The organism is Kaistia nematophila, assembly GCF_026343855.1.
In the GTDB taxonomy this organism is placed as follows: Bacteria; Pseudomonadota; Alphaproteobacteria; order Rhizobiales; family Kaistiaceae; genus Kaistia; species Kaistia nematophila.
On the sequence record NZ_JAPKNK010000003.1, the window covers coordinates 109,937 to 222,553 of the forward strand.

General features: G+C 67.0%; 106 protein-coding genes, 2 tRNA genes and 1 other RNA gene (2 of these 109 only partly in view). 48 read left to right on the forward strand and 61 right to left on the reverse strand.

The window, feature by feature from the left end; translation table 11 throughout:
- The 6 genes from purL to OSH07_RS09075 all read left to right on the forward strand — a co-directional run.
- A protein-coding gene (gene purL / locus OSH07_RS09050) for a phosphoribosylformylglycinamidine synthase subunit PurL (RefSeq protein WP_266338312.1) crosses the window boundary here: on the forward strand, positions 1-529 show its 3' portion. Its footprint begins 1,685 nt before the window's first position; the window shows 529 of its 2,214 coding nt (coding positions 1,686-2,214); its start codon lies off the left edge, out of view; its stop codon occupies positions 527-529.
- Between the two features lie 139 nt (positions 530-668).
- Positions 669-902, forward strand: coding sequence for a BolA family protein (locus tag OSH07_RS09055; protein ID WP_266338313.1), 234 nt, complete (start codon positions 669-671; stop codon positions 900-902).
- 36 nt (positions 903-938) lie between these two features.
- Positions 939-1,274: a Grx4 family monothiol glutaredoxin gene (gene grxD, locus OSH07_RS09060; RefSeq protein WP_266338314.1), complete on the forward strand. Its 336-nt coding sequence runs from the start codon at positions 939-941 to the stop codon at positions 1,272-1,274.
- 337 nt (positions 1,275-1,611) lie between these two features.
- Complete coding sequence (locus OSH07_RS09065; RefSeq protein WP_266338315.1) at positions 1,612-2,058, forward strand: BA14K family protein; 447 nt, start codon at positions 1,612-1,614, stop codon at positions 2,056-2,058.
- 197 nt (positions 2,059-2,255) lie between these two features.
- Positions 2,256-2,747: a hypothetical protein gene (locus OSH07_RS09070; protein WP_266338316.1), complete on the forward strand. Its 492-nt coding sequence runs from the start codon at positions 2,256-2,258 to the stop codon at positions 2,745-2,747.
- A gap of 263 nt (positions 2,748-3,010) precedes the next feature.
- On the forward strand, positions 3,011-3,385 hold the full coding sequence (locus OSH07_RS09075; protein ID WP_266338317.1) for a hypothetical protein: 375 nt from the start codon (positions 3,011-3,013) through the stop codon (positions 3,383-3,385).
- Between the two features lie 81 nt (positions 3,386-3,466).
- Here OSH07_RS09075 and ttcA read toward each other — a convergent pair whose 3' ends face one another.
- From ttcA to OSH07_RS09100, 5 genes are all read right to left on the reverse strand, one after another.
- A complete protein-coding gene (ttcA, locus tag OSH07_RS09080) occupies positions 3,467-4,264 on the reverse strand; it encodes a tRNA 2-thiocytidine(32) synthetase TtcA (RefSeq protein ID WP_266338657.1) in 798 nt (265 codons plus the stop codon).
- 152 nt (positions 4,265-4,416) lie between these two features.
- On the reverse strand, positions 4,417-5,310 hold the full coding sequence (locus tag OSH07_RS09085) for a DMT family transporter (protein WP_266338318.1): 894 nt from the start codon (positions 5,308-5,310) through the stop codon (positions 4,417-4,419).
- Positions 5,311-5,448: 138 nt separating this feature from the next.
- Positions 5,449-6,066, reverse strand: a complete 618-nt coding sequence (gene rpsD / locus OSH07_RS09090) for a 30S ribosomal protein S4 (protein WP_266338319.1) — start codon at positions 6,064-6,066, stop codon at positions 5,449-5,451.
- A 189-nt stretch (positions 6,067-6,255) separates the two neighbouring features.
- Positions 6,256-7,032 carry an SDR family NAD(P)-dependent oxidoreductase gene (locus OSH07_RS09095; RefSeq protein ID WP_266338320.1) on the reverse strand — a complete coding sequence of 259 codons (777 nt, stop codon included), beginning with the start codon at positions 7,030-7,032 and terminating at the stop codon, positions 6,256-6,258.
- Positions 7,033-7,082: 50 nt separating this feature from the next.
- Complete coding sequence (locus OSH07_RS09100) at positions 7,083-8,105, reverse strand: Gfo/Idh/MocA family protein (RefSeq protein ID WP_266338321.1); 1,023 nt, start codon at positions 8,103-8,105, stop codon at positions 7,083-7,085.
- A 162-nt stretch (positions 8,106-8,267) separates the two neighbouring features.
- On the opposite strand from OSH07_RS09100, the gene OSH07_RS09105 reads away from it, so the two are divergent.
- The gene (locus OSH07_RS09105) at positions 8,268-9,269 is read left to right on the forward strand and encodes an LLM class flavin-dependent oxidoreductase (protein ID WP_266338322.1); all 1,002 of its coding nucleotides are present in this window, start codon (positions 8,268-8,270) and stop codon (positions 9,267-9,269) included.
- 33 nt (positions 9,270-9,302) lie between these two features.
- On the opposite strand, the gene murI is transcribed toward OSH07_RS09105, so the two are convergent.
- Together murI and OSH07_RS09115 are read right to left on the reverse strand one after the other, a co-directional pair.
- Positions 9,303-10,100 carry a glutamate racemase gene (gene murI, locus OSH07_RS09110; protein ID WP_266338323.1) on the reverse strand — a complete coding sequence of 266 codons (798 nt, stop codon included), beginning with the start codon at positions 10,098-10,100 and terminating at the stop codon, positions 9,303-9,305.
- Positions 10,097-10,906: an RNA methyltransferase gene (locus OSH07_RS09115; RefSeq protein WP_266338324.1), complete on the reverse strand. Its 810-nt coding sequence runs from the start codon at positions 10,904-10,906 to the stop codon at positions 10,097-10,099. The genes murI and OSH07_RS09115 overlap by 4 nt, the downstream gene beginning before the upstream one ends.
- Before the next feature lie 130 nt (positions 10,907-11,036).
- On the opposite strand from OSH07_RS09115, the gene OSH07_RS09120 reads away from it, so the two are divergent.
- The 5 genes from OSH07_RS09120 (at position 11,037) to OSH07_RS09140 (ending at position 16,779) form a co-directional block, all read left to right on the forward strand.
- Entirely contained in the window at positions 11,037-11,600 is a 564-nt protein-coding gene (locus tag OSH07_RS09120) for an HdeD family acid-resistance protein (RefSeq protein ID WP_266338325.1), read from the forward strand.
- Positions 11,597-12,487 carry a glycosyltransferase family 2 protein gene (locus OSH07_RS09125; protein WP_266338326.1) on the forward strand — a complete coding sequence of 297 codons (891 nt, stop codon included), beginning with the start codon at positions 11,597-11,599 and terminating at the stop codon, positions 12,485-12,487. The genes OSH07_RS09120 and OSH07_RS09125 overlap by 4 nt, the downstream gene beginning before the upstream one ends.
- Positions 12,488-12,544: 57 nt before the next feature.
- Positions 12,545-13,762 (forward strand): glycosyltransferase family A protein, encoded by a 1,218-nt coding sequence (locus OSH07_RS09130; RefSeq protein WP_266338327.1) that lies wholly within the window; start codon positions 12,545-12,547, stop codon positions 13,760-13,762.
- 294 nt (positions 13,763-14,056) lie between these two features.
- A complete protein-coding gene (locus tag OSH07_RS09135) occupies positions 14,057-15,397 on the forward strand; it encodes a glycosyltransferase family 2 protein (protein ID WP_266338328.1) in 1,341 nt (446 codons plus the stop codon).
- Positions 15,398-15,567: 170 nt separating this feature from the next.
- A complete protein-coding gene (locus OSH07_RS09140; protein ID WP_266338329.1) occupies positions 15,568-16,779 on the forward strand; it encodes an NADP-dependent isocitrate dehydrogenase in 1,212 nt (403 codons plus the stop codon).
- Positions 16,780-16,855: 76 nt separating this feature from the next.
- On the opposite strand, the gene OSH07_RS09145 is transcribed toward OSH07_RS09140, so the two are convergent.
- A complete protein-coding gene (locus tag OSH07_RS09145; protein ID WP_266338330.1) occupies positions 16,856-17,617 on the reverse strand; it encodes a YbaY family lipoprotein in 762 nt (253 codons plus the stop codon).
- A gap of 83 nt (positions 17,618-17,700) precedes the next feature.
- Positions 17,701-18,615: an AraC family transcriptional regulator gene (locus OSH07_RS09150; protein ID WP_266338331.1), complete on the reverse strand. Its 915-nt coding sequence runs from the start codon at positions 18,613-18,615 to the stop codon at positions 17,701-17,703.
- A gap of 155 nt (positions 18,616-18,770) precedes the next feature.
- On the opposite strand from OSH07_RS09150, the gene OSH07_RS09155 reads away from it, so the two are divergent.
- From OSH07_RS09155 to OSH07_RS09170, 4 genes are all read left to right on the forward strand, one after another.
- Positions 18,771-19,607 (forward strand): oxidoreductase, encoded by an 837-nt coding sequence (locus OSH07_RS09155; protein WP_266338332.1) that lies wholly within the window; start codon positions 18,771-18,773, stop codon positions 19,605-19,607.
- Positions 19,608-19,722: 115 nt separating this feature from the next.
- Positions 19,723-20,745: an aldo/keto reductase gene (locus OSH07_RS09160; RefSeq protein ID WP_266338333.1), complete on the forward strand. Its 1,023-nt coding sequence runs from the start codon at positions 19,723-19,725 to the stop codon at positions 20,743-20,745.
- Positions 20,746-20,783: 38 nt separating this feature from the next.
- On the forward strand, positions 20,784-21,491 hold the full coding sequence (locus OSH07_RS09165) for a hypothetical protein (protein WP_266338334.1): 708 nt from the start codon (positions 20,784-20,786) through the stop codon (positions 21,489-21,491).
- A gap of 76 nt (positions 21,492-21,567) precedes the next feature.
- A complete protein-coding gene (locus OSH07_RS09170; RefSeq protein WP_266338335.1) occupies positions 21,568-22,296 on the forward strand; it encodes an SDR family oxidoreductase in 729 nt (242 codons plus the stop codon).
- A gap of 192 nt (positions 22,297-22,488) precedes the next feature.
- Here OSH07_RS09170 and OSH07_RS09175 read toward each other — a convergent pair whose 3' ends face one another.
- The 5 genes from OSH07_RS09175 to OSH07_RS09195 all read right to left on the reverse strand — a co-directional run bounded on the left by OSH07_RS09175 (position 22,489) and on the right by OSH07_RS09195 (position 29,668).
- On the reverse strand, positions 22,489-24,285 hold the full coding sequence (locus OSH07_RS09175) for a cation:proton antiporter domain-containing protein (protein WP_266338336.1): 1,797 nt from the start codon (positions 24,283-24,285) through the stop codon (positions 22,489-22,491).
- Positions 24,286-24,374: 89 nt separating this feature from the next.
- On the reverse strand, positions 24,375-27,026 hold the full coding sequence (gene alaS, locus OSH07_RS09180; RefSeq protein WP_266338337.1) for an alanine--tRNA ligase: 2,652 nt from the start codon (positions 27,024-27,026) through the stop codon (positions 24,375-24,377).
- A 140-nt stretch (positions 27,027-27,166) separates the two neighbouring features.
- A complete protein-coding gene (locus OSH07_RS09185; protein WP_266338338.1) occupies positions 27,167-27,538 on the reverse strand; it encodes a GFA family protein in 372 nt (123 codons plus the stop codon).
- Positions 27,539-27,649: 111 nt separating this feature from the next.
- Positions 27,650-28,738, reverse strand: coding sequence for a recombinase RecA (recA, locus tag OSH07_RS09190; RefSeq protein WP_266338339.1), 1,089 nt, complete (start codon positions 28,736-28,738; stop codon positions 27,650-27,652).
- Between the two features lie 240 nt (positions 28,739-28,978).
- A complete protein-coding gene (locus OSH07_RS09195; protein WP_266338340.1) occupies positions 28,979-29,668 on the reverse strand; it encodes an SDR family NAD(P)-dependent oxidoreductase in 690 nt (229 codons plus the stop codon).
- Between the two features lie 239 nt (positions 29,669-29,907).
- Here OSH07_RS09195 and OSH07_RS09200 point away from each other — a divergent pair, with 239 nt between their 5' ends.
- Positions 29,908-30,819 (forward strand): pseudouridine-5'-phosphate glycosidase, encoded by a 912-nt coding sequence (locus tag OSH07_RS09200; protein ID WP_266338341.1) that lies wholly within the window; start codon positions 29,908-29,910, stop codon positions 30,817-30,819.
- Between the two features lie 353 nt (positions 30,820-31,172).
- On the opposite strand, the gene OSH07_RS09205 is transcribed toward OSH07_RS09200, so the two are convergent.
- Complete coding sequence (locus tag OSH07_RS09205) at positions 31,173-31,580, reverse strand: winged helix-turn-helix domain-containing protein (RefSeq protein ID WP_266338342.1); 408 nt, start codon at positions 31,578-31,580, stop codon at positions 31,173-31,175.
- A 120-nt stretch (positions 31,581-31,700) separates the two neighbouring features.
- Between OSH07_RS09205 and OSH07_RS09210 the strand changes: the two genes are divergently transcribed.
- Complete coding sequence (locus OSH07_RS09210) at positions 31,701-32,528, forward strand: DUF1194 domain-containing protein (RefSeq protein WP_266338343.1); 828 nt, start codon at positions 31,701-31,703, stop codon at positions 32,526-32,528.
- 15 nt (positions 32,529-32,543) lie between these two features.
- On the opposite strand, the gene OSH07_RS09215 is transcribed toward OSH07_RS09210, so the two are convergent.
- From OSH07_RS09215 to cckA, 4 genes are all read right to left on the reverse strand, one after another.
- Positions 32,544-33,410 carry a class I SAM-dependent methyltransferase gene (locus tag OSH07_RS09215; protein WP_266338344.1) on the reverse strand — a complete coding sequence of 289 codons (867 nt, stop codon included), beginning with the start codon at positions 33,408-33,410 and terminating at the stop codon, positions 32,544-32,546.
- Between the two features lie 9 nt (positions 33,411-33,419).
- Positions 33,420-33,803 carry a hypothetical protein gene (locus OSH07_RS09220; protein ID WP_266338345.1) on the reverse strand — a complete coding sequence of 128 codons (384 nt, stop codon included), beginning with the start codon at positions 33,801-33,803 and terminating at the stop codon, positions 33,420-33,422.
- Positions 33,803-35,086, reverse strand: coding sequence for a cytochrome P450 (locus OSH07_RS09225; RefSeq protein WP_266338346.1), 1,284 nt, complete (start codon positions 35,084-35,086; stop codon positions 33,803-33,805). Before OSH07_RS09225 ends, OSH07_RS09220 begins: the two co-directional genes overlap by 1 nt.
- Before the next feature lie 180 nt (positions 35,087-35,266).
- Positions 35,267-37,810: a cell cycle histidine kinase CckA gene (gene cckA, locus OSH07_RS09230; protein WP_266338347.1), complete on the reverse strand. Its 2,544-nt coding sequence runs from the start codon at positions 37,808-37,810 to the stop codon at positions 35,267-35,269.
- A gap of 546 nt (positions 37,811-38,356) precedes the next feature.
- Between cckA and OSH07_RS09235 the strand changes: the two genes are divergently transcribed.
- Positions 38,357-39,655, forward strand: a complete 1,299-nt coding sequence (locus OSH07_RS09235) for a flagellar biosynthetic protein FliO (protein ID WP_266338348.1) — start codon at positions 38,357-38,359, stop codon at positions 39,653-39,655.
- A gap of 131 nt (positions 39,656-39,786) precedes the next feature.
- Here OSH07_RS09235 and dksA read toward each other — a convergent pair whose 3' ends face one another.
- Positions 39,787-40,203, reverse strand: a complete 417-nt coding sequence (dksA, locus tag OSH07_RS09240; protein WP_266338349.1) for an RNA polymerase-binding protein DksA — start codon at positions 40,201-40,203, stop codon at positions 39,787-39,789.
- 381 nt (positions 40,204-40,584) lie between these two features.
- Here dksA and OSH07_RS09245 point away from each other — a divergent pair, with 381 nt between their 5' ends.
- The 4 genes from OSH07_RS09245 (at position 40,585) to OSH07_RS09260 (ending at position 44,356) form a co-directional block, all read left to right on the forward strand.
- Positions 40,585-41,076 (forward strand): hypothetical protein, encoded by a 492-nt coding sequence (locus OSH07_RS09245; protein WP_266338350.1) that lies wholly within the window; start codon positions 40,585-40,587, stop codon positions 41,074-41,076.
- A 151-nt stretch (positions 41,077-41,227) separates the two neighbouring features.
- Complete coding sequence (locus tag OSH07_RS09250; RefSeq protein WP_266338351.1) at positions 41,228-41,773, forward strand: SixA phosphatase family protein; 546 nt, start codon at positions 41,228-41,230, stop codon at positions 41,771-41,773.
- Between the two features lie 97 nt (positions 41,774-41,870).
- The gene (locus OSH07_RS09255; RefSeq protein WP_266338352.1) at positions 41,871-43,334 is read left to right on the forward strand and encodes a YcjX family GTP-binding protein; all 1,464 of its coding nucleotides are present in this window, start codon (positions 41,871-41,873) and stop codon (positions 43,332-43,334) included.
- Positions 43,331-44,356: a YcjF family protein gene (locus tag OSH07_RS09260; protein ID WP_266338353.1), complete on the forward strand. Its 1,026-nt coding sequence runs from the start codon at positions 43,331-43,333 to the stop codon at positions 44,354-44,356. Before OSH07_RS09255 ends, OSH07_RS09260 begins: the two co-directional genes overlap by 4 nt.
- A 168-nt stretch (positions 44,357-44,524) precedes the next feature.
- Here OSH07_RS09260 and OSH07_RS09265 read toward each other — a convergent pair whose 3' ends face one another.
- From OSH07_RS09265 to OSH07_RS09275, 3 genes are all read right to left on the reverse strand, one after another.
- Positions 44,525-45,040, reverse strand: a complete 516-nt coding sequence (locus OSH07_RS09265) for a cupin domain-containing protein (protein WP_266338354.1) — start codon at positions 45,038-45,040, stop codon at positions 44,525-44,527.
- 238 nt (positions 45,041-45,278) lie between these two features.
- Positions 45,279-46,307 (reverse strand): NAD(P)/FAD-dependent oxidoreductase, encoded by a 1,029-nt coding sequence (locus OSH07_RS09270; RefSeq protein WP_266338355.1) that lies wholly within the window; start codon positions 46,305-46,307, stop codon positions 45,279-45,281.
- Between the two features lie 122 nt (positions 46,308-46,429).
- The gene (locus OSH07_RS09275) at positions 46,430-46,750 is read right to left on the reverse strand and encodes a 2Fe-2S iron-sulfur cluster-binding protein (RefSeq protein ID WP_266338356.1); all 321 of its coding nucleotides are present in this window, start codon (positions 46,748-46,750) and stop codon (positions 46,430-46,432) included.
- A 718-nt stretch (positions 46,751-47,468) separates the two neighbouring features.
- On the opposite strand from OSH07_RS09275, the gene OSH07_RS09280 reads away from it, so the two are divergent.
- The 3 genes from OSH07_RS09280 to OSH07_RS09290 all read left to right on the forward strand — a co-directional run bounded on the left by OSH07_RS09280 (position 47,469) and on the right by OSH07_RS09290 (position 55,553).
- Positions 47,469-53,795, forward strand: coding sequence for an apolipoprotein A-IV repeat region-like domain-containing protein (locus tag OSH07_RS09280; RefSeq protein ID WP_266338357.1), 6,327 nt, complete (start codon positions 47,469-47,471; stop codon positions 53,793-53,795).
- Between the two features lie 256 nt (positions 53,796-54,051).
- Positions 54,052-55,293, forward strand: a complete 1,242-nt coding sequence (locus OSH07_RS09285) for an MFS transporter (protein ID WP_266338358.1) — start codon at positions 54,052-54,054, stop codon at positions 55,291-55,293.
- Positions 55,294-55,400: 107 nt separating this feature from the next.
- Positions 55,401-55,553 carry a DUF3309 family protein gene (locus tag OSH07_RS09290; protein WP_266338359.1) on the forward strand — a complete coding sequence of 51 codons (153 nt, stop codon included), beginning with the start codon at positions 55,401-55,403 and terminating at the stop codon, positions 55,551-55,553.
- Positions 55,554-55,630: 77 nt separating this feature from the next.
- Here the strand turns inward: OSH07_RS09290 and OSH07_RS09295 are convergent, their stop codons facing one another.
- The 9 genes from OSH07_RS09295 to OSH07_RS09335 form a co-directional block, all read right to left on the reverse strand.
- Complete coding sequence (locus OSH07_RS09295) at positions 55,631-56,452, reverse strand: creatininase family protein (protein ID WP_266338360.1); 822 nt, start codon at positions 56,450-56,452, stop codon at positions 55,631-55,633.
- Positions 56,453-56,454: 2 nt separating this feature from the next.
- Positions 56,455-57,531, reverse strand: coding sequence for an ADP-ribosylglycohydrolase family protein (locus tag OSH07_RS09300; protein WP_266338361.1), 1,077 nt, complete (start codon positions 57,529-57,531; stop codon positions 56,455-56,457).
- 4 nt (positions 57,532-57,535) lie between these two features.
- Positions 57,536-58,474, reverse strand: a complete 939-nt coding sequence (locus tag OSH07_RS09305) for a carbohydrate kinase family protein (RefSeq protein WP_266338362.1) — start codon at positions 58,472-58,474, stop codon at positions 57,536-57,538.
- Entirely contained in the window at positions 58,471-59,568 is a 1,098-nt protein-coding gene (locus OSH07_RS09310) for an ABC transporter ATP-binding protein (protein WP_266338363.1), read from the reverse strand. The genes OSH07_RS09305 and OSH07_RS09310 overlap by 4 nt, the downstream gene beginning before the upstream one ends.
- Positions 59,565-60,386, reverse strand: a complete 822-nt coding sequence (locus tag OSH07_RS09315) for a nucleoside phosphorylase (RefSeq protein WP_266338364.1) — start codon at positions 60,384-60,386, stop codon at positions 59,565-59,567. Before OSH07_RS09315 ends, OSH07_RS09310 begins: the two co-directional genes overlap by 4 nt.
- A gap of 8 nt (positions 60,387-60,394) precedes the next feature.
- Positions 60,395-61,192: an ABC transporter permease gene (locus OSH07_RS09320; RefSeq protein ID WP_266338365.1), complete on the reverse strand. Its 798-nt coding sequence runs from the start codon at positions 61,190-61,192 to the stop codon at positions 60,395-60,397.
- Positions 61,189-62,043, reverse strand: coding sequence for an ABC transporter permease (locus tag OSH07_RS09325; RefSeq protein ID WP_266338366.1), 855 nt, complete (start codon positions 62,041-62,043; stop codon positions 61,189-61,191). The genes OSH07_RS09320 and OSH07_RS09325 overlap by 4 nt, the downstream gene beginning before the upstream one ends.
- A 141-nt stretch (positions 62,044-62,184) precedes the next feature.
- Positions 62,185-63,177 (reverse strand): extracellular solute-binding protein, encoded by a 993-nt coding sequence (locus OSH07_RS09330; RefSeq protein ID WP_266338367.1) that lies wholly within the window; start codon positions 63,175-63,177, stop codon positions 62,185-62,187.
- A gap of 137 nt (positions 63,178-63,314) precedes the next feature.
- On the reverse strand, positions 63,315-64,301 hold the full coding sequence (locus OSH07_RS09335) for a LysR family transcriptional regulator (protein ID WP_266338368.1): 987 nt from the start codon (positions 64,299-64,301) through the stop codon (positions 63,315-63,317).
- 107 nt (positions 64,302-64,408) lie between these two features.
- Here OSH07_RS09335 and OSH07_RS09340 point away from each other — a divergent pair, with 107 nt between their 5' ends.
- The 4 genes from OSH07_RS09340 (at position 64,409) to OSH07_RS09355 (ending at position 68,651) form a co-directional block, all read left to right on the forward strand.
- Positions 64,409-65,962, forward strand: coding sequence for an amidohydrolase family protein (locus OSH07_RS09340; RefSeq protein ID WP_266338369.1), 1,554 nt, complete (start codon positions 64,409-64,411; stop codon positions 65,960-65,962).
- Positions 65,963-65,984: 22 nt separating this feature from the next.
- On the forward strand, positions 65,985-66,410 hold the full coding sequence (locus tag OSH07_RS09345) for a cupin domain-containing protein (RefSeq protein ID WP_266338370.1): 426 nt from the start codon (positions 65,985-65,987) through the stop codon (positions 66,408-66,410).
- A gap of 2 nt (positions 66,411-66,412) precedes the next feature.
- Entirely contained in the window at positions 66,413-67,204 is a 792-nt protein-coding gene (locus OSH07_RS09350) for a cysteine hydrolase family protein (RefSeq protein ID WP_266338371.1), read from the forward strand.
- A 202-nt stretch (positions 67,205-67,406) separates the two neighbouring features.
- On the forward strand, positions 67,407-68,651 hold the full coding sequence (locus OSH07_RS09355) for an MFS transporter (RefSeq protein ID WP_266338372.1): 1,245 nt from the start codon (positions 67,407-67,409) through the stop codon (positions 68,649-68,651).
- A gap of 12 nt (positions 68,652-68,663) precedes the next feature.
- Here OSH07_RS09355 and OSH07_RS09360 read toward each other — a convergent pair whose 3' ends face one another.
- Complete coding sequence (locus OSH07_RS09360; RefSeq protein ID WP_266338373.1) at positions 68,664-69,569, reverse strand: trypsin-like serine peptidase; 906 nt, start codon at positions 69,567-69,569, stop codon at positions 68,664-68,666.
- A gap of 159 nt (positions 69,570-69,728) precedes the next feature.
- On the opposite strand from OSH07_RS09360, the gene OSH07_RS09365 reads away from it, so the two are divergent.
- A complete protein-coding gene (locus OSH07_RS09365; RefSeq protein WP_266338374.1) occupies positions 69,729-70,304 on the forward strand; it encodes a sterol desaturase family protein in 576 nt (191 codons plus the stop codon).
- Positions 70,305-70,337: 33 nt separating this feature from the next.
- On the opposite strand, the gene OSH07_RS09370 is transcribed toward OSH07_RS09365, so the two are convergent.
- Positions 70,338-70,622 (reverse strand): DNA-binding protein, encoded by a 285-nt coding sequence (locus OSH07_RS09370; RefSeq protein ID WP_266338375.1) that lies wholly within the window; start codon positions 70,620-70,622, stop codon positions 70,338-70,340.
- A 145-nt stretch (positions 70,623-70,767) separates the two neighbouring features.
- Between OSH07_RS09370 and OSH07_RS09375 the strand changes: the two genes are divergently transcribed.
- Complete coding sequence (locus OSH07_RS09375) at positions 70,768-71,091, forward strand: XRE family transcriptional regulator (protein ID WP_266338376.1); 324 nt, start codon at positions 70,768-70,770, stop codon at positions 71,089-71,091.
- 65 nt (positions 71,092-71,156) lie between these two features.
- On the opposite strand, the gene OSH07_RS09380 is transcribed toward OSH07_RS09375, so the two are convergent.
- Together OSH07_RS09380 and OSH07_RS09385 are read right to left on the reverse strand one after the other, a co-directional pair.
- Positions 71,157-71,232: transfer RNA gene (locus tag OSH07_RS09380), tRNA-Lys, on the reverse strand.
- A gap of 59 nt (positions 71,233-71,291) precedes the next feature.
- Positions 71,292-71,367: transfer RNA gene (locus tag OSH07_RS09385), tRNA-Lys, on the reverse strand.
- A gap of 225 nt (positions 71,368-71,592) precedes the next feature.
- Between OSH07_RS09385 and OSH07_RS09390 the strand changes: the two genes are divergently transcribed.
- Positions 71,593-73,800, forward strand: a complete 2,208-nt coding sequence (locus OSH07_RS09390; RefSeq protein ID WP_266338377.1) for an esterase-like activity of phytase family protein — start codon at positions 71,593-71,595, stop codon at positions 73,798-73,800.
- Positions 73,801-74,331: 531 nt separating this feature from the next.
- On the opposite strand, the gene OSH07_RS09395 is transcribed toward OSH07_RS09390, so the two are convergent.
- Entirely contained in the window at positions 74,332-75,900 is a 1,569-nt protein-coding gene (locus tag OSH07_RS09395; RefSeq protein ID WP_266338378.1) for a 2-isopropylmalate synthase, read from the reverse strand.
- 394 nt (positions 75,901-76,294) lie between these two features.
- Here OSH07_RS09395 and OSH07_RS09400 point away from each other — a divergent pair, with 394 nt between their 5' ends.
- Positions 76,295-77,383 carry a glycosyltransferase gene (locus tag OSH07_RS09400; protein WP_266338379.1) on the forward strand — a complete coding sequence of 363 codons (1,089 nt, stop codon included), beginning with the start codon at positions 76,295-76,297 and terminating at the stop codon, positions 77,381-77,383.
- A gap of 141 nt (positions 77,384-77,524) precedes the next feature.
- Here OSH07_RS09400 and OSH07_RS09405 read toward each other — a convergent pair whose 3' ends face one another.
- Entirely contained in the window at positions 77,525-78,430 is a 906-nt protein-coding gene (locus tag OSH07_RS09405) for a PhzF family phenazine biosynthesis protein (RefSeq protein WP_266338380.1), read from the reverse strand.
- Positions 78,431-78,617: 187 nt separating this feature from the next.
- Here OSH07_RS09405 and OSH07_RS09410 point away from each other — a divergent pair, with 187 nt between their 5' ends.
- The gene (locus OSH07_RS09410) at positions 78,618-78,983 is read left to right on the forward strand and encodes a BA14K family protein (RefSeq protein ID WP_266338381.1); all 366 of its coding nucleotides are present in this window, start codon (positions 78,618-78,620) and stop codon (positions 78,981-78,983) included.
- A 106-nt stretch (positions 78,984-79,089) separates the two neighbouring features.
- Here the strand turns inward: OSH07_RS09410 and OSH07_RS09415 are convergent, their stop codons facing one another.
- Complete coding sequence (locus tag OSH07_RS09415; protein WP_266338382.1) at positions 79,090-80,115, reverse strand: hydroxyacid dehydrogenase; 1,026 nt, start codon at positions 80,113-80,115, stop codon at positions 79,090-79,092.
- Between the two features lie 341 nt (positions 80,116-80,456).
- On the opposite strand from OSH07_RS09415, the gene OSH07_RS09420 reads away from it, so the two are divergent.
- Positions 80,457-80,822 carry a BA14K family protein gene (locus OSH07_RS09420; RefSeq protein WP_336800520.1) on the forward strand — a complete coding sequence of 122 codons (366 nt, stop codon included), beginning with the start codon at positions 80,457-80,459 and terminating at the stop codon, positions 80,820-80,822.
- A 218-nt stretch (positions 80,823-81,040) separates the two neighbouring features.
- Here OSH07_RS09420 and ilvC read toward each other — a convergent pair whose 3' ends face one another.
- On the reverse strand, positions 81,041-82,060 hold the full coding sequence (ilvC, locus tag OSH07_RS09430; RefSeq protein ID WP_266338383.1) for a ketol-acid reductoisomerase: 1,020 nt from the start codon (positions 82,058-82,060) through the stop codon (positions 81,041-81,043).
- 13 nt (positions 82,061-82,073) lie between these two features.
- The gene (locus OSH07_RS09435) at positions 82,074-82,760 is read right to left on the reverse strand and encodes a TetR/AcrR family transcriptional regulator C-terminal domain-containing protein (RefSeq protein WP_266338384.1); all 687 of its coding nucleotides are present in this window, start codon (positions 82,758-82,760) and stop codon (positions 82,074-82,076) included.
- A gap of 375 nt (positions 82,761-83,135) precedes the next feature.
- Here OSH07_RS09435 and OSH07_RS09440 point away from each other — a divergent pair, with 375 nt between their 5' ends.
- Positions 83,136-84,182, forward strand: coding sequence for an LLM class flavin-dependent oxidoreductase (locus tag OSH07_RS09440; protein ID WP_266338385.1), 1,047 nt, complete (start codon positions 83,136-83,138; stop codon positions 84,180-84,182).
- A 29-nt stretch (positions 84,183-84,211) separates the two neighbouring features.
- Here the strand turns inward: OSH07_RS09440 and OSH07_RS09445 are convergent, their stop codons facing one another.
- Complete coding sequence (locus OSH07_RS09445) at positions 84,212-84,691, reverse strand: cupin domain-containing protein (protein ID WP_266338386.1); 480 nt, start codon at positions 84,689-84,691, stop codon at positions 84,212-84,214.
- Positions 84,692-84,754: 63 nt separating this feature from the next.
- On the opposite strand from OSH07_RS09445, the gene OSH07_RS09450 reads away from it, so the two are divergent.
- The gene (locus OSH07_RS09450; RefSeq protein WP_266338387.1) at positions 84,755-85,219 is read left to right on the forward strand and encodes a MarR family winged helix-turn-helix transcriptional regulator; all 465 of its coding nucleotides are present in this window, start codon (positions 84,755-84,757) and stop codon (positions 85,217-85,219) included.
- A 46-nt stretch (positions 85,220-85,265) separates the two neighbouring features.
- On the opposite strand, the gene ilvN is transcribed toward OSH07_RS09450, so the two are convergent.
- Both ilvN and OSH07_RS09460 read right to left on the reverse strand, forming a co-directional pair.
- Positions 85,266-85,805, reverse strand: a complete 540-nt coding sequence (gene ilvN, locus OSH07_RS09455) for an acetolactate synthase small subunit (RefSeq protein WP_029076140.1) — start codon at positions 85,803-85,805, stop codon at positions 85,266-85,268.
- 181 nt (positions 85,806-85,986) lie between these two features.
- Complete coding sequence (locus OSH07_RS09460; RefSeq protein WP_266338388.1) at positions 85,987-87,753, reverse strand: acetolactate synthase 3 large subunit; 1,767 nt, start codon at positions 87,751-87,753, stop codon at positions 85,987-85,989.
- Between the two features lie 940 nt (positions 87,754-88,693).
- On the opposite strand from OSH07_RS09460, the gene OSH07_RS09465 reads away from it, so the two are divergent.
- On the forward strand, positions 88,694-89,452 hold the full coding sequence (locus OSH07_RS09465; RefSeq protein WP_266338389.1) for a hypothetical protein: 759 nt from the start codon (positions 88,694-88,696) through the stop codon (positions 89,450-89,452).
- A 184-nt stretch (positions 89,453-89,636) separates the two neighbouring features.
- Here OSH07_RS09465 and OSH07_RS09470 read toward each other — a convergent pair whose 3' ends face one another.
- From OSH07_RS09470 to OSH07_RS09485, 4 genes are all read right to left on the reverse strand, one after another.
- On the reverse strand, positions 89,637-90,185 hold the full coding sequence (locus OSH07_RS09470) for a hypothetical protein (RefSeq protein ID WP_266338390.1): 549 nt from the start codon (positions 90,183-90,185) through the stop codon (positions 89,637-89,639).
- Positions 90,179-90,559 (reverse strand): hypothetical protein, encoded by a 381-nt coding sequence (locus tag OSH07_RS09475; protein WP_266338391.1) that lies wholly within the window; start codon positions 90,557-90,559, stop codon positions 90,179-90,181. Before OSH07_RS09475 ends, OSH07_RS09470 begins: the two co-directional genes overlap by 7 nt.
- A 357-nt stretch (positions 90,560-90,916) precedes the next feature.
- On the reverse strand, positions 90,917-91,900 hold the full coding sequence (locus OSH07_RS09480) for a DMT family transporter (protein WP_266338392.1): 984 nt from the start codon (positions 91,898-91,900) through the stop codon (positions 90,917-90,919).
- Positions 91,901-92,139: 239 nt separating this feature from the next.
- Positions 92,140-92,742: a hypothetical protein gene (locus OSH07_RS09485; protein WP_266338393.1), complete on the reverse strand. Its 603-nt coding sequence runs from the start codon at positions 92,740-92,742 to the stop codon at positions 92,140-92,142.
- Positions 92,743-92,880: 138 nt separating this feature from the next.
- Between OSH07_RS09485 and OSH07_RS09490 the strand changes: the two genes are divergently transcribed.
- Positions 92,881-93,093 (forward strand): ParD-like family protein, encoded by a 213-nt coding sequence (locus tag OSH07_RS09490; protein ID WP_266338394.1) that lies wholly within the window; start codon positions 92,881-92,883, stop codon positions 93,091-93,093.
- The gene (gene map / locus OSH07_RS09495) at positions 93,090-93,860 is read left to right on the forward strand and encodes a type I methionyl aminopeptidase (RefSeq protein ID WP_266338395.1); all 771 of its coding nucleotides are present in this window, start codon (positions 93,090-93,092) and stop codon (positions 93,858-93,860) included. Before OSH07_RS09490 ends, map begins: the two co-directional genes overlap by 4 nt.
- Before the next feature lie 76 nt (positions 93,861-93,936).
- Here map and OSH07_RS09500 read toward each other — a convergent pair whose 3' ends face one another.
- Positions 93,937-95,517 carry an OpgD/OpgG family glucan biosynthesis protein gene (locus OSH07_RS09500; protein WP_266338396.1) on the reverse strand — a complete coding sequence of 527 codons (1,581 nt, stop codon included), beginning with the start codon at positions 95,515-95,517 and terminating at the stop codon, positions 93,937-93,939.
- Between the two features lie 186 nt (positions 95,518-95,703).
- The gene (locus OSH07_RS09505) at positions 95,704-96,549 is read right to left on the reverse strand and encodes an alpha/beta hydrolase family protein (protein WP_266338397.1); all 846 of its coding nucleotides are present in this window, start codon (positions 96,547-96,549) and stop codon (positions 95,704-95,706) included.
- 184 nt (positions 96,550-96,733) lie between these two features.
- On the opposite strand from OSH07_RS09505, the gene adhP reads away from it, so the two are divergent.
- Positions 96,734-97,762: an alcohol dehydrogenase AdhP gene (gene adhP / locus OSH07_RS09510; protein WP_266338398.1), complete on the forward strand. Its 1,029-nt coding sequence runs from the start codon at positions 96,734-96,736 to the stop codon at positions 97,760-97,762.
- On the opposite strand, the gene miaA is transcribed toward adhP, so the two are convergent.
- Positions 97,743-98,654, reverse strand: coding sequence for a tRNA (adenosine(37)-N6)-dimethylallyltransferase MiaA (gene miaA, locus OSH07_RS09515; RefSeq protein WP_266338399.1), 912 nt, complete (start codon positions 98,652-98,654; stop codon positions 97,743-97,745). The two genes, adhP and miaA, sit on opposite strands and share 20 nt — an antisense overlap.
- A 22-nt stretch (positions 98,655-98,676) precedes the next feature.
- Between miaA and serB the strand changes: the two genes are divergently transcribed.
- Together serB and OSH07_RS09525 are read left to right on the forward strand one after the other, a co-directional pair.
- A complete protein-coding gene (serB, locus tag OSH07_RS09520; RefSeq protein ID WP_266338400.1) occupies positions 98,677-99,588 on the forward strand; it encodes a phosphoserine phosphatase SerB in 912 nt (303 codons plus the stop codon).
- On the forward strand, positions 99,585-100,136 hold the full coding sequence (locus OSH07_RS09525; protein ID WP_266338401.1) for a GNAT family N-acetyltransferase: 552 nt from the start codon (positions 99,585-99,587) through the stop codon (positions 100,134-100,136). The genes serB and OSH07_RS09525 overlap by 4 nt, the downstream gene beginning before the upstream one ends.
- A gap of 123 nt (positions 100,137-100,259) precedes the next feature.
- Here the strand turns inward: OSH07_RS09525 and OSH07_RS09530 are convergent, their stop codons facing one another.
- From OSH07_RS09530 to OSH07_RS09570, 9 genes are all read right to left on the reverse strand, one after another.
- Positions 100,260-101,750: a DegQ family serine endoprotease gene (locus OSH07_RS09530; protein WP_266338402.1), complete on the reverse strand. Its 1,491-nt coding sequence runs from the start codon at positions 101,748-101,750 to the stop codon at positions 100,260-100,262.
- A gap of 85 nt (positions 101,751-101,835) precedes the next feature.
- On the reverse strand, positions 101,836-102,021 hold the full coding sequence (locus tag OSH07_RS09535; protein ID WP_266338403.1) for a DUF2065 domain-containing protein: 186 nt from the start codon (positions 102,019-102,021) through the stop codon (positions 101,836-101,838).
- Entirely contained in the window at positions 102,018-103,001 is a 984-nt protein-coding gene (gene hflC, locus OSH07_RS09540) for a protease modulator HflC (protein ID WP_266338658.1), read from the reverse strand. Before hflC ends, OSH07_RS09535 begins: the two co-directional genes overlap by 4 nt.
- Entirely contained in the window at positions 103,001-104,128 is a 1,128-nt protein-coding gene (hflK, locus tag OSH07_RS09545) for an FtsH protease activity modulator HflK (protein ID WP_266338404.1), read from the reverse strand. The genes hflC and hflK overlap by 1 nt, the downstream gene beginning before the upstream one ends.
- A gap of 148 nt (positions 104,129-104,276) precedes the next feature.
- Entirely contained in the window at positions 104,277-104,780 is a 504-nt protein-coding gene (locus tag OSH07_RS09550; RefSeq protein WP_420909615.1) for a dihydrofolate reductase, read from the reverse strand.
- A gap of 2 nt (positions 104,781-104,782) precedes the next feature.
- Positions 104,783-105,352, reverse strand: a complete 570-nt coding sequence (locus OSH07_RS09555; RefSeq protein WP_266338406.1) for a TIGR00645 family protein — start codon at positions 105,350-105,352, stop codon at positions 104,783-104,785.
- 39 nt (positions 105,353-105,391) lie between these two features.
- Positions 105,392-105,907 carry a GNAT family N-acetyltransferase gene (locus tag OSH07_RS09560; protein ID WP_266338407.1) on the reverse strand — a complete coding sequence of 172 codons (516 nt, stop codon included), beginning with the start codon at positions 105,905-105,907 and terminating at the stop codon, positions 105,392-105,394.
- A gap of 17 nt (positions 105,908-105,924) precedes the next feature.
- Positions 105,925-106,935, reverse strand: a complete 1,011-nt coding sequence (locus OSH07_RS09565) for a DUF4424 domain-containing protein (protein WP_266338408.1) — start codon at positions 106,933-106,935, stop codon at positions 105,925-105,927.
- Positions 106,936-107,027: 92 nt separating this feature from the next.
- On the reverse strand, positions 107,028-107,822 hold the full coding sequence (locus OSH07_RS09570; RefSeq protein WP_266338409.1) for a thymidylate synthase: 795 nt from the start codon (positions 107,820-107,822) through the stop codon (positions 107,028-107,030).
- 214 nt (positions 107,823-108,036) lie between these two features.
- Between OSH07_RS09570 and OSH07_RS09575 the strand changes: the two genes are divergently transcribed.
- Positions 108,037-108,627, forward strand: coding sequence for a hypothetical protein (locus OSH07_RS09575; protein ID WP_266338410.1), 591 nt, complete (start codon positions 108,037-108,039; stop codon positions 108,625-108,627).
- A gap of 27 nt (positions 108,628-108,654) precedes the next feature.
- On the opposite strand, the gene OSH07_RS09580 is transcribed toward OSH07_RS09575, so the two are convergent.
- Entirely contained in the window at positions 108,655-109,860 is a 1,206-nt protein-coding gene (locus tag OSH07_RS09580) for a multidrug effflux MFS transporter (RefSeq protein ID WP_266338411.1), read from the reverse strand.
- Between the two features lie 296 nt (positions 109,861-110,156).
- On the opposite strand from OSH07_RS09580, the gene ssrA reads away from it, so the two are divergent.
- The 3 genes from ssrA to fumC form a co-directional block, all read left to right on the forward strand.
- Positions 110,157-110,515: a transfer-messenger RNA gene (gene ssrA / locus OSH07_RS09585) on the forward strand.
- Between the two features lie 298 nt (positions 110,516-110,813).
- Positions 110,814-111,332 carry an SspB family protein gene (locus tag OSH07_RS09590; protein ID WP_266338412.1) on the forward strand — a complete coding sequence of 173 codons (519 nt, stop codon included), beginning with the start codon at positions 110,814-110,816 and terminating at the stop codon, positions 111,330-111,332.
- Between the two features lie 60 nt (positions 111,333-111,392).
- Positions 111,393-112,617: the 5' portion of a class II fumarate hydratase gene (fumC, locus tag OSH07_RS09595; protein WP_266338413.1), read on the forward strand. It continues 167 nt past the right edge of the window; 1,225 of the gene's 1,392 nt are visible here — the first part of the coding sequence; it begins with the start codon at positions 111,393-111,395; its stop codon lies off the right edge, out of view.

Genomic DNA, 112,617 nt, shown 5'->3' on the forward strand with positions numbered 1-112,617 from the left:
GGCGACCGTCGCCTTCAAGTCGGCCGGCGACGTCATCGTCCAGATCGGTCGCGACGGCGGCCATCTCGGCCAGTCGATCTATCTGCGCGAGATCCTCGGCCGCGAGGAAGGCGCTCCCCCGCCGGTCGACCTCGCCGAGGAACGCCGCGTCGGCGACTTTGTTCGCGGCGTCATCCGCAATCGACTCGTCACCGCCTGCCACGACATTTCCGATGGCGGCCTGCTCGCCGCCCTCGCCGAGATGGCGATGGCGCGCGGCATCGGCGCTTCGGTCACGCTTCCCGAAAGCGCGGCGACGCCGCACGGCTTCCTGTTCGGCGAGGACCAGGCCCGCTACGTCTTGACCGTGGCGCCTTCGGTGCTCGATGCCGTCACGGCGGCGGCGGCGGAGGCCGGCGTCGAGGCCCGCGTGCTCGGCACGGTCGGCGGCGAGGTGTTGGATGTCGAGGGCCTCGCCACCATATCTGTTGCAAAGCTGAAGCAGGGCCACGAGAATTGGTTCCCTGAGTTCATGGCCGTCGCCGACTGACCGGCGGCGGACCCGGCCCATCTTCGCGCATGCAGCATCGTTTTGCGCGAAGCATGCGCTGCGGAGCAAATCGAAGGAGCCTTTCGCCGTTTCGAGGAACGTGACAGGCTCCAAGGAAGACGGCTGAGGGGATAGACTGATGGCAATGGACGCGCGCGACATTGAGGCTCTGATCAAGGAGGCTCTTCCGGACGCGACGGTCACGATCCGCGATCTCGCGGGCGACGGTGACCATTATGCTGCCGAAGTTGTGTCCGAGGCTTTTCGCGGAAAGAACCGCGTGCAGCAGCACCAGATGATTTATGCTGCGCTCAAGGGAAACATGGGCGGCGTCCTGCATGCGCTGGCCCTGCAGACCAGCGCACCGGAATAGGATCGGCCGGCGGCCGGCAAAAAGGAAATAGTTGAGATGAGCGATATCCACGCCCTTATCCAGAACGAAGTCAGCTCCAACGACGTCGTGCTCTTCATGAAGGGCACCCCCGCCTTTCCGCAGTGCGGCTTCTCCGGCCAGGTCGTTCAGATCCTCGATTTCCTCGGCGTCGACTACAAGGGCATCAACGTGCTCGCCGACGCGGAAATCCGCCAGGGCATCAAGGACTTCTCCAACTGGCCGACAATCCCGCAGCTCTACGTGAAGGGCGAATTCGTCGGCGGCTGCGACATCGTCCGCGAGATGTTCCAGGCCGGCGAACTGCAGACCTTCCTGACCGAGAAGGGCATCACGGTCGCCAAGTCGGCCTGATTTGGGCTTCTGCTTTCCTGTCGAAGGCGAGCGCGCTCCGCGCTCGCCTTTTTTCATGCCCTAAGGCCGCCCAAAAGCGGGGAGAGGGGCGCGCCAGTCCGCAAAAGCTTCCTGCTCCGAAGTCGAACGCAGAAGACAACTTCGATATTTTGAATTCATCGCGGCGCGGTGACGGCGCTCGAAGCGAACGCCGATAGGCCCGATCAGATCTCCTCTCCCCGGGGAACCTAATCCTCGCGACATCGTTGGTATCCATCAGAGCAAATCGTCGATTGACCTCTCCCCCGGCGCGTCCAGGGGAACCGATCGACTCGCTCTTGGCAGAAGGATTGGAACGATGTTGAAGCGTACGAAAGCTATGCTGAGATCCGGCCTCGCCATTGCTGTCTTCGCGGCCTCGATCGTCGCGCTCGGAACGCCCGCCCAGGCCGCGGGCCCCGCCGGCGACGGTTCTTTTCAGGTCGCCGACAACTGGAACGGCAATCGCTGGCACGGCGGCGGCAATGACTGGCGCTGGCGCCACGGCAACCGCTGGCACGGCGGCGGCTGGCACGGCGGTTACTATTATGGCGACAACTGGGGCGGCGCTGCCGCCGCAGCCGGCATCATGGGCCTCGCCACCGGCGCCATCATCGCCAACTCCGCGAACCAGCCGCGCTACTACGAAGGCGGCTACGGCGGCGACTACGTTGCCTACTGCGCCAGCCGCTATCGTACCTTCGATCCCCGGACCGGCACCTATGTCGGCTTCGACGGCTATCGACACCGCTGCATGATGCCGTAGCCACGACGTCTTCAGAAAGGGCGGCGCGCAGGCGCCGCCTTTTCTGTCGCGCGCTGGCTGGCGCTTGGGGCCAGCGGATGGTTAACGGAAATTAACCAATTGGAAAGTTGGTTTCGGCCCGGAAGTGATTAGGTCATCCCCGACGGAGGGCGGCGCGTGCGACCGAAGGATCGCCTCGCCAATCCAGGAGTTCCGTCATGATCACCGAGATGAAGTCCATCCTGCATATCGGCGCAATCGCTGCCATCCTGGGCATCGGCACGATCGGCGTCTCGGCGCCCGCGCTCGCGCGCGGCCATCACAACATCGAAGACAGCGGCAGCCACGGTGGCGGCGGCTGGTCCAGCGGCTGGTCCGGGGGCCACGGTGGCAGCACAGGTCCGACCATGGCCAGCGCCTGGTCGACGGGCGGCATGTCGGGCGGCTGGTCCGGCGGCCATCCCGGCAACGGCTGGTGGGGCGGCGGCTCCGGCGGCAGCTGGTCCGACGGTCACGACCACGACCACAACCACCACCATCATCACCCCGGCAATCCCGGCGTGCCTATCCTGCCGCTCGGCCTGCTCGCCGGCTACAACCAGCAGGGCTCCAGCTATTCCAATGAGGAGTACAGCTACGACTACGCGCCCTGCGCCTATCCGCATCACTACAGCTATCTCGGCTATCGGAACGTCTGCGCCATCCCGTAGACATCCGCTGTCCGAACCGTCGCAAGCAGCGCGCTCCGGCGCGCTGCTTTTTCGCACTCGGAGATGCGGCATCGCCAGCAACGTATACTAACAGAAATATTGATGGCGGATGACAAATCGTCGTTCATGAACCAGTTTTAACCGAGACGTCATGACCTCTTTTTCAGGTATTGGAAATCCGTTTTTCAGGGTCCCAACCTAGATTCATCGGTGACGGAGGGCGATGATCTGGAGCAGTTCCAGATCATCAACCGAGGAGAACCATGATGATCAGGACCATGAAGACCATGCTGCATGTCGGCGCCATCGGACTCATGCTGAGCGTCGGCGCCATGGGCGGCGCAAACCTCGCCTTCGCGAACAATGATCACGGCAGCCATGGCGGCGGCTCGAGCCTTTCAGGCGGCAGCGGCTGGCATGGCGGCAGCGGCGGCATGAGTGGCGGTTTGCACAGCGGCGGTAGCGGCGATCACCACCATCCGATCGGCGTGGTCCGGGGCGGACTGCTCTTCGGTCCGGCCGTCTCCGGATCGGGCGGCACGGAGTTCGATGATTCCGGCCTGCCGGTGACATGCGGCCACACCTATACAGCCCACGGCGCCATCGGCCCGCGCACCTGCGTGGCGACCGGCTACTGATGGCGAACAAAACCTCTCAGGGCGCGGCTCCGGCCGCGCCCTGCGCATGAGCGGCCATCGGCGCGCGGATCGCCCGTTGGCCTAGCGCTGCCCCGCGAGGCTCCCGAAATCGAATAGGTTCCGGTCCAGGAGATGCGACGGGTTGGCCTTGCCGAGCGCCCGCAGCATGATCTCCTTGCGGCCGGGCGTCTGCTTCTCCCAATCGGCCAGCATCTGCTTGACGACGTTGCGCTGCAGGCCTTCCTGCGAGCCGCAGAGGTCGCAGGGGATGATCGGGAACTGCATCGCCGTCGCGAAGCGGGCGATGTCGTCCTCCGCCGCATAGGCGAGCGGCCGCAGCACCAGCCGGTCGCCCTCCTCGTTCAGCAGCTTCGGCGGCATCGAGGCGAGCTTGCCGCCATGGAACAGGTTCAGGAAGAACGTCTCGAGAATGTCCTCGCGGTGATGGCCGAGCACCACGGCCTGGCATCCCTCCTCCCGCGCGATCCGGTAGAGATGGCCGCGCCGCAGCCGCGAGCAGAGCGCGCAATAGGTCTTGCTGGGTTCGATCTTCGAGGTGACGATCGAATAGGTGTCCTGGCGCTCGATCCGGTGCGGCACGCCGAGTTCGGTCAGGTAGTTGGGCAGGATCTCGGCCGGGAAGCCCGGCTGCGCCTGGTCGAGATTGCAGGCGAGCAGGTCGACCGGCAGCATGCCGCGCCATTTGAGGTCGAGCAGCAGCGCCAGCAGCGTGTAGCTGTCCTTGCCGCCCGACAGGCAGACCAGCCAGCGGTCACCGGGCCGCACCATGGCGAAATCGTCGAGCGCCTGCCGCACCTGCCGGATCAGCCGCTTGCGCAGCTTGCCGAACTCGACCGTGTCCGGTCCCTTGCGGAACATCGGATGGCAGGCGTCGCCGCCCTCCGCCTCCAGCGGGTCCGAGGCCGCGATGCGGCGGGCGATGTCGAGCAGTTCGGTCATGGTCTTGGTTCCGGCGTTCGCGCCTTGATGCCGCGTCCCGCGCCGCCCGGCAAGCCCAAACGCCCGCGACCCTATCGCCGGCGGGTCAGATTGACGATCAGCACGCCGCCGATCGCCATGGCGCCGCCGAGCAGGCCGAGCGGCGACGGCACCTCGCCGAGCCAGAGATAGCCGATCAGCGTCGCCGTCGGCGCGATGCAATAGAGGAAGTTGGAGGCCCGCGACGCCGGGAAGCGCTTCAGCGCGATCGCCCAGGTCAGGTAGCCGATCACCGTCGGCAGCACGACGAGATAGGCGATGGACCAGATGACGGCGGGCGGCGACTGTTTCAGCGCGGCGAGCGTATCGGGGATCGCCAGGGTTAACGGAAGGCTACCAAGAAGCAGCACCCAGGCGGTGACGGCGAGCGCCGGCATGCGCCCGAGCAGCGGCTTCTGCAGGATGGTAGAGATCGAGGTGCAGAACGCGGCGCCGAGGATCAGCAGCGCGCCGATATTGAGCCCGAAGCCGTCGCCGCTGCCATAGGCGATCAGCCCGACGCCGAGAAACGACACCAGCGTGCCGAGCCAGCCGCCGAGCCCGAACCGCTCGCCGAGCAGCGGCACCGCAATCAGCGCGACGATGATCGGGTTGATCTGGATGATGAACGAAGCGGGGCCCGCGGGAATCGTCTGCTCGCCGGTGTTGAGCAGCACGGCATAGGCAGAGATGAAGAGCACACCGATCACCAGCAGCCGCACGAAGTCCTTGCGCGAGGGCAGCGGCGGCCGGGCGACCAGCAGATAGAGGCCGGCAGGGACGGCGGCGGAAAGATAGCGGGCAGCGGCGAGTTCGACCGGCGTCAGCGCCGTCAGGCCAACCCGGATGGCAGCGAAGGCCGAGGCCCAGCCGATGATCGTCGTGGCGATGGCGGCGAGGCCGACGAGATCGGTGGTGCGCCGCTTGTCGATGGCGATTTCGGTCATGCCGCCTCCCCTTCGCCGGAAACGTCCTTGATACGCCGCCGCATCGGCAATCCGAAGCTCCGAAATGCCCGCAAGCGAAGCAAAAAAGAAAAGGCCGCCCGGAGGCGGCCTTTTCCAGAACTCGATCGTGCCGACGGATCAGCGCGAATAGAATTCGACGACGAGGTTCGGTTCCATCTGGACCGGGTACGGCACATCGGCGAGAGCCGGGATGCGCGCGAACTTGGCGGTCATCTTGTGATGGTCGACTTCGATGTAGTCGGGAACGTCACGCTCGGCGAGCTGGGTCGCCTCGAGGACGATCGTCAGCTGACGCGAAGCTTCCTTGACCTCGATCACATCGCCAACCTTCGCCTGGTAGGACGGAATGTTGACGCGGCGGCCGTTGACCTTGATGTGGCCGTGCGAGATGAACTGGCGCGCGGCGAACACGGTCGGGACGAACTTGGCACGATACACGATCGCGTCCAGACGGGTCTCGAGGAGACCGATCAGGTTCTCCGACGAATCGCCCTTGCGGCGGGTCGCATCGGCGTAGATCTTCCGGAACTGCTTCTCGGAGATGTTGCCGTAGTAGCCCTTGAGCTTCTGCTTGGCGCGGAGCTGGGTGCCGTAATCGGAAACCTTGCCCTTGCGGCGCTGGCCATGCTGGCCGGGGCCGTATTCGCGCTTGTTGACCGGAGACTTGGGGCGACCCCAGAGGTTTTCGCCAAGACGGCGGTCAATCTTGTGTTTGGACGAAGCACGCTTCGACATCGCATATCCCTTGGATACGAGTTACAGGGACACGTGCCCTCCTCTGCCGGTTCTAAGGCCGGCCGACAGGAAACCCAGAGGCTTCCGCGGGTGCGTGAAATACCGCGCCGGCCCGGAAGGACCAGCACGATGCGCGGGGTGTAGAGGAGAAGCCGGGGCGAGTCAAATGCCGAAGCCCCGTTAGCCGCCTCAGGTGGCTGACATCAGCAGCCCGCCCTCGACCCTGAGCGCCGCGCCATTGGTGGCGGCGCCGAGCGGGCTCGCGACATAGGCGACCAGCGCCGCGATCTCCTTCGGATCGATCATCCGCTGCAACAGCGACGACGAGCGATAGAGCCGGAAGAATTCCTTCTCCAGATCCGCCTCGCTGCCCGGATTGCCGGGGAACACCGAGCGCAGGAAATCGCCGATGCCGGCCGACCGCGTCGGTCCCGGCAGGACCGAGTTGACGGTCACGGCGGTTCCCTTGGTCAGTTCGGCCAGCCCGCGCGCGACCGACAGTTGCGCCGTCTTGGTCATGCCGTAGTGGATCATGTCCGAGGGAATCTGCAGCGCCGACTCGCTGGAGACAAAGATGATCCGCCCCCAGTTGCGCTCCAGCATGGCCGGGAAATAGTGCCGCGCGAGGCGAATGCCGCTCACCACGTTGACATCGAAGAAGTGCAGCCAGTCCGCATCCGTGATCTCGGCGAAGGGCTTCACTTCATAGATGCCGAGATTGTTGACCAGAATATCGACCGAGGGCACGGCGCTGGTCAGCGCAGCCGCGCCTTCGGCGGTCGCCACATCCGCGACGATACCGCGCGCGGCGCCGATCTCCTGCACGGTCTTCTCGACCGTCTCGGCCGAACGACCCGTGACGATGACGGCAGCCCCCTCTTCGGCGAGCGTCCGGGCGATCGCCAGGCCGATGCCGCCGGTCGATCCCGTCACCAGCGCCGTCTTGTTCGACAGTCCGAGGTCCATTCCGATCTCCTGATCTTGCGGCCATGCCGCTCCAAGCCGTTGAGGAACATCTATGGATTCTCGACGGAACGGGCAGACGCCGCCAAGGTGCGGCGGATATCCGCCTCCCAATCCGTCAGCACTTCCATGATCTCGATGGAATCGTCAGGCCTCGGCGAAGGTCGCTCGGCCGTCTTCAGGCCGGCTGCGAGGCTACGCTCGACCATGCGGACCTGATGCAGGAAGGCATCCCCGTCGCTCTCGACGACGATCTCCTCGATCGTCCCGTCGAAGCCGGTGAAGAGCAGCCGGCCGGCACCCGCCTGCGGCAGCCAGGGACTGTCGAGGAAGCGCAGGCTGCCCCGGTCGCCGACGACGATGAATTCCGGATACATGCCGTATGTCTCGGCCGTCTGGACGGTGGCGAGGATGCCGTTTTCGAAACGCACGGCCAGCGCCGCCTCGCTGACATTGCCGTCATGCGCCGAGATCGTGCCGGTGCCGGTCTGACGGCGAGCACGGAAAGCGCCCTCACCAGCGACGGTCTGCACCGCCAGGTGCAGCAGCGATACCGGATAGCAGCCGAGATTATAGAGCGTGCCGCGCCCCTGCGGATTGACGACCTGCCAGATGTCGGCGGCGTAGCTCGCATGGATCGACCGGACCGCGCCGAGCCGCCCGTCGCGCAGGATCTCGACGAAGCGGGCGATCAGCGGATGGGCGAGATACATCAGCCCCTCGACGAAGAACACGTCATTCGCCGCGACCGCATCGACCAGAGCCCGGCTCTTCGCCATGTCGACGGAAAGCGACTTCTCGCTGAGGACGGCCTTGCCAGCGGCGGCCGCCTCGCCGACGAAGATGTGATGGAGATGGTTCGGCAGGCCGACATAGACGACGTCGACGGCCGGATCGGCCAGCAGTTCGGCGTGGTCGGCATAGGCGCGATCGCCGCCGAAACGGGCGCTAAACTTGCGGGTGCGGGCGATGTCGCGCCCGGCGACAGCGGCGAGGCGCGACCCGGGGCTGCCGACGATCGCCGCCGCGACGGTATCGGAGATGAACCCCGTCCCGAGAATGCCCCACCCGATCATCGCCTGGCTCTCCCTGTCCTGCCTCGCCACCAACCTCGCACAGCGGCCGCGAACTGGGGAGCGAAATAATGTATCAATCCATACAAAAAAGAAGGAGGATGGTCTTCCCCTCCAGACCTGGCTTCCCACATAGCCGATATCCTTGCCCCACCGGACCTCTTCATGCCCCAGCCATCCGCCATTCCGCTCTCCGTTCTCGACCTTGCTCCCGTCCGCCAGGACGGCAATGTCGCCGCGGCGCTTCACAATTCGCTCGACCTCGCCCGCCATGTCGAGGCGCTCGGATACAATCGCTTCTGGGTGGCGGAACATCACAACATGCCGGGCATCGCCAGCTCGGCCACCTCGGTGCTGATCGGCTATTTGGCGGGCGGCACGTCGACGATCCGCGTCGGCTCGGGCGGCGTGATGCTTCCCAACCATGCGCCGCTCGTCATCGCCGAGCAGTTCGGCACGCTGGAAGCGCTCTATCCGGGCCGGATCGACCTCGGTCTCGGCCGTGCTCCGGGCAGCGACCCGATGACCATGCGCGCGCTCCGCCGCGACATGACCGACGACGACAACGCCTTCCCGCAGAACGTGCAGGAACTGCTCGCCCTGCTTGCGCCAGCGGCCGAGGGACAAAAGCTGCGCGCCGTTCCCGGCGCCGGCTCCAACGTGCCCGTGTGGCTGCTCGGTTCATCCACCTTCAGCGCCCAGTTGGCCGGCCTGCTCGGCCTGCCCTTCTCCTTCGCCAGCCATTTCGCGCCGCAGCGCCTGATGGACGCGCTGGAGACCTACCGGCACTTCTTCCGGCCGTCCGAATATCTGGAGAAGCCCTATGTGATGGTCGGACTGCCGGTGATCGCCGCCGACACCGACGAGACGGCGCATTATCAGGCGACGACGCAGTACCAGCGCCTGGTCAATCTGGTGCGCGGGCAGCCGACCGTGCTGATGCCGCCGGTCGACAGCATGGATGGCCTCTGGGAGCCGCGCGAGGAAGCCTATGTGCGTTCGCATCTCGGCGTCGCCATCATCGGCGGGCCGAAGACGGTGAAGGAAAAGCTCGCCATGTTCATCGAGCAGACCGGTGCCGACGAACTGATCGTCACGACCGATTTCTACGACCCGGCCGACCGCAAGCGTTCGTTCGAGATCCTGATGGACGCGCATCGCGGCTGAAATGCCGGAGCGGGGCGCGGCGGCGCCCCGCCATCAGGCCCGGACGGAGCCGGAAAGTCCGAACTGCGCCAGCAGGCGCAGCTGCGCCGGCGCCCACGGCTTGCCGGAAGTCAGGAAGGCCTGCCCCTCGACCATCGGGCTGCCGGCCGGCTCTGCCGTCAGCGACAACACCGACAGCACCCGCCGGGCGATCGCTTCGGCAGGATCGATCCAGCCGACCGGCCAGGGCGCGACGGCCTCGAGGCGGTCGATCAGGAAGGGATAATGCGTGCAGGCGAGCACGATCGTGTCGGTTCGCCGCCCCTCGACCTCGATGAAAGCCGGTTCGATCTCGGCGCGGATGGCGCCGTCATCGACGGCATCGCCACGCATAACCGCCTCGGCGAGCGGCGCCAGTTCGGACGATCCGACGAGCCGGACGTGGCAATCCGTGGCGAAGCTGCGGATCAATTCGCGGGTATAATCGCGCTTCATCGTGCCCGGCGTCGCCAGCACGCCGACGACATGGCTTTTCGAGCGCTCGGCCGCCGGCTTGATCGCCGGCACGGTGCCGATGAACGGGATCGGATGCAGAGCGCGCAGCGGCGGCAGCACCAGCGTCGACGCCGTGTTGCAGGCGATCACAACTGCATCCGGCCTGAAGCGCTCGATCAGCCGCCCCATCAGGGCGACGATGTGCTCCGAAAGTGGCGCGGCATCCCAGTCGCCATAGGGAAAGGCGGCATCGTCAGCGACATAGGCGATCTCCGCCGAAGGCAGTTTTCGCCGGATCTCGCGCAGAACGGAGAGGCCGCCGATACCCGAATCGAAGACCAGCAGCCTGGCGGTCAATCCTCGGCCTCGCGGCTGGTGGTTTCTGTGCCGTCGGCGCGCTTGCGCGGCCGGGTCGGCCGGTTTTCCAGCGCCGCGACGACGCCGCGCAGCGTGCGGATATCGGCCTCGGTGAACTGCGCCTTCTGCAGCATGGCGCGCAGCGTCTGCACCACGACCGGACGCTTCTCGGCCGGCCGGAAGAAGGTGACCGCGTCGAGCGCGCCTTCGAGATGCTCGAACAGTCCGATCAGCTCCTGCTTGGTCGCCGGCCGGCTGTCGTTCGGCGTCGTGAAGCGAAGCCCGGATTCCTCCGACTCCAGACCGCTACGCCGCCATTCATAGGCGAGGATCAGCACCGCCTGGGCGATGTTGAGCGAAGCGAACTGCGGATCGATCGGCAGCGTCACGATCTCGTCGGCAAGCGATATCTCCTCGTTGGTCAGGCCGATACGCTCGCGCCCGAACAGGATGCCGGCGCGGACGCCGCCCACCATATGGCCGCGCATGATGCCGGCCGCCGAGGCGGGGCCGCGCACGGTCTTGGCGAGCTCGCGCGAACGGGCCGTGGTCGCGACCAGGTAGCCGAGATCGGCGACCGCTTCCTCGACCGTCTGGAACAGGCGGATGCGATCGAAGACATGGTCGGCGCGGCTGGCGGCGCGGCGCGCGTGCTCGTTCGGCCAGCCATCGCGCGGATTGACGATGCGGAGATCGCGCAGGCCGAAATTCGCCATGGCGCGGGCAGCCGTGCCGATGTTCTCGCCAAGCTGGGGTTCGACGAGAATGACGGCGGGCCCGTCGACTAGAAGTTCAGAATCGACCATTTCGTCCGTGCATAATGTTGGTTTCGCCATCTCCTAGCCCATAGAAAGCGGTCACGCTATATTTGCGCGGCGCGAAGCAGGTTGTACGACTCGGGTGAGTCGCAACCTTGCTCCTAGGGGAGAACCTGAGATGCCCGCAGATCTGGCAGCCAATAGAAGCTTTTCTTCGACCGTGCGAGAGAAATGGGGCTGGTTCCTGTTTCTCGGTATCGTGTTCGCGATCGGCGGCATCTTCGCCATCGCCATGCCGCTGATCTCCAGCGTAACCGTGACCATCTTCCTCGCCATTGTCCTGGTCATCGCCGGCCTCGTCCAGATCTTCCAGGCCTTCAGCGTCCAGGGCTGGGGCGGCTTCCTCTGGCAGCTCGTGGTCGGCCTCGTCGTCCTGATCGGCGGCGTTGCGATCTACATGTCGCCGGTCGTCGGCAGCGTCGCGCTCACCCTGATCATCGCCTCGATCTTCATGGCCAAGGGCATCTTCCAGATCGCCCTCTCCATGCGCGTCCGTCCGATGGATGGCTGGGGCTGGATCCTGGCGGCCGGCATCATTGCCTTCCTCGCCGGCCTGTTCATCCTGCTGCAATATCCATTCTCCGGCCTCTGGGTGCCCGGCACGCTGGCCGGCATCTCGCTGATCTTCACGGGCTGGAGCTACATCGCCCTGGCGCTGGCGGCGCGCCGCATCACTGCATGAAGGATGCCGAATGGCGCCATGCCTATGGCGTGAGCGGCAGCGCGAAGCTGCCGCTCGTCACGATCATCGCGATCAACTGGAACTATGGCGCCTACCTCTCCGTCGCGCTGCAATCAGCCGTGGCGCAGGACTATCCGTCGCTGGAGATCATCGTCCTCGACAATGGTTCGGAGGATGACAGCGCGGCGCGGATCCGCGGCTTCGCCGAGCAGAACCCGCAGGTCCGCGTCATTCAGCTCGACCGGAACATCGGCCAGCTCGGCGCCGCGCACCACATCGTCACGCAGCATCGCATTTCCGGCGATTTCGTCGCCTTTCTCGATACCGACGATCTCCTCTTTCCGCATTTCGTCAGCCACCATGTCCGCGCCCATCTGCTGGTGGACAATGGCGCAGGACTGTCGAGCGGCGACACGCTGCAGGTCGACAAGCATGGCACCGTCATCGCCGGCAACATGCCGCAATGGTGGAAGATGGACGCAGCGGAGCGGCCGGGCTGGGTGGATATCGAGGTTCCGACCCAGCACGAGACGCCCCTGCCGCTTGCGATGACGCTGGTGCCGGCGGGCCCGTCGCGCTGGTTCTGGCATCCGGGCACATCGATCGTCTATCGAAGAAGGAGCATCGAGCGGCTGATGTCGGCGATCCGGGTTCCGATCGAGGTAAAGTTCGCGCTCGACGCCTCGGCCGCCCCGTTCTGCCACGCCGAAGCCGGCACGATCCTGCTCAGCGAACCTCTGTCCGGCTATCGCGTGCATGGCCGGAATTCGAGCGTGACGGCGCCGCAACTGCAGCATTTCGATTCTGGAAGGGCGTCGTTCGGAAAGGACAACAAGAAGCAGGAACGCTGGTTCCGCAAGAACATCCGAAGGAAGCAGATCGCCTGATCGGCAGCGACTACGTGGAACGGACCGTACGGACGGGATCGTTCCAGACGAGGACCCATGGATAAATCTGACTTCTCGATCCAGAACGTCGGGGCCGGCCAACTGGCCATGCCCGGCGCCATCCGCCTGCCCTTGCTGTCCTTCGTCGTCACAGGCCGCCCCGGCTCGGATTTCGGCCCGGCCATCGAAGCCTTGCGGATCCAGGATTATCCCCGCTTCGAGGTCATCGTGGTGGAGGCGGGTCCTGCGGGCGATGGCCCTGCGGCGCTTGCCCCGCAGGTCGCCGCCGATCCTCGCTTCAAGCGGGTGGGCGCTTCTTCCGATCTCGGCTCCTTTCGGCTGGCGACGATCGGCCTTGCGGCCGCGGAGGGCGAGTTCGTCGTCTTTCTCGACGCGAGCGAACTTCCCTCGCCGGGCTTCGCCTCCGCGCATATCCAGACGCACCTGGCGAGCCGCCACAACGTGGCCCTGACAGCCTCCCCCCGGCGCGACGACGAGGCGATCCAGGCCGGCGGACGCATGCCGGCGGAGATGCCTGCGCCCCGGCCCTGGCTGCAACCGGCGGTGCCCGTCCTCCGCCTCGCATCCCTCGACGACGACGCCTTCGCCCGTCTGGCGTCCAGCACGGCCTTGGTCGAACCCGCGATACGGGACTGGACGGCTTCGCCCGCGACCATCCAGGTATACCGCCGCTTCGTCATCGACATGCTGCTCCCGCCGGACGGGGCGGACGCTTCCCCGTCGTCGGCGGACGCGCATTTCGCGCCGCTCTGCCAATGGCTCGGCGGCTCGGCGGCGATCCGTCTGCCCCTGCTAGCGTCCCGGCACGCTCATGCCGGCCCTGGCGCCAGCGCCGGCGGCCTCGACTGGCCGGTCGCGGGGGACCGCGGCAAGCTCGGCGTCTGGGCGGCGAACGGGGCGGAGTTTGCCCGCCGCATCGGGGCGAAGCGCTACTGGGACGCGTTTGCCGCCATGCTGGGCCTCGAGCCCGGCGCCGCGATGCCCGATCCTGCCGAGATCGCCAGCCTGATGGACGGGCCGTTCGCGCAGCTCGCGGGCGCGCTGGGCGAGCGGGAGGCCATCCATCAGTTGCAGGCGCTGTTGTCGCGATCCGCCGTACTGGCCATCCTGCATCGGCGCTACGGCCAACGCCTGCCGCTACGCATACACTGGGCCATCCGATCGAGGGCCCTGCGCCAGATGCATGGGAATCTCCGTCTTTATCTCCGCTCCCGCCGCGGCCGACGCCGGCAGGGCCAGCCCGGACACGCCTGAAGAACCCGGGCGGCACTCGCCGCGGCCTCCCCGGCGACTCACGCGGCAGGAGCGCCGTCAGGCAGCGCTCCGGTAGCCAAACACCCTGTGGCCGCGACCTACCCGCCGTTGCAGCGGTTTTCCACCCACTATTCTGGATAAATTCCAATCAAGTCATTGCGTGCCCAAACAGGCGCGCATACCAATGAAAGTCGGTCGGAAAGCCGGCTACGGGACAACCGCTCAGCATATCCACCCAGCAGCTTGTCGAGACGCTGACTGCGATCGACAGCTTCAAGGCGCCTGACTCGATCGATGCTCACCCGTTTGGAGACCTCAAGATCCGGCATCCTCGCCTCGCCTGGCATCGCCCGGCGGGAAACGGCCCTCACGATCGGCGGCCTAGCGACCTCGAGGCTGGCGACGGCGGGCGAGGTAAAGCTACCGAAGGTCTCCTTCATCGTCCGTAACTGGAACTATGGCCGCTATGTCGGCCGCACGATCGACTCGATCCAGGCCCAGGACTATCCGAACTTCGAGGTCGTGATCGTCGACAACGCCTCGACGGATGACAGCCGCGAGGTGATCGAACGGCATGTTGGCGACGACCCGCGCTTTCGGGTCATCCATTCCGACATCAATCTCGGGCCGCTCGGCGGCGCGCTTCTCGGGCTGGAACACGCAACGGGCGATTTCGTCGCCTTCGTCGATTCCGACGACACGCTGCTGTCGAATTTCGCCTCGACACATATCCAGGTTCACCTCGCAAGCCGTCTCAATGTGGCGTTCACCTCCAGCACGGCGATCGAGACTGGGCCGGATGGCGCCATGCTCAACGGCCACCGGGCGCGGACCCAAATGCGGCGCGAGGAAATCGCGACGGGTCTGCGGGCCGCAGAGATCGTGCCGCGCCTGCCATCCATCGACGACAACGCCTTTGCGGTGCTCTCGCGCCACACGCGCCTGATCCAGCCTCTCTCGGCCGAATGGCCCTGGTCGCCCGGCACCGCGAACATGTATCGGCGGTTCATCCTCGACATGCTCGCCCCCGCGTGCCGCGCGGCCGACCTTCCCAAGCTCTCCGCCGATGGACACTACAACCGGCTCGGCCATCTCCTCGGCGGATCGGCCGTGATCGACCTGCCGCTTTCGACCTATCGCATCCACGGCAGCAACTTCGCCGCTTCGGTGCCGAGCCTCGCCTTTCTCGGCAGCGACGCCGGGCCGGCGACCAGGTTCCGCGTCCTGCGCATGCGCGAAATCATGCGGGTCTTCGTCGCCAACGCCGCCGATTTTTCGGCTCGCATCGGCGAGAAGCGCTATTGGGCCGCGTTGGGCGTCCTGTTCGAACAGGGCGGGCTCAGGTCGGGGCAGGATCTGGCGGAGTGGAAGCGCGACCAGTTCCTCGACGAACAGGTCCGCCATCTCGCCGCGACCTTCGGCGCGAGCAGGACCGCCCGCAAGCTGGCCGAATTCCTGCCGAAGCCGCTGCTGCGTTCGAGCCTCGACGCGCTTCATGGCTCCAACTGGCCGGCTCACGCCCGGCTGGAACTGCATATCGGCGCCGCGCGCCAGTGGCACGCCCAGCTCAAGCGCTTCGTGCGCAAGCGGCGCGCGAGGCTTTCCGCCCTGCTGTCTCCGACCGGCCAGCCCTGACGCGTCCGCAACCGGGCGGCGATGTCGCACCCCCTTCTCGCCGCCGCCCGCCTTTGCGCGTTTTGAGCACGATGCTATAGGGGAGCCCGCACCATCCTCGGCGCCGCTCCGCCCGCGACCTCCTTCCGCCGGCAGGCTTCGCCGTCAACCCAGAAGCGAGGTTCCCCTCCATGGCGAAGATCAAGGTAGCCAATCCCGTCGTTGAGCTCGACGGCGACGAGATGACCCGGATCATCTGGCAGAACATCAAGGACAAGCTGATCCACCCCTACCTCGATCTCGACCTCCAGTATTACGACCTGGGCATCGAGCATCGCGACGCCACCAACGACCAGGTGACGATCGAAGCGGCCGAGGCGATCAAGAAGGTCGGCGTCGGCGTCAAGTGCGCCACCATCACGCCGGACGAAGCCCGCGTGAAGGAATTCAACCTCAAGGAAATGTGGAAGTCGCCGAATGGCACCATCCGCAACATCCTCGGCGGCGTGATCTTCCGCGAGCCGATCATCTGCCAGAACGTGCCCCGCCTGGTTCCCGGCTGGACCCAGCCGATCATCGTCGGCCGTCATGCCTTCGGCGACCAGTACAAGGCGACCGATTTCAAGGTTCCCGGCAAGGGCCGGATGACGATCAAGTTCGAGGGCGAGGACGGCACCGTCATCGAGAAGGAAGTCTTCAAGTTCCCCGGCGCCGGCGTCGCGCTCGCGATGTACAACCTCGACGAATCGATTCGAGAGTTCGCCCGCGCCTCGCTGAACTACGGCCTGATGCGCAAGTACCCGGTCTATCTGTCGACCAAGAACACCATCCTCAAGGCCTATGACGGCCGCTTCAAGGACCTGTTCCAGGAAGTGTTCGACGCCGAGTTCGCCGCCGCCTTCAAGGCCGCCGGCATCACCTATGAGCACCGCCTGATCGACGACATGGTCGCCTCGGCCCTGAAGTGGTCCGGCGGCTACGTCTGGGCCTGCAAGAACTATGACGGCGACGTCCAGTCCGACACCGTCGCGCAGGGCTTCGGCTCGCTCGGCCTGATGACCTCTGTGCTGCTGACGCCCGACGGCAAGACCGTCGAGGCCGAAGCCGCCCACGGCACCGTGACGCGCCACTATCGCCAGCACCAGCAGGGCAAGGAGACGTCGACCAACTCGATCGCTTCGATCTTCGCCTGGACGCGTGGCCTCGCCCATCGCGCCAAGCTGGACGACAACGCCGAACTCGCCAAGTTCGCGACGACGCTCGAGAAGGTCTGCGTCGACACGGTCGAAGCCGGCGACATGACCAAGGACCTCGCGCTGCTCGTCGGCCCGGATCAGAAGTGGCTCTCCACCACCGGCTTCCTCGACAAGGTCAGCGAGAACCTGACCAAGGCGATGGCTTGAGCCCTAGCCTATCGCGAAATGAACGAGGCCCCCTCCCGCCCAGGTGGGGGCCTTTTCTTTGTCGCCTGCGCGCGGCCTACATCTTCGACAGCACGAGGATCGGCCGGCCGCCGTCATCGCTCAGAATCAGCTTCTGACGGGGGGCGTCGACGCGCCAGCGGCGAACCTGCCTGAGCGCGTCGAGGAATTTCCGCTCCTGGTTCATCGCCGCAGGCGTGCAGGCCTTCATGGTGGTGACGATCCGGCCGAAGCGGATGCCGTCGCCGCGGATCGTAGCGCTGCCGCCCATGGAGTTGCAGCCGCCCGAACCGCTGACCCTGCCGTTCGGGGCGATGACGAGGACAGTCTGTAGATAGTCCATGACGCCGCCGCCGCGAATATCCTCGGCGAGCCAGCGTCCGGCGGGCCCGGCAGCGAGGCGCGGCTGGGCCTGCCCAGCCACGCGCTGCAACGGGATGTCGATCCGGTCCGGACCGCCGATCTCGACCGCATGGCGGCTGGTCGAGGTAAACCAGAGCCGGTCGCCGACCGAGATCGTCGCCCGCAGCGCATAGCTATGGCGCGGCTGCAGCTTCGCGGCGTCGAAGTGGAGGCTGTAGGGAATCGGCGCCTGGCCGCGCGCCCGGAAGCGAGTCTCGGCGATCGTCCTCGACGGCGCGTCGGCCAGCGAGACGTCCTGAAGCTGGACCGTGACGCGGGCGTCCGGCGGCAGCGCCATCCGCTCGCGATAGACGACCTCCCCGTGCAGCGTCCGCGTGGCGGCGAGCGCCGCCATGGCATTGAGGCCGACAAGGGCCGCGAGCGCTGCCGCCCATATTTTCCGACCGAAGAGCCGCATGGCGTTTCCTCCCAGGCGAGATCCAGGGCGTTTCACCCGCCTCCGATCTCACTGGAAGTGAGCAGCAAGGGCAAGCCGGACCGCTAGACCGGCTGCGAGAGGCGCTGGGGATCGAGAACCGAGAGTTCGCGCAGCCGCGCTGCGTCGCGGCCGGGCGGTTCGCCGAACAGGCGGCTATATTCGCGGCTGAACTGCGACTGGCTTTCATAGCCGACGGCGAAGCCGATGCTGCCGGCATCCGCGCGCTGGCCCAGCAGCAGCCGGCGCGCCTCCTGCAGGCGGATCTGCTTCTGGAACTGCAGCGGGCTCATCGACGTCACTGCCTTGAAATGCCGGTGGAACGACGAGACGCTCATGCCGGCGATCGCGGCGAGGCCCTCGATGCGGATCGCCTCGCTGAAATTGTGCTTGATCCAGTCGATCGCGCGATTGACGCAGGAAAGCCGGCTGTCGGAAAGCGCGATCTGGCGCAGCATGCGGCCCTGCGCGCCGGTCAGCAGCCTATAGAGGATTTCGCGCTCGATCAGCGGGGATAGAATCCCGGAATCGCGGGGACGGTCGAGCAGGCGCACCATGCGGATGACAGGATCGAGCAATTCCGCATCGATCGGGCTGACGGCCATGCCGGCCGAAGGCGCGTCGTCATCGTCGAGATGCTCCGCCAGTTCGAGGATCATCGAGGCGAGCGCGGTGCGGTCGATCCGCATGCTGAAGGCGAGATAGGGCTCGGTGTCGCTGGCGTCGAGGATCGCGCCGCTGGCCGGCAGGTCGACCGAGACGACCAGATATTTCGCCGTGTCATAGATCAGGACCTTGTCGCCAACCATCACCTGCTTGCGCCCTTGCGCCACGACGCAGAAAAGCGGCTCATAGAGCACGCGGGTCGGCGCCGTCTGGCTCGCGGAACGCATCAGCGTCACACGCGGGATCGCCGTTTCGAACCGGGTTTCGGTGCAATGGCGCTCGATCAGCGCGCGGAGTTCATGCATGGCTTCCATGGTGGCTCCGATAGAATATCCGCCGGCTGCGCGGCGCAAGCGGGCTAACAGCCTAGATCGGCACTCTGAGAGGATCGTGCAAGAAGCTGGCAGCATCCTGGTAACGCTTTGTCAGCCCGCGCCCCATCTTTCCGGATGAAGCGAAGGAGCTCGACATGAACAAGACCTGGTTCGTCACCGGTTCGACGCGCGGCATCGGCGCGGAGATCGTCAAGGCAGCCCTGAGGCAGGGCGACCGCGTCGTCGCCACCGGGCGCGACCCCGCCGCCATCCGCGACGCCTTCGCCGACGCGGGCGATCGCGTGCTGGCGCTAGCCCTCGACGTCACCGACGCGGCGCAGATCACCGCCGCCGTCGAAGCCGCCATCCAGAAGTTCGGCCGCATCGACGTGCTGGTCAACAATGCCGGCTACGGTCATCTCGGCCTGTTCGAGGAGACGGCGGCAGGCGACGCCGAACGCCAGTTCGCCACCAATGTGTTCGGCCTGTTCAACGTCACCCGCGCCGTGCTGCCGGTGATGCGCGGCCAGCGCGCCGGCCACATCTTCAACCTGTCCTCGGTCGCTGGCCTGCGCGGCGGCCTCGGCGGCTCGCTCTATTGCGCCAGCAAGTTCGCCGTCGAGGGCTTCTCGGAGTCGCTCGTCCAGGAAGTGGCGCCGTTCGGCATTCATGTCACCGTCGTCGAGCCCGGATTCTTCCGCACCGACTTCCTCGACGAGACGTCGGTCCGCTTCGGCAGCAACGTCATCGCCGACTATGCCGAGGTCTCGGCCCAGATCCGCAACGGCTATCGCGAGCGCAACCACCAGCAGGCCGGCGATCCGGCCAAGCTCGCCGACGTCATCGTCGACCTCGCAGGGCGCGAGAAGCCGCCGTTCCGCTATGCGGCCGGCACCGACGCCGCCGCCATCCTTGCAGCGAAGATCGAGCGGCTGCAGGGCGAGTACGAAGCGACCCGCCCGCTCTCCCCCACGACCGACGGCAGCTTCTAGCCGTCGCGTAAACGATACGCTCCGGACGAACCATGGCTCGTCCGCACAGATACCCTATCTCCCTCCCCGATCGGCGTCCGGCGCGGCGCCATCCTCCATCAGAACGGATCTCCCCATGCGAACCAAGACACTCGGCGGCACCGGCCTTCTCGTTTCCGAAATCTGCCTCGGCACCATGACCTTCGGCGGTCGCGGCTTCTGGACCGCGATCGGCCAGCTCGACCAGTCGGTCGCCGACAACATCGTCGCCCGCGCGCTCGACGCCGGCGTCAATTTCATCGACACGGCCGATGTCTATTCGGAAGGCGTCTCGGAAGAAGTGACCGGCCGCGCCATGGTCAATTCCGGCCGCAAGCGCACCGACATCGTGCTGGCCACCAAGGCGCTCGGCCAGACCGGCCCCGGCCCCAACGATCGCGGCGCCTCGCGCGGCCACATCATGGACGCCGTCAAGGCGAGCCTGAAGCGCCTCGGCACCGACTATATCGACCTCTACCAGATCCACGGCTTCGATCCGCTGACCCCGGTCGAGGAGACCGTGCGCGCCCTCGACGACCTCGTCCGCCAGGGCCATGTCCGCTATGTCGGCGTCTCCAACTGGGCGTCGTGGCAAATCATGAAGGCGCTCGGCATCGCCGACAGCAAGGACTGGGCGCGCTTTGCCTCGCTGCAGGCCTACTACACCATCGCCGGCCGCGACCTCGAGCGCGACATCGTTCCGATGCTGCGCGACCAGAAGGTCGGCCTGATGGTGTGGAGCCCGCTCGCCGGCGGCTTCCTCTCCGGCAAGTATGATCGCGACGGCAAGGGACCGGACGGTGCCCGCCGCGCCAGCTTCGACTTCCCGCCGATCAACAAGGACCGCGCCTTCGACGTGATCGACGTGATGCGCGAGATCGGCGACGCCAAGGGCGTTTCGGTCGCCCGCATCGCGCTCGCCTGGCTGCTGCACCAGCCAGTCGTCACCTCGGTGATCGTCGGCGCGAAGAGCGTCGAGCAGCTCGACGACAACCTGGCCGCCACCACCGTCCAGCTCTCTGCCGAGGAGCTGAAGCGCCTCGACGAGGTCAGCGCGCTGCCGGCCGAATATCCGGGCTGGATGATCGAGCGACAGAGCACCTATCGCCGCCAGGACTGACGCTTGACGGCGGCACGCCGCCACGAGATGCAGGGCGGATGAGCGATCTCGTCCGCCTTGCAGCCCTGAACAACGCCGGATGGTGCGACGCCGTCTTTCGCGCACACGGCCTCGCGGGCCACTTTGATGGAAGCGTCTGGCTGAACCGGAACCCGGCGCCGCGCTTCTACCCCAACGCCGTCACACTGCGCCCCGACGATGACCAAACACAGCTCGACGCCCTAGTGACGCTCGCCGCCGACCTCCCTGGCGGGTTCGCGGTGAAGGACAGCTTCGCCGCGCTCGATCTCGCGCCGCTCGGCTTCGCGCCCCTCTTTTCCGCCACCTGGATCGGCCGCCCGGCCGGGATACCGGCTCCCCAAGGCGATGCCGGCCTCGACTGGGGGACCGTTTCGACGCCCGCCGACTTCGACGCCTGGCGGGCGGGCTGGTCCGGAACGGATCCCGCCCCCTCTCCCTTCGCCGCGCCTCTATTGGCCGACCCCGCCATCACGCTGATCGCCGGCTGGCGCGGCGATGCCGTGGTCGCCGGAGCGGCGCTGAACCGCTCGCCCGGGGCGCTCGGCTGGTCGAACGTCTTCGGCCCGGACGACGCCTACGAAGCATGCAGGGCAGCGGCGCTGCGCTTCGCGCTCGGCCTTGCCGGCGATCTCCCCCTCATCGGCTATGAGCGCGGCGACGATCTCGCCCGATCGCTCGATCTCGGCTTCGCACCATTGGGGCCGTTGACGATCTGGGAATGCTGAAACGAACCGCTCAAGGCCATGGCATTTGCCGCCGGGTTCGCGCTAGGCTCCCGTCAAATACATCGGGAGGAAATAGATGACTGAATTCAAGGGCAAGCGCATCCTGGTTACAGGCGCGGGCAAGGGCATCGGCCGCGCCACCGTGCTGCTGCTGGCCGAATATGGCGCCACCGTCGTGGCGCTCTCGCGCGATCCGAAGGATCTGGAGACGCTCGCCGCCGAAACCGGCTGCGAGACCTACGCCGTCGACCTCGCCGATCCTGTCGCGACGCGCGAGGCGGCCCGCGCCGCCCAGCCGATCGATCTCCTGGTCAATTGCGCCGGCACCACGACGCTGGAGCCGTTCCTCGATGCCAAGGTCGAGAGCTTCCAGCACCTCTACAACGTCAACGTCATCGCGGCGGCGATCGTCGCCCAGGAGACGGCGCGCAACATGATCGAGCGCGGCATCAAGGGCTCGATCGTCAACGTTTCGTCGCTCTCCTCCTGGATCGGCTTCGAGGACCACGCCGCCTATTGCGCCTCCAAGGGCGCGCTCGACGGGCTCACCACGGTGATGGCCAACGAACTCGGCCGCAAGGGCATCCGCGTCAACGCGGTCAATCCCTGCGTGACGCTGACGCCGATGGCGGTCAAGGCCTGGAGCGACCCGGCCAAGGCCGATCCGATGCTGGCGCGCATCCCGCTCGGCCGCTTCATCGAGCCGCGCGAGGTCGCCGAGACGATCGCCTACCTGCTTTCCGACAAGGCTTCGATGATCAACGGCGTGGCGCTGCCGGTCGATGGCGGCTTCCTGGTCAACTAGAGCGCTTTCGAGCGAGGTGGCGGCCGGTTCGCGCCAAGAAAACGCGACCAAACAGGGCCTTGGAACATTCCGCCGTTTCAATGAAACGGTGAAATGCTCTGGGGCCTATTCGAGCGGGAGCCCCGCCGCCGCGGCGCGGCTCCCTTTCCCGGTCGGCGCGAAGGCGACCGCTCGTCGGTCGCCCCTGCGCCTTCAGTCGTCGCCGAGCTGCGTCTGCGGCCCGGCAGGCGCTTTCGGATCGGAGGCATAGGGCCCCTCCTCGCTCAGCCGCGCCTCGACGATCGCCCGCACCCCCGAGAGGCGGCTCTCGACCACTTCCGAAGGCAAGCCGATCGCGGCCAGCAATTCGCCGCTAAGCTGCAGGCTGCCCTCGAAGGCCTCCGGTACGACATGGGTGGCGCCGAGATCCAGCAATTCGCGCGCATGCGCGACGCTGCGGGCGCGCGCATGGATCGTTGCGTTGGGCCAGCGCACTCGGATCGCCTCGACCATGCGCTTCGCCATGTCGCCGCCATCCGCCGTCACCACGAAGGCCACCGCCTTGTCCGCGCCGAGCCGCGTCAGGATTTCCACGCGCGTCGCGTCACCATAGAAGACCGGGAGGCCGTCCTTCTTGGCGCGCTCGACATGCACGATGTCGAGATCGAGCGCCACGAAGGGAATGCCCTCGGCCTTGAGCAGGCCCCCAACCATGCCGCCGACGCGGCCATAGCCGCCGATGATGACATGGTCGGAGAACGCCTCGTCGGCATGGACGCCATGATTCGCCGTATCTCGCCGGCTTTCGAGATATCGAGCAATACGCCCGCCGACGATCCCCAGCGCCGGGGTGAACAGCATGGAAAGCGCCGCGACCGTGGTCGCGAAATGGGCGACGTCGGCATCGATGACCTTCTCGCGGAAGGCAAGCGCGAACATCACGAAGGCGAATTCGCCGGCGCCGGCGAGCAGGAAGGCCGTCTCGATCGCCACGGGCCGCTCGACGCGGACCAGGCGCGCCGCGGCATAGGCCGTCACCAGCTTGACCGCCAGCATCATCAGCAGAGCGAGCAGCACCATCGACCATTGCAGGACGACGATGTCGAGATCGATCGTCATGCCGACCGTCATGAAGAACAGGCCGAGCAGCAAGTCCTTGAACGGCTCGACATCGACATCGAGCTGATGGCGATACTCGCTCTCGCTGAGCAGGAGGCCGGCCAGGAAGGCGCCGAGCGCCGAGGACAGCCCGGCCGCCGATGTCAGCGCCCCCGCGCCGATGATGATCAGCAGCGTGATGGCGATCAGCAGCGTGCGGTTCCCCGTCGCGCCCGCGAGCTGCATCAGCGGCTTGATCAGGAATCGACCGAGCGCGAGCACGGCGACGACCACGGCGACGGCAATGCCGATGCCCTGGACGAGTGCCAGCCCGACGCTAGCGCCCGCCGTCGCTCCGGCCGTGCCCAGGATGCCCACCACGATGACGATCGGCACGACCGTCAGGTCCTGCAGGATCAGCACGCCGAGGGTGATGCGGCCCGAGGGCGCCACCAACCGCTTCCGTTCGATCAGCGACTGCGTGACGATGGCGGTCGAGGACAGGGCGAAGGCCATGCCGAGCACCAGCGAATCGTCGAACTGGAAGCCGGCCCATGCGGCGAGGGCGTAGATGACGGCCGTGGCGAGAACCACCTGCAGGCCGCCAACCTGCACCATCATCTTGCCGATGGACGCGAGCCGGCCCAGCGACAGCTCGAGACCGATGGTGAAGAGCAGGAACAGGACGCCGAGATCGCCGAGTGTCTGCAGCCGCGTCACGTCGGTGATCGCGGCGTAGCCGAAGATCGGCCAGGTCTGGGCCAGATGGCCGAAGCCGCCCGGCCCCACGGCGATTCCGGCGATAAGGAAGCCGAGCACGACGCCGAGGCGCATGAACTGGAACAGAGGCACGACGATGCCCGCGGCGACCAGGAAGATCAGGAGTTCCCTGCCCGCCGCGAGATTTTCCACAGCGCCATCCTCACCTGGGTGCCGAACACCGTGCTCTTCGGTTCGCGCGGTGCCCGCGCGAACCCGTATACCCTTCGCTCTCCGGCCGCTTAGCCGGCGAGAACCGCCTCGATCGCGGCGAGCGCGGCATCCGCCTTGCCGCCATCCGGGCCGCCAGCCTGGGCCATGTCCGGACGGCCGCCGCCGCCCTTGCCTCCGAGCGCGTCCGAACCGGCGCGAACCAGATCGATGGCGCTGTACTGGCCGACGAGATCCTCGCTGACGCCGACGACCAGGCCGGCCTTGCCATCATCCGAGACGCCGACGATCGCGACGATGCCCGAGCCCACGGACTTCTTGGCGTCGTCGACGAGCCCCTTCAAGTCCTTCGGCGAAATCCCCGACACGACCCGGCCGAGATAGCGCACCGAACCGACCTCGCGCACGCCGTCGCCGGCCGCCTGGCCGCCGCCACCGCCGAGCGCCAGCTTCTTCTTCGCTTCCGCCAGTTCGCGCTCGAGGCGGCGCTTGTCGTCGACCAGCGACTGCACCCGCTCCGCCGCCTCGTCCGGACGGACCTTGAGCGCGGCCGCCACGGCCTTCAGGCGCTTGTCCTGCAGTTCGAGATGATCGCGCGCCGCCTTGCCGGTCAGCGCCTCGACACGGCGAACGCCGGCCGCGACCGCGCTTTCGCCGACGAAGGTCACAAGGCCGATCTCGCCGGTGCGGCCGACATGGGTGCCGCCGCAAAGTTCGACCGAATAGGCCTTGCCGTTCTCTTCGCCCATCGAGACGACGCGAACCTCGTCGCCATACTTCTCGCCGAACAGCGCCATCGCGCCCGAATGCATCGCCTCTTCGCGATCCATCAGGCGGGTCACCACCGGAGCGTCCTGCAGCACGATCGCGTTGGCGATCTCCTCGACGGCGGCGAGTTCCGCCTCGTCGATCGGCTTCGGATGGCTGAAGTCGAAGCGGAGACGCTCCGGCGCCACCATCGAGCCCTTCTGCGCGACATGGTCGCCGAGTACGCGGCGCAGCGCCGCATGCAGCAGGTGGGTGGCCGAATGGTTGGAGCGGATCGTGCCGCGGCGCGCGTGATCGACCGTCAGGCGCACGGCGTCGCCGGTCGCGATCGCGCCGCTCTCCACCTTGCCGATATGGACGAACAGGCCGTCGGCGCGCTTCTGCGTATCCTCGATCCCGACGACCGCGCCGGCCTCGGTGACGATGCGGCCGGCATCGCCGACCTGGCCGCCCGATTCGGCATAGAACGGCGTCTGGTTGACGACGATCGACACCGGCTCGCCGGCCTTCGCCTCGGCGATCTCGGCGCCGTCACGCACCAGCGCCAGCACCTTGCCCTCGGCCGCCTCGGCCGAATAGCCAAGGAATTCCGTCGCACCGAGCTTGTCGCGCAGCGAGAACCAGACCGTCTCGGTCGCGGTGTCGCCCGAACCGGCCCAGTTGGCGCGGGCCTCGGCCTTCTGCCGCTCCATCGCGGTCTGGAAGGCGTCGGTATCGACCGCGATGCCGCGGGCGCGCAGCGCGTCCTGCGTCAGGTCGAGCGGGAAGCCATAGGTGTCGTAGAGCTTGAAGGCGGTCTCGCCGTCGAGCGTCGCGCCACGGGTCAGCGAGCCGGTCGCGTCGTCGAGCAGCGTCAGGCCGCGCGCCAGCGTGCGGCGGAAGCGGATTTCCTCGAGCTTCAGCGTCTCGGTGATCAGCGCCTCGGCGCGGACCAGCTCCGGATAGGCCTGGCCCATCTCGCGGACCAGCGTCGGCACCAGGCGCCAGATCAGCGGCTCGGCGGCGCCGAGCAGATGCGCATGGCGCATGGCGCGGCGCATGATGCGGCGAAGCACGTAGCCTCGGCCCTCGTTCGACGGCAGTACGCCGTCGGCGATCAAGAAGCTCGAGGCGCGCAGGTGGTCGGCGATGATGCGGTGGCTGGCGCGGTTGGCGCCCTCGGCCGGCACGCCGGTCGCCTCGACCGAGGCGCGGATTAGCGCCTTGAACAGGTCGATGTCGTAATTGTCATGCACGCCCTGCAGAACGGCGGCGATGCGCTCGAGGCCCATGCCGGTGTCGATCGAGGGACGCGGCAGCGGCACGCGGTTGCCCGGCGCGATCTGCTCGAACTGCATGAAGACGAGATTCCAGATCTCGATGAAGCGGTCGCCATCCTCGTCCGGGCTGCCGGGCGGGCCACCGGGGATATGGTCGCCGTGGTCGTAGAAGATCTCCGAGCAGGGACCGCAGGGGCCGGTGTCGCCCATCTGCCAGAAGTTGTCGGAGGTGGCGATGCGGATGATCTTGTCGTCGGAGAGGCCGGCGATCTTCTTCCAGAGGCCGAAGGCTTCCTCGTCGTCGTGGTAGACGGTGACGCAGAGCTTGTCCTTGGCGAGGCCGAACTCCTTGGTGACCAGCGTCCAGGCGAGCTCGATCGCCCGCTCCTTGAAATAGTCGCCGAAGGAGAAGTTGCCGAGCATCTCGAAGAAGGTGTGATGCCGGGCGGTGTAGCCGACATTGTCGAGATCGTTGTGCTTGCCGCCGGCGCGGACGCATTTCTGCGACGTCGTGGCGCGCGGATAGGGCGCGGCGGAACGGCCGGTGAAGTAGTCCTTGAACTGGACCATGCCGGCATTGGTGAACATCAGGGTCGGATCGTTGCGCGGCACGAGCGGGCTCGACGCGACGATCTCGTGACCGTTCTTCTGATAGAAGCCGAGATACGCCGACCGGATGTCGTTGACGCTGCTCATGAACTGACCCGCCTGCTACAGTGGGGGCGCGCATAGAAGGCGCCCCGCCGAAGGAATTGTGCGGGCGTTTGTAGCGACCGTCCGTCGGACTGTCCAGAAAACGCGTACGCCGTCCTTAACGTCGCGCGCGACGGCGCCATTCAGGCGCTGCGGCCGTCATAGGGCGTAACAGTCACGGCGGCGAGATCGACGTCGTCGAGGCAGCGCACATTGACCGCCACCATCGCCGAACCGTCCGGCGCGGTGCCGCGCCCGAAGGAGCCGACGCCGCAGGTCGAGCAGAAGAGATGGTGGATGCGGCGATGGTTGAACTGGTAGTCGGAAAGGGAATCAGCCCCCTGCTCCAGCTCGAAATCGCGGGCCGGCACGAAGGCGAGCCAATGGCCGCGCTTGCCGCAGATCGAGCAATTGCAGGAAATCGCCGCGCCGAAGGCGCCGCGCGCCGTGAAGCGGACGCGCCCGCAATGACACCCGCCGCTGCGCGTCTCCGGATCCATCGCCGGCTCGGACATTCCCACCCCTCCCCGTCTTGTTCTTTTCACCGGCACAGCCGGAATTGTCACCAGCATAGCCGAGCGCGGATGACGGCGACAGCCGCCATCCGAAGCGACGGATCGGAACGATCACGCCTCCATGGCGTCGTCGCTGTCATCTCCCTCGCCCTCGGGCGAACCCTTGGTGAGCTGGTCGGCAATCAGGCCGGCGTTCTGGCGGATCGCCAGTTCGATCGCGGCAGCCGCCTTGGGATTGTCGCGCAGGAACTGCTTGGCGTTCTCGCGGCCCTGGCCCAGGCGCTGGCTGTCATAGGAGAACCAGGCGCCCGACTTCTCGACGATGCCGGCCTTGACGCCGAGGTCAATCAACTCGCCCATCTTGGAGATGCCTTCGCCATACATGATGTCGAATTCGACCTGCTTGAAGGGCGGAGCCAGCTTGTTCTTGACGACCTTGACGCGGGTCTGGTTGCCGACCACGTCGTCGCGCTCCTTGATCGCGCCGATGCGACGGATGTCGAGGCGGACGGAGGCATAGAACTTCAGCGCGTTGCCGCCCGTCGTCGTCTCCGGATTGCCGAACATGACGCCGATCTTCATGCGGATCTGGTTGATGAAGATCACCATGGTGTTCGACTTCGAGATCGAAGCGGTGAGCTTGCGCAGCGCCTGGCTCATCAGGCGCGCCTGCATGCCGGGCAGGCTGTCGCCCATCTCGCCCTCGATTTCGGCGCGCGGCGTCAGCGCGGCGACCGAATCGACGACGAGCACGTCGACCGCGCCGGAGCGCACCAGCGTGTCGGTGATCTCGAGCGCCTGCTCGCCCGTGTCGGGCTGCGAGATCAGGAGATCATCGAGATTGACGCCGAGCTTGCGGGCATAGACCGGGTCGAGCGCGTGCTCCGCGTCGACGAAGGCGCAGATGCCGCCGTTCTTCTGCGCTTCGGCGATGGTCTGCAGCGCCATCGTCGTCTTGCCCGACGATTCCGGCCCGTAGACCTCGACGATGCGGCCGCGCGGCAGGCCGCCGATTCCGAGCGCGATGTCGAGGCCGATCGAGCCGGTGGATACGGTGCCGATCTCGACGGCCTTGTTCTGCCCGAGGCGCATGATCGAGCCCTTGCCAAAGGCTCGCTCGATCTGGGAGAGCGCTGCGTCCAGCGCCTTCGACTTGTCCATGGTGGCCCCTTCGACGAGACGGAGAGAAGATTGAGACATTCCGGGCTCCTTATTCCACACCGCTCGGAAGTGAGCAAACAGGGACAATGTACATGTTTTGTTCTCATGTTCAAGAGGGGAACAAAGCAGCATCGACGCTATTGCCGTGGACCCGATCGTTGCGGCGACGATACCGGGCGCCGCCTCCGGATGCGGCGGACGAAGGGGGCGCCAGGCGCGCGCCAGTCACCTCCCGAGGGCGCCGCCTCGACGGCGCCCGCCCCATCCGGCTGGCCGCCCCTACGTCGTCAGGCCGCCATCGACGGTGATGGTCTGGCCGGTGACATAGCGCGCCAGCGGCGAGACGAGATAGGCGACCGTGCTGGCGAGCTCCGCCACCTCGCCATAGCGACCGGCCGGAATGCGGGCGATGCGCTCCGGCGTGCTCGGCAGCGAATCGATGAAGCCGGGCGCGACCGCGTTGATGGTGACGCCCGCCTTGGCGAGCGTACGCGCGGCGACCGCCACATAGGCGGAAAGCCCGGCCCGCAGCACGGAGGAAGAGGCGAAGTCGCCGTCCGGACGGGTGGCGGCAAAGCTCGACATGGCGACGAAGGAGCCCTTCGCAGCTTCGAGATCGGCGCGCGCCGCCCGCAGCAACCGCACGGTCGGCAGCAGGAACATGTCCTGCGCGGCGCGCCAGTCCTCGTCGTCGAGATCGAGCAGCTTCTTCTTGGCGCTATGGCCGCTATTGGCGACGATGACGTCGATGCGGCCGGTTTCGGCGCGGGCACGCTCGACCAGCGCCTCGAGATCCGCCGCGACGGTGACGTCGCCGCGAACCGCAAAGCCGCCCAGTTCCGCCGCCAGCGCCTCGACGCCCTCGGAGCGGCCGAGCAGTCCGACCCGGAAGCCGTCGGCTGCCAGGCGTCGGGCGATGCCGGCGCCGATTCCCTTGCTGGCGGCCGTGATGAGAGCGGTCTTCGTCATGCCTGGAACCTCTTGCTGCCGGTGGCGGCGACGCCGCCCCGGTTCGATCGATCGGGCGATGATATGACCCGCAAACCGCGCCGCCCGCAATCGAGGCGCCGCGACACGTGCGCCGATCATGGCGAACGCGCGATCCAGGACTTGCCGAGAACCGGGGCAATCGGCCATGGTCCGCCTTTTCGCGGATGCGCTTCGCCAAATCCGGCGCCGCCCGCCCCCTCAGAACGGTGATTCTCAGAATGTCCAAGTCCGATCTCATCATCCTGTCCGACGAAGTCGCGGCGGCCAAGGCCGACGGCAAGCCGCTGGTCGCGCTGGAAACGACGATCGTCACGCATGGCATGCCCTACCCCGACAACGTCGCCACGGCGCGCGCCGTCGAGGACATCGTCCGGGCCAATGGCGCCGTGCCGGCGACCATCGCCATCATGGACGGCAAGATCCGGGTCGGCCTGACGGCGGACGAGCTGGAGCGTCTCGCCGGCCTCAAGGACGTGATGAAGGTCTCGCGCGCCGATCTCGCCTTCGCGCTCTCGACCGGCCGCCCCGGCGCCACCACGGTCGCCGCCACCATGATCACCGCCCATCTCGCCGGCGTGCGCGTGTTCGCGACCGGCGGCATTGGCGGCGTGCATCGTGGCGCCGAGACCACCTATGACGTCTCGGCCGATCTCTACGAATTCCCGAAGACCCCGGTGACGGTCGTCTGCGCCGGCGCCAAGGCGCTGCTCGACATTCCGAAGACGCTGGAAGTGCTGGAGACGCTGGGCGTGCCGGTCGTCACCGTCGGCCAGGACGAGGTGCCTGCCTTCTGGTCGCGCGAGAGCGGGCTGCCGACGCCGCTGCGCCTCGACGCGCCGCGCGAAATCGCCGCCTTCATCGCCAAGCGCGCCGAGATCGGCCTCGAGGGCGGCCTGCTGGTCGCCAATCCGGTGCCGCTCGCCGACGAGATCCCGGCTGCGGAAATGCGCGGCTACATCGACCAGGCGATCGCCGATGCCGAGCGCGACGGCATCCGCGCCAAGCAGGTGACGCCCTATGTGCTCGGCCGCATGCTGGAACTGACCGCCGGCCGCAGCCTCGTCACCAACATCGCGCTGGTGAAGAACAACGCCCGCCTGGCGGCCGAGATCGCCGCCGCGCTGGTCTGAGACGAAGAGAGCCCCGGCGCCGCCAGCGCCGGGGCTCTATACCCCCGTCGATCCGGGGATCGACCCGAGAAGCGCATCTGGCGCGCGAACCGGCAATACGGCCCGCACGCCCCGCCTCGCGCGGCGTTGCCAATCCCCGATCCAGCGACATCCGTGCGCGGCAGCGATCTTCGGGCTCGCGCCCTTGCACAGGACGCGCGCCACCAGCGGTGCATCGCCTCGGCCGTGGAAGCGCATCTGGCGCGCGAACGCGCACGGGGCGTCGCCGGTCCCGATGACGACCTCCCGCCCCCCTTTCCAGCACGACCGCCCGCCCCGCCTCGCTCTGCCGATCGGGTTCCGTCTCAGGACGTTCAGGAACCGCCGCGCCGGCCCCGGCGAGGCCAGCCTCTCGGGCCCGGAGACGGGACCGATGACGAGGAGCCCCCGGGCGCGGGCTCGGGATGGACCGGATTGGCGATCCAGACATAGCCCTCGCCATACTGGGTCGCGATCAGGACAGGCGCGCGGGCCGAATCGCCGAGCTTGGCGCGCAGCCGGTTGATCAGGAAGTCGATGCTGCGATCGGTGGCGTCGGAGCCGCGGCCGGCGATGGCGTCGAGAAGCTGGTTGCGGGTCATGACCTTGCGCGGGTGGCGGGTGAAGGCCTGCAGCAGCGCTCGCTCGGAGCGGGTGAAGCGAAGCTCCGCCCCGGCGCCGTGACGGGCGAACAGAAAGGACGGATCGAAGCTCAGATCGCCGTACCGGATCTCGCCTTCCATCGCCTCCTCCATGACCAATCAAACAATCATGCAACAATTCTTGGCTATGGTCGAGGATGAACAACGATCCATGTCCAGGCAGATGATCCAAGCAATAGCTATTCTTACTGGATTCGAATTATGTGTCGAGAATCGCTATCGATTGCGTATTCAATCAGACGGATAATCAAACTATCGATTATATCGACAGCCTTTCTATGTCTGGCGCTTCTTCGATCGGAAGAAGGGCTTGCGCGGGCGGTAAACCCGGTCGATCTCCAACTCGTGATCGCGCTCGACGTATCGACATCGATGGACCTCGATGAGCGCAGGCTGCAGCGGGACGGATTTGCCGCCGCCTTCCGCGAGCCGGAGATCATCCAGGCGATCCAGCGCGGCCCCAACCGCCGCATCGCCGTCATCGTGATGGAATGGGCCGGCGAAACCCGGCAGAACGTGATCCTGGAATGGACGGAGATCGCCGACGCGGCCGGCGCCACCGCCTTCGCCGATCGGCTGGAGCGCCGCATTCCCGGCCGCATGGCGCTCGGCACCGCGATCGGCGCGGCCATGCTCCGGGCGGCGCAACTCTTCGGCGAAAGCCCGTTCGACGGCGGCCGTCGCGTCATCAACATCGCCGGCGACGGCATCAACAATCGCGGCCCCGAACCGGCAATCGTCCGCGACCGCCTCGTCGCGCGCGGCATCACCATCAACGGGCTGCCGATCGTCTACAAATCCATGCTGGAAGGCGTCGTCGACCGCGGGGACGGCCGCGAACTGCGCCCGGGCCAGCTCGCGGCCTATTTCGACCGCGAGGTGGTCGGCGGATATGGCGCCTTCGTCGAGCCGGTGTTCCACAAGCAGGATTTCGCCCGTGGCATCCGGCACAAGCTTCTGCGCGAAATCCGCGGGCCGGACCGGCTGGCGGCCGATTCGCATCTGGAAGGCGGCTGGCCGGCCCGTTGAGCCGGCCCTTGTCGCTCAGGCGACAGACGCAGCCTTGATCGCCGCCACGACGTGGCCGACCGCGGCGCGGTCGAGCGCGGCGGAGCCGCCGACATAGAGCTGGCCGAGCTGCGGGCCGGTGCGATCCTCGATGGCGGAGAAGCCGAGCGCCGTCAGGCGGGCGGCGAGATCGTCCGGCTTGAAGAAGGTAACGAAGGGCTCACCGAGGCTGGCGGTGCGGCCGGCGAGCGTGGTGAAGGCGAGCCGCTGCAAAAGGCTGAGCTTGTCCGGGATCTCGGCATAGTCGAACACGACTTCCGAGCCGCCGACGCGGTCGGCGATGATTCCGAGCGTCGAGAAGATCGCCGCCTCGGTCAGGTAAGGCGCGACGCCGAGCCAGGAGAAGAATACCGGCACGGCCGGATCGAGCCCGGCGGCGGCAAGCTTCTCGTCGAGGCGATCGACCGAGAAATCGACCGGCACATAGGTGACGCCCTCCGGCACGCGGATGCCGGTCGCGGCGAGGCGGCTGCGCTTCCAGGCCTGGGTCGCCGGGTGGTCGACCTCGTAGACGACGACGCCCTGGTCGGCATAGGGATTGCGGTAGGCGAAGGTGTCGAGCCCGGCGCCGAGCACGACGACATGGCGGATGCCGCGCGCGACGGCGGCGGCGAGCCGGTCCTCGGAGAAGCGGCTTCGCGCCGCGAGGAAGGCGCGGATCGTCTCGCCACCCGGCGAATCGGCGCGGGAGAGTTCGTCGCGCGCCAGGACCGATCCGCGATCGCCCCCGACGATGGTGAGAGCGAGCGGATCCTCGAAAATCAAGGGCTTGTCGAGGAGCTGATGGGCCGCGCGCCGCATGGCGACGCGAAAGGCGGTTGCGCTTGGCTGACCTTCAATCATGGTCGCGTTCTACTCCACGCAGCCGAAATTGGTAAGCAGCCTTGTCGCGACGTCACGGTCCTCTACCGAGCCACCGTGATCGGAAAGCAACAATAGCGATGATGTTCCGCCCGGTTCGAGGATGGCGTGGAACGGCACGTAGGAAGCCGTCGGGCCGATCGCGACCTCGCCGCAATAGCCATGTCCGTTGCGCGCCCGGGACGGATGGAGGCCGCGGAACTGCGCCTCGGCCGGCGCCTTGAAATCTCGCGTCACCAGCGCCTGGATCGAGCGGACAAGCGCCGGATCGAGGCCCGTGGCCGAGCCGTCGACCACCGTCTGCGCCCCGGCGGGACCGGCGGCCGAAAGCGCCAGCCCGGCCGCGAGACACGCCGTCGCGAAAGCGTTCCGCATCAAACGTCCCACTGGAGTTGCAGCCCGTCGAGGCCATGGAAATGATAGGCGTCGCGATAGCTGGGCGCGGAGGCGAAGCTAAGCCCCTTCAGCCGCTCGAACAGGATCGGCATCGCGACCTGCATCTCCAGCCGGGCGAGCGGCGCGCCGATGCAGAAGTGGATGCCAAGGCCGAAGGAGACATGGGCCAGCGCTTCGCGCGCCGGATCGAACCGGTCGGCGGAGGGATAGCGGTTCGGATCGCGATTGGCGGCGCCGAGCAGCAGGCCGACCTGCTGGCCCTTCTTGAGCGGAATGCCGCCGAATTCGAGATCCTCCAGCGCATAGCGCATGAACATGTGCAGCGGCGGATCGTAGCGCAGGCATTCCTCCACCGTCGCTGCCGTGCTCTCATCCGTCGCGAACAGAGCCTTCGGATCGGCGCCCGAGCGCAGGATGGCCCGCACGCCGTTGCCGAGGGCGTGCACGGTCGCCTCATGGCCGGCATTGAGCAGCAGGATGCAGGTGGTGATCAGCTCGTCCTCGGAGAGCTTCTCGCCCTTCTCCTCGGCGGCGATCAGCTGGCTGATCAGGTCGTCGCCCGGCTTGCCGCGCCGCTCCTCGACATAGGCGCGCAGGAAGGCGGAGAAGGCGATCGTCGCGGCGACGGCGGCCTCTTCCATCTCGCGCGTGCGGCCGAGCTGGTACATGCCCACCATGGCGTGCGACCAGGCGAGCAGGTCGGGCGCGCGCTCGACCGGAACACCGAGGATCTCGGCGATCACGGTGATCGGGATCGGCGTGGCATAGGCCTCGATCAGGTCGACCTCGCCCTTCGCCTCGAAGCCGTCGATGAGCTCGTGGCAGAGCGCCGCGATGCGCGGCCGCAGCCGCTCGATCTGGCGCGAGACGAAGGCGCGGTTGACGAGGGTGCGCAGGCGCGTGTGGACCGGCGGCTCGCGCTCCAGCATCGACAGGCCGTCGACGTCGTAGAACGGCTTCAGATGCGCCGGGATTTCCGGAATGCCGAGTTCCTCGCGCGTCGCGACATGCAGGATCTCGCGTCCGAAACGGCGGTCACGATAGAGCGCGTTGACGTCGTCGGCGCCGAGGAAGCACCAGACGCCCTGCTCTTCCCAGAAGAACACCGGCGCGACGGCGCGGATCGCCTCGAACACCGGATAGGGATCCTGGAAGAAGGCCGGGTCCTTGGCGTCGATCGAAACCCGCCGGCTGACCGGATCGATCCGGAAAGGCAGGGCCCTGCTCGGAGCCTCGACGGCGGACGCGGCGCGATCGTTCATGAATCTTATTCCAATTTGAAACTGACCCGCCATTCTCTGCGGCCGGCCCCGCCTTGGCAAGCGCGGCATTGGGCAGCGCGCCGGCGACAGCCCGCCCCACGCGCGGCCCAAGCCGCGCGGCAACAACCTATTGAAAAAAGGCAGTTTTGCCGATGCGGCGCCCGCCTCGCGCCGGGGCAGCTAGTGGCCGAGGGTTTCCTTGACGGCCGTTGCCAGCTGCTTCAGCGAGAAGGGCTTTGGCAGGAAGTTGAAGGTCTCGCCATCCGGCAGGTTCTTGGCGAAGGCGTCCTCGGCATAGCCGGAGACGAAGATGATCTTCAGCCCCGGGCGCTCCTTGCGCAATTCGCGCAGCAGCGACGGCCCGTCCAGCTCCGGCATGACCACGTCGGAAACGACGAGGTCGATCGTGCCGCCAGTCTCGCGCATCACCTCCAGCGCCTCGACGCCGGATGCAGCCTCATGCACGGTATAGCCTCGCGAGGCGAGCGCGCGAGCGGCGAAGGCGCGCACCGCCTCCTCGTCCTCGACCAGCAGGATGCTGGCGTTGCCGGTCAGGTCGGCGATCTCCGGCGCCTTCTCGGCCACCACTTCCGGCTTCGCCGCCAAGACGGGAACATGCCGCGGCACGAAGATCCGGAAGGTCGTGCCGACGTCCGTCTCGCTGTCGAAGAAGATATGCGCGCCGGTCTGCTTGACGATGCCGTAGACGGTCGAGAGGCCGAGTCCGGTGCCCTTGCCGACATCCTTGGTCGAGAAGAACGGCTCGAAGATCTTCGACTGCACCTCGGGCGGGATGCCGGTGCCGGTATCGGCGACCTCGATCAGCACATATTCGGCCGGCGGCAGCGGCTTGTAGCTGAACTCGGCCACCTCGTCCGGCGTGACGTTGCGGGTGCGGATCGTCAGCGTGCCGCCCTTCGGCATGGCGTCGCGCGCATTGACGGCGAGGTTGATGACGACCTGCTCGAACTGGTTGAGGTCCGCCTTGATCGGCCAGACGTCGCGGCCATGCACGAGTTGCAGCTTGACCTTCTCGCCGAGCAGCCGCTCCAGCAGGATCGAGAGATCCGAAAGCACATCGCCCATCGCCAGCACCTGCGGCCGCAGGGTCTGGCGGCGCGAGAAAGCCAGAAGCTGGCGGACGAGGCCGGCCGCGCGATTGGCGTTCTGCTTGATGTTCATGATGTCCTGGAAGGACGGGTCGCTCGGCCGGTGATTGGCAAGCAGCAGATCGGAAAAGCCGATGATCGCCGTCAGTACATTGTTGAAATCATGCGCAACGCCGCCGGCGAGCTGGCCGATCGCCTGCATCTTCTGGCTCTGTGCGAACTGCAGCTCCAACGCGCGCTGCTCCGTCGTCTCCAGCGCATAGACGGTGGCGATCTCGCGGTCGTTGGCGTCCTCGTCGACGGCGGTCACATAGAAGCGCACGCTGCGCTCGCCATGGCCGAGGATCGAGGTGTCGACGGGCGGGATTTCGCTGCGGCCGCCGGCCGCGCCCTCCAGCGCCGCCTCCAGCGCCGGGCGCTCGTTCTCGCTGACGAGGTCAATCAGCCGCGCGCGGCTGCCGCCATCCGACTTGATCGGCCCGAACAGGCGGGCGAAGGGCGCATTGGTGCGGCCGATGCGGCCCGACTTGTCGATCGAGGCGATGGCGAAGGGCGTGTGGTTGAAGAAGCGGGTGAAGCGGACTTCGGCGGCCCGCAGCGCCTCGGAGGTTTCCTCGCCCGGACCGCGATTGAGGACGATGGTGCGCGTCGCGCCCGGCGCGCCGTCGCCGGCGAAGGGAACGCGGTGCAACAGGCGGACCGGCAGGCTCTGGCCGTTCTGCTTGACGAGGTCGAGATCGATCGTCTCGGTCCGCGCCTCGCCGGCGCTCTCGCGGCCGACAGAGAGCAGCGCCGCGCCGTCGCCGCGCACGATGTCGCCGAGCGTCAGGGCGCCGGCCTTGAAATAGGTCAGGTCGATGCCGAGCCAGTCGGCCAGTGTCGCGTTCAGATAGACGATGCGGCCATCCGGCTCGGCCGAGAAAAAGCCGGCCGGGGCATGGTCGAGATAGTCGATCGCGTGCTGCAGGTCCTGGAAGACCGTCTCCTGCTGGACGCGGTCATGGGTGACGTCGGCGACCTGCCAGGCGGTCAGGAGGCGGCCGTCCCCCTCGCCCGCCTTCACCGGCCGGACGCGGATGCGATACCAGCGCGGCGCGCCGGAAGCGGGACCGGCGAGCGGGCTCGACATGCGAACCTCCTCGACCGCCGCCTTGCCCTCGCGGATCGACTGCGACAGGCGGTAAATCGCCTCGCTCGCCGCCTGATCGCCCGAAAAGACGCGCTCGACGACGCGGACATCCTTGCCCTCGTCGGCGCCGATCAGGTCGGCATACGCGGCGTTGGCGTAGAGGATGCGGCCCTCGCGGTCCGTGATGACGAGGCCTTCGGACATGGTATCGACGAAGCCGCGGCCGAGATCGTCGCGCGGGGCCTTGCCGCTGAAGCGCATCAGGCCGATCGCGGCGGCGAAGAGCGTGAAAACGCCGACGACCGCGAGCAGGCCGAGCAGCGCAAAGATGAAGGGTTCCGCCGCCTCAGGCGGCAACAGGGCAAAGGCGAGCGCCGCGCCGACCAGGCAGCCGGCGAGCAGGAGCAACCGCCCGATCCCGGCCGGACGATCCGATCGATCGACCAGCGCGCGGCGATGCGTTCTCTGGTTGCTGTCGTCGGTCATGCTGCTACGCGGCTCGACTTGTGCGGCATGAACCCCTGCACCCTGACCTCTGCACCCTGGCCTGCCATGTTGTTCGTAAGTCCCCGCGAATGCCTGCAGATCGCGAAGAATCGCTGCTCGCTTCTAGCAGGCAGAATGCGGAGGATCGCAGGTTAATTCAACGCAGACGGGCGGAAATCGGCGCGCGAAGAGCCGCTCTCCCCGAAAGAGCGGAGAACGATTGCCGTTGCCGATCGAGAGAATCAGCGCCGGCGGGGCGCCGGAGACCGCCCGGCCGGCCCGCTTTCGCGCCAACAATGGCGCCCGATCAGCCTAGGCACATGCGAATCCACTGGATTCTGCCACGGTCATGGTCAATGAATTCTTAATGTCCCCCACGGATTGCTGGGGGCGGCCAATGCCGCCGGGCTTGCCAAAGTCCGGCGCGCGCTGGAAAAACGTCGGATAAGCAGGGGATCCGAGCTTGTGGGCCTGCATGGCGCCGGGCTCGGTCCGTTTCGATGCCTGGATGCGGGCAGAACCGGGATCGGAAGTCGGGAGAAGAGTATGCACGATTATCTGGCGCCAATGTTCGGCGACACAGGCGCGACCGTGGCCCAGTTCGTGATCACGCTGGTCGTGATTCTCCTGGCCATCCTGCTGGTGTTCTGGCTGATCCGCCTGTTCACCAATGGCCGCCTCGGCGCCGGTCCGGCGCGCGGCCGCCAGCCGCGGCTCGCCGTGCTCGACGCGCTGCCGATAGACCAGCGCCGCCGGCTAATCCTGGTCCGCCGCGACAATGTCGAGCACCTGATCCTGATTGGCGGTCCCAGCGACGTCGTCGTCGAGCCGGGCATCCAGCGCGCCCAGCAGCCCGCGCGCCGGCTGGAGCCGATCCGCCAGGAGCCGCCGCGTCCGGAGCCGATCCCGGCGCGTCCGGAGCCGATGCAGGGCCGTCCCGCCACGCAGAACCTGCGCCCCGTGCCGCAGGAGGCCGCCGGCCGCCCGCAGGAGCCGCGCCGTCCCGAGCCGGCCCAGCAGGCCGAGATCCAGTCCTTCGAAGCTCCCGTCGCGGCGGAAGCCTCGGTTCGCCGTCCGGAGCCGATCCAGGAGCCGGTCTACGAGGAAGCCCAGCCGTTCGTCGAGGAGCGCGTCGCCGAGGCTGAATTCGTGTCGGTCGCCGAGCCGGAGCCGAGCTTGGAGCCCGCCCCGCCGCAGCCTCCGGTCCAGCCGGCCGCGCCGCAGGCCCAGCGCCCGGCGCCCCGTCCCGCTCCGGCGCCGGAGCCCCGCAACGGCCGCGGCTTCCCGAGCTTCCTCTCGGGCAACCGCCCGCGCCACACCCCGACCACCGTCGACATCCCGCCGGAATCGATGCCCGCGCCGCGTCCGGTGACGCCGCAGGCGCCGGCGGAGCCGATCGAGGGCCGTTCGACCGGCCAGCGTCCCCGCCCCTATGATCCGCGCCCGCTGCTCGGCTCTCAGCAGACGCCGGTAGCGCCGGCCGCTCCGTCGGCGCCTGCCGCGCCGCGCCGCCCGGTCGCACCGCCGCCGGTCGTGGCTCCCGAGCCCGATCCGTTCGCCGGCGTGGACGACGAGGCCGAGCGCCTGGCGCGCTTCGAGCCGATCTTCGACCTCGGGCCGGAGACGGCAAGCGCCGACGACGCGCATCTCTACGCCACGCCCGCCCGCGCCCCTTCGGTGGAGCCGCCTCAGCCGATCGACGCGCCGGTGGAGATAGCGGAGGACTTCATCGACGCGCCGGAGCCGTCGGCTCCGGCTGAATCCGAGGCTTCGTCGTCGGTCGGCGATCTCGAAAAGGAAATGGCGCGCCTGCTCGGCGAGATCTCGAACGCCCGCAAGAGCTGAGGCGCATCAAGGCTGGAGCCGGCCGGGCCGATCCTCGCATCGTCCCGGCGCCGGCCCGCCACGAAAGACAAAAAAGGGGCGCGGAACCAGGTTCCGCGCCCCTTTTGTTTCTCAGGCTGGCGAAGGCCGCCTTATTCGTCGCGATAGACGCGCTCGCGCCGTTCATGGCGCTCCTGCGCCTCGATCGACAAGGTGGCGATCGGCCGGGCGTCGAGCCGCTTCAGGCTGATCGGCTCCCCGGTTTCCTCGCAGTAGCCATAGCTGCCATCCTCGATCCGCTGCAGTGCCGCATCGATCTTGGATATCAGCTTGCGCTGACGATCACGGGCCCTGAGTTCGATCGCACGATCCGTCTCCGACGACGCGCGGTCGGCGAGATCCGGATGATTGACGTTTTCGTCCTGCAGATGCTGAAGGGTTTCACGCGACTCCCGGAGGATGTCGTCTTTCCAGGCCAGGAGCTTCTTGCGGAAGTACTCCCGTTGCCGCTCGTTCATGAAGGGCTCGGTCTCGGAAGGCCGATACGCTTCAAGGGTATCTAGCGTCATGAATGACCCCTTGTCGGTGGCATTTCGGCGCGGAATATAGCGATGCCTCCCCCTGAGGACAACAGGTCGCATACGGCTTTGTGAGAGCCCTGAAAAATACCGCAGGCGTGAAAATTCGCCAATCCAGCACGGTTTCACGCCCGCTCGCAAGTAATTGGAAACAAATGCTATTCTCGCGTGCTGTTCGCACGCCCTCGGCAAGCGGCGCGTGCCGAAAGGCTCGCCAGCGACTGCGGCATTTACGCCACGGCAGGTAAAACTTCGTTAATCTTACCGATGATTGAATGTCCTGAGCGGCATCCTGTCGCGGAGCCGCCCCCGGCACCCCGCCGGCGACGCAGCCGATCCCGCGACAGACGCGCTCGATCAGGGAAGACGCCCGTGACAGAAACTCGATCCCGGCACGCCCCGCGAAGCACCGAGCCCGAAGGGCCGGCCGTCCTGCCGCCGCCGGACGCAGCGCGGCCCAATGCCCATGGCGCCCTTACCGGCATCGAGGCGACCATGGACGCGCTGCTGCAACTGATCGAGGCGGAATCATTGCTGCTGCGCGAAGGCAGGAGCTTTGCCGCCTCCGAGCTCGGCCAGCGCAAGAGCCACTATGCCAAGCGCTACATGGACGAACTCGCCGTGCTCGGCGCGATCGGCCAGAGCCTGGAAGACCTCGATCCCGGCCAGGTCGACCGCCTGCGCCAGCGGCACGAGGAATTCCGCTCCGTCCTGCAGATCAACCTCGCCGCGCTCGCGACCGCGCGCGCCGCTTCCGACAGCGCGCTGCGCACCGTCGCCGACAATCCGCATGTTTCGCGCCGGGCCGAGCGCTTCGACGGCGAAGTGCGCCCCAATCCGCGTTTCGCTCGCCGGGCGGGTTGAGGCCGGCAAGAGGCGTCCGCCGTTCCTATATTGGCGCGCCCGTGCCCCGATTGAGTTCGGACGCAAGCCATGACAGCGTATCGGCCAGGACGCGCGCCGCGCCCGCGAATGCGGTAGAATCGGCGGCCGAACAGGGATCGAAACGAGCACCATGCGCCTTCTTCTGCTCCGCCATGCCAAATCCGCCTGGGACGTCGCCGGCCTTGCCGACTTCGATCGACCGCTGGCGGCGCGCGGCCGGCGCGCGGCGACGATGATCGGCGAACATCTCGCCGCGCATCGCCTGGTGCCGGACCGCATCCTCTGTTCCTCCGCCCGCCGCACGCGCGAGACGCTGATCGGCCTGCTGCCGATGATCGGCACCGACCTCGACATCCGCATCACGCGCGGCCTCTACGAGGTGAGCGCCGACGCCTATATCGACACGATCGGCGCGCTCGGCGGCAACGCCCGCAACCTGATGCTGATCGGCCATAACCCGACCATGCAGGACACGGCGATCGAGCTGATCGGCAACGGCAATCCGGCGCTGCGCGAGGAACTGGCGGAGAAATTCCCGACCGCCGGTCTCGCGGTCATCGATTTCGACATCCACAAATGGTCGGAGCTCAGGCCGCGCACCGGCCGGATCGTCGCCTTCTTCCGCCCGCGCGAGCTGGAACTCGTCGGCTCCGAGCCGATCGCCGACGACGAATAGGATCTTTTGCCGCCCGGCCGCCATGCCTACATGGGGTCGCGGCCGGCTCTTCGGCCGAGACGGAGCGGCCGCCCTCGACCGGCCAGGAACGGGACCCTTGAAGCTTACGACGCTGACCGATGAAGCGCGCCTCGCCCTCGCCACGCTGGGGGACCGCGCGGCGGATCTCGTTTCGCCGACCGTCCGCCTCGGCGTCACGGGGCTGGCGCGCGCCGGCAAGACGGTCTTCATCACGGCGCTGGTGCACAATCTCGTCCATGGCGGCCGCCTGCCGCTGTTCCGCGCCTATTCGACCGGCCGCGTCACCGGCGCCAGGCTGGAGCCGCAGCCCGACGACGACGTGCCGCGCTTCGACTACGAGGACCATGTCCGCGCCCTGGTCGACCAGCGGATCTGGCCGGATTCGACCTACCGGATCAGCGAGCTGCGGCTGACCATCGCCTATGAGTCGGCGTCCTATTTCCGCCACCGCTTCGGTCCCGGCAAGCTCCACCTCGACATCGTCGACTATCCCGGCGAGTGGCTGCTCGACCTGCCGCTCCTCGGCAAGGACTTCGCAACCTGGTCGCGCGAGGCGATCGCGATGGCGCGCAGCCCGGCGCGGATCGTCGCCGCCGCCCCTTGGCTGGCGCGGCTCGACAGCGTCGATCCGGCCGCCGCCGAGGACGAGATGGTAGCCCGCGAGCTGGCCGCGCTCTTCACCGACTACCTGCGCGCCTGCCGGGCCGACGAGAACGCGATGTCGACCCTGCCGCCCGGCCGCTTCCTCATGCCCGGCGACCTCGAGGGCTCGCCGGCGCTGACCTTCTCGCCGCTGACGGAAACGGCCGAGACGGCCCCGGGCGGCTCGCTCGGCCGCATGATGGCGCGCCGCTACGAGGCGTATAAATCGGTGGTGGTGAAGCCGTTCTTCCGCGATCACTTCGCCCGCCTCGACCGGCAGATCGTGCTGGTCGACGCGCTGAATGCGTTGAACGCCGGCCCGGCCGCCGTCGCCGATCTCGGCGCGGCGCTGACCGAGATCCTCGGCTGCTACCGGCCGGGCTCCGGCTCCTGGCTCGGCTCGCTCCTGACCCGCCGCATCGACCGCATTCTGATCGGCGCCACCAAGGCCGACCACCTGCATCACGCCGACCACGACCGGCTGGAGGCGATCCTGTCGCGCCTGCTGGCGCCGGCGATCGAACGGGCGTCGGCCGCCGGCGCGCGCGTCGAGGTGGCGGCGCTCGCGTCGGTCCGCGCCACGCGTGAAGGCGTCGTCATCCAGGACTCGGAAAAGTTGCCCTCGATCATCGGGACGCCGCTCGCCGGCGAGACCATCGATGGAGAGACGTTCGACGGCAAAAGCGAAATCGCGTTCTTTCCCGGCGACTTGCCGAACAATCCTGAATCAGTGCTTTCAGCACCTGACTCAACTTCTGAACTGGAGCCGTCGGCGCTGCGCTTCGTCCGCTTCCGCCCGCCAGCGCTGGAACGGACCGCCGAAGGCATCACCCTGTCGCTGCCGCATATCCGGCTCGACCGGGCGCTGGAGTTCCTGATCGGAGACCGGCTGGCATGACCGAGACCCCGCGCAAGCCGACCGCCTTCCGCCTCGACCGCATCCGCGTCGTCGACGATCCCGACATCGCGCACCGCCCCGGCGACCGGCCGGTGGTGATCGCCGAGCCGGAAGAGCTCGACCTTCCGGCCCCCGTGCCGAAGCCGCGGCGCGGCCCGCGCTGGGCCAACATCCTGGTTTCGGCGCTCGGCATCCTGCTGTCGCTCGGCATCGGCCTCGCCGTTGACCAGTTGATCCGTGACCTGTTCCAGCGCGCCGAATGGCTCGGCTGGTTCGCGGTCGCAGTCGCCGCCATAGGCCTGGTCGCGCTGGTGGCGCTTGCCATCCGCGAGATCGGCGGATTGCTGCGGCTCCGGCGGATCACGAAAATCCGCGAGGCGGCCGACGACGCCGCCCGCCGCGACGACCGCATCGCCGCCCGCGCCTCGGTGCGCGACCTGACCGCGCTCTATAGCGAAAGGGCGGATACGGCGCATGGCCGCGCCGCGCTGGAACTGCATGCGAGCGAGATCATCGATGGCCGCGACCTGATCGGCCTCTCCGAGCACGAACTGCTGCGCCCGCTCGACGCCGCGGCGCAGACTCTGGTGCTCTCGGCCGCCAAGCGGGTGACGCTGGTGACGGCGATCTCGCCGCGCGCGCTCGTCGATCTGCTGTTCGTGCTGGTGACGGCGCTGCGGCTGATCCGCCAGCTCGGCCAGCTCTATGGCGGCCGGCCCGGCACGCTCGGCTTCCTGCGCCTCGCCCGCACCGTCATCGCCCATCTGGCGGTGACCGGCGGCATGGCGGCGGGCGATTCCCTCGTGCAGCAGATCCTCGGCCATGGCATCGCGGCGCGGCTGTCGGCCCGGCTCGGCGAGGGCGTGATCAACGGCATCCTGACGGCCCGCGTCGGCATCGCCGCGATCGACGTCTGCCGGCCCCTGCCCTTCATCGCCGAGAAGCCGCCGGCGATGGCGGATTTCATCGCCGAACTGACGAAGCTTAACGCCGGCAAGGGCGGCAAGAAGCCGGAGGTGTGAGACCAGCTTCCGGCCAGCCAGGCAAGCAAGCCCCTCACCCCGGCCCTCTCCCGCAAGCGGTAGAGGGGGCCTGCCGAGCCCAGCCGTCGACGGCGCCAGCCGAAAAGCCCTCTCCCGCGAGCGGGAGAGGGTTGGGTGAGGGTCTTTCTTCCTGTGCCAGAAGGCGCCTTACCCAGCCGCCCAATGCATCCGCAACGGGCCTTTCGATCCGCTGATCGGATCCTCGGTCGGGATGTCGACGGAACGGATGCGGGCGCGGACGGCCGCACCATCGACCACGTCGTCGGCGCGGATCAGGTCCCAGCGCTGGCCATGCGGATAGGCGCCGACGACGATCAGGTCCGGGCTGGATTTCAGCCGCTTGTGGCCGACGCCTGCGGGGATGAGCACGGCGTCGCCCGTATCGAGCTCCACCGCCAGCCCGGGCTCGCCGCCGAGTTGGACCGTGACGTTGCCCGACGCGATGCCGAGCACCTCATGCGCGGTCGAATGATAGTGATGGAAGGGATACATGCCGTTGCGCCAGGTGCCGCCCCAGCCGTGCGAGGTGAACAGCCTCTCGAAGGCGGAAGCGCGGTCGGTGCCGTCTTGCTGCACCAGGGCGTTCCGATAAAGAAGCAGCGGCAGCGCCGGATTGTTCGGAATGTCTCCAGCATCGGCGAAAGGGTGCGCGCTCGATTTCATCATGGGCTCCGACTGACGACGCAGAGAAAACGGTCCGCGCGCGCTCGGGTTCCGGGACCGGCGCGCGGGACCTCCGATTCCAATAGCCGGTCCGGCGTCGTCCGGGCGGCTCGGATCGGCCCGGCCGCAGCCCCGTGACGGGGATGTCGGCGCGGGCCGGCGAAAACGAAAAGACCCGTCCATCAAGGGATGAACGGGTCTGTCGGTATTTCTTCCAGAATGCGTGGCGCAGTCTCGATCAGGCGACGCCGAGCTTCTTCTGCAGGCTCGTCGACGAGGTCGTGTACTGGAACAGGATCTTCTTTTCCGGGAAGACGATGCGGCTTGCGGCCTGCGCCATCAGCGCCGCCTCGTGGAAGCCGGAAAGGATCAGCTTCAGCTTGCCGGGGTACCAGTTGATGTCGCCGATCGAGAAAATGCCGGGCTCCGAGGTCTGGAACTTCTCGGTGTCGACCTTGATCAGGTTCTCATGCAGGTTGAGGCCCCAGTTGGCGATCGGGCCGAGCTTCATCGTCAAGCCGAAGAACGGCAGCAGCCGCGTCGTCGGCAGCTTGTGCTCCTGGTCGTCATTGTCGGTGATGACGGCATGCGAGATCTGGCCGTCCTCGCCCTCGAGGCCGGTGACCTGGCCGAAGATCAGCTTCATCTCGCCGGCATCGACCAGGGCGCGCATTTTGTTGACGCTGTCCGGCGCGGCGCGGAAGGCGTCGCGGCGGTGCATCAGCGTGACGCTCCGGGCGATCGGCTGCAGATTGAGCGTCCAGTCGAGCGCGGAATCGCCGCCGCCGACGATCAGGATGTCGTGGTCGCGGAAGGATTCCATCTTGCGGACGGAATAGAAGACCGACTTGCCTTCGAAATTCTCGATCGCCGGGACCGGCGGGCGCTTCGGCTGGAACGAGCCGCCGCCAGCGGCGATGACGACGACCTTGGTCAGGAAGACCTTGTCGGCATCGGTGGTGACGCGGAACGAACCGTCTTCCAGGCGCTCGATGCTGTTGACCTGCTCGCCGAGATGGAAGGTCGGGTCGAACGGCTTGATCTGCGCCATCAGGTTTTCGGTCAGGCCGTCGCCGGTGATGATCGGAAACGCCGGAATGTCGTAGATCGGCTTCTCCGGATAGAGTTCGGCGCACTGGCCGCCCGGTTTGTCCAGGATATCGATCAGGTGACAGCGGACGTCGAGCAGGCCCAGTTCGAAGACGGCAAACAGTCCGACGGGTCCTGCGCCGACGATAACGACATCGGCTTCGATCGTTTCGCTCATGATCATTCCGTTGCAATCGAGAATGCGCGACGTTTAACCGCTGGGGCCGTCGCTGCAAAGCATCAAAGTTCTGTCAAAAGGCCTACCGCGAGCAAAACCACCCTCGGCAGCCCGCGGATCGCTCAGCCCTGGCGTTCCGGAATGCGGACGACGAGACCGTCGAGCTCCGGCTTGACGCGGATCTGGCAGGACAGGCGCGAGTTCGGCTGCACGTCCTGCGCGAAGTCGAGCATGTCCTCTTCCATCGGCTCGGGCTCGCCGGTGGCCGCCACCCAGGCCTCGTCGACATAGACGTGGCAGGTCGCGCAGGCGCAGGCGCCGCCGCATTCGGCCTCGATGCCCGGCACGCCGTTGCGCACGGCGTTTTCCATCACGGACGTGCCGTCACGGGCTTCAATCTCGTAAGGCGTGCCATCGAAGGCGATATAGGTGATCTTGGCCATGGGATCCGAAACGCTGCAAAAAGACCGCTCCCTATAGGCGATATGGCGAGGGCGTGCCAAGGGCCGCGGTGACGCGGGCGCCCCCAGCGGCGAAAGGCAGGAATTCTGCCGCCTTGGTTAACGGCAATGGCGCGACCGGGGCCGGTTCCGTTTCGGAGCAGAATTTCCGTTCGCCGCGGCCACCCAGGTCCTGTCTAGCCTGCCGTGCCCGACCGGCCGGAAAGCAAATCGCGCATTATTCATTTCAGATGCAAGCAAAAATCGTCCTAAATTCTCGACATCGACAGATCGAGACCTACGAAATCCGCCGGACTGGCGATATCGAGCCAACATCAGGCCAACGATAACGTCGATGTGAGCAGCGTTGCGCCGCTAGGATCCGGAAAACGACTTCGAATCATATCGCGTCTGCTGGCAGCGGACCGCGCAGCATTCGCAATGAAAGCCGTCAATACCTTGTTAACAATTTCAGGCCGAAAGCCGTACTTTCTTGTACCCCTGCCCCGAATGTGCCAAAAGGTGGGGCTACGGGCAAGGGTGTGAAGGCCGATCTGGGACGCGAGTATTGCGGCTCCGGGGGACGGGCTGATCTACGGGTCGTGGCAATCTCGGCGCACGTATCAAGCGCTAGCTGTGTCCTGGAAGCATCCTCGTGCTTTTGACGGGTCTCCCGTCGGAGCGGCCGACAAAGTATCGAGTACGGACGCGAGGCTAGAAAATGGCGAATACCCCGAAGTCCAAGGACCCGGTGGATGCAGCGCTCACCGCCGTAGAGGAGGCGCTCCGGATCGATTTCGACGCTCCGGCGGCGGCCAACCCACGGACACAGGCCACAGGCGCTCCGCGGGATCGCCGGCTCGAACCGCCAAGGCTTCAGGAAGCGCCCCGCAAGGGCGACGCCCCGCGCCGCGCCGACGCGCCGCGCAAGGTCGATGCGCCGCCGGCCGCGGCGAACCGCCCCCTGCCCTCGCCGACCCGCACCGAAGAACCTGCCGCCTCGCCGCGCGGCCGCCAATCCGGCCGCAACAGCCGCATGCCCGCCAACGACGATCGCCGCGTCGGTGGCGCCTCGCTTCCCGCGCGCCGTCCGTCGCGCCTGATCTATCCGCTTGCCTCGCTGCTCTCGATCGCTTGGGTAGGCACCATTGCCGCCTATGTGAGCTCCGCCAATATCAGCCTGTTCTCCGGTGACGGCGCCGTCGGCTCTGCCCAGTTCACCAACATCGCGCTCGCCCTCGTGCTGCCGGTCGGCATCGTCTGGGGCATCGCCATGATGGTGGCCCGCGCCCAGGAAATGCGCATCGCCGCGCGCTCGATCTCCGATGTCGCCGCCCGCCTTTCCGAGCCCGAGGAAGCCGCCTCCGAGGCGGTCGTCACCGTCAGCCAGGCCATCCGTCGCGAAGTCGCCGCCATGGGCGACGGCATCGAGCGGGCGCTCGCCCGCGCCAGCGAACTGGAGCTGCTCGTCCACAACGAGGTGGCAGCCCTCGAACGCTCTTACTCCGACAATGAAGTCCGCATGCGCGGCCTGATCGACGACCTCGCCAACCAGCGCGAGGCGATCGTGATCAATTCGGAGCGCGTCCGCACTTCGATCGTCTCGGCGCAGGAATCGCTGTCGAAGGACCTCGGCGAGGCGAGCGAGCAGATCGCCGCCAACATCATCGGCTCCGGCGACCGCATCACCCAGGCCCTGGCCGGCCGCGGCGACAGCATCACCTCTGCACTCGGCACGGCCGGCGACGAGATGATCAACAAGCTGTCGCTGCGCGGCGAGGACCTGGTCAGCCGCCTGACCGGCGCCGCAACCGACGTCACCGAATCCTTCTCTCGCACCAGCGCCGAAGTCACGGACGTGCTGCTGGCGCGCAGCGCCGACATCAACGAGACGCTCGAGACGACCGGCCGCGCCATGGCCGAAACGGTCGCCGAGCGCGGCAGAGAGGTCAACGAGACGCTCGCCCGCGTCACCGAGGAGCTCACGGAAGGCCTCGACCGCCGCACCGCCGACATGACCCGCTCGATCTCCGTCACCGGCAACCAGGTGGCCGAGACGATCTCGATGCACACTCGCGAGGTGAATTCGGCGCTGAAGTCCAACGCCGACAGCCTGATCGTCGACCTCGCGCTGCGCGGCCAGGAGATCAACGACAAGCTGGACGAGACCGGCAACCGCATCGCCGACACCATCTCGGCCCGTGGCGGTGACCTGGCCGACCGCCTGGCGCTCACCGGCGACCGGATCCAGGACGCGATCGCCATCGACGGCAGCGCGCTCGCCGAGCGCCTGACCTCGGCCGGCGACATCATGGCGACGCTGATCGAGGCCCGCACGGCCGCATTGCGCGACACCATCGACGGCGCCTCCAACGCGGTCAACGAGACCTTCGACGCCCGTTCGGCCGAGCTGACCGAGCGCCTCGCCACCGTCGGCGGCGAAGTCGCCAAGGCGATCGCCGTGCGCGGCCTCAAGGTCAACGAGACGATCATCGCCTCCGGCAACGAAATCTCCGAGACGATCGCCTCGCGCGCCGGCCTGCTGCATGACCGCATCGTCGAGTCCGGCAAGCAGATCTCCGACACGATGGAGAGCCGCGGCACCGCCGTCTACGACCTGATCATCGAATCGAGCCAGCAGCTCGCCGACGCCATCGAGACGCGCGGCTCGGCCGTGCATCAGCGCATCCTGCATTCCGGCAACGAGATCGCCTCGACGATCGAGAGCCGCGGCACCGACATCCACGACCGCCTGGTCGCTTCGGGCAGCCGCTTCGCCGAGGAGATCGCGACCCGCGCCGAGAGCGCGCATCACCAGATCCTCAGCTCGGGCACGGACCTCGCCGACTCGATCGAGAGCCGAGCCAACGCCGTGCATGAGCGCATCCTCGCCTCGGGCACCGAGCTTTCGGCCGAGATCGAGCGCCGCGCCGGCGCTGCCCATGAGCGCATCGTTACTTCCGGCAGCAATCTCGCCGGCGAGATCGAGGCACGGGCGACCGCCGCGCATGAGCGCATCCTGTCGTCGGGCGCCAACCTCGCCGACGACATCGAGAGCCGCGCCGAGGCCGTCCACAAGAGCATCGTCGCTTCCGGCACCGAACTCGCCGACGCGATCGAAAGCCGCGCCCAGACCGTGCATCAGCGCATCCTGAGCTCCGGCACGGAGCTGGCGCAGGAGATCACCGACCGCGCCGATGCGGTCCACCAGAGCATCCTGGCCTCCGGCGCCGACATTTCTGGCGAGATCGAGCGCCACGGCCTCGACGCGCAGCAGCGCATCGTCAGCTCCGGCACCGACCTCGCCAGCGAGATGGCGAAGCGCGCCGACGCGTTGCACCAGCGCATCGTCGCCTCGGGCACCCAGCTCGCCGACGAGATCGAGAACCGCGCCTCGACCGTGCACCAGCGCGTCATCGAGGCCGGCTCGGGCCTGATCAACCAGATCGAGACCCGCACCGGCGCCGTGCATGAGCGCCTCGTCGCGGCCGGATCGGCCCTGATCGGCGACATCGCCAACCAGGCCAACCTCGCGCATGAGCAGATGCTCGAATCCGGCTCCGGCCTGGCCGACCAGATCGCCAACCAGGCGCTCACGGCGCATGGCCAGTTCCTGACCTCCGGCAATTCGCTGATCGGCGAACTGACGAGCCAGGCGCGCGCCGTGCACGAGGAGATCGTCACCTCCGGCACCGGGCTCGTCGACCAGATCGCCAGCCATGCCCGCATCGCGCATGAGCAGATCGTCAGCTCCGGCACCTCGCTCTCGGAAGAGATCGCGAGCCAGGCCCGCACGGCGCATGACCGCATCCTGACCTCCGGCTCCGACCTCGCCAACGAGATCGAAAGCCGCGCCAATGCCGCGCATGAGCGGATCCTGTCCTCGGGCAGCTCGCTTTCGGAAGAGATCGCGAGCCAGGCCCGCACGGCGCATGACCGCATCCTGACCTCGGGTTCCGACCTCGCCAACGAGATCGAGAGCCGCGCCAATGCCGTGCACGACCGGATCGTCTCGTCCGGCATGTCGCTCTCGGAAGAGATCGCGAGCCAGGCCCGCACCACGCATGACCGCATCCTCACCTCGGGTTCCGAGCTCGCCAACGAGATCGAGAACCGCGCGACCACCGTGCATGAGCGGATCATCGACACGTCGAGCCGTTTCGGCGACCTGATCAACGATCGCGGCCTCGCCATCGCAACCGGCCTGGACGAGCGCTTCGCGGCGCTGCGCGACATCATCGAAGTGCGCGGACCGGAGCTGGTCACCCGCTTCGCCGACCGCGCCAACCTGATGGACACGACGCTGGCCGACCGTCTGGAAGGCTTCGGCGATGCGATCGAATCGAAGATCGGCGCCGTCGCCGAAACGCTCGACAGCAACACTCGCCGCATCGACGAGGCGCTGGACGCCCGCTCGGCTCAAATCAACCAGACCCTGATCGAGCGCACGCGGAACATCGCCGAAGCGTTCTCGAACGGCCAGGCCGAGATCGGCTCCATCATCGACGACCGCCTGTCGGACGTCACCAACCGCCTCTCCGACCGGACGCAGGCGCTCTCGGACATGCTTTCCGAGCGCTGGCATTCGATCAACGAGACATTGGGCGAAAAGGCGGTCGAGGCGGCCAACAGCTTCGACGCCCGCGCGCTGCAGATGGACCAGATCCTCTCCAGCCGCCTGAGCGACATCAGCTCGACGCTCGGCCGTGAATCGGTCCGCGCCGCCGAGCAGATCGTCGGCTCGCTGTCAGAGGCGACCGAACAGCTCGTCGCCGCGTCGACCACGACCAGCGGCGCGCTGCGCGCCTCGGCCAATGACGCCTCGCAGACCATGACGCTGTCGGCCGCGGAAGCGACGCAGGTGTTCACGCAGTCGGCGGCCGAAGCGACCCAGGCTCTGTCGCACTCGCTCGAAAGCGCCTCGCAGACCCTCGCCCGCTCGGCGGCCAACGCATCCGAGAGCGTCTCGCTCTCGGCCTCGCAGGCGTCCGAAGCGCTGTCGCAAGTCGCGAGCTCGACGGTCGACCTGCTGTCGACCTCCAGCGCCGACGCGGCCGGGCATCTGTCGCGGGTTTCCGCCGAGGCGGCCGAGCAGATCTCGCGTGTTTCGCTCGAGGTCGAGCAGAGCCTGGGCGGTCGCGCCATGAACACGGCCAGCGCCCTCGAGGAGCGGACGCGCGCCTTCAACGCGGTGCTCGAGACCCGCAGCGCCGAGCTGGCGCAGCTGCTTGACGGCGAAGGCAACCGCCTGGTCGCCGCCATCGACCAGCGCAGCACGGACCTCAGCAGCACCGTCGCCAATGCCGGCGACACCATCGTCGACCTGCTGTCGACCAAGGGTTCGGAGATCGTCTCGATGGTGCTGTCGCGCACCGACGAGGCCGCCCGCGCCCTCATCGACAGCGGCGAGACGGTCTCGCGCAGCTTCGGCTCCACCAATGAGCGCCTGCGCACCGACGTGGCCGGCATTGTCGACCGCCTGTCGCAGTCGAACGAGATGCTGAACGCGCTGCTGACCCGCACGACCGAGAACCTGAACCAGATCGAGACCGACCTGGCCGCCCGCACCGGCGAGTTCGCCCAGGCGATTGAGCAGGCGATCGGCGGCACGCAGAATTCCTCGACCCTGCTCGCTTCTCAGGTCGAGATGCTGCGTGACGTCTCGAAGGACGTGCTGGAAAATGTCGGCGCCATCGCCGGCCGCTTCGAGGACCAGGGCCGTTCGCTCAGCCTCGCCGCGAGCTCGCTCAGCGCCGCCAACAGTGAGGTCGAGACCTCGATCGAGCAGCGCCGCGTCGCGCTCGACCAGCTGGCCCAGAGCCTGGCCGCCCGCTCGGCGGACCTCGACGGCGTGATGCGCACCTTCACCGAGACCGTGAACAGCTCGCTGAAGGAAGCAGAGGAACGCGCCGCCGAAGTCGCCAAGACGCTTGCCCGTTCGAGCGAGGCCGCCGCCAAGGGCGTGCTCGAGAACCTCGAGGGCATGCAGGCGACCGCCAGCAGCGAGAGCCTGAAGGCCGCCAACGTCGTCCGCGAGGCCAACCGCGCGCTGATGGACGACATGGCAGCCGTGGTCGCCCAGGCGACCAAGCAGTTCTCGGCCGCGACCGACGAAATGCGTTCGGCCGCCAAGGAGATGCAGCAGGACCTCGAGACCACCCGCACCGAACTGAAGCGCGGCGTGCTCGAACTGCCGGCAGAGACCCGCGAGAGCGCGGACGCCATGCGCCGCGTCGTCACCGACCAGCTGAAGGCGCTGACCGAGCTCTCCGACATCGTCGGCAAGCACGGCAAGTCGCTTGACGTCTCGGTCCCTGGCACGCCGGCTCCGGCCCCGCGCGGCCGTGTCGCCGAGGCGGGTCCCGCCGCCTTCGCACGGCCGCAGCCGGTCGCCGCCCAGGCGGTTCGCCAGCCCGAGCCGGTTCGCGCCGTCGCTCCGGCCCCGGCGCCGCAGCGGCCGGCCGCTGCCGCCCGCCCGGCGACGGTCGAGGCCGCCCGCCCGGCCGCCCAGGTCCAGGCCCCTGCCCCGACCCCGGTGCGCCAGCCGGCACAGCCGACCCGCACGGAGGCAAAGCCCGCTCCGGCCGCCGGGCAGGCCGAGCCGCGCGGCTGGGTCTCCGACCTGCTGCGCCGTGCCTCGCGCGACGAGGACCAGACTGCCGCCGCCCCGGCCGAACGTCGCGAAGCAGCGGCCCCGGCCGCAGGCAACGGCGCTTCGCTCGGCAATCTCTCGACCGACATCGCCCGGGCGATCGACCCGCGCGCGGCGGCCGAGCTCTGGGAGCGCCACCACCGCGGCGAGAAGAACGTCTTCACCCGCCGCCTCTACACGCTGGCGGGCCAGCAGACCTTCGACGAGATCCGTCGCAAGTATCAGGGCGAAGCGGACTTCAAGGCGGCGGTCGATCGCTATGTCGGCGATTTCGAGCGCCTGCTGAAGGAAGTGGCCCGCAACGGCCAGGACGCTTCGGCGAGCAGCGCCTATCTCGTCTCCGACACCGGCAAGGTCTATACGATGCTCGCCCATGCGAGCGGCCGGTTCGACTGATCGGTCGAACCCAATCGAAATCCGGAGGGGCGCGGTGCCAACCGCGCCCTTTTCATTTCGAGGACCTGCTTTTCGGCCGACCTGCTTTTCGGCGATGTAGATGCGGCCAGAAGGTCACAAACCGCGCTTGCGAACGCTTTGGCCACGGTTACGGCTTGTCGCGGCCGAGACCGACCCTGTAGACAGGCATTCTTCCCCCCGCCGCCCATCCCCCGGGCCGCATCCTGCCGAACCGAGGTCTGGACCTCCGCATTTCATGCCCGACACAACGGCCGCACACCGGCGCAAGAGCTTTGGCGCCTTTCAGCATCGCGGATTTCTCTTCTATTGGCTGTCCCGCCTCTGCGCGACCTTCGCGGTCAACATCGTCAGCGTCTCGGTCGGCTGGCAGGTCTATGACCTGACGCGCGATCCGTTCGATCTCGGCCTGATCGGCCTGGTGCAGTTCCTGCCGGCGCTGCTCCTGGTGCTGGTCACCGGCTCGGTCGCCGACCGCTACAACCGGCGCATGATCATGGCGCTCTGCCTCGCCGGCGAGGCGCTCGCCGTGCTGGCGCTGCTCGCCTTCACCGTCTCGGGCAGCGAGCGGGTTACCATCGTCTTCGGCGTGCTGCTTTTCTTCGGCATCGTCCGCGCCTTCATGGGGCCGGCGCAGCAATCGCTCGCGCCCAACCTGGTGCCGACTCAGGACCTCGCCAGTGCCATCGCCTGGAACTCGTCCGCCTGGCAGATCGCCACCATCGTCGGCCCGGTCGCCGGCGGCCTGCTCTACGGCGTCGCGCCGGAAGCCTCCTATGGCGTCGCGCTGGTCATGATGATCCTCGGCGCAATCCTCATCCTGCTGGTGCCGAAGCCGGCCCAGAAGATCCTCGGCGACAAGGCGAGCTGGGAAACGGTGATCGCCGGCTTCCGCTATGTCTGGAAGGAGAAGATCGTGCTCGGCGCGATCTCGCTCGACCTCTTCGCCGTGCTGCTCGGCGGCGCCACGGCGCTGATGCCGGTATTCGCCCGTGACATCCTCGAGGTCGGGCCGTGGGGCCTCGGCCTACTGCGCGCCGCACCCGCCGTCGGCGCGCTGACGGTGGCGGCCTGGCTCGCCTTCCATCCGATCCGCAACCACGCCGGCCTGCTGCTTTTCGCCTTCGTGACGATGTTCGGCCTCACCACCATCGTCTTCGGCCTGTCCAGCATCGTCTGGCTCTCGGTCGTCGCGCTCGTGCTGATGGGCGCCAGCGACATGGTCAGCGTCTATATCCGCGAGACGCTCATCCAGCTCTGGACGCCGGACGCCGTGCGCGGCCGGGTGAACGCCGTCAACATGGTGTTCGTCGGCGCTTCCAACGAACTCGGCGAGTTCCGGGCCGGCATGTCGGCCGCCGCCTTTGGCGCCGTCGCCGCCGTGGTCATCGGTGGCGCCGGCACCGTGGCGATCGCGGCACTATGGTCCCGCTTCTTCCCGGATCTGCGCCGCGCCCGCCATCTCGACGGCCGGACCTAAGAAAGAATGCCCGGACGGGAGGGCTCGGCAGCGTCGCCGCCCCTCCCGCACGGAACCGGATTGCGCGCCCCGCATTGGATTGTCGAACGTCCAAACGGGGAGCTGACATGAGCACGATACTTCTCATCCTGATCGTGATCCTGCTGATCGCGGCGCTGCCGAGCTGGCCCTACAGTTCCGGCTGGGGCTACTACCCCAGCGGCGGCCTCGGCCTGATCCTGATCATCCTTCTGGTGCTGCTGCTGCTCGGCCGGATCTAGCTTCCGCACTACAGACTGAATCCATCGGGGGCGTCCGGCGCGACTTTCCTTTCGCCGGGCGCCCCCTTCTCATTGCCTCAACGGCCATCGCCATAGACGGGCGCGACCTTGCCGATATCGGCGATCAGCGTCGCCAGCTTGGTCGCGAGGTGATCGAGCAGCAGACGTCCCTTTTCGGCCGTGGCGATGGAGGCGTCGCCGGTCGCGCCGCTCGGCTGCAGGTCCTGCGCCTTCCAGCCGAAGCCGCCCATCCGCCCGCCGCCGGGATTCGCGGAGAACTGGCTGACCACGGTATCGAGCGCGATCGAGCGCGAGGCGAAATTGTCGCTGAACGGCATGCGCACGAGATCGGGGCGCAGATGCAGCATCAGGCTGGTCTCGATCGCGCCGGCATGCATGCCATGCGTGATCTCCTCGTCGGTGAAGAGACCTTCGGGATAGCCGCCATCGAACCAGGAGGCGTAGGCGGCGAAGAAGCCGTGCTTCACGCGCAGATCGAGGGTGACGGGCGCGAGCAGGCCCGACTGGCCGCCATGGCTGTTGAAGATGAGCAGCCGGCGGACCGGCGTGTTGGCGAGGCAGGCGAGCAGTTCCGTCCAGATCTGCATCAGCCGCGTCGGTGTCTGCGACAGGCTGCCAGCGAAATCGAGATGTTCCTGCGAAGTGCCGACCGTCTGTTCGGGCAGGATCAGCACCGGCACGTCGCTGGGCAGAAGCTCGAGCATGCGCGCGAGAATGCCGCGATTGATATAGGCGTCGGTGCCGAGCGGCATGTGCGGGCCGTGCTGCTCGACGGCGGAGACCGGCAGCAACGCCACGGTCTCGGGCGGCAGCGCCGCCGCCTCGACCGTCGTCAGTTCCGTCCATAGGCGCGAGGCAGGCAGGGTGGCATATGTCATGGTCAGGCGGCCTTTCCGGGAAACAGGGCGGCGGTGAACGCATTGGCAAACTGCCGGAGGTCGAGCCCGTTGGCGCTCTCGACCTCGGCCAGTATAGCGGGCGGAACCGCCTCGCCATCCTGCCACCATGCGGCCGCCACCGCGCCGGCGATCATGGCGATCGTGTCGCTGTCATTGCCGCCATTGACGGCGGCGACGATCGCTTCCCACGGATTGCCGCTGGCGGCAATGACGAGCCCGAAGGCATGCGGCACGGCCTCGGCCATGGCGACGCCATTGCCGACGACGTCGGTCAGTTCGGCGGCGGCTCCCGCGAGATCGCCGCGATGGGCCTCGCCGATGCCGACCGCGAGATCGAGGCGGCGGCGAATGCCCGGTCCGCCGACGACGCGGCCGTTGGTGCGGGCATAAGCTTCGCCTGCCACGATGCCACGATGCGCCGCCTCGATCATCGCCGCTTCGGCGGCGCCCCCCGTCAGGCCCGATGTGAGCCCGACCGCGATCGATGCGGCGACAGCGCCGGCGCCGGCATAGGCGATCTGGGTGTTGTGGGTCGGCGCGGACAGGATCGCGGCGAGTTCGGCCGCGCCGACCGAATCGCCCGGACGGGCGCAACCGGCGGCTGGCGCCCGCATCGCGCCGCCATTCGACGTTCCATAGGTGCAGGAATAGACGGCGGGGCTGGCGACGATGGCAGGCTCGACGCCGGCACGAAGCTGCTCGACGGCGAGCCGCGTCGTCGGCCCGGCGAAGCGGCGGAACACCTCCTCGTCGGAAGCCCAGTCGAGGATGCCGGCGACCGCGTCGGCGACCGTCGGCCTACCGTTCGTGGCGATCAGCCGGCGCGCCATGGCCAGCATCTGGGTGGCGTCGTCGGTCAGCTTGCCCCGGGCGAGACCGAGCGCGAACTGGGCGCGCGGCGGCGGATCGCGCAGCTCGCGCACCGGGCCGCCGAACACGGCAAGCACCTCGTCGGGATGCATGCATTCGGTCGCTGCCCCCAGCGCGTCGCCGACGCAGGCGCCGGCGAAGACGCGGCCGATACGCTCGGAAAGCGGCAGGTTTGCCATCATCGTCATTCCATCAAACTCCAACTGGCTCGTTCTTCAGCGTGCGAGCCGCCGCCTGCACGGCCTTCCAGTCCGTCTCGCCGCCGCCGAGATAGACGCCGGCGGCAGCGACGGCCTGGCGCAGCGCCAGATCAAAGGAAGCGCCGCCGAGCAGCGCATGGACCAGGCCGGCGAGGAACCGGTCGCTGGCTCCCGTGGTGTCGCGCGGCTTCACGGGCAGCGCGGCTATGCGGAAGGTCTCCTCGCCCTTGGCGGCGACAACGCCCTGCGCACCGAGCGTCACGCAGATGGCGTTGCCGTCGACCTGCAGCGATCTTGCGAGCGCAAGCGCCGCATCGATATCGGGCTCGATGCCCTTGTCTTCGGCGAAGGCGCGCAGGATCTGGCTGTTGGTGGTGACGATGTCGGCCGAGGCGATCGCGGCGCGGGCGGCATCCCAGCCCCAGCGCTGCAGTTCCGGCCATTCGACATCGAGCACCGTCTTCGCTCCGGCGGCCCGCGCCCTGGCGAACGCAGCCGGCACGGCTTCGGGATGAAACAGGTTCGACGTCACGACGTCGCCGGCGGCAGGCTGGAGCCTCGAGCCGATGGTCGCCAGCACCGGCTCGGCGATCGGATCGATCAGGATCGCCCGCTCGCCGTTCGGATCGACCAGGATGATGGTCGCGCCGGTGGCGAGGTCCGGCACGATCTCGATCGCCTCGGAGCCGATGCCGGCCTCGTTGACGCGCGCCAGCAGCGTCATGCCGACGGCGTCGTCGCCGATGACGGAGACGACCGAGACGCGCGTGCCCCAGCCGACCAGCGCCATGGCGCTGTTGCGCGGCGGACCACCGGCGGCCTCGCGCTTGCCGCCGATGAAGACCTTGTCGTCTGGACCGGGCAGCCGGTCGAGTTCGAGCACACGGTCGAGCACCAGCGGGCCCATGCAATAGACATGCGGCATGCTCATGCGTCGCCTACCCGCGCGCCGCCATTGGCGTCGAACAGCATGACCGAGCCGGGATCGGGCAGAAGGCCGACGACGCTGCCGGTCTCCGGCGCCCTGCCCTGAAGCGCGACGGAGGCGCGCTGTCCGCCAATGTCGAGATGGACGAGGCGGTGGCCGCCGAGATATTCGGCCGAGCGCACCTCGGCGGGTATCGCCCCCGGCGCATCCACTGCCACGATCGACAATTGTTCGGGACGAAGCCCGACCAGGATCTCGAAGCGGCGGGCGAGTTGCAGCCTTGCCTCGACGGAGGCTTCCGGGTTCCAGGCAATTTCGCCGAAACGCCAGCCGCCGCCGCTGCGGGGATGGAGCTTCAGCAGATTGGCGGCGGGGCTGCCGACGAACGAGCCGACGAAGCTGGTCGCCGGCCGCTCATAGATCTCTTCGGGCGCCGCGAATTGCAGGATCCTGCCGCCCGACATGACGGCGACGCTGTCGGCCATGCTCATCGCCTCTTCCTGGTCGTGCGTCACCATCACGGTGGTCGCGCCGACCCGGTCGTGCAGTTCGCGGATATCGACGCGCACGCTCTTGCGCAGCACCGCGTCGAGATTGGAGAGCGGCTCGTCGAGCAGCAGCAGGCGCGGACGAATGGCGAGCGAGCGGGCAATCGCGACGCGCTGCTGCTGGCCGCCGGAAAGCTCGGACGGCATGCGGTCGCCATAGCCGCCGAGCTTGACCAGTTCCAGCGCTTCCTCGACGCGCAGCTTCGCATCCGCCTTCGGCATGTCGCGCATGTCGAGCCCGAAACGGACGTTCTGGTTGACCGTCATGTGCGGGAACAGCGCGTAGCTCTGGAACACGACGCCGATGTCGCGCCGGTGCGCCGGAACGCCGTTCAGCGCCTCGCCGGCAAGCTCGATGTTGCCACCGCTCGGCGCTTCCAGACCGGCGATCAGCTTCAGCAGCGTGGACTTGCCGCAGCCGCTCGGCCCCAGCAGGGCGACGAAGGCCCCCTTCGGGATCGCGATCGAGATGTCCTCGAGCACCCGCGTCTCGCCAAAGGTCTTGGAGACTTTGTCGATGCGGAGCTGGATGGGTTGCGGCGCCGTCATGCGACGGCCCCGCCCAATCTTGCGAGCGCGCCGAGGCCCACGAGGATCGCCTTGTTCTGGCCGGAGCCGGACTTGTGCGCCTCGCCTGTGACGACATTGTCGCCGACCGAGCAGACGGAGCCGCCGCGCCGGCCATAGAGGCTGCACAAGGTCAGGATCGCCGCGCTCTCGCGGTCGGTATTGAGGATGCCGGCCCGGCTCCAGTAGTCGATGATCTGCTTGTGCTCGTCCTGCAGGTAGCCGCCCGGGCCGGGCTTGCCCCAGCCGGTATATTCGCTGTCGCCGGAGCGGGTGATGCCGACATGATGCGGCGCGCCGATCGCCTCGGCTTCGGCCGCCATCGCCGCGACGATGCGGTAGTCGGCGACGGCCGGATACTCGACCTTCACATGCGCCTTGGTCATGCCCTCGTCGCGCACGGCGCCGGAGGAGATGACGACATCGCCGACCTTGACGTCGCGGCCCCAGCCGCCGCAGCCGCCGATGCGGATGACCGTGTCGCATTCGGTGTAGTTGAACAGGTCCATCAGCGCGAGCTCGGCCTCGGGGGAGCCGCTGCCGCCGAGCACGACACTGACCGGCACGTCGCGATAGCGGCCGGTATAGGTGGTGAACAGGCCGGTGCGCGCCACCATCTCGGCACCGTCGAGCAGGGCGACGATCGCATCCTCGTCGGCGCCCTCGCCCACCACCAGGGGATCCCGCACCGCGAGCACGACGGAGCGGGCGATCGTATCGGGCCGGAAGCCGGTCAGCGAGGGGATGCCGTCGCGCTCGAACTTCGGCATGCGGTCGAGATAGGGATAATTGTCTGTCATGGGATGTCTCACAGGTGCCGCGACCATTTCAGCGTGTATTCGCCGACGATCGCCGCGATCAGGATGACCGCAATGATGCCCGCACCGATCGCCAGCGTGATCGGATCGACGCCTTCGCTGCGAAGCTGGGCGTAGACGCGGACGGGAAACGTGATCCAGCGCGCCCCGGCAATCAGCGAGGAGACGATCACGTCGTTGAAGGAAACCAGCAGCGAGAAGGCGGCGCTGGTGATGAGGCCCGGCGTCGCGAGCGGGATCACGATGCGCCGGGCGACGCGCATCGGGCTGGCGCCGAGGCTCGCGGCCGCCGCTTCCAGCACCGGGTCGATGCGCTCGAAGGTCGAGTACATGATGCGGACGGTGTAGGGCACGGTGATCACGGCGTGGGCAAGCACAAGGCCTGCCAGCGTGCCGCTGAGGCCGAGGCGCGAATAGAGCTGCAGCAGGGCGATCGCCCAGACGATCAGCGGCAGGATCAGCGGCGCCAGCAGCACCACCTCGATCCAGCGCTTGCCCGGCGGATCGAAGCGCACCAGCGCGAAGGCGGCGAGCGATCCGGCGACGACCGAGAGCAGCGCCGAGATGACGGCGACCAGCGTGCTGACGCCCAGCGCGCTGCGATATTCGCCGCTCGAGGCCGCCGCCTCGAACCACTTGATCGAATAGGCCTGCGGCGGAAACCGGAAGAAGCGCGCCTCGTCGAACGAGGCAAGGATCAGGACGAGGATCGGCGCCAGCAGGAAGAGATAGGCGAGGACGGTCCAGGCGATCTGCGCGGTCCGGGCGAGTTTCGGTCCCCACATCATCGGGTCCTCCGGGCGGTGCGGCCGAGGCGGGCCGAGATCAGGAAGGCAAGGCCGAGGGCGACCAGCACGACGACGGCGAGCGTCGAGGCGAACGGCCAGTCGAGCACCAGCGAAGCCTGCTGGAAGGCGACCGTGCCGAAGGTGGCGATCTTGCCCTGCCCCATCACCTGCGGGGTGACGAAGGAGGTGAAGGCGGCGCAGAAGACCAGCACCGAGCCGGCCTTGATGCCGGGGGCGGCGAGCGGCAGCACGACGCGGCGCCAGACCGCGACCGGCGGCGCGCCGAGCGAGCGGGCAGCGGGTTCGAGATCGGTCGGCAGCCGCGACAGCGTATTGACCAGCGGCAGCACCATCAGCGGCAGGAAGGCCTGCACCATGCCGATGATCACGCCGGTCGTGGTGCCGAGGAATTTGACCGAGCTGTCGACGAGGCCGAGCATCTTCAGCGTGCCGTTGACGACGCCGAGCGGGCCGAGCAGGTGGATCATGCCAAGCGAGGGCAGCAGCGCGCCAGAGACGAGCGGCACCAGCAGCAGCGCCAGCAGCAGGCCCTTGGCCCGGCCGGAGCCGGTGGCGATCAGGCGGGCGACCGGCAGGCCGATGACCAGGCACAGCGCCGTCGAGACGGCGCTCAGGAGCACGGTGCGGCCGATCGCCTGGAAGAAGAAGGGATCGACGAAAAGTCGCCGGTAGTTCGCAAGCGAGAAGCCCTCGCCGAGCAGCAGCGATCCCGGCGGCTGCGTCTTGAAGCTGAAATAGACCAGCCAGACGAAGGGCAGCAGGAAGACAACGGCCGAGAGCAGGGTTGCCGGCAGCAGGAACGGAATGGCCTTGGTCGAAGCGCGCATCATGGGTCGGAAGGCCTTTCTTCTGCCGCCCGCATCGACAATCCGGGACGGGATGCGACGGGCCGGGCGGCGGTCTCTGGCGGGCGAATTCGCACGGGATCGGAGCCGGCCGGATCCCGAGGGACCCGGCCGGCGGCAGCGGCCTTACTGGCCGAGCACGTCCTTGTTCCAGCGCTGCGTCCAGTCGGCGCGCTGGGTGATGATGTAGGGCCAGTCGAGCGACAGCAGGCCCTTCACCTCGTCCGGCGTGTCGATGACGTCGGCCGAGACGGTCTCGGGAAGCTTCACGTTCTTGTTGGTCGGGCCGAAATAGAGCTCGGTCGCGTAGTCGGTCTGGTTCTGCACGCCAAGCGCCAGTTCGGCGAACTTCTTCGCCAGTTCCTGGTTGGGCGAGTTCTTGACCAGGCAGAGCATGTCGCGGACGAGCACCGGGCCGGGGCTCTTCGGGAACGAGAAGCCGATATCGGGATGCTGCTTCAGCGCCGAGAGGACATAGCCCGAGATCATCGGCGCCATGGCGACTTCGCCGGCATCCATCATCGCGAAGACTTCGTCGAGATTGGTGTAGGTGAGCGCGATCGGCTTCAGCTCGGCCGCCTTGGCGAAGGCGGCGTCCGCGTCATGCTCGTCCTTGCCGGCGAGACGGGCCGCGACGCCGAGCAGGCCGTCACCTTCGGAGCCGGGATAGCTGGAGAGGGCGATCTTGCCCTTGTATTCCGGCTTCCACATGTCCGCCCATTCCGGCGGGCTGGAAACCAGCTTCTTGTTGTAGGCGATGCCGAGGCCGACCAGCGACATGGCATAGCAGCCGTCGTTCATGCCGTCCCAGATCTGGGTATAGAGCGGGCTCGCCGGATCGGGCGCGTCGACGACGCCGTCCTTCAGCGCCTGCGGCGCCTCGTAGATGTTGAGGAAGGCGACATCCATCGTCGGATTGGCCTTCTCGGCATAGATGCGGGCGAGGCGATCGCCCGTACCGCCCAGAACCAGCTCGACCTTGGCGCCGGTTTCCTTTTCCAACGGCTCGACGACGTTCTTGCGCAGCAGGCGCTCGATGTCACCGCCCCAGACGCCGACGACCAGCGTCTTGCCCTTGAAGTCCTGCGCCATGACCGGCGCCGCAACCATGGTCGTCATCAGGCTTGTCGCCAACAGCGATGCGGCCAGACGACGGATCAGCTTTCCCTGCATATTCAGCGTCCTTCTTTTTTGTCCGATGGCGAATGATGGCCGGCATCGGAGGCAATCAAGAAGTGGGGTCAGGCTGATAGAGTCTATAAAATCGCCTTTATATCGAGATCGCCCCTTTTACGGGAATGTAGCGTCTCAAGACCGTTCAGTTCGCCGGCCACGCGACGAACTACGCTCCTGAGCCAACGATTACAGGGCGATTGATGCACACGTTCGTGCCAGAGCATGTAGAATTTCATGGAACCCAGCTCCGGCGGGGCCTCCACGAGTGCGAACGGCGCCTGGCTGGCCATCTGCTCAGCAAATGGGCGGCTGGACGTGAAGACGAGGTCGGTGCGCGCCAGCACCGGCGGCACCAGCGTGAACTCCGGAACGGTGAAGGCGATGCGGCGCTTGCAGTCGAGCTGCGCCAGCCGGCCGTCGACCGGGCTGATCGCAGCACTCGTGTGCGGCGTCGGCGAGAGATGGGCGAGGCCCAGATATTCTTCCATCGTCAGCGCCGACCGGCCCGCCATCGGGTGATCCGGCCGCATCACGAGCACCATGTCGGCATCGAGCAGCGGCGCCAGGCGCAGATTCTCGCGTGGCATCGGCCAGTTGCCGATGATCAGATCGATGTCGCCGGATTCGAGCTCGTTGAACATCTCGCGCTCGACCGGCGTCGCGCAGAACGAGACCATCATATTCGGCGCTTCCTGGCGCAGCAACTCGCCGATCCGCGGCATGAAAAAGGTGCCGAGGCAGTTGGCGGCATAGATGCGGATGGCGCGCGTGTCCTCCGCCGGGTCGAACGTCTCGGCCTCGCTTTCGAAAATGCCGTCGATCGCCATCAGGATACCGGACACCTGCCCGAGCAGCTCCGAGCCGCGCTCGGTCGGCACCAGCTTCGAGCCGCTGCGCACCAGCAGCGGATCCCCCAGGATTTCCCGCAGCCGCTTCAAGGCCTGGCTGACGCCGGGCTGGCTCTGGCCGAGCAGATCCGCCGCGCGCGACACGCTGCACTCGGTCAAGAGCACATGCAGGATCCGCATCAGGCGGACGTCAAGACCATGATCGTGATGGGGCTGCATGAATATCGGCCTTTCATCTTCGCGGTACCGGACCTCGCTCCCCCCGGCGGACAAGCATGATCCGTGCCGCCCGCGCCAATCGAACGAACACCAGGGACTAGAACAAGATGCCTCTTCTCATCCGCCAGGGACTGATCCGCACCAATGACGCCGCCGGCACCGTGCTGGAACGCGGCGACGTGCTCGTCGTCGGCGACCGGATCGCCGCGATCGGCGCGGACCTGTCGGCCGAGGCGGCGCAGCATCCCGAGCTCGAGATCATCGAGGCCGGAAACCGCATCGTCCTGCCCGGCTTCGTCGATGCACACATGCACTCGAATGAAGGCTTCGAGATGGGGCGGTACGACAACCTGCCGCTCGAGATCTGGCTGTCGGAGGTCTACCCGCCCTTCGGCGCGCCGACGCTGACCTGGCGCGAGCACTATCTGCGCGCCATGCTGGTCGGAATCGTCTCCGTCCGATCCGGCGTCACGGCGCTGCAGGACGACGTCATCAACATGGCCTTCACGCCGGACGCCGTCGACGCGACCGCGACCGCCTATCGCGATCTCGGCCTCAAGGGCTGGCTCACCGCCTCGATGTGGGACGAGGGTTTCCTGCAGAGCCTGCCCTTCCTGTCGCAGATCATGCCGGAGGACCTGAAGGCCCGGCTCGCGGCGCTGCACACGCCCGGACGCGCCGAGCAGATCCAGCTGTTCCAGGAACTGCACGGCAAGTGGCACGGCAAGGACGGCATGCGCATCATCCTCGGCCCCTGCGGTCCACAGCGCTGCTCGCCGGAACTGCTGGAGGAGGTCGCGACCCTGTCGCAGAGCATGGACCTGCCGATCCATTGCCATGTGCTGGAGACCAAGACGCAAGCTGTCACCGGCCAGGAGAAATACGGCAAGACGCTGCCGGCCTTCCTCGCCGATGTCGGCTGCATGACGCACCGCCTGACGATGAACCACGCGATCTGGCTGACCAATGACGACATCGCCATGATGGGCGACGTCGGCGCCTCGATCACGCACAACCCGCTCGCCAATCTGAAGCTCGGCTCCGGCGTCGCGCCGGTGCGCAAGCTGAAGAATGCCGGCGTCAATGTCGCGCTCGGCTGCGACGGCGTCGCGTCTGCCGATTCCGCCGACATCTTCCAGGCGATCAAGGCGGCGGCCGGTATCCACAAGATCGGCACGCATGATTACCGCCAGTGGGTCTCGGCGCATGAGGTCTACGAGATGGCGACCACCAATGCAGCGCGCTCCGGCATGATGCAGGACGAGGTCGCCTCGATCGAAATCGGCAAGAAGGCTGATCTGATCCTGCTCGACCGCTACGACTGGGGCTTCCTGCCGCTGCACGATCCGATCAACCAGATCGCCTTCAGCGTCAATTCCGACGCCGTGCAGACCTCGATCGTCGACGGCCGCGTCGTCATGCGCGACCGCAAGCTGGCCCTGATCGACGAGGATGCGATCCGCGCCGAGATCTCGGAAACGGCCGAGCGCTTCCGCCGCGACTATTGCCCGGCCATGAGCGAGGGCGCCGCCATCGTCCGCCCCTGGCTCGACCAGATGCACGAGATGGCGACCAGCCGCACCGTTCCGGCCGGCCACCTGCCGCTCCGCATGTCGCCGAGCGATGCAAGGGATCGCGGCTATCCGGCCGCCGCCGAATAATCCAGCCAAGGGACCAACCGACATGAAGACCTTCAGCTTCGAGACGGCGGCGACCGCCACAGCGTTCCAGATCGCCCCGACCGACACCAACTATTTCGCCATCCTGTTCGACGGCGAGAAGGACGGCATCGACAACATCTTCGTCATCGAGATCTTCAACCGCGGCGGCGCCACGCCGCCGAACGAGCATTCCGACGCGCACGAGTTCTTCTACGTGCTGCATGGCGAGGGCATCGCCCGCTGCGGCGACAAGGAGATGCCTATCAAGAAGGGCGACGCGCTGCTGCTCAATCCCGGCAACGAGCACGTCGTCCGCAACACCGGCGACAGCAAGCTCTACACGCTGACGGTGATGACTCCGAACCAGGATTTCGCCGAGCTGATCCGTTCCGGCACCCCGGTCGAGCTCGACGAGGAAGACATCGCCGTCCTGACCGGGAAGGCATGAGCATGACCGGCGACGCAGCGCTCCGCCCGCTCGGCTCCAGCCCGCGCAACCGCTGGCAGGTCGACGCCGCGAGGGCCGATCTGGTGCGCCAGCCGGCTCCCTCGCGACCCATCCGCGTGGATGCGGGCAACAAGGAGATCACGCTCGATCTCGCCCGCACCGCCATCGTCGTCATCGACATGCAGAACGACTTCTGCCACCCGGAGGGCTGGCTCGCCCATATCGGCGTCGACGTGACGCCGGCGCGCGCGCCGATCGAACCGCTGCAGAAGCTGTTGCCGGCGCTGCGGGCGGAAGACGTGCCGGTGATCTGGCTGAACTGGGGCAACCGCCCGGACAGGCTCAACCTCTCGCCGGCCCTGCTGCACGTCTATAATGGCGACGGCGCCAGCGTCGGCCTCGGCGACCCGCTGCCGGAAAGCGGCGCGCATGTGCTGGAACTCGGCAGTTGGTCCGCCGCGACCGTCGACGAGCTGGTGGCGGAACCGGGCGACATCCATGTCGCCAAATACCGGATGTCCGGCTTCGTCGACACGCCGCTCGACAGCATCCTGCGCAATCTCGACATCACCACGGTGCTGTTCGCCGGCGTCAATGCCGACCAGTGCGTGCTCTGCACCCTGCAGGACGCGAATTTCCGCGGCTATGACACGATCCTGCTCGAGGACTGCTCGGCAACGACCTCGCCGGACTTCTGCATGCAGGCGACGGTCTACAACGTCCGGCAGTGCTTCGGCTTCGTCGTCGATTCCGCAAATCTGCTCGCCGGACTCGACGAGGCAACCGGTTCATAGCCGCGGCTCGACCGAGTGATTGCGATCGGGACGGACCTCGCAGGCCCCTGCGGATCCGTCCATTCCGGACGAAACACCAACTACGGCCTTCCCAAGCGTCGCCCTGGCGGCCGCCGGCTTCAGCCGCCGCGCATGGCATTCCTGCACTATCGCCCCGCCAGCGCTTGCGGTAGCAGACGCATCCCTTTCGATGGATCGCGTCATGAACCGCCCTGATTCTCCCGCCGGCGAAGGCCCCTCGTCGCGCGAACGCATGCTGGCCTGCCTCGTCGTCGTCGTCGGCACGCTGGCAACCATGGTTTCGATCGACCTGGTGCTGCCGGCTATCCCGACGTTGCCGTCGCTGCTCGGCGGCGACCCGCAAGCGGCGCAATATGTGCTGGCGACCTATATGGGCGGCTCCAGCATCGGCCTGGTGCTGTTCGGGGCCATCGCCCACCGCTTCGACGCGCGGCTGCTGCTCGCCGGCTCGCTGCTCGCCTATGCGATCGTCTCGGCGCTGGCCGCGCTCGCGACCGACATCTGGACGCTGAACGCCATCCGTATCGTGCAGGGCGCGACCTCGGCCGGCGCCGCCGTGCTGCCGGCGCCGATGCTGCGCCGCCTGTTCACCGATACCGGCGCGGTGCGCGCCATCTCGGTGATCGGCAGCATCCAGTCGCTGGTGCCCGGCCTCGCGCCGCTGATCGGCGCATGGCTGCTGCATGTCTCCGGCTGGCAGGCCTCGTTCATCGTGCCAGCGGTGCTCGGCGCGCTTGTCGCGGCCGTCATCTTCATCAAGCCGTCGCTGCTGCCGGCCAACCAGCCGATCGAGGCCGGCCAGACGCGCGGCGGCTATCTCGCCCTGCTGCGCAACAAGCGCTATCTGCGCTATGCGCTCAGCCATTCGCTGATCCTCGGCGGCCTGATCACCTTCGTGTTCAGCGCCCCCTACATCATGGTCGAGACCATGGGCGGCACGGTCGAGGGCTTCGTCTTCTTCCAGCTGCTCTCGGTCGCGATGTTCGTGGTGACGTCGAACCTCGCCGGCATCTTCGTCGAGCGCTGGGGACCGGAGCGGCTGGTGACGATCGGCACGCTGATGGTCGGCGCCTCCGCGCTCGCCCTGCTTGCCTATGCCTTCGCCGGCGGCTCCAGCATCGTCGTCCTGCTGTTCATCATGCTGCCCGTCTCCGGCGGGCTGGGGCTTCGCGGCGGCGTCGGCTTCGTCAAGTCGCTCGCCGCCTCCGCGCCGGACGAGGGCCGCGGCTCGGCGGCGCTGATGCTGGCGATCACGCTGCTGCCGACGATCGGCACGGCGCTGGTCGCGCCGTTCATCCAGTTCGGCCTGCCGGCGCTCGCGGTCGCCTTCGCGGTGATCACGCTGCCGGCGGTGGCGGCGATCTACTGGCTGCCCCGCTTCGAGGGCGAGACCGCAAGCAGCACCACCGCCGTCCATTTCGGCTAGGCCAGATCCGCGTCAGGAGCCGCCAGCGGCCATCGCCCGTCCGGCGGCGAGGATGGCGGCGTCGGTGCCGAGCGCCGTGGTGACGCTGCCGCCCTTCTCGCTATAGGGCGCGCCCTTGTAGCGCGGATCGCGCCAGGGGCCGGTGGTGATGGTGATGCCCCGAAACACCAGCTCGCCATTGACGCGCGAAAGATTCATGCCACCCGACGAAGCGCCGGTCGCATCGCAATCCGTCCGGAAGAACGAGGTTTTCGCCGCCGAGCGCGATTTGTCGATGGCGCGACGGACCTCGCAGCCCTGCGCGACGGGAACGTCGCGATCGACTTCCTTCTCCATCTCGGCCGGATGCGCGGTGATGACGATCAGCTTGTCGCCATTCTGCACCGGCACGTCCGGGGCGACCCGGAACGGCACGGCGCCCTCCAGCGGCTCGACCAGGCGGACGATGGCATAGTCGTTGTTCGAGCCCGCCTTCGGCTTCTTCGAGCCGAAATGCGTCTTGTCGTCGACGACGAGATCGATCATCGGCCCGTCGACGCTCTGTGGGCGGAAGAAGCATTTCCAGCGCCGCTTGCCCGAAGGCTCGAAGAAGACATGCGCCGCCGTCAGGATCTGCTGGTTGGTCAGGAACAGCGCGGCCGAACCGACCGAGGGCGACGGCGACAGGCAGCCGACATAGCCCGACACGCTGCGGATGCGCGCGATCTCGCCGCGCGACAGGCCGAGCGACGGCCCGATCGCCAGGAGCGAATCACGGTCGTCCCTGCCGTCGATAATGTTGACCCGCTCGACGGGCGGCAGGCGCGACGCACGGGCGAAATCGGCAAGCCCGATCGCCTGCGGCAGATCGATGGCGTGGGCGGCGGCGGGAAGGAGCAGGGAAAGGCAAAATATGAGGATACGCATGGCGTCGACCATGCCATGCCGCCGTCATCCCGTCACCCGTCTCTGCAACCCGGACGGGTCGCGCGAACATATTTGGTCGCAGCCCCGGATCACCACTTGTAGTCCTGCCACTAAGCTGGCTCAATTCATCGTGACGCTCTTCTAGACGTGTATCCAGACCAGGTTGTCGAAATGCAGTTGAGACCCGTCACCTACTACTCCGACTTCGTCGTCTACCCCGTCACACTCACCGCGCTGGTTGTAGCCGCCGTGCTCTGGCAGGGGCACATCAATCCGCTGGTCTGGATCGCCGCCTATGCCTTTGGCCTCTGCGTCTGGACGCTGGCCGAATACCTGATCCATCGCGGCATCCTGCACAATGTCGTCTATTTCAGGGATCTGCACGACAGGCATCACGCCGCGCCGACCGACCTGATCGGCACGCCGGTCTGGCTGAGCTTCCTGGTTCTCGCCGCGGTCGTGTTCTGGCCGAGCTGGTATCTGTTCGGTTTCGGCGTCGCGAGCGGTTTCACCGCCGGCGTCACGACCGGCTATGTCAGCTACAGCTTCGTCCATCATGTGCTGCACCACTGGCACCCGGCGCCCGGCAGCTATCTCTACAGGATCAAGCGGCGCCACGCCCTGCACCACCACAACGACGTCGAGGGCAATTTCGGCGTTACTACGCTGTTCTGGGACCACGTGTTCGGCACGGCGCTCTCCGAGCGCCCCGGCCAGGCAGCCCGCGCCCGGCGCCGGTCGCAATAGATCCAGCCCAACTCCCGAGGCGAGGGATCTCGCTCACCCGTCGTTGGCGGAGCTCAGTTCCTCGGGCCGGGTGCCTTCGTCCGCCTGCGCCCGGCGGAGCCGCACGCCGGGGCCGCCCTCGACCATCTGGCCATCGTCCTCGAAGATCACGCCGGCGCCATGCAGCGCGTCGCGCAGCGCGGCATAGACGCCGTGCGGCAGGATCTCGCCGCGGTCGAAGCGCTGCAGGGCCTCGAGCGGCACGCCCGCCTCGCGGGCCAGATCCTCGGGAAGCCAGCCAAGCCCTGCCAGGGCCATTCTGCATTGAACGACATTCATGTCCGTGCACCACCCAAATCCAATCGGTTCCAATAGAGCACCTGAGCGTGCCCCCGGCAACGGCCGGCCGCGCCGATGGCGCCGCGCGGGAATTGCGCGCCCCGCGTCGAGGCCGCATGATCGGCGCCGGACCAGGGAGAACAGCATGACGGAACCGACGCGGCTGACGGGCCGCATGGTGGCGGCGGCGCGGGCGCTCGCCGGGATCAGCCTCGAGGATCTCGCCGCCGCGGCCGGCCTCGGCCTCGAGACGACCCGCCTCGCCGAGAACAGCGGCAGCGCTCCCCTCGCCTCGCCGGACCAGGCGGCAGCGATCGGCGCCGCGCTGGAACATTTCGGTGTTCTGATACTGGAGGAAGCGGGCGGCCTCGGCGCCGGCGTGCGGCTGAAATTCACCCGCCTCGACGTGAAGCAGATCGCCCGACTGGAAGGCGAAGGCGGCCCGGCCGGCGACGACGACGTGCCCTGACCGGATGGGGGCCTGAAAACAACAAGGCCGCCGGTCAACTCAATGACCGACGGCCTCGTCGAATTTGGTGGGTGCACTAGGGATCGAACCTAGGACAAGCTGATTAAGAGTCAGCTGCTCTACCAACTGAGCTATGCACCCATTCGCGGAAACGACGGAGCGAAAGAAACCAGGCTCCACGACCAGCGAATGATCGAATTTGGTGGGTGCACTAGGGATCGAACCTAGGACAAGCTGATTAAGAGTCAGCTGCTCTACCAACTGAGCTATGCACCCATGTTCGTCGGCGCTTCGGTGTGGACCGTGGCGCCCCGGAACGAGGCGGTATGTAGCAAAGCGCCCCCGGCCTGTCCAGCCACGCATTCACGGGATTGTGGAAATCTTCGTGAGCGGGGCAGCAAGCCCGTCGAAACCGTCATTTCCCCGTCATGCGCGGCCGGTCTATTGCCGGCAATCCACGGCGTCCCTGCCACGGACCGCTCTGAAATGATTGAGGAAACTATGCTCAAGCCGATCCTGCGCAGCGCGCTGGCCGCCACGCTTCTCGCTGGCACCGCCCTCGCCTCGAATGCCGCCGAGCACTTCAACCGCCTCGCGACCTTCCACGTCGTCGACAACCTGCCTGCGGATGCCGACGCCGCGAAGAAGACCGTCGCCGAGATCATCACGGCGACCGCCGACGGCAAGACGCTGGTCTATACCGACAGCCCCGGCGAGCGGATCGGCCTGATCGACATCACGGATCCGAAGGCGCCGAAGCCCGCCGGCACGGTGGCGCTCGGTGGCGAACCGACCTCGACGGTCGTGGCCGGCGGCATCGCGCTCGTTGGCGTCGTCACGTCGAAGTCGAAGAGCGAGCCCTCGGGCCATCTCGCCATCGTCGACCTCGCAACCAAGACGGTGAAGGCGACCTGCGACCTCGGCGGCCAGCCGGATTCGCTCGCCAGGAGCCCGGACGGCAAGTTCCTCGCCATCGCGATCGAGAACGAGCGCGACGAGGAGATCAACGAAGGCGCCATCCCGCAGCTTCCCGGTGGCAACCTGACCAGCTTCGCCATCGGTGCTGACGGTTCCGTCGATTGCGCCACCAAGACGGTGATCGACGTCACCGGCCTCGCCGCGATCGCCCCGACCGATCCCGAGCCGGAATTCGTCGACATCAACGACAGGAACCAGGTCGTTCTCACCCTGCAGGAGAACAACCACATCGTCATCGCCGACCTCGCCACCGGCAAGGTCGTCAACCACTTCCCGGCCGGCACGGTCGACCTCGACGGCATCGACGTCAAGAAGGACGGCGTGATCGACCTCTCCGGCAAGATGGAGAACGTCGCCCGCGAGCCGGACGGCGTGCAGTGGATCGACGACACGCGCTTCTTCACCTCGAACGAGGGCGACTGGAAGGGCGGCTCGCGCGGCTTCTCGATCTTCAACGTCGACGGCACGCTCGAATATGACAGTGGCACCGCGTTCGAATACGAGACCGTCCGCCTCGGCCACTATCCGGAAAAGCGCAACAAGAAGGGCAATGAGCCGGAAGGCGCCGAAGTCGGCACCTTCGGTTCCGAAAAGCTGATCTTCGTCGGTTCCGAGCGCGCTTCCCTCGTCGGCGTCTACAAGGACGAAGGCGCCGGCAAGGCCCCGACCCTGCTGCAGGCGCTGCCGGGCGGCATCGGTCCGGAAGGCCTGCTCGCCATCCCGTCGCGCAACCTGTTCGTCACCGCCGCCGAGAACGACCTGCGCGAGGACGGCCTGATCGGCTCCGTCGTGACGATCTATGAGCGCTCCGACGCCCCGGCCGCCTACCCGACCATCGTCTCGGCCGACAAGAACGGCAAGCCGATCGGCTGGGCCGCCCTCTCGGGCACCGTCGCCGACGCAAAGGAAGCCGGCAAGCTCTACGCCGTCATCGACAGCGCCCAGTCGATCGGCCGCATCCTCACCATCGACGCCACCAAGACCCCGGCCGTCATCACCGACGAGATGACCGTCACCAAGGACGGCAAGCCGGTCGAACTGCTCGACCTCGAGGGCATCGCGCTTTCGAGCGACGGCGGCTTCTGGCTCGCCTCGGAAGGCAATCCCGAGCGCGAGAAGAACAAGACGCAGTCGTCGCTCGTCCGCGTCGACGCCAAGGGCGTCGTGCAGGAAGAGATCGCGCTACCGGAAGCGCTGGCCGCGCAGGCCACCCGCTTCGGCTTCGAGGGCGTGACCGTAGTCGGCTCCGGCGCCGACGAGACGGTCTGGATCGCCGTTCAGCGCGAGTGGAAGGACGATCCGAAGGGCTTCACCAAGCTCCTCGCCTATAAGCCCGCCTCGAAGGAATGGGCCGCCGTGCACTACCCGCTCGACAAGGCGGAAAAGGGCTGGGTCGGCCTCTCCGAGCTGACCGCGGTTCCTGGCGGCCTCGTCGCGATCGAACGCGACAACCAGATCGGTCGCGACGCGAAGATCAAGAAGCTCACCTTCATCTCGCTCGACGGCGTCAAGCCGGCCCCGCTCGGCGGCGAACTGCCCAAGGTCGTGAAGAAGGACCTCTACGACCTGCTGCCGGCGCTGCAGGCGACCAATGGCTACGTGCTCGACAAGATCGAGAGCTTCGCCCTCGACGCCGCCGGCAACGGCTATGCGATCACCGACAATGACGGCGTCGACGACCACTCCGGCGAGACGCAGTTCCTGCGCCTGGACGTCTCGCTGCCGAACTAGGCTGCGACTTCAACCGACTATGGACGGCGTCCTGCACCAGCAGGGCGCCGTTTTCGTTTTGGGATGGCAAGAAAGCCCCTCACCCAACCCTCTCCCGCAAGCGGGCGAGGGCTTTTGGGCTCAGCTTGGCTGAACGTCCTCTCCAGCGCGCCTCAGGAGGTGCTGCAGGACCGAACCAACCTCAACCGTCATCCCTGCGAAAGCAGGGATCCACCGCTGTCGAGAGCGAGGGCATCGCCATACGACGCGCCGGCGACGTCGCATCCCTTCCGACGGCGGTCGGCCAAGCGGGCGCATGGATTCCTGCTTTCGCAGGAATGACGGTGGAGCGTTGGGCGCGTCGAGCCCATGCGCCTGCCGCCTCTCAAGAGCTTCGCTCTCCCTCAAGGAGAGGGACGGCGGAAGGTCGGGCGCGATCGCCCCCTCTACCGCTTGCGGGAGAGGGCCGGGGTGAGGGTCTTTCCTCCCCCAAAAACGAAAACGGCCGCGTCATCGACGCGGCCGTTTGAACTTCGGAGAACCAGAACCCGATCAGGCGCTAACGGCCTGGGCGTGCTGGCGCTGGCGCTTCACCATCAGCTTGTTCAGCGACGACAGATACGCCTTGGCCGAGGCAACCATGGTGTCGGGATCGGCGCCACGGCCGGTGACCGACTTGCCGTCCTCCTCGAGGCGGACCGAGACCTCGGCCTGCGCGTCGGTGCCTTCGGTGACCGCGTGCACCTGGTAGAGCGACAGCGTCGCGTCATGCGGCACGATCGCCTTGATCGCGTTGAAGATCGCGTCGACCGGGCCGTTGCCGGAAACTTCCTTGGTGACGTGCGTGCCTTCGACGTCGAGGCTGATGATCGCCTTGGCGGCGCCGCCGGTGCCGGCGATGACCGTCAGCGACAACAGGCGGATCGATTCGGCGGCCGAAGCGACCTCGTCGCCGATCAGCGCCTCGATGTCTTCGTCATAGACGTGCTTCTTGCGGTCGGCGAGGTCCTTGAAGCGCTTGAAGGCGTCTTCCAGCTGGTTGTCGCCGACCTCGTAGCCCAGTTCCTTCAGCTTGGAGCGGAAGGCATGGCGGCCAGAGTGCTTGCCCATGACCAGCGAGGTCGCCTTCACGCCGACGCTCTCCGGCGTCATGATCTCGTAGGTCTCGGCGTTCTTCAGCATGCCGTCCTGGTGGATGCCGCTCTCATGCGCGAAAGCGTTCCGGCCGACGATCGCCTTGTTGTACTGGACCGGGAACGCCGAGACGTTGGAGACGAGCTTCGAGGCACGGGTCAGCATGGTGGCGTCGATGCGGCTGTCATACGGCATGACATCGCGGCGGGTGCGGATCGCCATGACGATCTCTTCCAGCGCGGCGTTGCCGGCGCGCTCGCCGAGGCCGTTGATCGTGCATTCAATCTGGCGCGCGCCGCCGGCGATGCCGGCCAGCGAGTTGGCGACGGCGAGGCCCAGATCGTTGTGGCAATGGGTCGAGAAGATCGCCTTGTCGGAATCCGGCACGCGCTCGATCACCTGGCGGAACATCGCCGCATATTCTTCCGGCACGGCATAGCCGACCGTATCGGGCAGGTTGATCGTCGTCGCGCCGGCCTTGATGGCGGCGTCGACGCAGCGAACCAGGTATTCGATCGGCGTGCGGGTGGCGTCCATCGCCGACCACTCGACGTCCTCGACCAGGTTACGCGCCTGGGCGACGGTGGCCGAGATGATGTCGAGCACCTGCTCCTCGGTCTTGCGCATCTGGTGGGCCAGATGGATCGGCGAGGTCGAGACGAAGGTATGGATGCGCGAACGCTTGGCGACGCGCACCGCTTCGCCGGCGCGGATGATGTCGCCGGAAATGGCGCGGGCCAGGCCGGCGATGGTGACGCCGTCACCGGCGCGCTTGGCGATCTCGTGCACGGCCTCGAAATCGCCCTGGCTGGCGATCGGGAAACCGGCCTCGATGATGTCGACGCCCATGTCTTCCAGCAACTCGGCGACTTCGAGCTTTTCCTCGAAGGTCATCGAGGCGCCGGGGCACTGCTCGCCGTCGCGCAACGTCGTATCGAAGATGACGATCCGGTCCTTGGACGAGGACGAGGTGGCATTCGCGGTCATTATGGTCTTCCTTATCGGGTGCCCGGCGCGCGGATGGCGACCAGGGCATGAATGGCGGAGGTCTTCGCTTTCATTCCCCTGAGTGCCCGCCCGTCACGGGGCAGCCGACGCTCAGGGGCGTCTAAGGAGAAGCAGACCACGAAGAGCGGACATGGCACGGCCGGTCGCGTCAGACGCAACCTGGAACCCGGAACCATGAATCGAAAAGAGCAGCACGCTCTCGCCCTCGTTGACATTCCGCCGGACCGCGCGGCGTCACGCCGGGATCAGACTGGAAGACCCATAGCAAAGGACCCCCACCCGAAGCAAGGCGGCAATCGGGCCTTCGCCGTTTCTGTTGCATCGCGATTTCGCCGGTTGCTATAGACCACGCGAACGAGAGGATCGGGCGAGCATGACCGTCGACATTGCCGGAGCGAGCGGCGGCAGCAAGCTGCGCATCCTCGACATCAACACGCGCCTGTTCCTGAACGCGGCGCCCGACCAGACCGACTTCTTCTGGGCCGCGCGCAAACCGGGCGGCTCGCAGGCGCCGCTTTTCGGCCCCCGCGCCTTCTTCCGCACGCTGGAAAAGCTGCGCGACGGCGACTATGACCTCGTCGTCGTCGACGGCCCGACGCTTCCGGCCTGGCATCCGCGCACCTGGCTGACGGCCCTGCGCGACTATCACGTCCGCGCGCCGAAGGCGCTGTTCGCCATTGCCGCGGCGCGGCTGATGCACCGCTTCCACGACGTGCCGGTGGCGGTGATCGACATCAACGATTCGTTCGGCATCGGCGCCCACAATTTCGGCCTGATCGACCGCTGCCACAGCTATTTCAAGCGCGAGCTGACCGCCGACAAGTGGCAGGTGTTCTTCAAGTCGAGCCACTGGGACCTGCCCGGCCGGCGCTGGCGGCTGAAGAAGAGCTCGCAGCGGCGGATCCGCAAGCTCAGGCCGATCCATCTCGGCTATCCGCGCAAGCCGACCGCCGAGCCAACGACGATGAAGACCTCCGACGTCTTCTTCGCCGGCGACACCCACCCGAACAGCACCGTCCGCAGCGACGGCATCGAGGAATTGCTGGCGCTGCGCAACGAGGGCTACGTCATCGACGTGCCGGACAGCCCGCTCGACCGCAACACCTTCTACCAGCGCCTCGCCTCGGCGCGGCTAGCCTGGTCGCCGATGGGCTATGGCTGGGATTGCTATCGCCACTACGAGGCGAGCGAACTCGGCACCGTGCCAGTGATGAACTATCCGACGATCTACCAGCACAAGCCGTTCCGCAACGGCGAGCACTGCTTCTACTATTCGCCCGAGCCGGGCGGCCTGTCGCGCGCCGTGCGCGGCGCGTTGCAGGACCCGGACCGCCTCGCCGGCATGGCGATCGCCGCCCGCGCCTACACGCTGGAGCACCACACGCTCCGCGCCCGCGCCGAATACGTCGTCGCCACGGTGCTGGGACGCTCGCTGGACGGCGCCCCGGCACGCGTGGAGTAGGCAGCAAGCAAGCCCCTCACCCAACCCTCTCCCGCAAGCGGGCGAGGGCTTTTACGCCCGCGTGGCGGAGACGGCGAGGCTAGGTGCCTCCTACCCCCTCGCCCGCTTGCGGGAGAGGGTTGGGGTGAGGGTCTAATCTCCTTAGATATCCAGCGTGCCGCGGGCGATCAGCACGGCGTCGCCGCCGATGCGGCTTGCTTTGAGGGCGTGATTCTCGACGTCGACCTCGAGCGAGATCAGGCTCGGCCGGTGGATCTCGAAACCCTGCTCGATGACGAAGCGATGGGTGCCGGAGGGAAGCTGGTCGAAGGCGGCGACCGCGCCGGCGAAGGCGGCGGCGGCCGAGCCCGTCGCCGGATCCTCGATGATCCCCTCGCCCAGCCAGAACATGCGGGCGTGGAAATGATGGTCCTTCGTCGTCGTTTCGCGCGTGTAGAGGTAGACGCTGCCGACGCCGGCCGGCAGCGCGTTGCTCCAATGCTGGATCAGGGGCCGGGCGCGGGCGATCGCCGCGAGATCGCGCACCGGCACCATGAGGTAGGGAACGCCGGCCGAATAGAGGGACGGACGGTGATTCTCGCAGCCGAGCTGCGACGGCTCCAGCCCGAGCATCGCCGCCAGCGCCGCGTCGTCAATCTCCGCCTCGATCGGCTCCGACTGGCGCGGCACGTCGAAGATGGCGTGGCCGGCCTTGCCGGAATGAAGCGCGACGGCGCAGCGAATGTCGCCGATCTTCTCCTCGACGACGAAGACCGAATCCTGGCCGGCGGCCGAGTCGCCGAATGTCTCCAGGGCCAGCAGCACGGCGGTGCCGACCGTGGGATGGCCGGCGAACGGCATCTCATAGGCAGGGCAGAAGATGCGCAGGTTGGCGCGGTGTCCCGGCTGGACCGGCGGCAGCACGAACACCGTCTCGGCCAGATTGAACTCGCGCGTGATCGCCTGCATGCGCTCGTCGCTCAGCCCTTCGGCATCCAGAACGACGGCGAGCTGGTTGCCGGCGAGCGGCTGCTTGGTGAAGACGTCGAGAAGAGCATAGCGGCGCATCGAGGCTGCCTCGCGGATCGAATTGGGAGGGACCCTTCTCATAGCACGAGACGCGTGCGCGGCGCCGTTGTGATGGCGATCATAGCGTTGGAAGGGGCCGCGTAAGATGAATGACCCATTCAGCGGGCATTCAGCTGGGCGGCACTAGAAAGGCTCCCAACAGGCCCACCCACCCAGGGAGTCGAACATGAAGAAGATCGCTGCCGCCGCCCTTGCCACCCTGATCGGCATCACCGCCGTCGTCGGCACGGCCGAGACCGCTTCCGCCGAGAATGGCCGCAACGCCGCGCTCGCGGCGGGCGCCGCGGTCGGTCTCGGTGTCGGCGCCCTGCTCGCCGCGCCGCGCTATGACGATGGCTACGAGGTCGCCCCTCCCCGCTACGCCGCCCCTGTCTATGACGACGGCTACCGCGCACCGCCGCGCCGCGTCGTCCGCGCCAATTGGCGCGCCCACACCGACTGGTGCTACGACAATTACCGCTCCTATGATGAGCGCACCGACACATTCATCGGCCGCGATGGCAACGCCTATCGCTGCCGCGGCTCTTACTAGGAAGCCACAATCGGCTCGCCTGCCCCCCAGGGCGAGCCGAACCCTCTCGAACTGACCTCCCATGACAGACGACCCGCCGATCCCCCTTCGGCGGGTCGTCCGCTTTTTACGTGACGCTGACCGGCTTCGAGCGCAGGCGGCTCGCCAGCGCCGGATCGGCGCGACGGCAGAGCTGCGGCGGCAGGCCGCGCAGGATCAGTTCGGCATCGGCGACGGCCATGCGGCCGATCGAGAACAGCGCGTCGACCGTGCCGCCGGTGCGATGGGCGGAAAGCAGGAGGCCCTCCATCTTCCGCACCGGGTCGTCGGCCGGCACCGGCTCTTCCGGAAACACGTCGACCGCCGCACGGATATGGCCGGAGCGGACCGCGTCGAGCATGGCCGGGAAATCGACCACCGCCGCGCGGCTCATCAGCAGGAAGGCGGCGCCCTTCTTCATCAGCGCGAATTCGCGGCTCCCGAGAAAACCCTGATTCTCGCCCGTCACCGCCGCGAAGACGAACACGACCTGGCTGGTCGAGAGCAACTCGTCGAGCGAGGCCGGCTGGCAATCGTGGCGCTCGATGATCTCGTCCGGCAGCCAGGGATCGAACACCTTCACCTTGTTCCGGAACGGACGGATATAGTCGCGCAGCGTCTTGCCGAGATCGCCGAGACCGATGATGCCGACCGGCGCGCCATGGAAGCGGAACGTCTCGGTGTTGGCGGCGAGACCATATTGCTCGGCGCCGGTGCGGAAATCGCGGTCGGCGGCGGTGATCCCGCGGGCGAGATCGATCGCCATGCCGATGGCGGCCTCCGCAACCGGGGCGGCGAAGGCGGAGCCGGGCGTCAGCACCCAGATGCCACGTTCCTGGCAGGCCTGGTAGTCGATGTTGGGCAGGAAGTTGGTCTCCACATTGATGACCCCCTTCAGCTTCCTCGCCCGGTCGAGCCGCTCGCGCGGCAGCGCCGTCTGGCCGAAGATCAGCACCGTCTCCGGCAGCAGGTCGTCGACTTCGGCGTCCGACATCGGCGCGTCTTCCGAGATCACCAGCCGGCCCAGCTTTTCAAGCCGCGCGCGGACATCCGGCTCCATGATCAGGTCGAGCGTCCGCGGCAGCGGATCGACCAGAATGATTCCTTCAGACAAGTCCGTTTCCTCCCGTTCTTGTTGGCGGCCAACCTAGAGCGTTTTCGAGCGGAGTGGCTACCGGTTCGCGGGAAGAAAACGCGACAGGGTCCGGGGCGGCCCGTTCCATCCAGCGCCCGGGCGGCCACCGCCGCCGGCCGGCGCGCCACGCGCCGCCCGCATTCCGCAGCGGCATGCAACGTGAATACCTTTATTCTTGGTTTATATCTGGTTAATTCAACAACAGCGGCACCACCCAAGGTAGTTCTGCAACCCAAGACTGAATTGCTTCAGTCATAGTTTTGCCCCGATGCGGCGGGATATTCACGCCATCTCAGGCTTCACGAACAGGAGGCTTCGCGATGAGAAGCTTCGTTACCGCGTCGCTCGCCGGCGTCCTTGGCATCCTTGCGGTCACGGCAACCGTGACGACCGCTTCCGCCGATGGCTGGCATGGCGGCCCGCGCTACTATGGCCACTATCACCGCGACAATAGCGGCGCCGTCATCGGCGGCCTCGCCGCCGGCACGCTGCTCGGCCTCGGCATCGGCGCCATGGCTTCGCAGCCGCGCGCCTACGCCTACGACTACGAGGTTCCGCCGCCGCGCGGCGCCGCCTGGCGCGCCCATGTCGATTACTGCCTCGACCGCTATCGCAGCTACAGCCCCGAGACCGATACGTTCATCGGCGCCGACGGCTACGAATATCGCTGCCGCGGCTCCTACTGAGCCAGCCGGCGCGAGCCAAACAAGAAAAAGCCCCGCGGGATCGCTCCCGCGGGGCTTTTTGTTTCGAAGGCCAGAAGGCCCCTCACCCAACCCTCTCCCGCAAGCGGGCGAGGGCTTTTCTTCCTCCGCGCGGGCCAGCGGTTTCAACCGGTCATGCGTGTCCCCTCTCCCGCATGCGGGAGAGGGCCGGGGTGAGGGTCTTCCGAAGACCGAACTGATTAGTTGCGGGCCTTGTCGACCAGCTTGTTCTTGCCGATCCAGGGCATCATCTCGCGCAGCTTGGCGCCGACGGCCTCGATCTGGTGCGCGTCGTTGTTGCGGCGGATCGCCTTGAAGCGAGCGGCGCCGGCGCGGTATTCCTGCATCCAGTCGGAGGTGAACTTGCCGGACTGGATGTCGTTCAGGACGCGCTTCATCTCGGCCTTGGTCTCGGCGGTGACGATGCGCGGGCCGGTGACGTACTCGCCCCACTCGGCGGTGTTCGAGATCGAGTAGTTCATGTTGGCGATGCCGCCCTCATAGATGAGGTCGACGATCAGCTTCACTTCGTGCAGGCACTCGAAATAGGCCATTTCCGGCGCGTAGCCAGCCTCGACCAGCGTCTCGAAGCCGGCGCGGATCAGCTCGACCAGACCGCCGCAGAGGACAGCCTGCTCGCCGAACAGGTCGGTCTCGCACTCTTCCTTGAAGGTGGTCTCGATGATGCCCGAACGGCCGCCGCCAACGCCGCAGGCGTAGGAGAGCGCCAGGTCGAGCGCGTTGCCCGAAGCGTCCTGCGCGATCGCGACCAGGCACGGCACGCCGCCGCCCTTCTGGTATTCGCCGCGGACGGTGTGGCCCGGGCCCTTCGGGGCGATCATGACGACGTCGACGGTCGACTTCGGCTCGATCAGGCCGAAATGGACGTTGAGGCCGTGCGCGAAGGCGATCGCGGCGCCGTCACGGATGTTCGGGGCGATCTCGTCCTTGTAGATGTCGGCCTGCAGCTCGTCGGGAGCGGCCATCATCATCAGGTCGGCCCAGGCGGCGGCCTCGGCGACCGTCTTGACCTGGAAGCCGTCAGCCTCGGCCTTCTTGGCCGTCGCCGAACCGGGGCGCAGCGCGATCGCCACGTCCTTGGCGCCCGAATCCTTGAGGTTCAACGCATGGGCGCGGCCCTGCGAGCCGTAGCCGATGATCGCGACCTTCTTGGACTTGATCAGGTTGAGATCGGCATCGCGATCGTAATAAACGCGCATAGGATGTTCCTTTCTATCCCGTCCGTTCGTTTCCCGCGCCGGTCCTCTCTGGGGCCGGTCCGGTATTCTCTTCCGTGCCAAAAAGCCGGAAAAACTGGTCGACCGCCTGCGCCGCCCGCTTCGACGGCTCCTCGCCGTCGAGGCTGTCGCCGAGCAGCAGGCGCACATGCATGTCGCGCACGATCAGGCCGTACAGCGTGCGATAGGCCTCGCGCGTGTCGGCGAAGTCAAGCAGGCCTTCGCGACGGCCGCTTTCGAGCAGCGCCGACAGCCGCGTCTCGATCGGCCGGCGGCCATGCTCGCGCAGCAGCTGGCCGAGATCGGCCTCGCCGCGCCGCGCCTGGCCGATCGCCAGCCGGTTCAGCGCCAGCGACACGTCACCGGCGAGCACCTTCAGGAGATTGGCGCCGATGCCGGCCAGCTGGGCGGCGAGCGCCGCCCTGCCCCGCGCGCCCGACGCCGCCGGCTCGGCCTTCACCTTGCTCGACTGGAAGGTGATCATCGCCGCCAGCAGCCCGTCGCGATCGCCGAACCACTTGTAGAGGCTTTCCTTCGAACAGTTCGCCGCCCGCGCCACGCCGGCCGTCGTCAACGCCCGCTCGCCACCCTCGACCAGAAGCCCGAGCGCGCTTTCCAGCACCGCGTTCTGGCGCGGGGAAAGGGCCTCGTTGCCGGTTGCGATTGCGGGGGTGGAAGCCAAGCGGAAACGGTCCTCGTCTGCGATCGGTCGGCGCCCAGCCGAAGCGGGCCGCGCATTTCTGGCGCCCACCTCATGCTGCAGTGCAGCGTACCGTACGGTACGGTTCCGGTGAGATAGCGGATGCCCCCGGCCCGGTCAAGGCGGTTCGTCGGGCAAGCGCGGAAATCGACCGCGGAAATCCGCCGATCGCCGGCCTCGATCGCGGCGCCGCATCGCCGGCGCGAATCCTCCGCCCCGTCCGGCGCCTTCGGCCTGTAAGCCGGCAGCACCACGCTCGCCGGCAAGACGTGGCACAAGACGTGGCAATTGCCGCGCGGAGACTTATCTTGTGCCCGACTCGCGGCGCCAGTGCAGCGCCGCCCAAGGAGAACTCCCGTGAAGAAGAAAATCGGCTTCCTGTCCTTCGGCCATTACCAGCCGGCCCGCGGCTCGCAGGCGCGCACGGCGCAGGACGCGCTGATCCAGTCGATCGAGCTCGCCGTCGCGGCCGAGGAGATCGGCATCGACGGCGCCTTCTTCCGCGTCCATCACTTCGCGCCGCAGGCGGCCTCGCCCTTCCCCGTGCTGGCGGCGATCGCGGCGCGCACGAAGCGCATCGAGTTCGGCACCGGCGTCGTCGACATGCGCTACGAGAATCCGCTCTACATGGCCGAGGAGGCCGCCGCCACCGACCTGATCGGCCATGGCCGGCTGCAGCTCGGCATCAGCCGTGGCTCGCCGGAGCCGGCGGAGCGCGGCTGGGAATCCTTCGGCTTCGATTCGGGCGACGACCCGAGCGGCGCCACGCTCGCCCGCTACCACACCGAGGTGTTTCGCGCCGCCATCAACGGCGCCGGCGTCGCCCGCGCCGACCCGCGCATGACGCGCTCGAGCGGCGCGCTGGCGATCCAGCCGCAGTCGCCCGGCCTTTCCGAGCGGATCTGGTGGGGCGCCGGCACGCGCCAGACGGCGGTGTGGACGGCCGAGCAGGGCATGAACCTGATGAGCTCGACGCTGCTCACCGAGGATACCGGCGTGCCGTTCAGCGAGCTGCAGGCCGAGCAGATCCGCCTCTACCGCGAGGCCTGGACCAAGGCCGGCCATCAGCGCGCGCCGCGCGTCTCCGTCTCGCGCAGCGTCATGCCGATCACCGACGACATCGACCGCATGTATTTCGGCGCCCGCGACGGCTCGGACCAGGACCAGGTCGGCTGGCTCGACGGCCGCATCTCGCGCTTCGGCAAGAGCTATACCGGCGAGCCGGACGTGATCGCGGCGGAGCTTGCCAAGGACGAGGCGGTGCGCGACGCCGACACGCTGCTCCTGACCGTGCCGAACCAGCTCGGCGTCGAATACAACGCCAAGATGCTGAAGACGATCGCCGACCATGTGGCGCCGGCGATCGGCTGGAAGCGCGAGGAAGTGGAACTCGCGACGGCGTGACGCGATAACCCGCGGCGCTGCCGGCGACCTCAGGTCTTCGGCGGCGCTGCGGGTGTCAGGCCATGCCGGCGCATGATTTCGAGCATCCGGGCGCGGTCTGGCGGGCCGCCCGCAGCCTCGTTGATCACCGCGAAGGTCTCGCGGAAGTAGTCCGGCCCGATCGCCGCGGGCGTGATCACGCAGAGCGCCTTCGCGTCCACATTTCCCTTGTTGTCAAACCGATGCACCGCGCCGCGCGGGATGCAGAGCACGTCGCCTGGCCCGAGTTCAACGGTCGCGCCATCGACCGTCCAGCGGAGCACGCCCTCCAGGCCATAGATCGTCTCTTCATAGTGATCATGGCTATGCGCGGGCGCCGGGAGCCCTTCCGAACACGGCACCATCAGCTCGAAGGTCGCGACGCTACCGTTCGAGCTTTCGCCGGTCAGCAGGAAGCGGATGGCGAGACCCTTCGTGGCTATGATTTCCTCGGCCGGATTGATGCGAGGACCGGTGTCAGGTGCTGGCAATTGGGACCCTCCTTCGGTAAACTTAATTTACTCATATTGGTAAACTCCATTTACTGAAAGTCAATGGCCACAATGCTTGTCGAAGACACTTCCGCGCGACTGGAGGATCCGCTGATCGGCGCCCTGCTGCGCGCCCCGGCGCAGGCGATCCACCGTCGGGTGATCCGCGAACTCAACGACGCCGGGTTTGATGAACTGCGCCTGCCGCATATCCCGGTGCTGCAATATCCGGGGCCGGATGGCGTCCGCCCGGCGGCGCTGGCCGAGCGCACCGGCATGAGCAAGCAGGCGATCAACCAGCTGCTGCGAAGTCTTGAAGGGTCGGGCTACCTGGTCCGCTCGGATGTCGCGGGCGAGGCCGGCGCGCGGGTGATCCGCTTCACGGAGCGCGGCCACGCCGCCTTCCGGCGCATCGTCGAGATCCAGCATGCGGTCGAGCGCGACTGGCGCGCCGAACTCGGCGCGGAGGATTTCGCGACGCTCAAGCGACTGCTGACGCAGGCCTGGGCCAACCCGAAGCTGGGCTAGCCCCAGAAAGGCGCCCCGGCCCGGCGGGCCAGGGCGATGTCGCGGCTCAGGTCGCGGCCGGGCCGCGCGTGATGGCGGCGACGCCGGTGCGCGAGACTTCGACGAGGCCGAGCGGCTGCATCAGCAGGATGAACTGGTCGAGCTTGTCGGTGCGGCCGGTCAGCTCGAACACGAAGCTCTCCGTCGTCGCGTCGATGACGCGGGCGCGGAACGCGTCGGCGAGCCGGAGCGCCTCGACGCGGTCGTCGCCGGCGCCGCGCACCTTGATCAGCAGCAGCTCGCGCTCGATCGCCTTGCCGGTGACGGTCAGGTCGATGACCCGGTGCACCGGCACCATGCGCTCCAGCTGCGCCTTGATCTGCTCGATCACCTGGGCCGAGCCGGTGGTAACGACGGTGATGCGCGAGCGATGCTTCTCGTGCTCGGTTTCCGAGACGGTCAGGCTCTCGATGTTGTAGCCGCGCCCCGAGAACAGGCCGATGACGCGGGCTAGGACGCCCGGTTCGTTGTCGACGAGCACCGAAAGCGTGTGCTGCTCGGTCTTATCCTTGCCTTCCTTGATCGCGTAGACGGATCCGGGCTGCATTTTGTTCTCCGCTCTTCTTTTTCTGTCGGTCCGGGACGAAGCAGGCCCCTCACCCAGCCCTCTCCCGCAAGCGGGCGAGGGCTATTCCGCCGGCGCCCGTCATCGACCCGGAGGCCGATCGGCAAGCGCCCCCTCGCCCGCTTGCGGGAGAGGGTCGGGGTGAGGGTCTGCCTGACCAGCCCTAGACCAGCGCCTTGCCGGCCGCGTCGATTGCGTTGGCGATGACTTCGTCGGTCGCCTCTTCCGGCAGCAGCATCTCGTTATGCGCCTTGCCCGACGGGATCATCGGGAAGCAGTTGGCGAGATTGGCCACGCGGCAGTCGAACAGCACCGGCCCCTTGGCCGCGATCATAGCGTCGATCGCCTCCGGCAGCTCCGACGCCTTCTCGCAGCGCATGCCGATCGCACCATAGGCTTCCGCCAGCTTGACGAAATCGGGCAGCGAATCCGTGTAGGAGTGCGACAGGCGATTGCCGTGCAGCAGCTGCTGCCACTGGCGCACCATGCCCATGTACTGGTTGTTCAGGATGAACACCTTGACCGGCAGCTCGTGCTGGATCGCCGTCGACAGCTCCTGGATGTTCATCAGGATCGAGGCGTCGCCGGCGATGTCGATGCAGAGCGCGTCGCGATGCGCCGCCTGCGCGCCGATCGCCGCCGGCAGGCCGTAGCCCATCGTGCCGAGGCCGCCCGAGGTCATCCAGCGGTTCGGCTCGTCGAAGCCGAAATACTGCGCCGCCCACATCTGGTGCTGGCCGACTTCCGTCGAGACGTAGACGTCCTTGCCCAGCGTCCGCTCGTGGAGCGTGCGGATGGCGTATTGCGGCAGGATCGTCTCGCTGTTCTGGCGGAAGCCGAGGCTGTTGCGGGCGCGCCAGCGGTCGATCTCGCCCCACCAGCTCTTCAGCGCCGCCTTGTCGGCCTTGTGGCCGGCCGATTTCCAGGCCGCCAGCATCGCCTTCAGCACATGCGCGACGTCGCCGACGATGCCGATGTCGACACGGACGTTCTTGTTGATCGAGGACGGATCGATGTCGATGTGGATCTTCTTCGAGCCGGGCGAGAACGCGTCGAGGCGGCCGGTGATGCGGTCGTCGAAGCGCGCGCCGATGTTCACCATGACGTCGCAATCGTGCATGGCGTTGTTGGCTTCATAGGTGCCGTGCATGCCGAGCATGCCGAGCCACTGCTTGTCCGACGCCGGATAGGCGCCGAGGCCCATCAGCGTCGACGTGATCGGGAAGCCGGTCAGCTGGACCAGCTCGCGCAGCAGCGCCGACGCCTCGGGGCCGGAATTGATGACGCCGCCGCCGGTATAGAAGATCGGCTTCTTCGCCTTGGCGATCATCTCGACCGCGGCCTGGATCGCCGCCGGGTCGCCCTCGACCTGCGGGCGATAGGTCTTGTGCTCGACATGGCTCGGCCCCTCATAGGTGCCGGTGGCGAACTGGACGTCCTTCGGGATGTCGACGACGACCGGGCCGGGACGGCCGGAGCGCGCGACATAGAAGGCCTCGTGCAGGATGCGGCCGAGGTCGTTGACGTCCTTGACCAGCCAGTTGTGCTTGGTGCAGGGGCGCGTGATGCCGACGGTGTCAGCCTCCTGGAAGGCGTCGGAGCCGATCAGGTGCGTCGCGACCTGGCCGGTGATGCAGACCATCGGGATCGAATCCATCAGCGCGTCGGTCAGCGGCGTCACCATGTTGGTGGCGCCGGGGCCGGAGGTGACGAGCGCGACGCCGACCTTGCCGGTCGAGCGCGCATAGCCTTCGGCCGAGTGGCCGGCTCCGCCTTCCTGGCGGACGAGGATGTGCTGGACCTTGTCCTGCTGGAACAGCTCGTCATAGATCGGCAGTACCGCGCCGCCGGGATAGCCGAAGAGGTGCTCCACGCCCTGGTCGATCAATGCCTGAACGACCATCTCTGCGCCGGTCATCTGCCGTGTCATCGTCTGCTCCGTCCGCGGACCGCTTCGCCGGGTCCGCCTTTTTCTGTCAGTTCCATCAAGCCAATAAAAAAGGCCCTCTCGGGGCCCATTTTCGCGCACTACCTATCGTGACGGCTTCAGGCCATCAGGCAGTGCGCTCTCTAAGTACAATAACGTCACGGCGGATCATGTCCGGCCCCTTCGATTGGAATTGGCCGGAACATGGCGCAGGTCCGCGAGGCCGTCAACCCCCGGAAAAGAAAATTGCGCAAAAGGGGGGTGCAGATTGTCGGAAATTAGGGAAGGAAAGAGCTAGGCGCATCTGCGACCCATCTATTCGACCACCGATTGACAGCACTCAAATTGAAATGCGCGAATTCAGAACGTGCATAGCTTGATGCCCACCCTAACGTGTGGGTAAGCTACATATCCATGACGCAACTTCCAGCATCCATTGCAGAACTTGTTTGCGCTCCCAAGTCATTGCCATTTCGGCCAACCTGGGATGATAACTCCGACCCCTATTATCTTACTTTTCATATCCCGCTGATATCAGAGGATAGAGCAGTAGGCGGCTTTGAACTGCGGGCGAAAGTTTCCAAGCGGTTCATTGACAGTGACGCCATATTCCAACTCGAATACGCACCAGCTGGTCGCAAGGGGATAGGCCTATCGCGCTGCTGCTGGCGCCCAATGAACACTCATACCAACAAATCTTGGGGCCCGCCGGGATACGAATTCGCCAGGTTCGTCAGAATGAGCCATCAGCATCTGTTTGAGGATAACTGGCTGCCTCATGAGAAGCGTATGCGGAATGGCAATTTGCCTGGCGCCAGACCGATTAGCCCTGATCTATCAACGCTTTCCGAATTCATTGCATTCTGTGGAGAATGCTTTAAAATCAATAACATAGGAATGATCGACACCCCGGTTCGCACTGCCGACTTGTTTTGGACATCAGATGGTTGATTTCATTGGAAAGCCAAGTTCCGACGGCATCGACGCTGCTATTCGCAGCCTGATTTCTGTTGAGCATTTTGCGGCCGGCTCGCTCGTAACGATGCCCGTCCTCTATCCTAGTGGCTCCTCCGTTGTTCTAGAGATCACGGTTCAAACTGGTAGGTGCTTCGTCACGGACCGTGGTGCTGGACGCCTTGAAGCGGAACTAATGGGGATCTCTCCACGGGCTTTCAACAGAGAGGCGAGTAGAGTCGCTGACGACGCCGGTATTCAGTTCAATGGACACGACATGTTCGTTGCGGAAGTCGGAATGGATTCTCTTGCCGGTGCGATGGAGGTGGTAGCGAGCAGTTCACAGACGGCGGTCGCACTGAGTTCTATGCGGATATCAGATAAAGTAGAGCGCGACGCGAAAGAACTTCTTTTTGAACGCCTGAGTGAAGTCTATCCAACTCATGAAGTGATCCGCGACGCCGAATTCATCGGATCATCCAATCATACATGGAAAATCGCAGCGCTGGTTCGCGCCTCATCTCAAACCGCGACCTTTGAAGCCGTCACCAAGAACTACAACTCGATAGTTGGCGCAGCAGCGAAATTTCACGATATTGCTAGACTTGAACACAGCCCCCGCAGGATAGCAGTGGTTGCCAGCCTAGCTGAACTTGGTGATTACATTGGCGTAATTGCGCCAGCCACGACATCGATCATCGAGCTAAGCGCGAGCAGAAAGAGATTCGAAGAATCTATTGCTGCTTGATCGACCTCGATTTTTGATTTTCCTATCTCACGCTACTCGCCCCCCACCGCAAGCGCGCTTCTGCGCCTGCGATGGGGGCGTCCGGCGGATCTAGGGGCGGAACCGCCGAACCCGTCGAGACTTTGGCCCAAGGCCGACTGCTCATCCGGAAGCGGGACGCACAGGGCGCACGAGCAAAAGCCCCCTACTCCACCATCAGCTTGCGCAGGCGTGGGGCGAGCGGGCGGACGATGTCGGCGTAGGGCTCGCCCTCGACACGCATCGCCTCCAGCCGCGAAACGCCCTCGTCGACGAATTCGAGCATGACGCGGCGCTGCTCGGCGGTGAGCGAGCCGCGGTTTTCCGCATTGGCGCGCAGCGTCGCCAGCATGGCGCGGAACTCGTCCTCCGGCAGCGCCGCGATATAGCCGGTGACGGTGGCGCCGAGCGCCGCCTTCCAGCTGTCCTGGTTGAAGCCGGCGCGGCTGATGCGCCGCCGGCTCTGCGCGTCCGCCTCGAACCAGTCGTCGGCGGCGGTCTCGTCGAAGGCGAGCTTGCCGAATTCCGGCTCCAGCGCCTGCACCAGCTTCACGACGACGACCGCTTCCTGCTTGGTCAGCGCATAGGCCGGCGGCCCGAGCATCAGGAGGCCGAGGCAGGGCAGGACGCGGATCGCCCGGATGGTGGAGCGGCTGAGCCGCACCGCGAGGCGAAAACGGGCCGGGTTGGCCCGGCGAAGCGCGGCGCTCAGCATGATTGCCTCATCTCGGCCTGCGCCTTGCCGCTCGCCTGCTGCTGCACGATCGAGCCGCCGACCGAGGCGGCCTGCGCGGCGACCATCCCGCCGGTTCCGGCGAAGCCGCCGAGGCCGCCTGCCATGGACAAGACGCCGCCAAGCATGGCGGCCTGCATCTGGCTGTCGGCGGCCTTCTTCGCCGCCTCGGCGCAGCGCGTCGCCTGGCTCTGCGCCTGCTGCGCCACCTGCGCCGGCTGTCCCGCCGCCTTGCCCGTCGTCTTCCCGGCCGCGACCGTCTTGCCCGCCGGGGCCGGCGCCACCGACGCCTGCTGCGCCGTCTGGCTGCATCCGGCCGCAAGCAGCCCGAGCGCCAGGATCCAAATCGTCTTCATTTCCCATCTTCCGCTTTCCAGCTGCGGACAGCGGGCCGCCGGGAGACTGGGCCGAAGCCCTGCCCGGACGCGGTTCCGGCGCACCGCCCGTCGCGGTGTCGCCGGCGCTGCTCGCGCGCATCGCCACGAAGCCCCCACCCCGTGAAGCCCGGCCGGCCTTGGCCGTCGGGCGGGACCGGATCTAGGACGTCGGCGCGAAGGCGTCTTGGCAGGGAGCGAACGGACACGGCCCCGAGCGAACAAACGCGGGAAAATTCGATCGGAAACGAAGGAAAAACGAACGAAACGCGCCCGGAACGCCGCGCCGCTGGCTGGAAACGGCGGCGCGCCCCGGGCGTCGAGGTTCGAACGAAGGCGCTATTCCGCCGGCACCATCCGGCCGGGAAGGCCGGCGGCGGGCGCGGCGTCGGCGACCTCGTGCGGCGGCTCGACGAGGGCCGCCGCCTGCGTACCGGCGGCGACGGAGGGCGGCAGCGGCGTGCCGCGCGTCTTCTCGCGCCAGAGCGTCAGGATGCCGGAGCCGATGATCAGCACGATGCCGACCAGCATCGGCAGCTCCAGGTGGATGTTGAAGACGAAATAGTCGATCGCCACCGCCCAGAGCATCTGGCTGTACTGCGTCGGGCCGATCAGCGCGGCCGGCGCCTTGAACGAGGCATACATCAGCAGCGCGTTGCCGAGCGCGCAGAGCACGCCATAGCCGGCGAGCATCGCCCATTGCGGCGCGGTTGGTGTGGTGAAGCTCGGCAGCATGGCGACGCCGCAGATGGCGAGCGCGCCGAGCACGCCGGCGCCATAGAGCGAGATGTTCTTTTCCAAGGGGCCGGCGGCGCGGAACAGGATGATCGAGATCGCGCCGCCGAGGCCGCCGATGACGGCGCCGAGATGGCCGATCGACAGTTCGCGGAAGCCGGGGCGCAGCACGATCAGCACGCCGATGAAGCCGATGACGACGGCGCTCCAGCGCTTCAGCCCGACCTGCTCCTTCAGGAACACCACCGACATGATGGTGACGAAGGCCGGCAGCAGGAAGATCAGCGCGAAGGCCTCCGCCATCGAGAGATGCGAGAAGGCGGTGACGCTGCCGATGACGGCGAGGCCGTTCGAGACGAATCGGATCAGCCAGAGCGGCCGGCTGGTAGTGCGGAAGATGTCGATCCAGCGATCCTCCGCCTTCTTCAGGAAGGGAATCGCCAGCAGGCCGAAGATGGCGCCAAAGAAACCGACCTCATAGGGCGGGATATGGCCGCCGAGCAGCTTGACGCTGGCATCGCTGAACGAGAAGGCCGCGAAAGCGGCGAAGCCGAGAAGAAGGCCCTTGAGGACCGGATCAGACTGCACGGGAGAGGCCTTTGCAGGAATATCTTGGGGTGACGATTTCTTGGGGTGACGATGCGGCGGTCCGATTTCGCCGGTCGCCCCTCCCCGCGCCCCTCCCAGGTTTTCGCGGGCAGAAAACCCCCAGCTCGCCTGAGGTCCGGGCCATCTGGCCATGCCGGATCCGGATGTAGCAGAAGCGTGCGAAGCCTGCATGACGAAGTGTTGGGCAGATCGTGCCGCGCGACCGGTTTTTCCCCGCCCTAGCGCAGCTCCGCCTCCGGATAGACATGGCTCGCCTGGCAGCGCCGGTCGCCGACGCAAAGGAAGACGATCGTGCCGTCCGGCCAGCAGATGTCCGGCGCGAAACGGGCGGCCGGCACGGCGATGGTGAGCAGGCGAAAAGCGATCACGCCGGAACCGTCCGCCGGCAGCGCCGCATAGAAGCCCAGGCCGTCGCGGCCGGTCCGCTGGATCGAGCCAGCGAAGAGCGCGCCGCGGCTGATCTCGCCGCCGACGAGGTCGATGCCCGCCTTGCAGATGCGAAAGCCGGGTGGCGCCTCGAACGAGCCGTAGTAGCTGCCGCCGCGCTGGCGCAGCACGCGCGCCGTGCCGCGATAGAGGCCGGTGGCGAACTGGGGCTTCAGGTAGCGCGTCGCGGCCCTGGCGGGATCGGGATCGTCGCCGCAATCATATCCGAGCGCCCGGCAGGCGGCCTCGGCCCGGCCGGGATCGAGCTCGCGCCAGCCCTCGACGCGGATCGTGGCGTCGCCGAGACGGAAATCCTCCAGATAGGCGCGCGCCGCCTCCCCGGCGGAAGCGCCGTGCGCGACGAGAAACAGGAGAAGGCCGATCGAGCACCGCATGTTCGCCCTCGCGCCCATTCTAGCGCGATCCGGCCGCAGACGGCGGTTTCTTTGCCCGCTCTGGGACGGTGGCACCCTTGCCGCCGCCGAAACCGGACTATATAAAACGTATACGATTCATATATTCGGGAGCAACGCATGGGCATCGTCAGCATCGAGGATGAACTGCACGAGCAGCTGCGCCGGGCGAGCAAGGCGTCCTATCGCTCGATCAACGCCCAGGCGGCGTTCTGGATCCGGATCGGCATGCTATGCGAATTGAACCCCGGCATGACCTTCCAGGAACTGGTGGCGCGCGAGCTGAAGGAAGCCGGCGTCGAGACGGGCGCGCTGGCGGCGACGGCGGCATGACGAAGACGCCTGCCGAAATCGAGCTGATGGCGGAGGCGGGCCGACTGCTCGCCTCGGTATTCGCGCATCTCGACGCGCTGCCGCTCGCGGGCATGAGCACGCTGGAGATCAACGACCGCGTCGAGGCGCTGATCGTCGGCAAGCTCGGCGCGCGGCCGGCCAGCAAGGGCCAGTATGGCTACGGCTTCGTCCTGAACAGTTCCCGCAACGAGGTCGTCTGCCACGGCGTGCCGTCGCGCGACGAGATTCTCGCGGACGGCGACATCGTCAATCTCGACATCACGCTGGAAAAGCACGGCTACATCGCCGATTCCAGCAAGACCTACCTGATCGGTGACGTGGCGCCGTCGGCGAAACGGCTCGTCTGCACCGCCTATGAGGCGCTCTGGAAAGGCATCCGCGCCGTTCGCCCGGGTGCGCGGCTCGGCGATGTCGGCCACGCCATCGAACGGCACGCCAAGCGCGGCGGCTATTCGGTGGTGCACGAATACTGCGGTCACGGCATCGGCCGCGAAATGCATGAGGACCCCCAGGTCCTGCATTTCGGCAAGCCGGGAACCGGCACGCGGCTGCGGGAGGGCATGGTGTTCACGATCGAGCCGATGCTGAACCAGGGCCGGCGGACGGTGCGCACCGAGGCGGACGGCTGGACGGTCGTCACGGCAGACGGCAAGCTCTCCGCCCAGTTCGAGCATACGGTCGCCGTCACCGGCAAGGGCGTGCGCGTGCTGACGCTGCGCCCCGGCGAAAAACCACCGGCCGCCTGAGCCGGGCAAGCGCCAAGAAAAAGCCCGCCGGCGAAACCGGCGGGCTTTTTCTTGTTCCAGAAGCGACGCGGGCCGGTCAGGCCTTGTCGCCGTGGCCGTTCACCGGAAAGAACTGGTAGAGCCAGGTCTCGGTCAGGGCGGCGCCGTCCTTGTCGCGGACGAACATCCGCATGTCGATCGGCTCGGTGCCGGTCGCGATCAGGTCGAAGAAGACGCGATAGACACCCGGCTCGCCGGCGACGACCGGATAGGCGTCGGAAAGCGTGACATTGCCACGCGAGACGGTGATCTCCGCCTTGCCGTCACCGCGCTTCAGCGCCGCGACCTTCGGGCCGGTGAAATCGACGACGAAGCGGACGGCGCCTTCGGGACGCGGCTGGCCGGGAATGCCACCGACGCCGTGATAGGTCGCCTGCACCCGGCCGAGATCGGTCGGATTCGGCTCGTCCTTGTCCCAGTAGAGCTTGTAGCCGAATTCGAGCGGACGGCCGGCGAAGACCGGCTCGGTCGGCACCCAGTAGACGACGAGGTTATCGTCGATCTCGCGGTCGGTCGGAATCTCGACCAGTTGCACGGCGCCCTTGCCCCACTCGCCCTTCGGCTCGACCCAGACGCTCGGCCGGCGATCGTAGAAGACGCCGTCGTCCTGGAAGTGATCAAAGTTGCGGTCACGCTGCAGGAAGCCGAAGCCGCGCGGGTCCTTGTCCTGGAAGCTGTTGGTCATCACGCTCGGCGGATTGTTGAGCGGGCGCCAGATGCGCTCGCCCGAGCGGGTCCACATGGCGAGGCCATCGCTGTCATGCACTTCCGGGCGCCAGTCGATCGCCTGGCTGCGCATGGTCTCGGAGTACCAGTACATCGAGGTCAGGGGTGCCAGGCCGAGGCGGGCGATCTGCCGGCGGGGGAACAGCTTGCAGTCGATGTCCATCACCACGGCCTTGGTGACGGCGTCCTTGCTGCAATCCATCCGGTAGGCGCCGGTCAGGCTCGGGCCGTCGAGCAGGCAGTAGACGATGACCCGGCCGTCCTGGCCGAGCACGCGCTCCAGCCAGAAGCCGGTGAAGCGCGGGAACTCCTCCGGCTCCGGCATGGCGGTGTTGACGGCGATGCCGCGGGCGGAGAGGCCGTACTGGTCCTGCGAGCCGGACGAGCGGAAATAGGAGGCGCCGAGGAAGGCGAGCCAGTCGGTCGTCTGCGACGGCATCTCGACGCGGAAGCCGGCAAAGCCGATATCGTCCGGCAGGTCGAGCGCGGGATGGCCCTTCGGCATGTCGAAGGCGCTGCGGCGATAGAGGATCTCGCGCGACAGGCCGCCGTCGATGACGTGGATCGAGGCCGGCTCCTGGAAATACTTGCCGAGATGGAAGAGCTGGATCGGATCGCCGCCCTTGCCGTCGGCCCAGAGCGCATGATCCTTGCGGAAGACGATGCTCTGGAAATTGTCATAGTCGATCTTGTCGAGGATGGCGCCATAGGGCGAGCGATCCGCGACGAAAGGCTTGCTCGCCTTCTCGGCGGCGAGCGCCTTGACGCTGTCGAAGGAGAAGGGCTCCGGCGGCCCCAGCACCAGCCCGGCATCCTCGGCCGAAGCCGCCGCCGAAGCGTGGCCGGCACCGGAAAAGGAAACTGCAGCGAAAGCCGACAGGAATGTCAGCATTGCATCTCGACGCGTCGGTTGGACCATGTCCGCTCTCATTGTGAAGCCAGGGCGGCGCATTCCAGCAAGGCGCCGCAGAACGTCAATCGAATAGCACGGCTCCACCACGTTGCGCAGGGACGCAACGCCGGAGAGCCGTTCCGTTTCAGTCTATCCCGCATTGAGAAGACCAGATCATGGCAAACTTCAGAGAGTTTTCTTGAACCAGGCGGATGTCTTCTCGATCACGCCATTGGCCATCGCCTGGTCGTCACCGAGGCTGCCGAAGATGTGGTCGCCCTCGGGCACGATCCACACCTCCTTGGGCAAGCCTTTGGCGAGCTTGGCGAAGCCCTCGGGATAGGCGGCGGAAAAGTCCTTCGAGCCGGCGATGGCGAGGTAGGCGCCCGGATAGGTCGCGAAGGCCGTCTCGATCTTGTGCGCGTCGAGGCTGTCGAAGAAGCCCTTCTTCAGCACGATCGTGCGCCAGCCGAGATCGAGCCCGACCACGCCCTCCTTCTCGGCGGTGGCGACCGCCTTCTCGCCGATCGAGCCCTTCAGGTCCTTGGCGAAGTCCCCGACCGACGACCAGGTGACGAGCGACTTGAAGCGCGCGGGTTCGGCCGCCGCCGTCAGCGTGGCGACGCCGCCGCCGAGCGAGAAGCCGAGAATGCCGAGGCGTTTGGCGTCGATGCCGGGCTGGCCGGCGAGGAAGTCGGCCGCGACCCTGGCATCCTCGAGCTGGCCGTCGATCGTCGTCGCGCCGGTGTCGCCGTCGCTCTTGCCGAAGCCACGGAAATCGATCCGGAGCGAGGCGATGCCCTCCTTGGCGAGCGCCGCCGCCTCGCGCGCATACATGCCGCCGACCTCGTCGCGCGACGAGCCGAACCCGTGCAGCATCAGAACCGCCGGCGCGCGGCTCGCCCCTTCCGGCAGGTTGAGCGTGCCGGCGATGCCGCCATCGAGCGTGACCACGGTTTCGGCCGCCGAGGCGACGGCCGGAAGCGCCAGGACGGCGAGCAGGGCAAGCGAGGCAGGCAGGCGGCGCGTCATGTCGTCGTTCCTTGTGAGGGGAGAGGCAACGGCAGGAAAGCCCGCCATCCCGGCGTCGTCAATGGCGAGGACAATCAGGACGGGTCTTGATCGAGATCATGGCGTCCTGCTTGCAGGGACGGTTTGCTCCGACCGCCAAATGCGCTCAGGATGCCCCATCGACAATTCCCTCAAGGAGGTCGCTATGAACACGATGAAAGCCGCCGTCGTGCGGCAGTTCGGCAAGCCGCTGACGATCGAGGACGTTCCGATTCCCGAGATGCGGCACGACCGCATCCTGGTGAAGGTAGAGGCCTGCGGGGTCTGCCACACCGACCTGCACGCCGCCGAGGGCGACTGGCCGGTGAAGCCGAACCCGCCCTTCATCCCGGGCCATGAGGGCTCCGGCTTCGTCACCGCGGTCGGCCGCGACGTCAAGGGCGTCAAGGAAGGCGACCGCGTCGGCGTGCCATGGCTCTACACCGCCTGCGGCCATTGCGAACACTGCTTCTCCGGCTGGGAAACGCTGTGCAACGAGCAGCAGAACACCGGCTATTCGGTCAATGGCGGCTATGCCGAATATGTTCTTGCCGACCCGAACTATATCGGCCACATCCCGAAGAAGCTCGATTTCGGCGCGGCCGCCCCCGTCATGTGCGCCGGCGTCACCGTCTACAAGGGCCTGAAGGAGACGGAAGCAAAACCGGGTCAGTGGGTGGTCATCTCCGGCGTCGGCGGCCTCGGCCACATGGCTGTGCAATATGCCAGGGCGATGGGCCTGCATGTCGCCGCCGTCGACATCAGCGAGGACAAGCTGAAGCTGGCGCGCGAGCTCGGCGCCGAGGTCACGGTCAACGCCTCGGAGGGCGACCCGGCCGCCGCGATCAAGAAAGCCACCGATGGCGGCGCGCATGGCGTGCTGGTCACCGCCGTGTCGCGCCCCGCCTTCGCGCAGGCGCTCGGCATGGTGCGCCGCCGCGGCACGCTGGCGCTGGTCGGCCTGCCGCCCGGCGATTTTCCGACCCCGATCTTCGACGTCGTGCTGAACCGCATCACCGTGCGCGGTTCGATCGTCGGCACAAGGCAGGACCTGGCGGAATCGCTGGAATTCGCCGCCGAGGGCCTCGTCACCCCGCACTACAGCTGGGACAAGCTCGACAACATCAACGCCATCTTCGACGAGATGCGCGCCGGCAAGATCGATGGCCGCGTCGTTATGCAGATCGCCAGCTGATCTCCGGGGGCGCCGCGCCCGGCGCGTGGCGCTCCCAATCCGCCATCTGGTTGCGGAACCAGGTGCCCTGCCGCTTGGCATAGCGGCGCGTCTCCATCTTGGCCCGCTCGATCGCCTCGTCGAGCGACAGCTCGCCGGCGAGATGCGCGCCGAACTCGCGAATGCCGATCGCCTTCATCGCCGGCAGCGCCGGATTGAGGTTCAGCGCCAGCAGGGCTTCGGCCTCCGCCATGCCGCCGCGCTCGACCATGAGATCGAAGCGTCGGCCGATGCGCTCATAGAGCACAGCCCGCTCCGGCTCGAGAACGATGCGTCGAACCGAAGACTCCTCGACCAGCGGTGGCGATCCGGTCTCGCGCTGCCATTCGCCGATCGACCTGCCCGTCGCCTCCACAACCTCCAGCGCGCGCGTCACCCGGGTGCGATCGAGCGGCGCGAGCCTTTCGGCGCTCTCCGGATCGAGCCGCCCGAGCGCCGCATGCAGGGCCGGCACGCCCTCCGCGTCGGCCCTCGCCTCGATTGCAGCCCGCAATTTGGCCGGGATCGGCGGGATCGAGGAAAGCCCCTCGGTCAGCGCTTTGAAATAGAGCCCGGTGCCGCCGACGACGATCGGCAGCGCGCCGTCGCGCCAGGCCGCCTCCAACGCCTCCTTGGCATCCTCGCGCCAGCGCGCCACCGAATAGCGCTCGCTCGCCGCGACATGGCCATAGAGACGGTGCGGCGCCTGCGCCTCCTCCTCCATGTCAGGACGGGCGGAGAGGATGCGCAGCTCGCGATAGACCTGCATCGAATCGGCGTTGACGACGACGCCGCCATGCCGTCGCGCCAGTTCAAGCGCCAGGGCCGACTTGCCGCTCGCGGTCGGCCCGGCTATCAGGACGGCAGGTCCCATTTTCGCTGAATTCAGGTTCCCCATGCCGTCCGATACCGCTCCGTTCGAATATGTCGCCACGTTCATAGCACGGCCGGAACACGCGGCATCGCTTTCGGAGGTTGTGGACGAAGCCGCCGACCTGCCCGGCGCCGGGCGTCCCGACTGGCTCGCCGACGGCGAGGCCTGCGACGTGCCGCTCCCCCCGGCCGAGAACGGCCTCACGGCGATCCGCGCCGATCTCTTCGAGATGATCGACGGCCGCCCGGTCGATGTCGTGGCGCAGCCGGTCGCCGGCCGTCGCAAGAAGCTGCTGATCGCCGACATGGATTCGACCATGATTGGTCAGGAATGCATCGACGAACTCGCCGACATGGCGGGGCTTAAGCCCTATGTCGCCGAAATCACCGAGCGCGCCATGCGCGGCGAGATCGCCTTCGAGCCCGCGCTGCGCGAGCGCGTCGGCCTCCTGAAGGGCTTGCCGCTCTCCGTCATCGACACGGTGCTCGCCGAGCGCATCAAGCTGATGCCGGGCGGCCCGGAACTGATCCGCACGATGAAGGCCAACGGCGCCTATGCCGCGCTGGTCTCCGGCGGCTTCACCCTGTTCACCGGCCCGGTCGCGGCCATGATCGGCTTCGACGAGAACCGCGCCAACATCCTGAACCATGCGGACGGCGCGCTGACCGGCACGGTCGAGGAGCCGATCCTCGGCCAGGAAGCCAAGCTTTCGGCGCTGATGGACCTCGCCCGCCGCTTCTCGCTCTCGAAGCACGAGACGCTGGCCGTCGGCGACGGCGCCAACGACCTCGCCATGATCCGCGCCGCCGGCCTCGGCGTCGCCTATCACGCCAAGCCCAAGGTTGCCGCCGAGGCGGCCGCCCGGATCGACCACAACGACCTTACCGCCCTGCTCTACGCCCAGGGCTATCGCAGAAGCGACTTCGTGACATGAAACCGATCGAAACGGCGCGCCTCCGCCTTCGCCGCTGGCAGGACGCGGACCGCGCGCCGTTCGCGGCGATGAGCGCCGACCCCTTGGTGATGGAATTTTTTCCCGCGCCGCTCGACGCCAAACAGGCGAACGCCTTCATCGACCGCCTCGAGAGGCACTGGGACGCGCGCGGCTACAGCAATTTCGCCCTGGAAGAACGCGAAACCGGCGCCTTTGTCGGCCTGACCGGCCTGCTCGACGTGTTTCCGGAAGCTCCCTTCGCTCCGTCGGTCGAGATCGGCTGGCGCCTCGCCCGCCCGTTCTGGGGCAAGGGCTATGCCCGCGAGGCGGCAGAGGCGGTGCTGGCCGCCGGCTTTGCCGAGCATGATTTCCCGGAGATCGTCGCCTTCACGGCCAAGCCGAACCTGCGCTCGGCCGCACTGATGCAGCGCCTCGGCATGACCCGCGACCCGGCCGACGATTTCGACCATCCGGCCGTCGCCGAAGGCCATCCGCTGCGCCCGCACGTGCTCTACCGGATTTCGCGCGAGGATCTCGAGGGACGTTAGGAAAGACCCTCACCCAACCCTCTCCCGCAAGCGGTAGAGGGCGCGCATCGCACCCGATCGCGGCAACGTGCCATCGCGATGAAAGGCGCTGCCCGAAAAGACCTCGCCCGCTTGCGGGAGAGGCTATTCGTCGAGCTTCAGCGGCACGAAGCGCAGCTCGCCGGCCGTGTTGGCGATCAGGAAAAGCGCCGACTTGCGACCGTCCTTCTTGAGTGCGTCGATGCGGGCCGAAATGTCGGCCGGCTTCGAGACCGGCTCCTGCGACACCTCGACAACGACCTCTCCGACGGCGATGCCCTTTTCGGCTGCGGAACTGCCGGGCTCGACCTCCGTGACGACGACTCCCTTCACCTCGGACGCGACCGAGAACTGCTTGCGCAGGTCCGCCGTCAGTTCGGAGAGGGTCAAGCCGAGCAACTGGGTCACAACCGGCTTCGGCGGCTCGGCCGGCGTCGGGTTCTGCTTCTCGTCCGCCTTGGCGACTTCCTCGGTCAGGCGGCCAACCTTGGCCTTGAGCGTCGTTTCCTTGCCCTTGCGGATCACCACGACGTCGACGACCTTGTCGATGTCGGCGTCCGCGACAAGGCGCGGCAGATCCCGCATCTCGCCGATCGGCTTGCCGTCGAAGGAGATGACGACGTCGCCGGGCTCGATGCCGGCCTCGGCCGCCGGGCCCTTCTCGGTGACGCCGGCCACCAGCGCGCCGCGCGCCGGGCCCATGCCGAGACTCTCGGCAATCTCGTCCGTCACCTGCTGGATGCGCACACCGAGCCAGCCGCGCCGGGTTTCGCCATACCGGCGGATCTGGTCGACGACATGCATGGCAGCGTCGGAGGGAATGGCGAAGCCGATGCCGATCGAGCCGCCCGAGGGCGAGATGATCGCCGTGTTGATACCGATGATCTCGCCGTTCTGGTTGAACAGCGGCCCGCCCGAATTGCCGCGATTGATGGCGGCGTCGGTCTGCAGGAAATTGTCGTAGGGACCGGAATTGATGTCGCGGTTGCGGGCCGAGACGATGCCGGTGGTGACCGTGCCGCCGAGACCGAATGGATTGCCGATCGCCATCACCCAGTCGCCGACGCGCATCTTGTCGCTGTCGCCGAACTTCAGCGCCTTGAGCGGCTTCGCGGCCGTCGGCTTCACCTGCAGGACGGCGATATCCGTCTTCTCGTCGCGGCCGACCAAGGTCGCGGTCAGCTTCGTGCCGTCATTGAAATTGGCGATGATCTCGTCCGCGCCTTCGATGACGTGATTGTTGGTGATAATGACGCCCGTCGAGTCGATGACGAAACCGGAGCCGAGCGACTGCACCTTGCGCGGCGGCGCGTTGGTAGTGCCGTCCTTCTGCTTGTTGAAGAACTCGTCGAAGAATTCCTGGAAGGGCGAGCCCTCCGGGGCCTGCGGCGCCGGGATGCCGCGCGCGCCTTCGACCGTCTGCGAGGTCGAGATGTTGACGACGGAATCGACGAGCCCGGCGGCGAGATCCGCAACGGAATCGGGCCCCTGCCCGGCCCAGGCCGGCGCGAGCGCCGCCGGCGTCGCGGCCGTCAGGAACGCACCGAGCGTGACGGCAAGGCGCAGGCGGTTGGGTTTCTTGGTGGCCGCGGCCATCTGCATCTCTCCTCTGGCGACATCGTCGAGCATGCCACGACGGCGACTTCGATACATCTAGCGCAGGGCGCTTTCGCGCCGGGAGTCAATTGCGCGCGAGCCAGACGATGGAGACGCCGACCGCCAGCGCAACGAGGCCGCAGCCCCGCAGCAATGTGTCTGATGCGGCAATTCCTTGCCGCATCATCATTTTCGCAACGGTCGGCACCATCGCGTAGAACGCGCCCTCGATGACGAGGACGAGTCCCAGCGCGGTGACGAAGTCGGTCACGGCGTCGCGGCAGGTGCCGGTGCGGCCGGGGGCGCCACGGCCGGAGCCGCAGGCTTGGCCGGCGCCGCGGCGGCCGGGGTGCCCGGCGTCGTCCGCTCGGGAACCGGCAGCGCGTTGCCGCTCGGATCCGTCAGGTAGCGGAAGAACGGCGACGTCGGCGAAATCACCATCCGCGTCGTGCCCGGCTTCATGCCGTCCTGATAGGCCTGCATGGAGCGGTAGAACGAGAAGAAGTCAGGATCCTGCTCGAACGCGGCCGCGAAGACGCGGTTGCGCTCGGCGTCGCCGTCACCCTTGATCTCGTCGGCCTGCTGGTTCGCTTCTGCGACGATGACAGTCGCCTGGCGGTCAGCCTGGGCGCGGATCGTCTTGGCGGCCTGTTCGCCCTGCGCGCGGATGTCAGTCGCTTCGCGCTGACGCTCCGTCTGCATGCGCTGGTAGACGGCCTGGCTGTTCTCCGGCGGCAGGTCGGCGCGGCGGATGCGGACGTCGACAACGTCGACGCCGAGGCGCCGGCCCTCGCGGTTCACCTGGTCGGTGATCTGCGACATCAGCGGAGCGCGGCCTTCGCGCACGATGTTGCTGAAATCCATCTGGCCTGCCGCACCGCGGATCGCAGAGTTCAGGATCACCGCCAGCCGCGATTCGGCCACGGGGATCGAGCCGGCCGCCTGATAGAACAGCAGCGGATCGATGATCTTGTAGCGGCCGAAGGCGTCCATCACGAGGCGCTTGCGGTCGCGGGCGATCACTTCGATCGGCGGCGAGTCGAGATCAAGCAGCCGCTTGTCCAGCATCACGACATTGTCGATGAACGGGACCTTGGCATAGATGCCCGGCTCGGTCGCGACGCGGACCGGATTGCCGAAGCGCAGCACCAGCGCCTGATGGGTCTGGTCGACGATGAAGAGGCCGGAATAGGCGACGATCGCGACGATGATGACGACGACGAGGCCGAGCCCGCCGAAAATCCTGCTGATCACTGCGAGCCTCCCTGCTTGGCCGCGGGAGCACCCTGCAAGGCAGGCAACGGCATATACGGCACCACGCCACTTCCCTTTTCGTCGACGATGATCTTGTCCATGTCGGCAAAGACGCCGGAAAGCGTATCGAGATAGATGCGCTCGCGCGTCACGGCGGGCGCCGCCTTGTAGGACTCATAGACCTTGGAGAAGCGGTCCGCCTGGCCCTTCGCCTCGGCGACGATCTGGTCGCGGTAGGCGTTGGCGGCTTCGACGATCTGCGAGGCCTGGCCGCGCGCGCCGGGAATGACCCGGTTGGCGTAGGTCTGCGCTTCGTTCTGCACGCGGTCCTGGTCCTGCTCGGCCGCCTGCACGTCGCGGAACGCGTCGATGACCTCGGACGGCGGGCCGACGTTCAGGAGCTGCACCTGGGTGATCTGGATGCCGGCGCCATACTGGTTCAGCTTGTCCTGCATCAGTTGCTGCGCGGCGTTCTGGATGCCGAGACGCTCCTCGGTCAGCACGCGCTGGATGTCCGAGCGGCCAATGATCTCGCGCATGGCGCTTTCCGCCGTCGCCTTCACCGTACCCTCGGGGTTCTGGACGTTGAACAGATACTTGCTGGCGTCGTTGATGACCCAGAAGACGGCGAAGTCGACGTCGACGATGTTCTCGTCGCCGGTGAGCATCAGGCTCTCCTGCGGAACGTCGCGTCCGCTGGAACTCGGATTGCGATCATCCTGGATCGAGCCGACCGTCGTGCGGTTCACGCGCGTCACCTGCGGCGTGTAGACCGCCTCGATCGGATAAGGCAGGCGGAAGTTCAGGCCCGGAGGCGCGCTGCGCTGGTACTGGCCGAAGCGCAGGACGACGCCCTGCTCGTCCGGTTCGACGCGGAAGGTGAAGAAATTATAGCCCAGGAAGGCCACAACCACCGCCAGAACGGCGATGAACAGGACAGGATTGAAACCGCCGCCGCCCTGGCCGCCACGGCCGGGCAGAACCTGTTTCAGCTTGTCCTGGCTGCGACGAAGGAGTTCCTCGAGATCCGGCGGATTGGGGCCATTGCCGCGCGGTCCCTGACCCCAGGGGCCGCCATTGCCGCCGCCCTTCCATCCGCCGCCCGTCTGGTTGCTCCAGGGCATCTTCGCTCCTTAGTTGTCGATCCATAGGCAAGGCGTACCTGCCCCCGCCCATCGAAGCAAGAGAAGCCCCGGATATGCGGCCACTGCAGGGCCTCAGCGTCGCTGGAAGTGGTGTGCCGGCTCCACGCTTTCAACGCGGGTGCGGCGTTTATCCACGACGTCGTTGATAGATGGTAAAGCGCGTCGCCGCCGTATCGGAGGCACCAGCGGGGACCTCTTCGGTCGAGACGGGCTCCCAGACGGCCGGATCGATCGCCGGGAAATGTGTGTCGCCGGAGGGCGCGGCGTCGACATGGGTGATGTAGAGACGATCGGCCCGGTCCATGAAGGCGCGGTAGATCTCGCCGCCGCCGATCACCATCGCCTCCGCCGGCTCCGCCGCCGCGGCTTCCGCCGCGCCGATGGCGGCGTCGAGCGTCGCAACGCTGACGACGCCCGGCGCGCCGAATTCCTTGTCTCGGGTCACGACGATGTTGACCCGGTTCGGCAGCGGGCGGCCGATCGAGGCGAAGGTCTTGCGGCCCATAATCACCGGCTTGCCCGACGTGATCGCCTTGAAGCGCTTGAGGTCGGTCGACAGCTTCCACGGCATGTCGCCGTCATTGCCGATGACCCCGTTTTCGGCAACCGCCGCGATGATCGAGAGCTGCATCGTCATTCTGCCTGCGGCAGCGCCGCACCCTTCGAGGACCCGACGTCCGTCCTCTTCTTGGCCGGCTCTTCCTTCGTCTTGTCCCCGGCGGAGATGCGGTCGACCAGAGCCAGCAGCAGCGCCGAGAGGACGAAGGTCATGTGCAGGATGGTCGACCACATGATCTTGTCGTTCGTATACTGGTTGGCGTTCAGGAACACCTGCAGCAGGTGGATCGACGAGATCGCGACGATGGACGACGCGACCTTGATCTTCAGACTGCCGGAATCGAGCTTGCCGAGCCAGGACAGGTCGTGGCCGGCATTGTCGAAGCGGCTGACATAGTTCTCGTAGGACGAGATCATCACCATGACGACGAGGCTCGCGACCAGCGCCGCGTCGATCAGACCCAGCATGGCCAGAATCATGTCCGCCTCGTCATAGACGAACACGTTCAGCGCCACTTTCCAGAACTTGGCGACGAAGGAGGCGGCGTAGAGGAGAAGCGCGGCGCCGAGGCCGCCATAGAAGATCACCAGCAGCCAGCGCGCCGACATGATGAGCTTTTCGATTGTGTTCTCGAGCGATTTCAAGAGAGGGGCTCCATGGGTCTGAGGCCCAGCATATACGGATCAGGTGACCGTTTCGCCAACCCTGCCCGAAGCGGGAATTGTCGATCCGAGGCGAAGGAGCGCGTCGCCCTCGACCCGGCAGCGCTGCCACTCGACGAGGCGGCGGGCGCCCTGCGCCTCGTAGAAGGCGATCGACGGCGCGTTCCAGTCGAGCACCGACCACTCGTAGCGCCCGAGCGCTTCCGCGACGCAGCGCCGCGCCAGATCGGCGAGCAGCGCCTTGCCGATGCCGTGGCCACGGAACTCCGGCCTCACGAACAGATCTTCGAGGTAGATGCCGTGGCGGCCGTTGAAGGTCGAGAACGTATAGAACCAGAGTGCGAAGCCGGCCGGCTCGCCGTTCCACTCGGCGATCTCGCAGAACACTTTCGGCGCATCGCAGAACAGCGCCGCATCAATCGCGACCGCGTCGGCCTCGACCTCATGCGCGAGCTTCTCGTAGTCGGCGAGCGCCTTGACGAAGTCGAGCACCAGCGGCGCGTCGCCCGGGCGGGCGTGTCGAAGGACGAGGGACATTTGCAGACTCCGGGGCTTCAGGGCGCTTCGGCGCGCGGCTGCAAGATCATGATGTCGAGATCCTGCTGCGGTTCGAAATTCGTCTTCACCACCTCGAACTGGGTCGGGCCGATCTTCTTCACGCCCTCGGCGCAGAAGGAGACGAGATTCCTAGGCGAGCCCTTGTCGACGACGAGGCGGAACCTGGCGATCGGGCCTGCCCAGTTGCTGCCGGTGCGCAGCACATAGGAGACGCGGTTCTCGAACAGGCTGTTGCCGCCATCGGGCGTGAGCCCGGCGCGCGCCGCCTTCAGGAAGGCGTCGTCCATGCAGTACTTCTGGCGGTACACCTCGAACCAGGGCTCCGACTGCGCCTCTGGCGCAACGAAGGACACGTCGGCGGATTGGCCGACGCTCGGCCGGTAGCTGTGCTCGACGACGATGCGCTTGCCGGCCGGAAAGGTCTGCTCGCGGTAGAAGACCGTCGACAGCAGCCAGTTCGGCGCGAGATGCTTCACCATCCCCTTGCCGTCATTATCATATTCGTCGATCGCGGCGAGGCCGAGCTGGACCAGGTTTTCCTTGTCCGCCTGCGGCAGCGCATCGAGCGCCTTGCGCGTCGCGTCGAGATGCAGCGCCAGCGGCACGCCGAGGCTGGTGAGAAGCGCCGTCTGGTCGATGCCGAGCGCCGAGGCGCGCTGCTGCACCTTGGTCTCGACCGGCTTGCCGTCGACCGTCGTCTTGAAGCCGAGGAAATTCTGCGGATCCTCGACCGGGATCGAGACCATGAAATCGATGCTGCCCTGGATGTCCGGCATCGGGAAGGCGACCAGCGTCGTCACGTCGTGGTCGGCATGGTTCTCGAAGGTGTAGCGGACCCGCACCTCGTCCAGCGAGATGAAGAGGTCCTCCGACTGCATCTCGATGTCCTCGGTCAGGACATAGACAAGGCCACCGGTCGAAAGCGCGGCGGTTGAATCATTGGCCCTCGCCGGCGCAGCCGATGTGGCGGCAAGCAGAAGGGCGAGGCAGGCGGTCGCGGCGCGCATGACGGGGGGACTCCGGCCAAGGATCGGGATTCCAGCTCTATCAGCCCCCTGCCCCGGCGGTCGAGCCCGACGGCATCAGGACGTAACCTCGGTCACACGGCGATCGGCGCCTTGATGGCGGGCGCGGGATCATAGCCGACGAGCTCGAAATCCTCGAAGCGGAAATCCTCGATCCGCTTCACCGACGGGCTGATCTTCATGGTCGGCAGCGGCCGCGGCGTGCGTGAAAGCTGCAGTTTCGCCTGGTCCAGATGGTTGGAATAGAGATGCGCGTCGCCGAGCGTGTGGACGAAATCGCCCGGCTTCAGCCCCGTCACCTGCGCCACCATCATGGTCAGCAGCGCATAGGAGGCGATGTTGAACGGCACGCCGAGGAAGATGTCGGCCGAGCGCTGGTAGAGCTGGCAGGAAAGCCGCCCTTCCGCGACATAGAACTGAAAGAGGCTGTGGCAGGGCGGCAGCGCCATGTCGTCGACCTGCGCCGGGTTCCAGGCGGAGACCATCAGCCGGCGCGAATCCGGCTTGTTGCGGATCATCTCGATGACATTGGCGAGCTGGTCGATCGTGCGGCCGTCGGGAGCGGGCCAGGAACGCCACTGCGCGCCGTAGACCGGGCCGAGATCGCCATTCTCGTCCGCCCATTCGTCCCAGATCGAGACGCCGTTTTCCTTCAGGTATCGGATGTTGGTGTCGCCGGCGACGAACCAGAGCAGCTCATGGATGATCGAGCGGAGATGCGCCTTCTTGGTCGTGACCAGCGGGAAGCCGTCGGCCAGGTTGAAGCGCATCTGGTAGCCGAAAACCGAAAGCGTGCCTGTCCCTGTGCGATCCTCCTTGCGGACTCCGTGGTCGAGGACGTGCTGCATGAGGTCGAGATACTGGCGCATGAAAACGTCCGCGATAGAGCCGGCTGGAGATTCGAGATTGTCGCGACCATACAACGGCTGGGGTCGCGGATCGAGTTTGCGCCGGCGAAGCATGGAGAATTTGCACGGCAACGCGGACTGCGCTCAACTGCGGATGGCGCTCCGCAGCCTCGAGCCTGCCGGGGACGAGATGCGATTCTTCGACTTGCAGGAATTCAGCTTCCAGGAGCGTGGCATGTCTCAGACGATCAACAACCCGGACGTCTATCTGCATGTCCGCGTCATCATCGGCATCATCCTCGGCCTCAGCGTTTCCCGGCTGTTGAGCGGACTGAGCCGCTTCGCCCAGCATCCGCTCCGCAACCCGGTCTTCGTCACACATCTCCTCTGGGTCGCCTTCGCCTTCCTGTGCGTGGTGCATTTCTGGTGGTTCGAGTTCTATCTCGCCTCGGTCTCGGAATGGACCTTCGAGCTCTATATCTTCATCATCTTCTATTCGAGCCTCTACTTCGTGCTCTGCGCCATCCTGTTTCCCGACAGCCTGGCGGAATACGCCGGCTACGAAGACTATTTCATGTCGCGCCGGCAGTGGTTCTACGGGTTGGTCGCCGCGATCTTCCTGGTCGATCTGGTCGATACCGCGATCAAGGGCAGCGCCCATTTCCACTCGTTCGGCATCGTCTATCCGGCGCGGAACATCATCTATGCCGGCGTCGCCATCGTCGCGATGTTCGTCGCCGACAAGCGTTTCCATCTTGCGATCGCCGTCCTCGGCCTCGCCTTCCAGATCTTCTGGATCCTGCGCGCCTTCAGCACCTTGCACTGAGACGCGCGGGATCCGAAGGAAAGCCGGTCATTCCGCCGGGGCGGCGACCGGGCGGCGACGGCGGCCGAGCGTCACCTGCGCCAGGGTGAAGGCGATGACGCCGCAGCCCGCGATGCCCGCGATCATCGGCAGCGCCGTGCCGTCGAGGAAGAGTCCGACGACAGCCATGACGACGGCGCCCGTCGCCATCTGCAGCGTGCCCATCAGCGCCGAGGCGGTGCCGGCGATCTCGCCATGCTCGTCCAGCGCCAGCACGGCGGAGGCCGGAATGACCAGGCCCAGGAAGCCGTTGGCGACGAACAGCATGCCGATGATCACCGGTAGACCGTCGATGCCCGACAGGACGAGCAGGAACAGGACCACCACCGCGGCGGCGAAGCCGGAGACCGCGACGCGCATCACCCGCGCCAGGCCGAACATCGACCCAAGCTTGCCGTTCAGCTGCGAGAAGCCGAAGAACGACACCGCATTGATCGAGAAGGCCAGGCTGTATTGCGTCGGCGTCAGGCCGTAGTGGTCGATCAGCACGAAGGACGAATTCGCCAGATAGGCGAAGAAGCTGGAGATGCCGAACGCGCCGATGAAGACGAGGCCGAGGAAATGGCGGTCGCGCAGCAGCAGCCAGTAGCCGGCGAGCGCGCTGCCGATGCCGCTTTCGACGCGGTCTTCGGCCGGCCGGGTCTCCCGCAGCGCCAGCGCCAGCAGCAGAATGCCGAGGATCGCCGCCACCATGACGATCCAGAAAATGGCGCGCCAGGAGGCGAACGCCGTCACGGCGCTGCCGGCGAGCGGTGCGAGGATGGGCGAGACGCTGAAGACAAGCATCAGCATCGACATCAGCTTCGCCGCCTCATTGCCGGTATGCAGGTCGCGCACGATGGCGCGCGGCACCACCATGCCGGCGCAAGCGCCAAGCCCCTGCACGAAGCGGAACGCCACCAGCATCTCGACATTCGGCGCCATCGCGCAGCCGATCGAGGCGAGCGCGAACAGCGCCAGGCCGAAATAGAGCGGCGGCTTGCGGCCGACCATGTCGGCGAGGGGGCCATAGATCAACTGGCCGAAGCCGACCGAGAGAAAGAACGCCATCAGACTCATCTGCACGGCGCCTGTCGAGGCGCCGAGATCCTGCCCGATCGACGGCAGAGCCGGCAGATACATGTCGATGGCAAACGGCCCGATGGCGCTCAGCAGGCCGAGAATGACGGCGTAGCGCAGCAGCGATGAAGACATGACGGACACCATGAATGCGGGCGATCCAAATCGCGCAGGACGGCAAAGCCGTTGCGAAATCTGGATCCCCGAAAGAATGGGAGCAGCCGTTCTGGCGCCCGGGCGCCGCGGCTTTTTTCTGTAATGATCGGCACAATAACTAGCATCCGTGCCGCGCGCGTCAAGCGCGTTCGGCGCGGATGCCCCATCTTGCCGCTTCGGCGTGACGCGATTGCAACGTCGGCGCCGCCGAACCGGGCGCTCACGCGCGGTTTCCCGTGCGTTTCCCCTTCCCTGCGCAGACAGGGCGGTCCCGACACCTAGTCACGGCCGTTTCGATCGCCTATATCAGCTTTGCCGGTGCAAGCCGGCTATGGCGATAAACTGTCATCGAAATAAACCCATCGGACCCGGGGGCGGTACCCGGCGCCTCCACCCAAGCCCACCCTTGAAATGGTGGTTTTCGGCGGGGGCGAAATAGGATCGACGAGGGCGTAAAGGGTGTGCTTTCGCTCGGCATGGTACCGCCGTTATCGGACCAAATCTGTAGTTGCAAACGACAACTATGCTCCGGTGGCTGTTGCCGCGTAAGCGGTACCGGTACCGAAATAGAAGTCCTCACGGGTAGCACTGTGTAGGCGGGGTCCGGAGGCACCTGGCAACAGAAGCCTCCACTTCCTTCCCCCTCCCGCTTGCCGGCCCGTCCGCGCCAATTCGCTCCGCCCGAGCGATGCGTCCCGATGCCAAGCGCTCTTCCTCGCCCATGAATTCGGCGCTTTCACCGGCATGAAGGCAGGTTCCGGGCCGCTTATGCGAAAACCAGGGCTTCGCGACCTTGACTTATCCGGGCGGTAGATCGAGTTTTCGCTTCGACGAGGCTCGTCAGGGAGCCGTTTTTAGCGCGGGTCCGCGGCTTGGCCGCACCGGGTGCCTGTCTCGACCCCGACCGCATTGATTCTGGGTAGTCGCCTTTCATGGCTGAAGATCTGATCCGCTACGACATTCTGGCCCAGGACGCGCTTCGGGGCGTCGTGCGCAAGGTGCTGGCCGAGGTTGCCAAGACCGGCCTTCCCGGCGACCACCATTTCTATGTCACCTTCGAGACCCGTGCGCCCGGCGTCCGCATCTCGACGCGGTTGATGACCGACTACCCCGAAGAGATGACGATCGTCATCCAGCACCAGTACTGGGACCTCTCGGTCACCGAGCACGCCTTCGAGATCGGCCTGTCGTTCAAGGGCGTGCCGGAGCGGCTGCTGGTGCCGTTCACGGCGCTGAAGTCCTTCGTTGACCCGTCGGTGCAGTTCGGCCTGCAGTTCGAGACGGCGCCTTCGGAAGAGGATGCACTGGAAGGCAGCCACGAGATGGAAGACGTCGACACGTCGCCGCTCGTGCTCGACACACCGGACCGTGTCGAGGAAGAGCCGGCCGAACCGAGCGAAAAGCCGGCGGCCGAGGTCGTGCGTCTCGACGCGTTCCGCAAGAAGAGCTAATCCCTCTCCGACTTTCCCTGAACGATGCCGCGCCTGCAGCGGCGGATAGAGGCTGACCACATGACGACGACCCGCATCGAAACGGATACTTTCGGCCCGATCGAGGTGGCATCCGACCGCTACTGGGGCGCGCAGGCGCAGCGTTCGCTGGGCAATTTCAAGATCGGCATCGAGAAGCAGCCGCTGCCGATCGTGCGGGCGCTCGGCGTCATCAAGCGCGCTGCGGCGGAAGTGAACGCCAAGCTCGGCCGCCTCGATCCGGAACTCGCCAAGACGATCGTCGCCGCCGCGCAGGAAGTCATCGACGGCAAGCTGGACGACCACTTCCCGCTCGCAGTCTGGCAGACCGGCTCGGGCACCCAGTCGAACATGAACGCCAACGAGGTGATCTCGAACCGCGCGATCGAGATGCTCGGCGGCGTGATGGGCTCGAAGAAGCCGGTCCATCCGAACGACCACGTCAACATGAGCCAGTCGTCGAACGACACCTATCCGACCGCGATGCACGTGGCCGCGGCCGAGGAGATCGTCCACCGCCTGCTGCCGGCGTTGAAGCACCTGCACGCGGCGCTGGCCGCCAAGTCGAAGGACTGGGCCTCGATCGTCAAGATCGGCCGCACCCACACCCAGGACGCCACGCCGCTAACGCTCGGCCAGGAATTCTCCGGCTACGCCCAGCAGGTCGAAAACGGCATCCGGCGCATCGAGATGACGCTGCCGGACCTGATGCAGCTCGCGCAGGGCGGCACCGCCGTCGGCACCGGCCTGAACGCCCCGATCGGCTTTGCCGAGGACGTCGCGGCGGCGATCGCGTCGATCACCGGCCTGCCCTTCACCTCGGCGCCGAACAAGTTCGAGGCGCTCGCCGCCCATGACGCCATGGTGTTCTCGCACGGTGCCATCAACACGGTCGCCGCGTCGCTGTTCAAGATCGCCAACGACATCCGCCTGCTCGGCTCCGGCCCGCGCGCCGGCCTCGGCGAGCTGTCGCTGCCCGAGAACGAGCCGGGCTCGTCGATCATGCCGGGCAAGGTCAATCCCACACAGTGCGAGGCGCTGACCCAGGTCTGCGTCCAGGTGTTCGGCAACAATGCCGCCCTCACCTTCGCCGGCAGCCAGGGCCATTTCGAGCTCAACGTCTACAACCCGGTTATGGCCTACAACTTCATCCAGTCGGTGCGGATCCTCGCCGACGCGGCCGTCTCGTTCACCGACAACTGCGTCGTCGGCATCGAGCCGCGCCTCGACAACATCCGGTCGGGCGTCGAGCGCTCGCTGATGCTGG

Bases quoted from the DNA above. Each gene is read 5' to 3' on its own strand.
- OSH07_RS09055 (WP_266338313.1), top strand. From the start codon at position 669: ATGGCAATGGACGCGCGCGACATTGAGGCTCTGATCAAGGAGGCTCTT.
- grxD (WP_266338314.1), top strand. From the start codon at position 939: ATGAGCGATATCCACGCCCTTATCCAGAACGAAGTCAGCTCCAACGAC.
- OSH07_RS09065 (WP_266338315.1), top strand. From the start codon at position 1,612: ATGTTGAAGCGTACGAAAGCTATGCTGAGATCCGGCCTCGCCATTGCT.
- OSH07_RS09070 (WP_266338316.1), top strand. From the start codon at position 2,256: ATGATCACCGAGATGAAGTCCATCCTGCATATCGGCGCAATCGCTGCC.
- OSH07_RS09075 (WP_266338317.1), top strand. From the start codon at position 3,011: ATGATGATCAGGACCATGAAGACCATGCTGCATGTCGGCGCCATCGGA.
- ttcA (WP_266338657.1), bottom strand. From the start codon at position 4,264: ATGTTCCGCAAGGGACCGGACACGGTCGAGTTCGGCAAGCTGCGCAAG.
- OSH07_RS09085 (WP_266338318.1), bottom strand. From the start codon at position 5,310: ATGACCGAAATCGCCATCGACAAGCGGCGCACCACCGATCTCGTCGGC.
- rpsD (WP_266338319.1), bottom strand. From the start codon at position 6,066: ATGTCGAAGCGTGCTTCGTCCAAACACAAGATTGACCGCCGTCTTGGC.
- OSH07_RS09095 (WP_266338320.1), bottom strand. From the start codon at position 7,032: ATGGACCTCGGACTGTCGAACAAGACGGCGCTGGTGACGGGATCGACC.
- OSH07_RS09100 (WP_266338321.1), bottom strand. From the start codon at position 8,105: ATGATCGGGTGGGGCATTCTCGGGACGGGGTTCATCTCCGATACCGTC.
- OSH07_RS09105 (WP_266338322.1), top strand. From the start codon at position 8,268: ATGCCCCAGCCATCCGCCATTCCGCTCTCCGTTCTCGACCTTGCTCCC.
- OSH07_RS09115 (WP_266338324.1), bottom strand. From the start codon at position 10,906: ATGGTCGATTCTGAACTTCTAGTCGACGGGCCCGCCGTCATTCTCGTC.
- OSH07_RS09120 (WP_266338325.1), top strand. From the start codon at position 11,037: ATGCCCGCAGATCTGGCAGCCAATAGAAGCTTTTCTTCGACCGTGCGA.
- OSH07_RS09125 (WP_266338326.1), top strand. From the start codon at position 11,597: ATGAAGGATGCCGAATGGCGCCATGCCTATGGCGTGAGCGGCAGCGCG.
- OSH07_RS09130 (WP_266338327.1), top strand. From the start codon at position 12,545: ATGGATAAATCTGACTTCTCGATCCAGAACGTCGGGGCCGGCCAACTG.
- OSH07_RS09135 (WP_266338328.1), top strand. From the start codon at position 14,057: ATGCTCACCCGTTTGGAGACCTCAAGATCCGGCATCCTCGCCTCGCCT.
- OSH07_RS09140 (WP_266338329.1), top strand. From the start codon at position 15,568: ATGGCGAAGATCAAGGTAGCCAATCCCGTCGTTGAGCTCGACGGCGAC.
- OSH07_RS09145 (WP_266338330.1), bottom strand. From the start codon at position 17,617: ATGCGGCTCTTCGGTCGGAAAATATGGGCGGCAGCGCTCGCGGCCCTT.
- OSH07_RS09150 (WP_266338331.1), bottom strand. From the start codon at position 18,615: ATGGAAGCCATGCATGAACTCCGCGCGCTGATCGAGCGCCATTGCACC.
- OSH07_RS09155 (WP_266338332.1), top strand. From the start codon at position 18,771: ATGAACAAGACCTGGTTCGTCACCGGTTCGACGCGCGGCATCGGCGCG.
- OSH07_RS09160 (WP_266338333.1), top strand. From the start codon at position 19,723: ATGCGAACCAAGACACTCGGCGGCACCGGCCTTCTCGTTTCCGAAATC.
- OSH07_RS09165 (WP_266338334.1), top strand. From the start codon at position 20,784: ATGAGCGATCTCGTCCGCCTTGCAGCCCTGAACAACGCCGGATGGTGC.
- OSH07_RS09170 (WP_266338335.1), top strand. From the start codon at position 21,568: ATGACTGAATTCAAGGGCAAGCGCATCCTGGTTACAGGCGCGGGCAAG.
- alaS (WP_266338337.1), bottom strand. From the start codon at position 27,026: ATGAGCAGCGTCAACGACATCCGGTCGGCGTATCTCGGCTTCTATCAG.
- OSH07_RS09185 (WP_266338338.1), bottom strand. From the start codon at position 27,538: ATGTCCGAGCCGGCGATGGATCCGGAGACGCGCAGCGGCGGGTGTCAT.
- recA (WP_266338339.1), bottom strand. From the start codon at position 28,738: ATGTCTCAATCTTCTCTCCGTCTCGTCGAAGGGGCCACCATGGACAAG.
- OSH07_RS09195 (WP_266338340.1), bottom strand. From the start codon at position 29,668: ATGACGAAGACCGCTCTCATCACGGCCGCCAGCAAGGGAATCGGCGCC.
- OSH07_RS09200 (WP_266338341.1), top strand. From the start codon at position 29,908: ATGTCCAAGTCCGATCTCATCATCCTGTCCGACGAAGTCGCGGCGGCC.
- OSH07_RS09205 (WP_266338342.1), bottom strand. From the start codon at position 31,580: ATGGAAGGCGAGATCCGGTACGGCGATCTGAGCTTCGATCCGTCCTTT.
- OSH07_RS09210 (WP_266338343.1), top strand. From the start codon at position 31,701: ATGTGTCGAGAATCGCTATCGATTGCGTATTCAATCAGACGGATAATC.
- OSH07_RS09215 (WP_266338344.1), bottom strand. From the start codon at position 33,410: ATGATTGAAGGTCAGCCAAGCGCAACCGCCTTTCGCGTCGCCATGCGG.
- OSH07_RS09220 (WP_266338345.1), bottom strand. From the start codon at position 33,803: ATGCGGAACGCTTTCGCGACGGCGTGTCTCGCGGCCGGGCTGGCGCTT.
- OSH07_RS09225 (WP_266338346.1), bottom strand. From the start codon at position 35,086: ATGAACGATCGCGCCGCGTCCGCCGTCGAGGCTCCGAGCAGGGCCCTG.
- cckA (WP_266338347.1), bottom strand. From the start codon at position 37,810: ATGACCGACGACAGCAACCAGAGAACGCATCGCCGCGCGCTGGTCGAT.
- OSH07_RS09235 (WP_266338348.1), top strand. From the start codon at position 38,357: ATGCACGATTATCTGGCGCCAATGTTCGGCGACACAGGCGCGACCGTG.
- dksA (WP_266338349.1), bottom strand. From the start codon at position 40,203: ATGACGCTAGATACCCTTGAAGCGTATCGGCCTTCCGAGACCGAGCCC.
- OSH07_RS09250 (WP_266338351.1), top strand. From the start codon at position 41,228: ATGCGCCTTCTTCTGCTCCGCCATGCCAAATCCGCCTGGGACGTCGCC.
- OSH07_RS09260 (WP_266338353.1), top strand. From the start codon at position 43,331: ATGACCGAGACCCCGCGCAAGCCGACCGCCTTCCGCCTCGACCGCATC.
- OSH07_RS09265 (WP_266338354.1), bottom strand. From the start codon at position 45,040: ATGAAATCGAGCGCGCACCCTTTCGCCGATGCTGGAGACATTCCGAAC.
- OSH07_RS09270 (WP_266338355.1), bottom strand. From the start codon at position 46,307: ATGAGCGAAACGATCGAAGCCGATGTCGTTATCGTCGGCGCAGGACCC.
- OSH07_RS09275 (WP_266338356.1), bottom strand. From the start codon at position 46,750: ATGGCCAAGATCACCTATATCGCCTTCGATGGCACGCCTTACGAGATT.
- OSH07_RS09280 (WP_266338357.1), top strand. From the start codon at position 47,469: ATGGCGAATACCCCGAAGTCCAAGGACCCGGTGGATGCAGCGCTCACC.
- OSH07_RS09285 (WP_266338358.1), top strand. From the start codon at position 54,052: ATGCCCGACACAACGGCCGCACACCGGCGCAAGAGCTTTGGCGCCTTT.
- OSH07_RS09290 (WP_266338359.1), top strand. From the start codon at position 55,401: ATGAGCACGATACTTCTCATCCTGATCGTGATCCTGCTGATCGCGGCG.
- OSH07_RS09295 (WP_266338360.1), bottom strand. From the start codon at position 56,452: ATGACATATGCCACCCTGCCTGCCTCGCGCCTATGGACGGAACTGACG.
- OSH07_RS09300 (WP_266338361.1), bottom strand. From the start codon at position 57,531: ATGACGATGATGGCAAACCTGCCGCTTTCCGAGCGTATCGGCCGCGTC.
- OSH07_RS09305 (WP_266338362.1), bottom strand. From the start codon at position 58,474: ATGAGCATGCCGCATGTCTATTGCATGGGCCCGCTGGTGCTCGACCGT.
- OSH07_RS09310 (WP_266338363.1), bottom strand. From the start codon at position 59,568: ATGACGGCGCCGCAACCCATCCAGCTCCGCATCGACAAAGTCTCCAAG.
- OSH07_RS09315 (WP_266338364.1), bottom strand. From the start codon at position 60,386: ATGACAGACAATTATCCCTATCTCGACCGCATGCCGAAGTTCGAGCGC.
- OSH07_RS09320 (WP_266338365.1), bottom strand. From the start codon at position 61,192: ATGATGTGGGGACCGAAACTCGCCCGGACCGCGCAGATCGCCTGGACC.
- OSH07_RS09325 (WP_266338366.1), bottom strand. From the start codon at position 62,043: ATGATGCGCGCTTCGACCAAGGCCATTCCGTTCCTGCTGCCGGCAACC.
- OSH07_RS09330 (WP_266338367.1), bottom strand. From the start codon at position 63,177: ATGACGACCATGGTTGCGGCGCCGGTCATGGCGCAGGACTTCAAGGGC.
- OSH07_RS09335 (WP_266338368.1), bottom strand. From the start codon at position 64,301: ATGCAGCCCCATCACGATCATGGTCTTGACGTCCGCCTGATGCGGATC.
- OSH07_RS09340 (WP_266338369.1), top strand. From the start codon at position 64,409: ATGCCTCTTCTCATCCGCCAGGGACTGATCCGCACCAATGACGCCGCC.
- OSH07_RS09345 (WP_266338370.1), top strand. From the start codon at position 65,985: ATGAAGACCTTCAGCTTCGAGACGGCGGCGACCGCCACAGCGTTCCAG.
- OSH07_RS09350 (WP_266338371.1), top strand. From the start codon at position 66,413: ATGACCGGCGACGCAGCGCTCCGCCCGCTCGGCTCCAGCCCGCGCAAC.
- OSH07_RS09355 (WP_266338372.1), top strand. From the start codon at position 67,407: ATGAACCGCCCTGATTCTCCCGCCGGCGAAGGCCCCTCGTCGCGCGAA.
- OSH07_RS09360 (WP_266338373.1), bottom strand. From the start codon at position 69,569: ATGGTCGACGCCATGCGTATCCTCATATTTTGCCTTTCCCTGCTCCTT.
- OSH07_RS09365 (WP_266338374.1), top strand. From the start codon at position 69,729: ATGCAGTTGAGACCCGTCACCTACTACTCCGACTTCGTCGTCTACCCC.
- OSH07_RS09370 (WP_266338375.1), bottom strand. From the start codon at position 70,622: ATGAATGTCGTTCAATGCAGAATGGCCCTGGCAGGGCTTGGCTGGCTT.
- OSH07_RS09375 (WP_266338376.1), top strand. From the start codon at position 70,768: ATGACGGAACCGACGCGGCTGACGGGCCGCATGGTGGCGGCGGCGCGG.
- OSH07_RS09390 (WP_266338377.1), top strand. From the start codon at position 71,593: ATGCTCAAGCCGATCCTGCGCAGCGCGCTGGCCGCCACGCTTCTCGCT.
- OSH07_RS09395 (WP_266338378.1), bottom strand. From the start codon at position 75,900: ATGACCGCGAATGCCACCTCGTCCTCGTCCAAGGACCGGATCGTCATC.
- OSH07_RS09400 (WP_266338379.1), top strand. From the start codon at position 76,295: ATGACCGTCGACATTGCCGGAGCGAGCGGCGGCAGCAAGCTGCGCATC.
- OSH07_RS09405 (WP_266338380.1), bottom strand. From the start codon at position 78,430: ATGCGCCGCTATGCTCTTCTCGACGTCTTCACCAAGCAGCCGCTCGCC.
- OSH07_RS09410 (WP_266338381.1), top strand. From the start codon at position 78,618: ATGAAGAAGATCGCTGCCGCCGCCCTTGCCACCCTGATCGGCATCACC.
- OSH07_RS09420 (WP_336800520.1), top strand. From the start codon at position 80,457: ATGAGAAGCTTCGTTACCGCGTCGCTCGCCGGCGTCCTTGGCATCCTT.
- ilvC (WP_266338383.1), bottom strand. From the start codon at position 82,060: ATGCGCGTTTATTACGATCGCGATGCCGATCTCAACCTGATCAAGTCC.
- OSH07_RS09450 (WP_266338387.1), top strand. From the start codon at position 84,755: ATGGCCACAATGCTTGTCGAAGACACTTCCGCGCGACTGGAGGATCCG.
- ilvN (WP_029076140.1), bottom strand. From the start codon at position 85,805: ATGCAGCCCGGATCCGTCTACGCGATCAAGGAAGGCAAGGATAAGACC.
- OSH07_RS09460 (WP_266338388.1), bottom strand. From the start codon at position 87,753: ATGACACGGCAGATGACCGGCGCAGAGATGGTCGTTCAGGCATTGATC.
- OSH07_RS09465 (WP_266338389.1), top strand. From the start codon at position 88,694: ATGGTTGATTTCATTGGAAAGCCAAGTTCCGACGGCATCGACGCTGCT.
- OSH07_RS09470 (WP_266338390.1), bottom strand. From the start codon at position 90,185: ATGCTGAGCGCCGCGCTTCGCCGGGCCAACCCGGCCCGTTTTCGCCTC.
- OSH07_RS09475 (WP_266338391.1), bottom strand. From the start codon at position 90,559: ATGAAGACGATTTGGATCCTGGCGCTCGGGCTGCTTGCGGCCGGATGC.
- OSH07_RS09485 (WP_266338393.1), bottom strand. From the start codon at position 92,742: ATGCGGTGCTCGATCGGCCTTCTCCTGTTTCTCGTCGCGCACGGCGCT.
- OSH07_RS09490 (WP_266338394.1), top strand. From the start codon at position 92,881: ATGGGCATCGTCAGCATCGAGGATGAACTGCACGAGCAGCTGCGCCGG.
- map (WP_266338395.1), top strand. From the start codon at position 93,090: ATGACGAAGACGCCTGCCGAAATCGAGCTGATGGCGGAGGCGGGCCGA.
- OSH07_RS09500 (WP_266338396.1), bottom strand. From the start codon at position 95,517: ATGCTGACATTCCTGTCGGCTTTCGCTGCAGTTTCCTTTTCCGGTGCC.
- OSH07_RS09505 (WP_266338397.1), bottom strand. From the start codon at position 96,549: ATGACGCGCCGCCTGCCTGCCTCGCTTGCCCTGCTCGCCGTCCTGGCG.
- adhP (WP_266338398.1), top strand. From the start codon at position 96,734: ATGAACACGATGAAAGCCGCCGTCGTGCGGCAGTTCGGCAAGCCGCTG.
- miaA (WP_266338399.1), bottom strand. From the start codon at position 98,654: ATGGGACCTGCCGTCCTGATAGCCGGGCCGACCGCGAGCGGCAAGTCG.
- serB (WP_266338400.1), top strand. From the start codon at position 98,677: ATGCCGTCCGATACCGCTCCGTTCGAATATGTCGCCACGTTCATAGCA.
- OSH07_RS09525 (WP_266338401.1), top strand. From the start codon at position 99,585: ATGAAACCGATCGAAACGGCGCGCCTCCGCCTTCGCCGCTGGCAGGAC.
- OSH07_RS09530 (WP_266338402.1), bottom strand. From the start codon at position 101,750: ATGGCCGCGGCCACCAAGAAACCCAACCGCCTGCGCCTTGCCGTCACG.
- hflK (WP_266338404.1), bottom strand. From the start codon at position 104,128: ATGCCCTGGAGCAACCAGACGGGCGGCGGATGGAAGGGCGGCGGCAAT.
- OSH07_RS09550 (WP_420909615.1), bottom strand. From the start codon at position 104,780: ATGCAGCTCTCGATCATCGCGGCGGTTGCCGAAAACGGGGTCATCGGC.
- OSH07_RS09560 (WP_266338407.1), bottom strand. From the start codon at position 105,907: ATGTCCCTCGTCCTTCGACACGCCCGCCCGGGCGACGCGCCGCTGGTG.
- OSH07_RS09565 (WP_266338408.1), bottom strand. From the start codon at position 106,935: ATGCGCGCCGCGACCGCCTGCCTCGCCCTTCTGCTTGCCGCCACATCG.
- OSH07_RS09570 (WP_266338409.1), bottom strand. From the start codon at position 107,822: ATGCGCCAGTATCTCGACCTCATGCAGCACGTCCTCGACCACGGAGTC.
- OSH07_RS09575 (WP_266338410.1), top strand. From the start codon at position 108,037: ATGTCTCAGACGATCAACAACCCGGACGTCTATCTGCATGTCCGCGTC.
- OSH07_RS09580 (WP_266338411.1), bottom strand. From the start codon at position 109,860: ATGTCTTCATCGCTGCTGCGCTACGCCGTCATTCTCGGCCTGCTGAGC.
- OSH07_RS09590 (WP_266338412.1), top strand. From the start codon at position 110,814: ATGGCTGAAGATCTGATCCGCTACGACATTCTGGCCCAGGACGCGCTT.